Origin of the sequence: Sinomicrobium oceani, from assembly GCF_900119185.1 — a bacterium.
Classification (GTDB): domain Bacteria; phylum Bacteroidota; class Bacteroidia; order Flavobacteriales; family Flavobacteriaceae; genus Sinomicrobium; species Sinomicrobium oceani.
In genome coordinates, this window is record NZ_FPJE01000012.1 from 1 (window position 1) to 115343 (window position 115343).

Genomic DNA, 115343 nt, shown 5'->3' on the forward strand with positions numbered 1-115343 from the left:
TGCATATTCCGCTGAAAACGGACAGGTGTTCCGTTTCAAAACGGACACTTTTCTCAAAAACTTTCGGTTAAATTAATTAAATTTTTTTTACTGTTCTTTTCTAAATTTTCTCATGGATTCCCCTTGCAATTCTATTCTGTAAGAACCATTAGTTAATCTATCTAATATTGCATCGGCAATAGTGGGTTCCTTAAAGCAGTCAAACCAAGCCTTTACAGGTAGTTGTGAGGTGATTATTGTGGATGAACTTCCATGGCGCTCATCCACCAGGTCCAAAAGCATATTACATTGTTTATGATCAATTTGTTTGAGCCCAAAGTCATCGATAATTAAGAGTTTTGTCTTGGCTAATTTGTCCATAAACTCAAAATAGCTGCCATCAGCCTTGGCCAGTGTCATACGATCCAGTAGCTTATTAGCGGTATAATAGATGGTTTTGAGTTCCTGGCTACAAGCTTGGAAGCCTAAAGCACAAGCAATAAACGATTTGCCGACTCCGGTGGGTCCTGTAATGATCAGGTCTTTTGATTTTTTGATCCAGTCCCCCTGCTGCAAACGCAAAAGCATGTTTTTATCCATTCCTCTGGGTTGATGAAAATTGATTTGTTCAAAAGATGCTTGTTGTTTAAATCGGGCCTGAGTGATCAGGCGTTTTAGTTTTTTATTGTACCGATTCTCGTACTCTGCTTCGATAAGATGAGCGATAAGCTCATCTAAGGAGAAGTTCTTCTCCAAGGCATTTTCGGTAAGTTCCCGGTAGGCTTGTGCAAACCCGTTTAAGCGCATGGTATGCAGCTTTTCAAAAGTGGCATTAATATTCATATCTATTGGTTTTAATTAAAATGTTCTTTTCCTCTGATGTTGGTGTGTACTGGTAACTGGAATAAGTCTAAAGGTTCTTCTTCCAGATCAAAGGTTTTGTTGTTCAGGGTGTTTTTGATAAACTTATACTGCAAGCAGTTCAGTTCAAGTGCCTTTTTGCAGGTTTTTATATAGTTGGACTTGGGGTGTTTTTTGGCCAGATTCAACAGTCCCATACAGCTTCGGTAAGCCTGTTCGGGATGATCGCGACTGTCCAGGACCTTAGTGATGAGTTGTTCTACTTCAGGGCCAATGGATCGGCCCCAGCGGATAAAACGATCCGGGGTCCATGCGGCCTGGAAGTGATGATGGGCCGGGCGATGTTTACTCTTTGTGGTATATTTATAGGGGGTGTGGTCGCGCCGGTGCAGCGCAATCCTTTGGTGATCAAAATAAGCCTCCAGGTAACGGTCGGTATAGATGACCCTGAGCTGTTTTCCCGTATACTGAAAAGGGACACTATAATAATGTTTGTCTTCTTTTAAATAAATATGATGATTGTATTGCACCTTGAGTTTGCAAAAGTGTTTTAATTCATACCATGTAGTGGGCAGCGGCTTTAACTCTTTTTTCTCCACCTGGTCAAAGAGCATTTGCCGGCTAAAGGGTTTGTTTTGAAAAGACTTTTGATTGTGTTTATCCAACTGATCCCAAAGGGCTTCATTGAGTTCTTCTATAGAATAAAAGACCTGATTGCGCAAAGGGGCATAGATACGCTGATAGGCAATGCGCACAAAGTTCTCCGCTAAGGCCTTGTCTTTTGGGTGTAAAGCTCTGGCCGGTAAAATAACGGTTCCGTAATGCGCGGCAAAATCCTGATAGGTCTGATTGATTTCAGGTTCGTATTTATGGGATTTACTCACCGCAGCACGTAAACAATCCGGGACAATGGCTGCCGGAGCACCTTTATAAAAACGAAGGGCATTTTGATTTACGGCCACCCAATCGGCTTTCTTTTGCGAGGGGACTGCTTCAATATAACACAACTGGCTACAGCCAAGAACACTGACAAAAATTTCACAAGCTTTTCGTTTACCAGTGGTCCGATCCGTGATATAAAGTTTCTGTCCTGCAAAATCCACAAAGAGCTTATCGCCAGCCTTATGCTCCATATGCATACTGACTTTGCTCTCTTTACGCCAATGATAATAATGATGGCAAAATTGGCTGTATTCATAGCCTTCTTTATGGATCTGCCGGTATTCTTCCCAAAGCAGTTGCAGGGTTACCCCTACCTTTTTAAGCTCCTTTTCAAAATAAGGGAAAAGCTTTTCTAAAACAATGTATCGGGGATTTTGGGTTTGCTTCCTGATATTGAGTAAGTGGATGAGCTCACTGTCACTCATCCCGGAGATTCCCCTAATGGGAAGACCACTGCTTTTAAAACCCGCAATATACTGGCTGGCTGCGGTTTTACCGATGCCTACAATTTTAGCCGCCTTTCGGCCACTAAGCCCTTGCTCAAAATATAAACGTAATAGTTCGCGTACTTCTCTCATACCTATCGGAATGTTGGCCATTATCCTTCGTTTTATAAGTTAATGGCTCCAAGATGAGAAAAGTGTCCGTTTTGCTCCGGAATGGCTGTCCGCTTTAAAACGGAATCACTGTCCGTTTTGAAACGGAACGGGTGTCCGTATTAATCCGGAATGACTGTCCGCTTTCCAGCGGAATGGGTGTCCGTTTTAAGCGGAATATGCACGAATGTCCCCACGAAGTTCTGGTCAGCCGTGTGCGCGTTCCTGACTTTTTGAAATGGATGGACGGGATTATGGATTAATATCTTTAAATATTTCATTCTTCTCATTCTTAATCTCATAAAGTAAATTCTAAAATCTATCTTTTAAACCTTTTGTTATTAGCTTATTCGTCATTTTTTTGCTCTAAAATTTATAAACAAATTAATATTTAGAACAATGAAAAAAGCTTAAAAACATTTGTTTTATTAGTGGAGCATCTATTTTTTACTCTCAGTTATCAGCACAAAGCCACCCTGAAAAAAGAAAAGTAGTCTCCATTCTAGGTGATGATTATGAGATAACTTCTTCCAGAGATAAAACCTTTGTATTAGGATATAAAAGTTCTAATAATGGTATATATAAACTTGTTTTTATTGATGGGAAGCTAAAAGAATGGAACAAGGATTATATTAGAAATAGTGGAAGTTTCTATAGAACATGCAAAAAATAAAATCCATTATCCACTGTAAGTCTTTTTTAATTTATACGGATCGAAGATAATATTCTACTTGTCAAAATTAATTTGATTCTCCACATTCTAAATTTCGTAGTCTATATTCTGAACCCTATAATTTGCTGCTTTCTGTTCCAAATCATTGATTATTTTTTTTGTACAAAATATTATCAATAAAATATAAAATCACATGAAATCAATTTCATTATTTTTAGCAGTAATAGCAATATTACTAGGTCTGGAAATGAAAGCACAGGAGGTGTCGCTTAAAGCAGAATACATAGGAAACTCAGGCTATTATTATCTTCCGCCAGGCGAAAAACCAAAAGAAAAAATTGGAGATGGAAAAGGATCTGCTATGGTTTACCAAGGATCTGTTGGTATTCCATTATCGGTGAAGTTGAATGAAAACAATCGACCAACAGCGTGGGGTGTTGGCTTTGGCGGATCGTATGTATCGCTTAACAACAAAGGTTTCGAGGATAATATGGTGTCTGAAATCATGAACTTGCAAGTAGGTATTTACCACTTACGACCATTAAATGATAAATGGTCTATGAAAGCAAGTCTGGGAATGGGAGTATTTACGCCATTTACTGATTTATCCAAAATCAGCTTTAAAAATGTACTTGGAAGCGGAGGAGTAGTTTTTATTCGCCATATAAATCCTAATCTTGATATTGGCGGAGGTGTAGCCTTAAACAGTTCATTGGGTTATCCAATGGTCTTTCCTGCTGTGTATGTTAAATGGAAACTCGATGGAAAATTTGATATCAATGTTGAACTTGTTGAAGGTCTCGAAATATCAGCAGGATATGATTTCAATGATAGGTTTAAGCTTTCTTATGCATTTGAAATGAATGGGCAGGTAGCATTACTTGAAAAAGATGGAAAGGATATGATATTCTCTCATCAATATATTGTTACAGGATTCCGTCCCGAGCTAAAATTAGGAGAAAGTGGCTTATCTCTAACAGGGATGGCAGGACTGAATCTTTATAGACCTGCTTCATACAGCAACAGAACATTAAAAGGAGTATTTGCATCTGACAATGATTATTATTTTAATGTTTCACCATATGCGTCAGTCGGTTTAAAAAAGAAATTTTAATCTATGAAAATAAAGCAGGCATTCCAGTTTCTTTCATATAGGATCCTTTATGCTATTACTTATACTGCAAGCCTTCTGCCCATAAAACTTTTATACGCAATTAGTTATTTTACTTTTATTATTGCTTATTATGTTATTAGGTATAGAAAAGAAGTAGTAATTCAGAATATTGCGCGCTCCTTTCCAGATAAGCGGTATGGTGAAATTCAGGCAATTTCAAAAAAATTCTATAGTTGCTTTACAGCATATTTTGCCGAGATTATAAAAGCTGTTTCTGCTCCGGTGGAAATACTTGATAAGAAAATTACATTTGAAAACTTGGAATTAATAGACCAGTATATAAACTCCGGAAAAAACGTAATTGCCTGTATGGGGCATTGTGGAAATTGGGAGATATTAAATTTTTTGCCTTACAAAACAGAATATGAAATATATGCAATTTATAAGCCACTTCAGTCAGAAACAATTAATAGATTAATGATTCGAATACGTTCCCGTTTTGGCATGGAACTAATAAAGGACAGGTCAGTTGTACGTCATATTCTATCAAAGAAAATATCTCCCTCGGTTTATTTATTTCTAACAGATCAATGCCCTAGAATAAACGAAGAAAAATACAGATTCAATTTGTTGAATCAGGAAACTTATATTTTTTCTGGTATGGAAAAACTGGCTCGCACAAGTAGATCAGCTGTAATCTATCTTCATATTACACAAAAGTCAAAAGGTCATTATCAAATAATTTGTATGCCAATATGCTCGGATGCTGGATTTGTCGATGAAGGAGAAATAACCAAAAAATATATCGACTTGCTAACCGAAAATATCAAAGAAGAACCTTACGGTTGGTTATGGAAACATAAAAGATGGAAAAGATAAATGATGGAATATGTATTATTGATCATAACCATCATTTAGATTTAGAAAGTTGAATTCTAATCTTTAGTGTAATTTATGCATATTTGTTTTGAGTTAGCGGAAACACGTTGAAAAACAAAGCAATAAGCACCGTTGCCAAATCGTTACCTGACTTCTTTGATTATCTCTATAAAAGCGTAGTATTCAACCGATACAGCTTTTCCGTGAAAACTTTAAAATAAAAAGGTATCGGCAATGTGTTCTGTACAACACTGCCGATACCTTTTTTGGGTATGCGGAATATCCGGCTGTCAGTAATTGACGTATTCGACAATATCAAGCCCGTATCCTATAATACCCACGCGCTTGGTCTGCTCCGAGTTGGATACCAGGCGAATTCTTGAGATATCGAGATCGTGCAGTATTTGTGCACCGACGCCGAAATCTTTTTTATCAAGAACAACTTTAGGGGCTTTTACAATACCCTTTTTCTGTAATTCCTTGAGGTCACCCAGGCGCTGTAAAAGATTGAGCGACTGGTTTTGCTGATTGATGAATACGATAGCGCCCCGGCCCTCTTCATTGATCACGCGGAACATGCTGTCCAGTTTCTGATCGAGGTTATTGGTCAGTGTACCCAGAATATCATTGTTGACCAGCGTAGAGTTGATCCTGGTAAGTACGGGGTCTCCCAGTTTCCAGCTTCCTTTGGTCAGGGCAATGTGTACCTGCTTGTTTGTCGTCTGTACATAAGCCCTCAGGCGAAAAGTACCGAAACGTGTCTGTATATCGAAATCTTCTTTTTTCTCAATGAGGCTGTCGTGCTGCATCCGGTATGCGATGAGATCTTCTATGGATACGATCTTGAGATCTCTCTTTTTGGCAATATCCAGCAACTGGGGGAGACGGGCCATAGATCCGTCTTCGTTCATAACCTCCACGATGACCCCTGCGGGAGCCAGTCCGGCAAGGCGGGCCAGATCTATAGCTGCTTCCGTATGTCCCGTACGGCGGAGAACGCCGCCTTCTTTGGCAATAAGCGGAAATATATGTCCCGGGCGGGCAAGCTCAAAGGGTTTGGTCTCGGGGTCTATCAGGGCTTTTACGGTTTTGGCCCGGTCCGATGCGGATATCCCGGTGGTAACACCTTGTCCGCGAAGGTCTACGGAAACGGTAAAAGCAGTTTCCATAGGATCGGTGTTGTTGTGTACCATAGCGGTAAGCCCGAGTTCCTTGCAACGCTTTTCGGTAAGCGGGGCACAAATAAGCCCGCGGCCATGCGTGGCCATAAAGTTTATCATTTCCGGAGAAACCATTTCGGCAGCAGCGACAAAATCTCCTTCATTTTCCCGGTCCTCATCGTCCACGACAATTACGACCTTTCCGTTACGGATGTCGGCAATGGCTTCTTCGATGGTATTTAATTTTATTTCGGGGTGTTCCATTGTTGTAGTGTTCATCTTTGCATGAATTTAAAAGTACAAAGATACCCATTTTTATCGGCTTAAGACGCTGTAAAGTTTACTGCTTTTCCCCGCATCCGGAATATGAAATATTTCCAGGAGCCTACGAAGAAAGTTCGTGATAAGGATATTATTGTTCGTCTTTCTTTCTGAATCTTTGGATAAGCCTGCGGATAGGATCCATAAAACTGTCCACATTGAGCAGGCCTTTATCTGCCGTCGCCCTTCGCGTAAGGAATATGCCAAGGGGAAGCATAATAATGGTCGATAGCCATGAACCCAAAATAGGGGGAATGCTGGCGTCCTTGGCGTAGTTCCTCGCAAACATACCCAGAAAGTGATAGGTAAGGAACAGGGCTATTCCAACTACCATGGGCAATCCCAGTCCGCCCTTGCGGATAATGGCCCCTAACGGTGCTCCTACGAAAAAGAGGATAACGCAGGCAAAAGCCAGGGCATACTTGCTGTGCATGGCCATGATATAATAGTTGAGAACCATGTCTTTTCGCTGTAGTTCCGGTTTCCTGCTGTCTATGGTATTGACAATATTGGTTACATTACTGAGTGCGGTTTCCACGACCTGTTCTTTCTTCCGGCCCTCGAAAATATCGAGAATGTTATCCGGTGCCGGGGATGCGGGGGTCTTATCTTCTTCAACCTGTTGCTTCGTACTGTCTTTTACCGTGTCGTTTTCGTACGAACGGTTCATTGTGGTAATTCCGGAACGCTTGTAGATATTATCGCTGAAGTTGCGAATGGTGGTCGTATTGTTGTCTTCTATGGAGTCGATAAGATACCCGAGTTCGGTTACGTTATACATCTTATAGGTGTTATGACTCTCGTCTTCCAGATCTATTTCGTTCATTTCCGACAGGTCGACGTTAATAGTGTACACCTCGAACTTGGCTTTGGCATGCGGGTAGTTTTCCTGGTTTTTAGGATTGGAGGGCGACTGGTCCTCGTAATAGTAACCGTCGATAAGCTTCAGTTTCAGGATGTCTGACTTCTCATTACTGATCAGCTCTCCTTTTTTGGCCTTGATCACCGTTTTGTTTTCTCCTTTGGAGTTTTTCTGGTGGAGGATAACATTGTCCAGGAGCCTGTCGTCCTTTCCGTGTTTTTTCTCCACTTTGATGTTCATGTCCTGGATATCGTTGAACATACCTTCGGATATGGCCATGGCCGGTTTGACCTTGGCGATATTCCGCTTGAGGTTATAGGCTTTGAATTCTGCCCTCGGAATAATACTGTTGGCAAAATAGAAGGTAAAGGCCCCGAGAGCGATCATAAAGATGATAAGGCTTCTCATGGCACGATACAAAGAGATCCCGGAAGATTTCATCGCGGCAAACTCGTAGTTTTCGGCAAAACTACCGAAGGTCATTAACGAAGCGAGCAGTACCGTAAACGGGAGAACCGTCGGAACGAGGCTGGGGGAATAGTACAACAGGAATTTCCCGATAACCCAAAGGTCGAGACCCTTTCCTGCAAGGTCATCGATAAAGAGCCATATCGCCTGGAAAATAAAGATGATCATCAGTATGGTAAAACAACTGATGAAGTTAAACAGGAATCGGGATAAAATATATCGGTCTAAGATCTTCAATGTCGGGAAATTCCAATTCTGCTACCGGACCTCCGGAAAGGTGCGGTAAGCGTAATTATTGTTCTATAATATAATACCCTTCGTCTTCGTACTTCTTGGCGTTGAATTTAAACAGGTTGCCGGAGAGGGGCTGATCTGTTTTGAACGCGTTTACGGTAATAGTTGTCCTGGTACCGTTTTGTCCGGTCTGTATCAGGTTGTAGATATGCTTGGTCTGTGCATCTATGCCCAGCAGGATTTCCTTGGCTTCGGAATTCGTATCTATAGGCACCAGTTTTACATATTGTATTTGTCTGCCCCTGACATTTTGCAGCATATCCCAACTGTAGTTGTAACCACTACGATAGAAGGTAAGCATTTTGGAAGGGGTAATGGTGTTTTCATCTTCCGTATCCGGGCTCTCAATGACGACTTCCTCATTCTCCGGGATGATAGTGATCACTTTTTTGCCATCGAAGATCTTGGTAGCCCCGAGGTAGTTGAAAAGATACTTTTCTCCCTGTATGGTAACATCGCCACGGGTTTCCTGCTTGATATTTTCCGCTTTGTTTTCCAGGGCGTACTTAAAGTCTACATAAATATTATCATAGCTTTTCACTTTCTTGTACACTTCATCCAGCAGTGTTTTGGCTTTGTCCGAATTTTGTGCGTGTCCCAGTCCTGTGAGTAATAAAGCTACTACAACAGCTACTTGTCTTATTTGAACTATGGTTTTCATACTATTCTGTTTCATTTCTGTGTTCGACGATTTCTTTTTCAATGACCTCAGGACCTGCTGTTTTCCTGTTCGTTATTGAAAAACTGCTCAAGGGCATAGGTATCGGGAATAAGCACCTGCCGTGCTTTACTTCCCTCAAAAGGCCCGACAATGCCTGCGGCTTCCAACTGATCGATAATTCTTCCGGCCCGGTTATATCCGAGTTTGAGTTTTCGTTGCAGCAGCGATGCCGATCCCTGTTGGGCAATGACAATGACCTCTGCGGCCTCCTTGAAGAGCGCATCCCTTTCTTCGGGATTTACATCAAGACTCGTGCCAGATTCTTCTCCGACATATTCCGGGAGCAGGTGTGCATCGGGATATGCCTTTTGGGAACCTATAAAATCAGTGATCTTGCTGACCTCGGGAGTGTCGACAAAAGCACACTGTAACCGTACGAGATCGTTACCTTGGGTGTAGAGCATGTCCCCGCGCCCGATAAGCTGATCGGCTCCCTGGCTGTCCAGGATAGTCCTGGAGTCTATTTTGGAGGTTACCCGGAAAGCAATACGTGCCGGGAAGTTTGCTTTGATGATTCCTGTAATTACGTTCACGGATGGTCTTTGGGTAGCAATAATAAGGTGTATCCCTATGGCCCTTGCCAGCTGTGCCAATCTGGCAATGGGCGTTTCCACTTCTTTACCGGCTGTCATAATAAGATCTGCAAATTCATCGACAACCAGCACGATATAAGGGAGAAACTTATGCCCGTTGGCCGGGTTGAGTTTCCTGGCCCTGAACTTGGTGTTGTATTCTTTGATATTTCGTACCATGGCATCTTTGAGAAGCTCATAGCGGTTGTCCATTTCGATACACAGAGAGTTCAGGGTATTGATCACTTTGGTGTTATCGGTGATAATGGCTTCTTCGGTATCCGGAAGTTTGGCCAGGTAGTGTCGTTCTATTTTATTAAAGAGGGTCAGTTCCACCTTTTTGGGGTCAACCAGGACAAATTTCACCTCTGCCGGGTGCTTTTTATATAGCAGGGAGGTAAGAATGGCATTGAGCCCGACCGATTTACCCTGGCCGGTTGCTCCTGCCATAAGCAGGTGAGGCATCTTGGCAAGGTCGACGACAAAGGTTTCGTTACTGATGTTTTTACCCAGTGCAATCGGCAGTTCCATCTCGGCATTCTGAAAACGGGTCGATGCAATCACGGAACGCATGGAAACTGTCGTAGGGTTTTTATTAGGTACTTCGATACCGATGGTTCCTTTACCGGGAATAGGGGCTATAATACGTATGCCCAATGCGGCCAGTGACAGGGCTATATCATCTTCGAGGTTCTTGATCTTAGAAATACGGACTCCCGCCTGCGGTACGATTTCGTAAAGGGTCACCGTAGGGCCTATAGTCGCCTTGATCTGCGAAATATCGATCTTGTAGTGCTTGAGGGTCTCGACGATTCTGTTTTTATTTTCTTCCAGTTCTTCCTGGTTGATAGTAATACCGCTTTGCCCGCCGTGATCGTTGAGCAGGTCGAGGGGAGGGTACTGATATTTGCCGAGTTCGAGTTTAGGGTCGAATTCACCGAAATCTTTCACGAGCTTATCCGAAAGGATTTCCGTCGCTTCTTTTTCTTCTTCTATTTTTTCGACTTCTATACGGATGTCGTCATCAGTTTTATGTTCTGCCGGGGCGGTTTTTAGGGTAGGTTCCGGAATGTCTTCATCATCCTCACCTTCTGCAATTTTAATTTCGAACGAATTTTCAATATCCACATCGGAAGTCTTGTCGATTCGCGAAAAATCGGACGTTTTGGTTTGCTTTTCCCTGTTTTCAAGGGCAATCTCAAAAGGAGAGGGGGTGTCGCTTCCGGTAGGGTGTATCAGAGGCTCTTCTTCCTTTTCGTCTTTTTCGGTTTTGTTTGCTACGGCTTCCCGCTGTGCTTTATGAAAATCTCTTTTCATGCTTTCGCGTATCCCGGCAACCTGCGAACCTACTTTCTCGGGAGTCACCTGTAGCTTCTTAACAGCAAAGACGATAAACCCGAAGAGCAACAGCAATATAATTCCGATCTTCCCGATATAATCCTGGAGGAAGTCGTTCATTTCATAGCCTACGATACCTCCCAGTAAGGGAGCTTTTGCGGCAAAGAACCCGAAAAGGATAGAAAACCAGATAATAGCCAGAATTCCCCAGACCCAGCGATTGGCCAGCTTTTTTTTGTCCAGGCCGATAAACCAGTGCAGTCCCGTGAGAAAAAACAGGTAGATAAATATAAATGCGGCAAGGCCGAAACCTTTATAGATAAAAAAGTAGCTGACAGAAGCCCCGAATTTGTTCAGCCAGTTCTCGGCCAGGGCATTTCTGTCACTGAATTCCGATAGCAGGCTCTGGTCCTGTTGCCAGGTGAAAAAGAAAGATATAAAAGCAATGCACAAGGCAACGCTCAATAACATACCAAGGCTTCCGAGAATGATCTTGTTTTGTTTTGAAAAAGTAAATCTTGGAGTTTTGGGCTGTGTTGAGGTAGCTTTTTTCCTGTTCCTTTTTTGAGCCATTATATACGTTCAGTTTATAGTACTTGCCGGGCAAGTTTAAGAGCAAAAATACAAATTACAAACGTACAGGATTAAAATATATTTTTAAAATATTTTGGGAATGTAGATTATGCAGCCGATGATAATTGCCGCGACAGCAACGATAAATACGGCTCCGGCGGCGACATCTTTTATAATACCTATTTTATGGTGATGGTCGGGATGGATGAAGTCTGCCATTTTCTCGATGGCGGTGTTTATACCTTCGACTCCCATAATAACTGCGATGGTAAGCAGCTGTAATATCCACTCGACAGCAGAGATACGAAAGTAAAAACCTGCTGCCGTAACGAAGGCTGCAATGGTAAACTGTACCTGAAGGCTATCTTCGGTACGGATGAGAAGCCATGCGCCTTTGGCCGCATACCCGATACTTTTTAGTCTTCTTTTCAGAAAAGCGTAGATGTCCATGGAGTCGGCAAGAGTTAAAAAGCGGCAGTATAACCCCATTCATTTCAGGCTATACTGCCGTCTTTACATGCAGTATATTATTTCAGGACTTTGAGGGCAGCATCGTAATCCGGTTCGTCTACAGTTTCCGAAACCTGTTCGGTATGGATAACCTTTCCGTCGGTATCGACAACGACTACAGCTCTGGAGAGCAATCCGGTCAGCGGACCGTCTGTAAATTCCACTCCGTAATCTTTTCCGAACTTACGCTCACGGAAATCGGAGAGGGTCACCACGTTGTCCAGACCTTCTGCGCCGCAGAATCTCGCCTGGGCGAACGGGAGGTCCCGTGAAATACAGAGCACTACGGTATTGTCGAGTTTGGAAGCTTCCTGGTTGAATTTACGTACCGAAGCCGCACAGGTACCGGTATCGACACTCGGAAAAATGTTCAGGACCACTTTTTTTCCTTTGAAGTCGCCGAGCGATGCAGAAGAAAGATCGTTTTTAACCAGTGAAAATTCGGGTGCTTTAGTGTGAACTCCGGGAAGTTCACCAGCTGTTTTTATCGCATTTCCTTTTAGCGTTACAGTTGCCATTTTTTTCTTTGTTTTTATGTATTTGAATTGCTATCCGCAAACGAGTACGGTGAATGGTAAAGATAACCATCTTTGAGGAAAATCCCCGGGGTGCATCACAAAAAAATCCTCCTTCCCGTTAAAGAGAAAGAGGATCATCAGCAATTTTTTCCCAACCGGGTACGTCTTATTTGTCTATGGAGCCGAGTACCCTGCTCATAAACGTGTTCAGGGCTTCTTTTTGTGACATGCCTTCTTTAACCATTTTATCCACTTCCACGGCACCATACATGTTGGAGATCAGTTCTCCTATTACGTCCAGTTCCTCATCTTTGAGCGACGGAACTTCCGTAAGTGCTTCCAGGGTTTCTATGGTTTCTAAAACATAGTCCTGGTCGTTTTCTTCTATAAAATTAGCCAGATGTTTTATAACGGGTAACTTCATGCTTTTGTTGTATAGACAGGGGGTACCCTGTAGTGGTTGTTATTTGTTTTCTTCGATAAACGATTTTAAAACATCGGCCTTATTGGTTTGCACCTGGTTAACGAGTTCTCCGTTTCTGAAGGCGGCAAAAGTAGGCAGGTTGTCCACATTGGCCAGTTTTCTGGATTCCGGGAACTTTTCGGCATCGGCAACGACAAAGGCTGCGCCTTCTGCCTCGGAAGCAAACTTTTTGAATTTCGGCTTCATGATCCGGCAATTCCCGCACCATCCTGCGGAATACTGAACAAATACCGTGTTATTTCCTGAGACAACTTCAGAGAGGTTGTCTTTTTCTAATTCCTGTACCATAATACACTATAAATTATATTCGACTTTATTCTTTGTACCGGGACGATTGCCAAGAAGAGAAGAGGAGTTCGGAACCCCGGCAGAAGTATCCCGACTTTGTTTGTGAATACGATCGGTAAACAAAGTCGGGAACCAAACACCAAAAAAACAGAAACGCGAGTTCCTATATATTAGTTGGCACTCAGGTATTCGGCAACACCTTGTCTGTTGGCAGACATAGCTTCTTTCCCGTTTTCCCAGTTAGCAGGACAAACTTCTCCGTGTGTCTGAACGTGTGCATAAGCATCGATCAGTCTAAGGAATTCGCTGACGTTACGTCCTACAGGCATGTGGTTAACACTCTCGTGGAATACCGTACCTTCTTCGTCGATCAGGAAAGTAGCCCTGTACGTTACGTTATCGCCTTCGTAGACAATAGAATCGGTCTCTTCGTTATAGGACTCCGATTGAATGTCGAGAATACGCAGCATGTTGGCCAGGTTTCTGTTGCTGTCTGCGAGAAGCGGGTAAGTAACGCCCTCGATACCACCGTTATCTTTGGCGGTGTTCAACCAGGCAAAGTGAACTTCGGCAGTGTCACACGAAGCACCGATAACAATGGTGTTTCGCTTCTCGAACTCCGGTAAAGCGGCCTGAAAAGCATGTAATTCCGTAGGACAAACGAAAGTAAAGTCTTTCGGATACCAGAACAGGATCACTTTCTTGTTGTTTTTTGTCGCTTCTTCCAATACATTCACTTTAAATGTATCGCCCATGTCGTTCATAGCGTCTACTGCTATGTTAGGAAACTTTTTACCTACTAATGCCATAGTTGTTATTTTTATTGAATTAATAATTTTCTGATACAAAAATAGTATAGTATCCGGACCTCACACATCGAGATGGATTATAATATTTTATAGTTTAATAGAGGTTCTTAATGACTGTAATAAAGCAGTGTTTTTTTTGGGAAGTTGGTAAAAATACCATATTTAAAATGTAGGAATATCAACTTTAAGTTGATATTCATGGGATATTAATTTTAATGGTAGTTAGCTTCTGACCATACTGTTTTTTTGTATTTATCATCTATTTTTCGGCCAGTTGTTTGATCTTGATGCGGAATGCGGCAAAAAGCAGGGTCATAAACGGACTGAGATAGTTGAATACGGCATAGCCGGCATAGGCTGCGGGAGAAACCCCTAATACGCTGCTGTGATAAGCTCCGCAGGTATTCCATGGGATAAGTACGGAGGTTACCGTACCGGAATCTTCGAGGCTTCTGCTCAGATTTTCGGGGGCAAGGCCTTTGTCTCTGTAAGCTTTGGCAAACATTTTTCCCGGAACCACGATAGCGAGGTACTGATCGGAAGCTGTGGCATTAAGTGCAAGGCAACTGGCTACGGTACTGGCAAAGAGTCCGAATGTCGTGTGAAACAATCTGAGCAGGCTATCGGTGATCCGTGCCAGAGCCCCAATGGCTTCCATGACCCCGCCAAAAACCATGGCACATATAATGAGCCATATCGTACCGAGCATTCCGGACATTCCTCCGGCCGAAAACAGATCGTTCAGTGCAGGGTTGGTAGTCTCCACCATGGTGTCGATGGTTATGGCGTCCATGACGCCGCGGTATGCCGAATGGAAGGTAAGGCTGGTTTCCCCGGCGATGCCCGAAACGATATCGGGCTGAAAAATAATGGCAAAAACACCACCCAGGAGCGTTCCGGTAAGGAGTGCTATAAGTGGCTGGGTTTTTCGTACGATCATCAGGATCACCAATGCCGGTACGACAAATAACCAGGGCGATATGTAAAACGATTGGTCTATAGCGGCGAGAATTCCTTCGGTATCGGGTTTTCCTGTGGTGTCGATGGTAAAACCGAGTATGATAAATACGATCAGTGTCACGGTAATGGTCGGTACGGTAGTGAGTGACATATAACGGATATGTGTGAACAGGTCGGTCCCTGCCATAGCCGGGGCAAGATTGGTCGTATCGCTGAGGGGGGACATCTTATCGCCGAAATAGGCGCCCGAAAGTACGGCTCCTGCCGTCATACCCAGAGAGATCCCGAGGGCATCACCGATACCTATGAGAGCAATCCCGACAGTGGCAGAGGTAGTCCAGCTACTACCGGTTGCTACGGAAATGATAGCACATATAATAACACAGGCCGCGAGAAAGATCGTCGGGTTGAGAATCTGCAGGCCGTAATAGATCATAGAAGGGATAATACCACTGATGAGCCATGTTCCGGAAAGTGCTCCTACCATAAGTAATATGAGAATGGCCCCGGTAGTCGATTTTACGTTTTGTGCCACCTCTTCCATCATGGTCTCGTAAGAAACCTTATTGAAGAAACCTACGATGGCAGCTACGGCTGCCCCTATGAGAAGAATAAACTGGTTGGATCCGGACAGGGCATCATCCTTATAAACAAAGAGGACATTATAGGCCAGCATTCCTATAAGCGCAAATACGGGAATAAGTGCTTCCCAAATCGATAATTCCCTGTTTTCAATGACCCTGTTTTCTTCCATAGAATTTAAGTTGTTCCGGATATTTTTTCCTTCCGGAATACCGGTTTTTTAGACGTTGTAATAATACGATTTTGCGCAAACGTTTACAAATTTTATATGCACAGGGCACACCGGAATGCAACGAAGCGTTGTTCTGTAACAGAAGACACAAGAGTATTTATCGGGACTGGCGGGGATTCGCGATTAAATATCTGCGTTACACGCACATGCTTTCTGGCTGTGCAGCCCTAAGGTTTACATGGAGTTGGCAGTATGGCGGCATACCTCTTTTTCGGACCGGGGCAGGTTGTGTACCATCCGGCCCCGGCAGGATCATGTCTTATGGTCAAAAACTTATATCCCGAGCTTTTGCATGCAGGCTTTCATCGTATCGTATGTACGTTCGATATCATTGTCCAGGCCGATAGAAAAGCGGATGAGCCCGTCTGTCAGTCCCATTTCTTCCTGTTCTTCCCGGGAGATTTCGGAAGAAGTGGATGTGCCGGGCGCACTGAACAGTGTTTTGTAAAAGCCGAGACTTACGGCCAGGTACCCGAGATTTTCGTTTTGCATACGTTCCATGAGGGCGTTGGCCTTGTCGAGGGAGCCGACATCGAGTGTCATCATACCGCCATAACCGTATTCCGGGTTCATCTGTTTTTTCAGCGTTTGATGTCCGCGGTGCGATTCCAGTCCGGGATAGACCACTTTGCGGCCGTCTTCCCGGAATCTTTCTGCCAGAAAAAGTGCATTTTCACTGTGCTTTTTGATACGGATGTGCAGCGTACGCAGGTTTTTGAGTATGGATGCGGCCCGGAGGCTGTCCATGGTGCTTCCCAGAAGCATTCCCGCTCCATCGTTTACGTCTTTGAGTGACAGGCAGAATTCCTTACTGCCGCATACCACACCTCCGACACAGTCACTGCTACCGTTGATGAATTTGGTCAGACTGTGAATAACCACATCGGCTCCGTGCCGGGCGGGTGCAATGGTCAGCGGAGAGAAGGTATTGTCTACCACCAGCGGAATACCGTGTTTTTTGGCAATGGCGGACAGCGATTGCATATCGGCAATCTCCAGCAAAGGATTACTGACGACCTCACAATACAACATTTTTGTTTTTTCCGTGATGGCCGCTTCTACTTTTTCGGTGGCCGTCATATCTACGAAGGACGTACTGATGTCCAGTCGCGGCAGAAAATTCTTCATGAAGGCATAGGTGCCCCCGTATACGGTCCTTCCCGATACGATATGGCTTCCGGCATCGCAGTATTGCAGAATAACCGCCGTAATAGCCCCCATACCGCTCGCAGTGACATTGGCGGTCTCCGTTCCTTCCATAGCGGCGAGAGCTTCACCGAGATAGAGGTTGGAAGGAGAGGAATGCCTCGAATAGAGGTAACAACCCTCCGTATTACCTTCGAAGGTATCGAACATGGTCTTGGCCGATAAAAAAGTATAGGTGGAAGAATCGGAAACCGAAGGGTTTACCCCGCCGAACTCCCCGAAATATTGCAGGTCCTGGATGTTGTTTGCCGGATCGAATGCCATAAGAACAGATTTTATAATTGGTGCTGCAATCTAACCAAATCCTGAGATTCTTACAAGCTTATTTTTTGTGTATTGATAATTTAAAAGGTGTTTTTGATGTGTATTATGAAAATAATTCATTTAAAACAGGGTTGAAGTGTGGATATTGTAAATCATTTATGGTTTATGGGGCAGTGAAGAAAGCAAAGGCCGTTGGTTCCGGGAGGAATCAACGGCCTTTACATCGTGTGTTATTTACAGGATCAGGATACCGGTTGGTTTGCGTTTTTCCTGATCTTAGCAGCGGCTTTTACCATATTGCCGAGCGCAGCTTCTGTTTCTTCCCACTTGCGGGTCTTGAGTCCGCAATCGGGGTTTACCCAAAGGTTTCGGGCGGGGAGCAGTTTAGCTGCTTTTTCCAGTAATGCTACCATCTCTTCTACGGATGGTACCCGGGGTGAATGTATATCATAGACTCCCGGGCCTATTTCATTGGGATACTTAAAATCCGAGAAAGCTTCGAGGAGTTCCATTTGTGACCTGGAGGTTTCTATGGTGATCACATCCGCATCCATCGCCGCAATATGCGCTATGATGTCATTGAATTCGCTATAACACATGTGGGTATGTATCTGGGTTTCGTCCAGAACGCCACTTGCAGAGAGGCGGAATGCGGTGATCGCCCAGTCGAGGTAGGCCGGCCAGTCCTTTTTCCGAAGCGGTAAACCTTCCCGGATGGCCGGTTCATCGATTTGTATCATAGAAATACCTGCCTTTTCCAGGGCGACAACCTCGTCGCGTATCGCCAGGGCGATCTGGAACGTCGTGCTTTTACGCGGCTGATCGTCCCGTACAAAAGACCACTGAAGGATGGTTACCGGTCCGGTGAGCATCCCTTTTACGATCTTGTTCGTATGCTCCTGGGCAAACCTGCTCCATCGTACAGTCATATCTTCCGGTCTGCTGATGTCTCCGAAAATGATGGGAGGTTTTACACAACGGCTTCCGTAGCTCTGTACCCACCCGTTTTTGGTAAATACGAACCCGTCCAGTAATTCGCCGAAATATTCGACCATATCATTGCGTTCGAATTCGCCGTGAACCAGGACATCCAGCCCGATACGTTCCTGTATACGGATGGCTTCTATGGTAGCCGCTTCGATCTTTTGCTCGTATTCGGTTGGCGTCAGCTCTCCTTTTTTGAGTAAAGCGCGGAGTTTACGGATATCCGGGGTCTGGGGAAACGAACCGATGGTGGTCGTAGGGTAGAGGGGCAGTGCGAAACGTTCTTCCTGTAGCCTTTGCCGGATTTGGAACGGTGAATTTCTGGTAGCACCTTTCTCCGTAATCGCTGCTACACGGTCTTTAACTCCGGGTTTGTGGATACGGGTAGATGTCCGTCTGCTCTCCAGGGCCTGTTTGTTTTTGTCGAGCAGTTCGCTGTGACCGTTCAGAATGTCGTACAGATCGGAGATCTCGTTCAGTTTTTGTTTTGCAAAAGCCAGCCAGTTCCTGACTTCCGGATCGAGATCGGTTTCTGCATCCAGGTCGTAGGGGGTGTGCAACAAGGAAGACGAAGGCGCGATAAATACTCTTTCTTCACCCAATACGGCTATGGCCTTCTTTATAAGGCGAAGCGATTTTTCGTAATCGTTTTTCCAGATATTACGTCCGTCTACAACACCGAGAGACAGGGAGAGGGATTCCGGAGCGGCATGGAGTACTTCATCCAGTTGTTCCTGTGCACGTACGAGGTCTATATGCAGGGCTTGTACAGGAAGTGAGGTTGCCAGGGCGGTATTGTCTCCGAGGGCCTCGAAATATGTGGCTACCATGATGTTTACACCCTTGCAGGCCTTTGAAATCGCAGCATAGGCTTCTTTGTAGGCATTTTTTTCCTGTTCGGTAAGATCGAGCGACAAAAAGGGTTCGTCCAGCTGTATCCATTCCGCACCCTCTTCCCGGAGTTTGTTCAGAATTTCTATGTAGACCGGGAGCAGGTTTTTCAGGAGTTCTATACGGTGAAATCCGGCTTCTTTTTCTTTTCCTGACAACAGGTAGGAGACCGGACCGATAATTACTGGCTTTGGGGATTGGTTCAGTACTTTACGGGCTTCGGTGAATTCTTCGGTTATCTTGGAAGAAAACCATGTAAAGGTCTGACCGTTGTGAAACTCGGGGACGATGTAATGATAATTGGTATCGAACCACTTGGTCATTTCCATAGCCGTAATGTCCAGTCCGTCTTTCTGATACCCCCTTGCCATGGCAAAATACAGGTCGAGTTCGATATTTGCGTTGTTTTGGGTAAGGACGGGCGTATAACGTTTCGGGATTGCTCCGAGGGCCAGGGACATGTCCAGGACCTGGTCGTAAAAACTAAAATCATTGCATGGAATGAGGTCGATCCCTGCTTCCTGCTGTACTCTCAGATTTTGTTTGCGAAGTCCTTCGGCAACCGAGAGGAGTTCCTCCCTGCCGATCTTTCCAGACCAGTACTGTTCGCATGCCCTTTTCAGTTCACGCCGGGCGCCGATACGAGGGTAGCCCAAATTGTTTTTTTGCATTTTAAAATAGCATTAAGTTAAACATCAAATACATTAATGTTCCTTACCAACCATTTTTCCGTATGCCTTAGAAGAATCGTAGAAGAGCGGATATACCCATATAACGGCAGCAGATGTCACTCTGTGACTATACCCCGCTAAAATATCCCGACTACTGCTTCAAAATCGCGAAAGCATACGTCTCTACATTATAAGCAAGTCTCCTGGCTTGTAACATTACTGCCATCCTTCTCATCCTTCCGGACAATGGATTGTGATGCGGCAGCAACTTTAAGTTACTTACAGTTGCGCGTCAGCCCGTGATTTTCACACGGTTCCTTTTTAAGAAGCAGCCCCGAAGTACGGGTACAACTTCACTTATAATGGGAAATAGTATGTATGAACACCATAAAGGTAGCTAATATCCCCGTAACAATGATGTAAATGCCTGTTTTATATCCTTAAATCATAAATGGAAAACAGAAAGCTATGAGGGGAGTTTCGAGTTTGAGATTGGAGAGGGCACACAGGCGGCTGATTGTTTTGAAATAGTTGGTAGTTTTTTAGTTCGTAGTTGGTTAGGGAGGAATAAGTTATTTGGTTATTGAGTTGATGAGTACTATATAGCTTTAATCCCCGGTATCAGACAACATAGAGGCGGCTGAGTGTTCCGGCTGCGCCGGAATATACCGAAGCCCCGGACTGGTGGAGTTTGTATGTAAATAGGCTGTGTAAAGGGGAATCTTTGTATATTCGCGGCGAAATCTGGTTCGGCTTTGCCGATGAAAAGGGAACCGGGTGTAAAACCCGGGCTGTACCCGCAACTGTAAACTTAGTCCCGCTCCGTTTGAGGAGTCTGTAGGGATGCCTGTTGTAATTACTGCGTTGCCACTGTTCCGCCCCCGATAATGACGGGAGTACATGGAATGGGAAGGCCTGCAACAGGACGTAAGCCAGGAGACCTGCCAGAACGCGAATCGATGTCAAACTTTCGGGATAAAAGTTTGCGTATGCACGGCCATACTTTTTCCCATGTATTACAAAAAACAATGAACAAAAGAACACTTTCTTTTGGTGCCATGGCACTATTATGTACGCTGGGCTATGCCCAGCAGGTACAGGAACTGGACGAGGTAGTCGTTACCGATTCACGTTTTGAACTCAAACGTGAAAATTCGGGAAAAACGGTGATCAAGATCACTTCGGAAGAACTCGATAAGAACCAGGGCAAAAGCCTGGCCGAGGTTATCAATACCAAAAGCGGTATAGAAATAGGAGGAAGCCGTAGCAATGCGGGACAAAACCTGGGGTATTATATCCGGGGAGGGGCAAACCGGCAGGTCCTGGTACTGATAGATGGGGTGCAGGTTACGGACCCTTCGGCCATAAACAATGATTTTGACCTGCGACTGGTAGATCTCAGCCAGATCGAATCTATTGAGATCGTTAAAGGGGCGGCCAGTACATTATACGGAAATGCCGCCGCTACGGCAGTGATCAGTATTACCACCAAAAAAGCATCGGACAAACCCCTTGCAGCTACTTTCCGTTCGAGTATAGGAACCAACCAGTCCCGGGATGACAAGAATTATAATCCTGCCGATTTCTCGAATAGTGTGGGCGTAAGCGGAACTTCCGGGAAAGTGACTTACCGTGCAGGATTTGCACAGCAATATACGGACGGACTTTCGGCGGCGGCTTCCGGAACGGAACGCGATCCTTTTTCCAGGTTTAACACCGATGTGAAAATAGGATACCAGGCCACGGAACGGTTTTCGGTAGCTGTCTTCGGTAATTACGATAAGTACAAGGCGGATATAGACGGGTTCTCCCCGATAGATTTCAGTTTTACGGATACGGACGACCAGAGTATCAGTACGCAGTACCGGGCCGGGATTGCTCCCCGTTTCGACTACGGAAACGGAAGTGTCCGGGCCAGTGTAGCGTATAATAAGATCGAACGCGAAACCATAGCCGAATATTCATCGGAATACAACGCCAATAGCCTCGTTGTGGATGTGTATAACAAATACAACTTTAACGACAGGTTTTACACCATCGTAGGATTGAATTACATCCGTAATGAGGCCGGGTTTGACGGGGATAAAGATTTTTCCATTACCGATCCGTATGCCAATGTCGTCTGGGTTTCCGGTTTCGGACTCAACATGAATGCAGGGGCAAGACTGAATAACCACAGCGATTACGGGACGCATTTTACCTATAACCTGAACCCCTCTTTTACATTTAAACTGGAGGAAAACCGTTACCTGAAAGCACTGGGGTCTTTCAGTACTTCGTATATCGCGCCGAACCTTTCGCAACTGTACGGATTTTACGGGGCCAATCCCGACCTCGACCCGGAAGAAGACCGTACCCTGGAAGGAGGACTGGAATTCGGATCGAAGATGTTTCGGCTCAGTGCATTGTACTTTAACAGGAATGAAGAGAACCGTATCGATTACCTGCTGATCGATCCGGAGAATTACGTGTACCAGTACCGTAATGTGTCCGGCGATTTTACCGTGCATGGCGTAGAGACCGAGTTATCCCTGAAACCTGTGGACTTTATCCGTCTGGATGCCAACTACACCTTTACCGAGAAAAAAGACGAAGTGACCTTGCGAATCCCCAAACACAAAATCAATGCGACTGCAGGGTTTGACGTATGTCCAGATACTTTTGTATCGGTGAGTTACCAGTATATGGATGACAGACTGGATGCCGGTGGAATAGCGATGGACAGTTTTTCTGTTTTCGATGCTTATATCAGCCATACGATCCTGAATAACAAAATGAAGCTTTTTGCCAATGTGAGCAATATTTTTAATGAAGATTATGTAGAACTCGTGGGATATACGACCCGGGGCAGAAATGTAAGGCTCGGATTTAGCCTGATGTTTTAGTACTAAAAAATTACAGACAAAAAGGTCCCGTATTTCAGATTAGAATTCGGGACCTTTTTTTATCATGACTGTTTAGTTTATAGTCATGTGTGTTGGTAAAGGATTACGGTTGTATTTCTCCCGGTACAATATACATTTCCTTGGAAAACCTTTGTTCTTTTAATCCTTTTAGTGCTTTGATATCTGTTTCCGAAGGAGAAACCATTGATCTCGCACTGAAACCTGATATATCATTTAACGCAGCAGAAAGCAGCGATTCTTCCGTGTCCCCGAATGCCCGTATATTTTCGTAAGAATGATATTCTTCAACCAGTATGTCAGGATCGAAGCCGTGGGTATAGTCACTTTCCCCGTTCTTATTATATATTTTAAAGGTAATAGGCTGCATGGCATATTTATGGTTCGGGTTGATATTGCGTGTACCGAAATCAGAGGAATCGAAAAGAGTTTGCGAACCTACATTTTTCCCGTACGTGGTTTCCCCGATGACTATAACTTCCATAAATGGTTTTAAGCCATTGATGATCATTTCACTGGCAGAAGCGGTGTCTCCCGAAGTCAATACGTAAACCCGGGTCAGGGAATTTAAGCGGTTTATAGTTATAGTTCCATTATTCTTTCCCGTTGATTTGTCATAAGTATCTGCTTTGTCAAAGAAGGGATATGATCCGCCTTCTCTTGGGTTTTTACTGTTGTAGGCGAGGGTGGCGAATACTTCTTTCTCCGCGGCGGCATCTCCGTAAATCATGCTGGCCAGATAGGCAGAAGTCGATACGGAGCCTCCCCCGTTATACCTCAAATCCAGAACTAATTCTTCTATACCCGAATTTTTGAAATCCTCAAAAACATCATTTAATTCTTTGTTATAGGTGTTTCTGAAGGCATGATATACCAGGTAGCCTATTTTTCTTCCGCCGTAGTTTAGTACTTCCGAAAAGTGTACGGGATTTTCCTGGACGGAGCGAAGATTTAAAGTAGAAGATTTTCCCGTAGGCGTAATAATACCATTGCTGACAGTCGCAAATTCCAGCCTGATGGATTCGTTGGAATAAAAATTATTAACTACCTGATAATTGGAAGTATTCAGCGCTACGTTGTCAAATTTATAGACGATATCTCCTCTGCTCATCCCGGCGTCATCGGCTGGAGAATCCGGAACTACATAACCGACATAAAGAATAACGTCATTGGCATCATTAACCTGGACCAATCCGCCTATCTCAAATCCGAAAGAGTCACTTTCTCCACGGAACGAACTTAGCAAAACCTCATAATCGTCAACGATCCAGGAGAAGCGGTCAACAGTTCCGTCTTCATAGATCAAATGATCGAATAATCCTTCCGGGGTTGCATAATTATTCAGAAAATCTTCATATTCCTCGCTGGAAGCAAAACGGTCATCGCCGAGGTCATTAACTTCTTCCTGCCAGAAATACCAGGTGTTCATACCTTTCCACACAAAATCGTGAATCTCGAGGTCTTCGGAAGGATCAGGCACAAAAGCATCATCGTCTTTATCGGAGCAACTCCATAATAGCACACCCGATACAAAAAGGTAAAAAAGCTTTTTCATACATTTATGTTTTAGTCATAGGACAAAAGGCAAGGGGGGATTGTCTTTTGTGTTGTTAGGATTTAAATATTGCGTTTTTTGTTATTTGCAAATCAGTTTCCGTTCAGCAGTTCACTATGCGTAGGTAAGGGGTATGTGTTTATAAAACGTTAAAATTAATCGAATTATTGACTATTGAAAATTTTTTGTAACATTTTTTAAGGTGGTTCGTCTCCTTATTGAAAGACCGCTGTAAGGTACTTTAAAAAAGAAGCGGAACGTAAAACCGAAATAACCAAAAGGCATGGATCTTCCGGGAGGGGGATCAGGCTAACCGACGAAAAATGAAACAGGCAGAATTTTTACAAACCGTAATGCCTTTTAAGGACAAACTGTTCCGGCTCGCCAAACGACTCCTCGTATCGACGGAGGAAGCGGAAGATGCCACGCAGGAAGTGTTGCTGAAATTATGGACCAATAAGGGCAAGATGGAAGGGTACCGTAGTGTGGAAGCCTTTGCGGTCACGGCAACCAAAAACTATTGTCTGGACCGGTTGCGTTCCAAACAGGCAGGTAACCTGAAGCTGGTACATAGTAATTATACAGACGAAAATACCTCCCTGCAACGGGAAGTGGAAGCCAGGGACAGCGTATCCCTGATGCAGAAAATTATGGACCACCTTCCGGAACAGCAAAAGATCATATTGCAATTGCGGGATGTGGAACAGTACGAATTTGAGGAAATAAGCGAAATGCTGGATATGAACCCTACGGCTGTACGCGTGGCCCTGTCGAGAGCACGAAAAACGGTGAGGGAAGAACTGATAAAAAAACATAATTATGGAGTTGGATAGGATAGAAAAGTTGGTAGACAAGTACTTTGAGGGTACGACTACGGTCGCTGAAGAAAAAGCGTTGAGAACGTATTTTTCACAGCATGAGGTAGCGCCACACCTGGCCGCATACCAGCCGATGTTCCGGTTTTTCTCGGAAGCAAAAAAGGAAACTTCAGAAAAAGATATCCGGATACATCCGCGCAGGAAACGCAGCTATACCTGGCTCTCCGTAGCCGCTACGGTAGCCATAGCTTTGGGGCTGTGGTTTTCCAACAAGCCTTCTGCCAAAGACGAAGAGGCCCTGCTGGCCTATCACGAGACGATGCAGGCTTTGTATATGGTAGGAGAGAACCTGAACAAGGGAGCCGATAAAATGGAATACCTGAACGAGTTCGAACAAACCCGGAATAAGATTTTACCGGTGAATCAGAAATAAAAGAACCCGTTGTGTATTATAGTTTGAAAGACGTCATCCGGAGTCCTGTGGAAGGATCTTTACGGACAGCAGGAGATGTTTCGACTACGCTCAACATGACGTAAACAACGATTTTTATGCATAATGCACAACGCGTTAAAAAAGTAACAAGAAAAAAGATAACGATTTAGAACAAATAGAAAAAATGAAAAAGTGGAGAACATTCCTGGAGCTTTCCCGTTCGAAAGGCCAGGAGAAATACGGAAACAACAAACCTTTGGTTTCAATGACTGCCGGAAAATGGCTTGTCCTCGCGGTTCTCGCGATATTACCCGCACTGGGATCATCCCAGTCGGCATTCGATCGCTTTGAGGTGATGGACGATGTTTCTGCCGTCATAGTGAACCAGAATATGTTTAAACTGTTTTCGAGAATTGAAGCTGACGATCCGGAAGCGCGTGAATTTATGAGTATGGTGAAATCCCTGAAAAACCTCAAGGTATTCTCTACCGAAAACAAAGCCATAGCCAGGGAAATGCAGTCGACGATGAATGATTACGTGAAGAAATCATCACTCGAAGAATTGATGCGTGTAAAAGACAAAGGATCGAATGTACGGTTTTATATCCGTCCGGGTAAAGATGAAGATCACGTGAGCGAATTGCTCATGTTCGTCTCGGACATGCAGGGTGTGGAAGTGGGAGGCTCCAAGATAGAAACGGTGCTGTTGTCGTTGACCGGTGATATAGATCTCAACAAGATCAGTATGCTCACCAAAAAAATGAACCTGCCCTCCGAACTGGACGAGGCCGGTAATAAAAACAAATAAAACAGGCCGATGGGAAGACCGGGTTTCCGGGTCTTCCCATTCCTTATCAAGAAAAAAGGACCTAAAAACCATAGATCAATGAGAATATCAAGAAAAATATACAGGGGAGTATTGCTCGTTTTTTCCGTCGTTGTCCTGGGCGCGTGTTCCAATAAAGAATCGTTACAGCGCTATTATGTAGACAGTGCGGAAAAAGAGGGGTTTATCAATCTGGATATCCCGTCGAGTATGCTCGATATTTCGAAGGCAGACCTTACCGAAGCCCAGAGAGAAGCTTATCAATCGGTAAAAAAACTCAACGTTCTCGCTTTTCCGGTCAAAGAAGATAACAAAGAAGTTTTCGAAACGGAAAAAAACAAAATCAATACGATCCTTTCCGGTAGTGATTTTGAAGAGCTCTTCCGGATGTCCGACAAAAACAAAAGGGCCGTACTCAAATACCTGGGAAATGAAAATGCCATAGATGAAGTGGTGTTTTTCGGTACCGATCCCGATCGGGGGTTTATCCTGGTGCGGATCCTCGGTGACGGTATGAACCCGGATAAAATGATGGAATTTGTAAAACTTATCGAAAAATCGGATATCGACGATGGGAAGCTGGGCGATCTGAAGAAACTTATCGGAGCTTGAAAAGGGGAGGTATGAAAGTTTCGTTATCTTATGCTAATGAGAGAGTATAAGATAATATATAAAAGAATAATAATACGGAAAAGCCACAATTGAATCATCAGATTGTGGCTTTTCCGGTTTTCGTAAAGTTGATCGTTATGGATCCAATCCGAAATAAACCATCACAGCCTGATAGTCTTTAAGATCCAGATCGGCAGGTGTGAGCCCGCGTAGGGCTTCCGAATTTACAGCTACAATTTTTAATTGATCAAAGGATAATGTGTTTCCGAAAAACTCCCTGCTTGTGACTTTTTTTGTATAAATACTGAGATTTACGAGATTAGGATTTAAAGTGTCTTTGTGGTGCTCTCTATATATTTGGTAATCTTTGTCTGTTCTTACCCCCGGGATGGGATACCATTGGTCATCTCCTTCGGAATTGTAAAAACCGGTATATATATATAATTGTTCCTCATCTGAATCCGCATCTGTTGAAGAAGGCAGGATAATTTGCAGGGTAAGGCTGTCTTTGAAATGTAACTCCCGGTAGTTATATAAAACCGCATCGCCATTTGTACTGATAACAGGGCCGGCAGTAACGTGGTTGTCATCATTGGAACAGGCTATGAAAAAAAACATACTCAATATAAGAATTGTGGTATGTCGAATGTTTATTGTTTTCATTTTCAGTTAAGTTTAATTAATTCTGTGATATTAAAAGTTTTCTCTATATCTTATAGGTATTGCAGTTGTATTATTGTTTTCATTGCTTTCGGATATTGATTTTTCATCATCGAGAACGATGAGTAAATAATAATTGCCGAATGCCTGATTATAATCGAAATCAGCTCCTAAAATATTCGTAGAAGTATCTTTTGAATTTCCCGCTGATATGGAACTGACGGAAAGGCTTTTGAATTTGAAATCATCGCTACTTAATTCGGTGTCATCGGAAAGGTAAATTCCTGTTTTTGATGAACCTGAATTTCCATCTCCCGCATTTGTTATAACAATAAGTTGAAAATTAATACTTCCGCCGTTACGGGATAGAATATGCCTGCCTGATCCGAGATTATTTAGAAACGGAGAACATCCGGAACATTCACTTGTTATTATGGTCCCGTTTTTATCCAGCACCAGATCCGGCTCTCCTTGGTCCTCGGGACAACCGTTATTGGAAGGTGGTCCGGGTTGGTTAGGGCACTCGTCCTGATTATCGGGAACGCCGTCTCCATCAGAATCCGGACCTGGACAGGTAATGGTAAAGGATAAAGAAAAAATATTACCATTAACGGCATCTTCATCCGAATCGTTAGTGGGGAAATCAAAAGCTTTAGTAACTTTATAATATTTTAAACCTTTACCAAAGCCCAGGTCTACCTGATATATATTACCTATGGGTAAAGGAGAGTCAATATTGACATTTATTTTATAAGACTGGACTCTGATATTATCACAATAATTGTTTTTAGCTTGCTGGAAAGTACCTCCTAATTCCGCAAATTCATGGTATTTATAATTGGTTTGAGCTACCCCTTTTGAAATGAGAAAGAAAATAAAAATAAATAAGTAAACATTTTTTTTCATAATTAATGATTTGGGAATTCAACATTCTCAAATTAGGATAAAAATGAATAATGTATATTTTTGTAAGTTTACTATTATGTTATGAAAATAAAAAGAGGATACCCCGACTTTTTGGGCATCCTCTTTTTATTTGGGCAAGTACCTGGTTAGGGGTTAAGTGTTTTATTTTTAGATTTTTGTATTAATTTTCGAATACCCTCTTGAGAAATTATACCAAAATGTTAGAACTGGTAACTGTAACCTATCGAAAATTCTCTTCTCGGTGCACGAAACGAGAAGTTCTGGTTTTCGGCGCGGAAGGACTCATACTGGCTTTCTCTATCATCGTCCAGTAAGTTATCTACTTTGATACTTATTTTAGAACGTTGATCTTTGCCAAACATCTTGGAAAAATTAAAGTTTAGGCTGTTAAAGGGCATGGTATACACGTCGGGGTTTAGTCCGGCAGAACCTACTACCTCCAGGGTTTTGCCCTGAACATTATAGAATAGCCCGCTTTCCAACCCTATTTCTTCATTTTTATAATTTAATCCGGCATTGATCAAATAAGGGGATTGCCCCTGAAGTTCCCTTGTATCATCAATAGTCTCACCTTCCTTACGAAAATTATTACGGCCTTCATATTCCTGAGGGGCCATATCAATTTTAGAGTCTATCAGGGAAACATTCAGGTTTAAGGATAGCTTTTTCAAGCCCTCAGTAATAAAACCGAAATGTTTACGTGCTTCGAATTCTATACCAAAAACCTGTGCGGAAGGCGAATTTCGAGGAGTGAGATTGTTAGGAGCCGTATTGTTGTAGGCGACAATTTCTATCGGGTTTTTAAAATACTTATAAAATCCGCTAACAGCAAACATCTGAGCATCTTCCCCGAACAATTCCCAACGGAGATCGACATTGTCAATTTCGGTAGGTTCGAGATCCAGATTACCTATAAAAACCAATCCGGTGAGTAGATCGGCGATTTCCACCAGCGATTTTTCTTTAAAACTCGGGCGGGCGATCGTTCTGGAATAGGAACTACGGATATTCATATGATCATTTAGGCTGTAAATAAGGTTTGCTGAGGGAAAAAGGTCCAGGTTGTCAAGAACTTTTTCATCATCCAGTTCTCTGGTTCCATTATTATTTTGTCCTGTAAAGAAGTGTGTAAAGTACTCTCCCCGTAATCCGATAACAGCCCTGAGCTTTTCAAGAGGTTTAAATTCACCGGAAATGTACAATGCTGCCGTATTTTGACTTGCATTAAAAGTGTTTGCAGGTTGAAAATTTCCTCTTATGAATGATCCGGAGTTAGTTTGAGGAGTCCATATATGCTCCGGGGCCAGGATAGCGTTGGGATTTCCGTTGAAATCAACAGTATTAACTGCCCGAAATCCGATATCATAACTGTAAATACTATAGTCTCGTTGTTTATAGCTGTACAGGCCTCCGAATTTTAGAAGTGATTTTCTGTTGAACAGGGAAAAGTTTTTGGTAAAATCCAGTTTTCCTACAATATTATTTTCAACGAGATCTCTCCAGAGGCGTACAGGGTAACCGGCATCGGAACTTATGCTGTAAGTTCCGTCATTGTTAATAATAAAGGTAGTTAGCCTGGCGTCTTTGTCCTGAACACTGGCCCGGGTGGGGGCTACATTCCATTCGGTAGTGAATGAGGCATCTTTATTGGTGTGTTTACCGGAAAACAACAGACTGGTCACCGAGCGTTCCGTGTATTCCAGGTAATCTTTTACTACTTGTATGGAATTGGAAACTTGTGTGTCTTGATTGTAGATAGAGGCCTGGTTTTCTCCATTTTGAAGACGGAGGATATTAAAGCGATATTTAGATCTTTCTGTCTTATAAGATAATCCTGCTAATCCGGAAAGTAACACATTGTTTATGCCTAAATCACCAACTCTCCTGCGATCGTATCTCATTTCGTAATTATCAGATTCACTCCACTTTTGGTATACCCCTTGGTCAAAATTTTCATAGAAGGAAGTGGTGTTTTTGTAGTCTATAGAGGCAATAAGCCCCAGTTTGTTATCATTACCTACATCAAACTGATTTCCGTAGCTAAAACTCAGACCGAAGTTGGGCATGGAGTTTTTCCGTTGTGCCGCCATTTGCGGATCAAAAGAGCGTGTAATCCCTTCCAGAGTACCGTTGTCGGATGGAGGAAGAGGAATGTTGGCAGTAGATGAAACGGGCAGTTTCCTGGTACCGTCATCAAACCCCAGAAAGTCGGTGCCTCCGCCGTCATAGGTCAGGAAATTATCTTTAAAGTGCATGTCCGGGTTAAAACCTCCCGATACAGAAAGAGACATCTGCTTCGAAGTTGGGAAATCCTTGGTTACGATATTGACCATTCCCCCCGTAAAATCGGCCGGAAGTTCGGCGGCAGCTGATTTTTGTACGATCAGATTTTCCAGGATATTGGTGGGGAAAATATCCATTTGTACTGTGTTTTTGTCCGGATCCAGACCCGGGATATCCATACCGTTCAAGGTAGATTTGGTATAACGATCTCCCAAGCCACGTACGTATACGTATTTCCCTTCTTGTACGGATACTCCCGGAACCCGTTTTACTGCCGAGGCAATGTCACCGGCCCCGGTTTTTTTGATCCCTTCGGAAGATAGTCCGTCCAGCAAAGTGACGGAATTCTTTTGGATACTGAGTACCGAAGCCTCGGTGTTTTTCCGGGTAGTGGTGGTGACTACTACTTCTTCTAAAGCCGTGGAAGACTGGTTGAGGGTAACGTTTAGTTCCACGGTTTCGCCGGAGGTTACCTTTACTCCTGTGATTGCTTTGGTTTCATAACCTATAAACGAAAAGATAACCGTATGAGTACCGGCTTCGACATCCAGGGAGTAAAGCCCGTCAAAATCGGAAGTGGTCCCGTTAGTGGTGCCCTTTATCACTACATTGGCAAAGGGCAGTACGTCATTAAACTCACCGTCCATTATTTTTCCGGTAACCGTACCCGATTGGGCAGATAAAAACTGGGTTATGGCGGAGATAACAACAACTGAAAAAAGTTTCTTTAACATCAGTCAAATGGTAATTTTAGTTTTTTTTAAATTAAGCAAAATGCCCAAGGGAAGAATACCCTTGGACATTTTGTACTGAAATATAGGATTTTGTATTCTGTGATTAGAACTCAACTCCCATTGAAGCGGCATAGGTCCAGTCGAATACAGAAGCATTTGCTCCACTTGTTGCGTCAGCTGCGTCAATAGCTTCAGCGTTGTTGTAAAATTTGGTGTCATCACCTGGCTCGAAATCACCTGCAAAAATATTTTCCCAGTTGACATTTTCCGGTAATACGATTTGCCAGTCCAGGAATGTGATATTGTCATTGGCAAGTTCGGTAGCGGAGTCTGCTCCATTGATCTTCACGGTAGCTTCTGCTCCGAAACCATAGGCCAATACGTTTTCCAGGTTAACCAGAAGACCGTCCCTCAGGTCCGCATAGCCACTGGTGGTCCCCGCGCCGATCAGGGTGATGTTTTTTAAGGTATGCGTCATGTCAGCACCTGTAGTTCCTTCAGGTCCGTCCATTTCGAGAGCGGTTCCGGATATGCTACTCATGATAACAATGCCGTTATCCATAGTTCCGGACCATCCCTGATCGGTATCAAAACCGTCATCGCCCTGAGCCCAAACCAAAGCATTGGTTACATTTACAGTACCACCGAACCATTCGATACCATCGTCCTGGTTGGCTACTATTTCTACGTTTTCAATGGTAGTTCCACGTCCGACTCCTCCGAGAGTAAGTCCGTTAATTTCATTATCCTGACCAATAGTGATTCCCCCGTGACGAATAGAAATGTATTTGATCACTCCAGAATTATCTTCGGGATCGGTACCTCCGTACTGACCAAAAGATTCAGATGCAGGAATACCCTCTATCTGAGCTGTTTCATTATCACCGGGAGCTGAGATCGGAGCTTTTCCCAGTACGATAACCCCTCCCCAAAGACCTACGTCATTCTGGTCGAGATTAGTACCATATAATTCACCGGGTTGAATATTGTCTGATTCGGCAGTAAAGATAATGGGGTTATCTGCTGTACCTTCAGCCATCAATTTTCCTCCCTGATCCACAACCAATGCAGAAGCAAGAGATTCCTGGCCGGGCTTACCCTTTATAATGGTTCCAGGCTCAATAGTTAGTGTTACATCTTCACCAACAACTACTTTTCCTTCAAGAAAGTAAATTTTGTCGGCAGTCCATGTTTCGTCTTCTTCCAGAATACCACTTTTTGTTACTTCACTTCCTGCTTCACAAGGCTCACAAGATCCTCCGCAGTCAACTCCTGTCTCGTCTCCATTTTGAATACCGTCGGAACACGTTGCAGGTTGTGATGAAGAGTCATCGTCACCCGAACAGGCAACAGCAAACATGGCTGCAAGTACAATAATTGGTAAAAAATTGATTTTCTTCATTTTAATCAGGTTTAATTAATTTCTTTGCGTTTACTGAAATTATTTTACAGAACACTATCTGTTTTCATGTTCCGGGGCAAAGAAAGGAGGGCTTTGTAAAGATGATGTTACTTGGAAATTAAAAATATGTAAGCTCTATGTTACATTTATGTTATGAGATTAAAAGAATGTTAACCGCTTTGCTTTTTTAATATTATCTTTACTTTTGGCATGAAATAACACCACGAAAATTAACACGCAGATGAAAAAAAGAGACATCCGGATTTTATTGGTAGACGATGAACCGGATATACTGGAGATAGTCGGTTATAATCTTTCTTCGGAGGGGTATAACGTGTCTACGGCAGGGAATGGTATAGAAGCTATAGCCAAGGCCAAAAAAGAACGCCCTCACCTGGTAATCCTGGATGTGATGATGCCCGAAATGGATGGTATTGAGGCTTGTGAACAACTCCGTAAGATCCCGGAATTGTCCAGCACGATCATTACTTTTCTCACGGCCAGGGGAGAGGATTATTCGCAGGTAGCCGGTTTTGATGCCGGAGCGGACGATTATATCACCAAGCCAGTTAAACCCAAAGTTCTTGTCAGCAAGGTAAAGGCGTTGTTACGGCGTTTAAAAGATCAGCAGGAGCCCGAGGAAACCGTAGTTAAGGTAGGGGATATCACCATCAACAGGGATGAATACAAGATCGTACAGAAAGGAAATGAGATCATACTGCCCCGTAAAGAATTCGAACTGTTATCGCTGCTGGCTTCCAGGCCCGGAAAAGTCTTTAAACGGGAAGAGATTCTGGATAAAGTGTGGGGTAACGAAGTTATCGTAGGCGGGCGGACCATAGACGTTCATATCCGTAAGCTCCGTGAAAAAATAGGAGATGATCACTTCAATACCGTGAAAGGCGTCGGATATAAATTTGTATTATAAACTGCCGCTGAGAGCCTGTTCGACCACAGCATCATCCGGTCATTTCATTAGGAAACGGAACGATCGTGTACCCTGTACCAGGGTAAAAATAAAATAGATATAACAATGAGCGCTCCCCTTCAGGGGAGATGCCGGAGACAGCGGAGGATCCTTTCTTTGTCCCGTATCTGCCACCTGTCTGCACGGATATGCTCATTTTCAAAACTTTCCGTTTCTTTGTACGGAAGAAACGATCAACCCTGACAAATGCCGACCAAGTTAAAGAAATCTTATAAGTTTGCCCTGCGTTCTTCGCTGTATATTACCTTGGTTTCTACTGCGTTTATTGCACTTCTGCTCTATATCCCGGCGCTTTCCGGGGCGAGGGGAGGGAGTTACGGGCGGTTGTTGCTCATTTTTGCAGTGACCAATTTTTTCTTTTGTTTTTTTATCATTCAGTTCCGTGTAGAACGGTTTATTTACCGAAGGGTGAAAAAAATCTATGACGATGTGTCTTTGCTCGAATCTACTTCTTTTCATCAGCAACCCATAACCACAGACATGGCTACCCTGACCCGGGAAATTGAAAAGTTTGCACAGGGCAAAAAACTGGAAATAGAAACCTTAAAGGTCCGGGAGACCTATCGTAAAGAATTTATCGGGAATGTTTCACACGAGCTGAAAACGCCTTTGTTTACGGTACAGGGGTATATTCTCACCCTGCTCGACGGAGGGATCAAGGACAAGGCAATCCGGAAAAAGTACCTGCAAAGAGCGGCCAAAGGCGTGGAGCGGCTTATTTATATTGTTCGCGACCTGGATATGATTACCAAACTGGAAGTGGGCGATCTGCATCTCGATTACAGTACATTCAACATCGTTGAAGTCGTCGAAAATTCTTTTGATCTCCTGGAGATGAAAGCGGCGAAAAAGAACATTACCCTCACTTTCGATATGAACTATGAAGAACCCGTTATGGTCTATGCCGATAAGGAGCGGATCCAGCAGGTGGTGACCAACCTCGTGGTCAACTCTATCAAATATGGCAAACCGGACGGAACTACCGAAATAAGTATTGAGAACCTGATAAAAAATAAAGTTATTGTCAGGGTTACGGATAATGGTGAGGGGATCGAAAAACAATACATCCCGAGGTTGTTCGAACGCTTCTTCCGAGTAGATAAAAGCGGAAGCCGTAAGGAAGGTGGTTCGGGCCTTGGCCTCTCTATCGTTAAGCACATTATGGAGGCGCATAACGAAAAGATCTATGTGGAAAGTGTCTACGGTATAGGTTCTGAATTTTCCTTTACCCTGGAAAAGGAGGTTGAGCCTCCCCGGGCAGTAAAATAGTATCTCCGGTAGTTAGTCTCTTAAAGTACCTTGTTTTCCGTAGGCGAGAGAAAAATATCGAAAAGGTTGGTGAAATCTGTTTCATGAGGAGACCAATACGGAAGTCCTTTGTATTTTTCGATATCCGTCAGCATGTGAATGCCGAATTTTTTTTGTGTGGCATGCGGCACCATTCCTTTTTTGTCCAGGCGTCTGGCCAGGTATTCCTGTTCGTACTGCCCGGGTGTAGGGATAAAAAAAGCTTTTTTTCCCAGTTTGGCCAGGTCCATAATAGTGGTGTAACCCGAACGGGACAGCACCATGGCACTTTGGTTGAGAGCATGCCCGAGTTCGTCCGATCTCATAAAATTATAAACCGTGAGATTATCTTTCTTTTCGACATGCTGTGTAGCTTCGATCTCTCCCCTTACAAAGAGAATGCTTCCCCGGAACCCTGTGATTTCCCGGATCAGTTTGTTTTCGAGCAGGGTACGTTGTGGTTCCGGACCGGATAGAATGATGGCCAGGTCATAACGCAATTCCGTTTCTTTTTTTTCGAGCCGGCTCAGCGGACCGATATACCGTACGGGAAGGCTGTTGTTTTTCAGGTGCCCGAGCTTTCCGCTGAGGTTGGGTTTGCCTTCCGCATCGGGTACCCAGCACTGGTCGAATTTGCGTATAAATTTCCGGTGAACGGAAGAACTGAGCCATGATGTACTCCCGGTCAGGACGTTGAGTTGATGTGTGATAAAGACCGATGGGACGTGTTTGTGGTACACGCCCAGACGATTGTCGGAAATAATCCCCGAGATATTCCGCTCCCTGATAATTTTTTTGACCAGTTTCTTCTCTTTTGCAATCGCTTTGACCATTTTCGGCGAGTCCCGGATCATTTTCAGTTTAAAAAATTTGCCTTCTTTGGCATATTCTATCTGGTAGGAAGGGAGGTAAAGGTTTTCCAGCTCCGGGAATTCTTTTCTGAGCAATTCCAGGGCAATGCCGTCCGATGCGATGACAGGGCAAAAACCGTTTTTTAGCAGTGCCCGTATAATGGGAATACACCTGGTGGCATGTCCCAAACCCCAGTTGAGAGGAGCAACAAGTATCCGGTTGTTCATGATTACAAAATAAGGATTTCCCAAACAGATAAATATTTCCTTAATTTTGCCAAAAAATTAAATTATTGTTGTGGGCAGCAAAAACAAGCTAAAGCGATTCAGGGAGAACGAAACATTTTCCAATGTTATACAACCGGAGCGCAATGATGTGATCTCCGGGGGATTTCCGTTAAAAGGAACATGGCGATCCGGATTTTTTAAGAATGAAAACCCGATCGTCCTGGAACTCGGATGTGGTAAAGGAGAATATTCGGTAAATCTCGCACGCAGGTATCCCGGTAAAAATTTTATCGGGGTCGATATCAAAGGAGCCCGGTTCTGGAGAGGTGCCAAGACAGCGCTCGAAGAAGGTCTGGACAATGTAGCTTTTCTGCGCACACAGATAGAACTTATCGACCTGTTTTTTGACCGGGGAGAAGTGGACGAAATATGGATTACCTTCCCCGATCCGCAGATCAAGTACAAGAGGACAAAGCACCGGCTTACCAATGCGGAATTCCTGGGGAAGTATAAAACCGTACTCCGGGAAGGAGGTTTTGTACACCTGAAGACGGACAGTGAGTTTATGCACGGGTATACTCTGGGACTTCTGCACGGGGCGGGATGTGAAGTGGTCTATGCGCATCACGACGTATATGGCAACGATTATACACCGGAGGAAGTTACCGCTATTCAGACTTTCTACGAAAAGCAGTATCTTGAGCAACAGAAACCGATAACGTATATTAAATTCCGCATCAATAACCTGCCGGAATAAATTTGTACGGGAGATATCCCGAAAAAACCGACCGATCTGAGATGACACATTCAGTGATTCTATTTTTCGCCACATTTTCTGCAGCAGCCCTCGGGGTGATGTTACCCGGACTGGTCAATATGACAGCGGCAAAGACCAGTGCTCAGAAAGGCAAAACAAATGGTATGCTGTTTTCTCTGGGCGCTTCCCTTATTGTTATCGGACAGGCTTATATAGGGGTGCTTGCGTCCAAATACCTGTACCGTAACCCGCATATTATAGACCTCTTACTGAAGGTGGCGGTGGCCGTGTTTGCTTTTTTTGCTATCTACTTTTTTGTTACCGGTAAGCGGCGCAAAGAAAAAAAGATGCGTACCGTGTATGTGGTCAGCAAAAGAAAGAGTTTTTTCAAAGGCGTGCTGCTCTCCTCGGTTAATCTTTTGCCCATACCGTATTTTTGCGGACTCAATGCGGCATGGAATGTTTCCGGCTGGATTAAGTTTCAGCTTGCAGATATCCTTATTTTTATCATGGCCGCAGGGATGGGGACATTTGCTACCCTGTACATGTACGTTGCGTATTTCAATAAACTCGAGAACAAAACCGGAAGGTTTACCAAGTATTCCGATTATATATTGAGCGGATTGATGCTCGTTCTGGTCATTATCACCCTGATCCGTATCTTTTACGGCAGGGCCGTTGCCTGATATATCCGCCTGAAAAAGCAGTGATGGAAGAAGAGAACTTTTTTGAAAAAGTATATGCCGTAGCCCGGAAAATTCCTTCGGGCAGGGTAACGTCCTACGGAGCCATTGCCCGTTATCTCGGAGCCGCACGCTCTGCACGGATGGTCGGCTGGGCTATGAATGCCTGTAACGGAAGAGAGGACGTACCGGCACACCGGGTGGTCAACCGCAAAGGGGTGCTTACCGGCAAGCATCACTTCGAAGGGACTAACCTGATGCAGCAACTCCTGGAAAACGAAGGCGTGGAGGTAGAAGATAACCAGATCATAGATTTTGACATCCTGTTCTGGGACCCGTCGGACGAGTTGGATACGACGGAATAGCGGAGAAAAAAGGGAATACCGTATGATAGGAGATCCCTATCCGCAGATTGAGTATTTCTATATAAAGGTTTTAAAATATGAAAGTGAAACCTTATCTTTGTAATTTAGAATGAATTTAATTTAGAATGAGTCTTTACTAATGAAGTTAGATAAAAAAGAAATAGTAAAAGCATTGGAAAAGATCACGGTGCCCGGAGAAGGTAAAAACATGGTGGAAAGCGGAGCTGTGACCAATGTAATGACTTTCGGAGATGAGGTCGTTGTCGATGTAACTATAAACAATCCGAGTTTGCAGGCCCGGAAGAAGACCGAGGTTGAAATCCTGAAGGCCATTCATAAAGAAGTTTATGAAAAAGCAAAAATAAAGGTCAACCTCAAGGTAGATACCCCGGAAAAGAAACCCCAGATCAAGGGAAAATCGATTCCAGGGATCAAGAACGTCATCGCGGTAGCTTCCGGAAAAGGTGGCGTCGGGAAATCTACGGTTACGGTAAACCTCGCGGTTACCCTGGCCAGAATGGGGTTTCATGTCGGGTTGCTCGATGCGGATATTTATGGCCCCTCGGCCCCTATTATGCTCGATGTGGAGCGGGAAAGGCCATTGGCCATACAGGTAGACGGAAAATCCAAAATGAAGCCTGTGGAAAACTATGGGGTTAAGGTATTGTCTATCGGCTTTTTTACCCAGCCCGATCAGGCGGTAATATGGCGTGGGCCGATGGCTTCGAAAGCCCTTAACCAGATGATATTCGATGCCGCCTGGGGCGAACTCGATTTCCTTCTGGTAGACCTGCCTCCGGGAACAGGCGATATTCACCTGAGTATTATGCAGTCCCTTCCCGTTACCGGAGCCGTTGTGGTAAGTACGCCGCAAAATGTGGCTCTTGCCGATGCCAGGAAAGGTGTGGCGATGTTCCAGCAGGAAAGTATCAGTGTTCCCGTACTGGGGATCGTAGAAAATATGGCCTATTTTACCCCGGAAGAACTTCCGGAGCATAAATATTATATCTTCGGGAAAGAAGGAGCACGAAACCTGGCGGAAGACCTGGGAGTTCCTTTCCTCGGAGAGATCCCGCTGGTACAGAGTATCAGGGAAGCCGGAGACGTAGGGCGGCCTGCGGCATTGCAGACGGCTACTCCGCTGGAAGAAGCCTTTGAAGAACTCACGAAGAGTGTGGTGCAGGAGGTTGTGGATCGTAATGAAAATCTACCCCCGACCGAAGCGATCAAAATAACAACAATGGCCGGGTGCTCGGCGGCGAAAAAAAGATAATACGTGGAGAGAAACCACTGAAGGCCGTTCCGCAGTACCATAAACTCAAAAAGATGACAAAAGAAGAATTAAAACTGAACGTAGAGAAAGCCCTGGACGAGATCCGTCCCTTTCTGAAAAGTGATGGCGGTGATATATCCCTGGTTTCCATTGATGACGGAAAACTTGTAAAAGTCCGTCTCGAAGGAGCCTGTACCGATTGTCACGTCAATCACATGACATTGAAAGCCGGGGTAGAAACTACGATAAAAAAGTACGCTCCCCAGATCGAAAGGGTAATAGGCGTCAGTTAGGGCACTACGAGGTAATATACCGTTCTCTTTATGCTTGGGGTAAAGGGAAAACGCCGGTTATTACCCCTGTTTTCCCGGAAACCGGGAAAGAGTCTGGAAATCCTAATTTACTATACAATGATTAAAACAGATATACTGATTATCGGTGCCGGTCCTACGGGATTGTTTGCAGTTTTTGAAGCCGGATTATTAAAGCTGAAATGCCATATTATCGATGCGCTTCCGCAACCCGGCGGACAATTATCCGAAATTTACCCTAAGAAACCCATTTACGATATTCCCGGTTTTCCGGATGTTCTGGCAGGAGATCTTGTCGATAATCTGATGAACCAGATCAAATCGTTCGAACCCGGATTTACCCTGGGCGAACGGGCGGAAACCATTGAAACGCTCGACGATGGCAGCTTTATCGTAACAACCAATAAAGGTACCCGCCATCACGCACCCGTTATCGCCATTGCAGGTGGCCTGGGAAGCTTTGAACCTCGTAAACCCCCGTTGGAGAATATCGATTTCTATGAAGATCGCGGGGTGGCCTACTTTATAAAAAACCCGGAAGTGTACCGCGATCAACGTGTGGTCATTGCCGGAGGAGGAGATTCGGCACTGGACTGGAGTATTTTTCTGGCCGATGTTGCTTCGGAAGTAACGCTGGTGCACCGCAGAAATGAATTCCGCGGAGCGCTCGATTCTGTCGAAAAGGTTCAGGAACTTAAAAAACTGGGGAAAATAAACCTGGTGACCCCTGCAGAAATAACCGCCCTGCACGGGACAGATAAACTCGAGGCCCTTTCTATTAACCGTAACGGAGAGACAGCATTTCTCGAAGCGGACCACTTTATTCCGCTGTTTGGTCTGGCTCCGAAACTCGGTCCTATCGCCGATTGGGGACTGGAAATTGAAAAGAATGCCATCAAGGTAAACAACGCACTGGATTACCAGACCAATATACCGGGTATATTTGCTATTGGGGATGTAAATACCTATCCCGGGAAGCTGAAACTTATTTTGTGCGGTTTCCACGAGGCCACACTGATGTGCCAAAGTGCCTACCAGATTGTTAATCCGGGGAAAAAATACGTAATGAAATATACCACGGTAAGTGGTGTGGACGGTTTTGACGGCAGTCGTAAAGAAGCTCCGAAAGCTGTTATAAAGGCTATTGAATAATAATCACAACTCATAACGAATACTACAACAAAGGAGGGGTATTTCCCCTCCTTTGTTGTTCAGGCATTTAGGCGCAAGGCAATATCATTAAAGGACCTTTTGAGCTTATACCGATCGGAAATTCCGGTTTTATATACTATAGGTAGAAGGCGAGCCGGGGCAACGGCCAAAGTTTTTACGCCCCCGGCATGTGCGAATAATGCCATTTAAGGGATTGTGTTGACGACCAACCCAGTCCTGTTCGCGGTCAACCTAATCCTGTTCGCGGTCAACCCAATCCTGTTCACAGTCAACCTAACCCTGTTTGCTGTTAATACAACCCTGTTCGCAGTCAACCCAATCCTGTTTGCTGTTAATACAACCCTGTTCGCAGTCAACCCAACCCTGTTCGCTGTTAACACAACCCTGTTCGCGGTCAACACAACCCTGTTCGCGGTCAACACAACCCTGTTTGCGGTCAACACAACCCTGTTTGCGGTCAACACAATCCTGTTCGCAGTTAACCCAACCCTTTTAGCGGTCGGCATAACCCTGTTCGCAGGCAGCATAGCCCTGTTCGCTGTTAATACAACCCTGTTCGCGGTCAACCCAATCCTGTTCGCGGTCAACCCAACCCTTTTAGCAGTCAACACAACCCTGTTGGCGGTTGACATAACCCTTTTAGCAGTCAACCCAGTCCTGTTAGCGGTTAACATAAGCCTGTCAGCAGTCAACATAACCCTGTCAGCAGTCAACATAACCCTATTCGGTGTTAACAGGGTTATGTTTATGCACAGTTTTTGGGGTTTTTAATCGGGATATCCCTATAGGCTTTCTTTTATGGACTTCTGTTGCCGGGAGGGGTGTAAAAAGGGTCATTATTTTATTGGAGCGATTACCATCCTTTTATTATACCCGGGAAAACCTTGTTTATACCTGCCCTTACTTTTTGGCCGTAAGTATGACAGATTTCGGACAGTAGCACCATGGGGTTGATGAAACATCGTCCTGTAGCATCGTTTACTCTGATATCCTCAGTTTTTGGGACCGGTATTTTTTTATACGATTTAAACTCTGTTTGATATTACCGGAGGTTCATTGTCGTTCCGGAAATTACTTCCGGGATTTGTGAAAAACGCTGCATCTTATATTTTGGAGTTAGAGTCCTTAATGAGCTATAAGTAAAAACTTTCACGTATTGAACGTGTTTGTCCTGTCCATGAAATTAACCGGAAATAAACATGTTTTTTATTTTTATCAAATCTAAATAAATTTAAATTTGTACCGCAATATTCACCTGTACGAAAGATCCATGCGGTTTATAGTATTACTTTTATTGGGTACCTGCCTGCCATTGTCGGCACAACAATACATCTCGGGAACGGTTTCCGATGCCGATACCGGGAATCTCATGGCGGGGGTAAACATTATAGACCTTGTTTCGGGGCAATGGACTATTTCCGGAGATGACGGTGCTTTTACCATAGAAACTTCAGCCCGACAATTTGAGCTCCATTTTCAGATCCTTGGAAAAGAGACTTATGTACTGGACAATGAGGGGGCGGATGGTCTTGATCTCATGAAGCTTTCCATTGTACTGAAAGACAAAAATCTGAGACTCGATGAAGTGGAGGTAACAGGAGTACGGAAAAGGGACCGGGCAGGCTCTTCCATCCTTTTCGACAAATATGCCATCAGCCAGGTACAGGCCTTCAGTCTTGCAGAAATATTACAACAATTACCGGGCAGTGAAATAAGACCTTCCGTACTGAACGAGCCCCAGACCATTTCTCTTCGAACGGCCATGGCAAAGAAAAACAATGCCTTTGGTGTTTCTTACGTCCTGGACGGTATGCAGCTTTCCAACGATGAGAATATGCAGCTATATAATACAAAGGCATCCGGGGTAACAACTTATGATAATGTGAATACGGGTTATGATCTCCGGAGTATCCCGGCTTCCAACATCGAAAGTGTGGAAGTCATTGCCGGGATCCCTGATGCAAAGTACGGTAATCTTACCAGTGGGATCATTAAAATAGACCGTAGAGCAGGGGTTTCTCCTTATAGGGTTTCGGCAAACATACGACAGGGGAAAACTTCCGTAAGTATAGATAAGGGGCTGCGGCTGGACGACCGTAACACGCTAAGCCTTTCTGCCGATTACCTGAACTCCAATGCCGATCCGCGGAATAGCCTGGAGCAATTTGATCGCATTACAACCGGCCTGATCTGGAGTACTGTCAACCAGAATCAGGTTTTTAAGAATACACTATCCGTAACCCTTCGCAAGAACCTGGACGACATGAATTATGATAAGGATAATAACGATGGCGGCCAGGTGGCCAAATACAAAAAGGAAACGGGTATCTTACTGAGTAACCGTGCCAAATGGGCTTTACAGTCCCGATGGATGGATAATCTGGGGTTTCAGGCGGGAATTTCCTATGCTTCACAGGAATCCTATGATCAGCAGTTTGTGAATAACGGGGGTAAGGTAGTTCCCCTGGCTATGGAAACCGCATTACAACCCGGGGCCTACACTCCGGTGGCCTATCTCATGAAAAAGCAGGTTTTCGGTAAACCTCTCAATGTATCAGCGCGGCTGGACATTGACAAATATATCAATACCGGCGGCTGGGGACACAGCATAAGTTACGGTGCCGATTTCAGCCTAAGCGATAATCTCGGCCGGGGAAGGATATACGATCCTTCTTCAGCTAATGCCCAGGTAGTGCTCAGCGGACAATCAACCGGTGATGAAGGGGTCCGCCCGCTTGATTTTAACAAATACGTACAGTCTCAGAAGAGGTACGGCGTCTATTTTCAGGATAATATACGATATACGTTTGCCAATGACAGAAAGCTATACGCCAATATCGGGATGCGTTATGACAACCAGAGCGGATATTCCGGTTTCAGTCCGCGTGTCAACCTGGGCTATGAGCTCTCCGATAAGGTGAAAGTGCGTTTCGGTACCGGTTTTGCCTCCAAAGCGCCATCGCTCTCCAACCTCTTTCCGGGGGATAAGTATTTTGATTACGTCATGGCCGATTTCCGAACCAATTACTATTCCTATAACCTGGTACAGACCTTTGTAAAGAAAATAGATAAACAAGAACTGAAACCTTCCAAATCCTGGAAATTCGAAGTCGGAGCAGACATTAATACGGCAATAGGAAATATCAGTCTTACCTCTTATTATAACAGGAGCTACGACGGTTTTATGGCAGTAGATGTCCGTGAACTCCGTCAACTTCCCCGGCTCGAATTTGATTTTCCCGAAGAGCATGGTGCCCCCACATATACGATTAGCGGTTATGATCCTACTATTATCAAGCACAGTCTGTCCGTGAATTCCAGTGTTGCACGGGATTTCGGACTGGAATTTATGATGCATCTCAAAAAGATCAGGGCGATTAATACGTCATTCGCATTTTCCGGGGCCTATACCTTCAGTGATTCGTCTAACGGGGTTGATCTCGTGGAAAAGACTGATGATCCCCTCGAAAAAGAATACCTCTACGGATATTACCATAAGGCTAATGACAAGTTTGATGCCCTGAGGTTACGCCTGACCGCGACCCATCATATTCCGGATATAGGGCTATTGATTTCCCTGACTGCCGAACAGTTTACCCGGACCACCAGTTATGCTGTGCTCAGGGATAATCGTCCTTTTGCTTACGCCAATGCCAATCTCGAATATTTCGAGATCCCCGAGGCAGAGCGGGATAACCAGAAGTACAGTCCGTTGTGGAAGGATATGTCGGTCACACAAGACCGGACCTACCCGGCATATCACAATTTTCACCTGAGAGTTACCAAGGAAATGCTCAACGGGCTCAGCCTGTCCTTTTACGCATATAATTTTCTGAATTACAGGCCTTATGTTAAAATACTTGATGCATATAGTATAAGGAATCAGAAAGTGTCATTCGGCGGTAACGTAAAATTTGTTTTTTAACCTGATTAATAACCAATGAAATAAATATCAATATGAGAAAAACCATTATGTACACGCTGTTTTTCAGCCTCTTGCTGAGTTGTAGCAATGACGATGATAATTTTGTCAGCGTCATGTCATATGAGATCCGGGTAAACTATGATGAAACTTACGGAGGCGAAGGTGCTGCCGGCGCAAAGGTTACCTTTCTTAACCTTGAGGACGGCAGGAGTTATGCGAGTACTACCGGAGATTCCGGTCTGGCTACCGTGGATATTGTGCCCGGAAATTATAACCTGACGGCGTCGCTTACGATGAGCAAGGAAGATTTCGAGACCTTTACGGGACAGGGGGTAGAAGGGGATGTACAATTTAATGCTTCCCTGCAAAATATAGCTATTACTGCAGAGCAGAACGAAAGTGCCGTACTTCGTTTGGTGACGGGGACTATCGGTAACCTGTTGCTGAAACAGATTTATTACGCCGGCTCGGATACCAAGCTGGGGGCCATATACAGGGACCAGTTTTTTGAGATCCACAATAATTCCAACGATACCCTCTACCTGGACGGCCTGTGCTTTGCGCAGCTTTTCGGTTCGGCCAGTACGCCCTCCTCACTTCAATCATATCACCTGCCGAACGGACAATTGGACTGGAGCAAATCAGTAGGGCAGTCCAAAGGAGATAAATCCAATACCGACTATGTGTATGCCGATGAAGTGATACGCATTCCCGGTACCGGGAACGAGTACCCACTGGCTCCCGGTAAAAGTGCTATAGTAGCAGGCACTGCCGTGAATCATAAAGCACCCTTAACTATTGTAGATGATGAGGGAGAGGAAAAAGTCTACCAGGTGGAAAATCCTGATCTGACTGTTGATCTGAGCGGGGCGCCTTTTGAGGTATATTTCCGTGATTACCTGGTCGAGAACGGAGGAAGTTTCCTGGATTCGGATATCGATAACCCAAATTCGGTCAATGTGGAAGTGGCCTTTAAGTCCTATTCCGGCAAAGATCTGATACTCGATGCCAATGGCCGGGATGCTTTTGCCCTGTTTTATGGGGATGACGAGATCATTTCTTCCTGGGACCGCCTGACCGGCCCGGATAAACCCATAGATGATATAGAAGATAAGACTACCAGGTACCTGCAGGTTCCCGTATCGGTACTGATCGATGCCGTGGAGGTGCAGCAGTCAGATCCCGCACGACAAAAGCCCAAGCGCTTGCCCGATGTTGCCGATGCCGGGGAGATCTCGGTGCCGAAGGGCCGTTACTCTTCACAATCCGTAATACGCAAACAGGCCAGGATCATCGGTGATCGGGTGATCTATCAGGATACCAACAATTCCTCCGAGGACTTCGAGGTGCTCGACCATCCCCTTGTAGAGATCGATTAAATAAAACAGGAATGATGAAGAAGCAGTATATTCTCCTGGCCATAATCTTGGCGCTGACGCTGTCCGGGCTTTATGCCCAGGACAGAAAAACACCCGGTACGGCCCATGACAATGTGTTTTATCCGGAAGTATACGAAGTTTATAAAAATATAGGGGTACAAATGAAATACGTACCGGTGGGGGATTATACGGCTTCTTCATTGTATTACCGGAATACAGCGGGAGATCTGCGGCAGGGACAGGAGGCGGAAAGCGTGCAGCATGTAGGTATCAGTACCCGGGGATTGTACCGGGGGAAAAAAATTATGTTTTTCGGAGGGATAGATATCCGCAAGGAGTATATGGACGACCAGGGATGGGGATTGTCGTACGGTGGGCTCAGGGACGGGGTTATGGAAGACCCGCATTATCTTGCGGTGGCCAGGCCGGCCAACTGGAGCAACCAGTATTACGAACTGGGGGGAGGATTTACACTGCCTGTTATTGCCGACAGGCTGGACGTTTCCCTCGAAGCAGAATACGATGCCTTTAACAAATACCGTACGGATCTCGACCCACGAACGGAAGTGACGTATAATCGCCTGCACTTCAAAACCACCGTCGGATATACTTTTCTGGAAAAACATCAGCTGAGCGCCGGGGGAGCCCTGGGGTATTTTCATGTGAGCAACAGCGCCAAATTCAATAATAACGGGGCTAATATCCCCTATAATTACGACCGTTATATCCGTTGGGTCACCGGCTATGGAACTATGGCTAACAGTGCATCCCATGCAATCAAACGGCGCAACACGCACTGGTCGGTAGTTGCAGGGTATAGTTATCAGGATACGGGATGGCGCCTGCTCTGTCAGTTTCGCTATTCCGGGTCCCGTACCGATACATTCAAGGATAATAGTGACGATCGTTACGCAAGCGAGAACATTTATGGGATATATCATACCGATGAGATGGAAAATAACCTGATGCTGCTCCGTTTTCCGGACCAGGACAGAGCTTTTAAGGTACATCTTTCCGGTATACGGCGACAAGGAGATAATTTTCTGACGGCAAAGGACGGAAAGAATTATACTATGGAACAGACAAAGCTGGGCCTCGGAGCTTCCCTGATACGATACCGGGATACACGCATCCGCTACGATACGGGGATGACATTGACGTATCTCGGGGTTCAACAGCAGGATCGATTATCGCAGACTGCTACCGATAATTCCTTGCTGCATGCACAACTTTATTTTTTAAAGGACTATATATTGAATAACAGTATGATACTGACGCCCGGAATAAAAGGAGGTTATCGTCATACGCTGGACAATATGCTGGCCAACGGCTCCGCATCCTACCTCGGGCACATAACGGAAAGTGATTATGCCGGGCTCGCATTAAAGCGGTTTTATGAAGATGTGGTGTATCACGATCATGAAATTTGGTCTCAAAATGTATGGCTGGCCGGGGCAGGTGTTGACCTTCGGTTTAGGGAGATCAGGAATTTCGATCTCACGCTCAGGATCAGGACCGAAGTACAGCAGGCTGTACAAACCGGTATGCAACGCTGGACTACAGGGATAGCTGTAGTGTTGGATTATTAGTAGATACGTCGGGGAATTCCGAATATAAATCCTCCCCGGAACAAACGGTATCATCGAAAAACCGGAGGGCTTTGATGTTTCTCCGGGGATAAACGGTAAATAATAAAAACAATACTATTGAAAAAGCTGCTTACCACCATCATTTTGTGTATGGTCATTATTGTAATTGTATCGTTCCGGTCTACGGCGGTTCAGAGTTCGTATTACACCCTTCCGGAGCTCAGGGAGCGTTACGGAAGCGGCGATACTTCGCGTTGGCCGGAGGCTTTTCTCGATAGTAGTGTGGCAGCCGGTTTTAAAGAAATAGGAGTGCTTCCGGAAATGAAGTTCCCGGAAGATAATCCGTATTCCGATGCCAAAAAAGAACTCGGAAAAATGCTCTTTTTCGACCCCCGTCTTTCCGGTTCCGGTCAGATCGCCTGTGCTTCCTGTCACGATTCCGAACTGGGATGGGGAGACGGACGCAGGCTTTCTTACGGGCATGACCGGCAGTTAGGCAAGAGAAATTCCATGACCTTGCTGAATGTAGGGTATGCCGACAGCCTGTTCTGGGATGGAAGAGCGGCATCACTGGAAGAACAGGTTGATTTTCCGTTGACAGACACACTCGAAATGCATTCCGATCATAAGATCGCCGTTGGAAATATCCGAAGGATAGCCGGATACCGAATAGAATTTTTTAAAGCTTTCGGTGACACGATGGTATCTTTTGACAGGATAAGGAAGGCCCTGGCTACCTTTGAGAGGACCATAGTGAGCGGAACAAGCCGTTTCGACCTGTTTGTCCAGGGCGATACCTCCCGGCTTTCGGACCGCGAAGTACTGGGGCTGCACTTATTCCGTACCAAGGCGAGATGTATCAATTGTCATAATACTCCGCTGTTTTCCGATAACAAATTTCACAATACCGGACTTACGTATTACGGTCGTAAATATGAAGATCTGGGCCGGTATGAACATACGGGCAAAAAGGAAGATGTAGGAAGGTTCCGTACGGTAACTTTAAGGGAAATCGCCCGCACCGCTCCCTATATGCACAACGGGATCTTCCCGAATCTGAGGGGGATAATCAACCTGTATAATGCCGGAATGCCGCGTCCCGCACGGAAACCCCATCAACAAAACGACTCCCTTTTTCCTGAGACCTCACCACTGTTAAAAAAACTGGATCTGACCGATAAGGAAAAAATAGCATTACAGGCGTTTTTGCTTACGCTTACCTCACGGAGCAGGAGGGAAGATCCTCCGCTGTTGCCGCAATAGGATTTCTATGATGTCCATAAGCAACAACATACTTCTTTGGCCGTTGCAAGGCCACACGTAAAACCGGTAAAAGGGCCCGGACATACGGGGGGCAATCGCCGTTTTATATGGTAGTAATGAGATATGGGGCCTATCTGAGTACTACAAAAGCTGCATTTGACATGTGAATACCGAAATATAAAAAAGAGAAAGAATAATACGATTCTTTCTCTTTTTGTCTTGTAATCGATTGAAATATTGTTTCCTGATCTCCTTTATTTTCTTGTAAAACTGTATATTTTTTGCTACAATTCTATGTTTTTAATATTTTAACGTGTTAAAATTGTTATAATTGATAAAATATATATATTTTAGTGCAATCGATTACAAGATTTTAATCATTTACCAACTAATTTCTTTATTATAATGGACTTTAAACTACTTTTCATGATTCCCGTAAAAATGCTGTGGGCTTTTTTCGTGTTCGGACTCTTCTTGATGTCGCCGGCACTTTATGCCCAGGAAAAGCAGATTACAGGTACGATCACCGATCAGCAAGGCGTGCCATTACCAGGAGTAAATATCCTGGTGAAAGGTACGGCCAACGGAACCCAGACCGATTTTGACGGTAATTATGCGATTAATGCGGCCCCCGGACAGGTATTGGTATTTACCTATATCGGTTTGAAGAAAGAAGAGCGGACCGTAGGGAATGCCAATACTTTAGACCTTAAAATGAGTGAGGATGCCGAAGCCCTGGACGAGGTAGTGGTCATCGGTTACGGAGCTGTAAAGAAATCCGATCTTACCGGGGCCGTAGCCTCTGTGAAAGAACGTGACCTGACGTCTATACCGGTTACCAATGCCCTCGAAACCATGCAGGGAAAGGTCCCCGGGGTAGATCTGACCAAATCGAGCGGACAGGCCGGAGCAGGACTTAATTTCTCCATTCGGGGAAACCGCTCCCTGAATGCCGATAATGGTCCTCTTGTCGTGGTAGACGGCATGATTTACGGGTCTACACTCGATGTTAACCCCAACGATATCGCATCGGTAGAAATTCTCAAAGATGCTTCGGCAACGGCTATTTATGGTACATTGGGGGCAAACGGGGTAGTGCTTATTACGACCAAAAGAGGACGCTCCGGCAAAAGTAAAGTCTCTTTCAACAGTTATTACAGTGTACAGAGCCTCGGGGGATATGCCGATATTATGAACGGACCCGAATGGGTGCAACTGCGAAGAGAATCGAGGAGGACCGTGGGCGAGTGGAGCAGTCCGGCAGACGATGCCAATATCTTTAACCCGACCCAACTGGAGAATTTTCAGCAAGGTATCTGGACCGACTGGGCAGACCAGTTGCTCGGTACCGGGAGCCAGCAAAACCACCAGGTGAGTGTTTCCGGAGGCTCCGAAAAGACTACATATTATTTTTCCATGGAATATTTTCGGGAGGAAGGACTGCTGGAGAACGACAACCTGGACCGTTATAGCGGACGTCTTACGGTAGACCATAAAGTACTCGATAACCTGAAGCTTTCTACCAATATCATGTATACCATGAAAGACCACGACCGCAGAAGGGACCCGCTTAACCAGGCTAACAAGATGAGCCCGCTCGGCAGGCCCTATGACGACCAGGGAGACCTTATTACTTTTCCTGTCGGGGACAGTTCTACACTCAACCCGCTGGTCGACCAGTTACCCGGCAACTACAAGGATAACGAAGACAACAAGCGATTCTTCGGAAATATCAGTCTGGACTGGACACCTTTGGAAAATCTTACGTTTACGTCCCGTCTCGGTGTGGATCACATGAATTTTCGCAGAGGGGTATTTTCCGCGACCAATACGCTCGAAGTAGGTGCGGATGGTCTGTCACTGGCCAGTGCCGAGAACGGAACTTTCAACCGCACCACCTGGGAAAACTTTGCCAATTATACCTATACCACAGGAAAACACGAGATTTCCGGATTGCTGGGGACCAGTATCTGGAAAACCACGGAAGAAAATTACAGGGCCGAAGGAAGAGACCTGGCCTCGGCGACCATGTTGTTTCATAACCTGGGCGGATTACAGACCCAGATCCGTGTAAACAGCAGCCTGGAAGAAAAGCAACTGGCTTCTTTTTTCGGTAGGGTCAATTATAAATATGCAGATAAATACCTCGTTACCCTGTTAATGCGGGCAGACGGTTCTTCCGTACTGGCCCCGGGCAACAAGTGGGGATATTTTCCTTCTGCCGCCTTATCGTGGGTACTTAAAGAGGAGAATTTCCTGAAAGACAGCCAGACCGTATCACAGCTAAAGGCACGGGTAAGTTACGGGATATCCGGGAACAGTGCGGTATCACCTTACCAGACCCTGGGAAGTCTCTCCAAAAGTACGTATGCGTATGATCGCGGAACAGATGAAACCCCGGCATTCGGATATTACCCGTCACTCATAGCTTCCAATAACCTGAGCTGGGAAACCACGGCAACGACCAACCTCGGACTCGATTTCGGATTTTTTAACAACCGCATATCCGGGTCACTCGATCTGTACCAGCAAAACACGAGCGACCTCTTGATGCAAAGGGCATTACCTACATCTTCCGGGTTTAGCACAGCATGGGATAATATAGGTAAAACACGCAACAGGGGACTCGAACTGTATGTCAATACCCGGAATATTGTTTCACAGGACAATGGTTTCGGCTGGAGTTCGGATATTACCTTTACGACAAACAAGGAAGAAATACGGGAACTTCCCGAGGGCGACCGTGACCTGGCCAATGGCTGGTTTGTCGGACAACCGATATCCTCTTTTTACGATTATGAGAAATTGGGGATCTGGCAACTCGACGAAGCCGACCAGGCTGCGTCATACGGACAGGAACCCGGAGATATCAAAGTCAGGGACCAGGACGGCGACGGGGTGATCACTCCCGAAGACAGGGTTATCATAGGAAGTACCGTGCCCGATTTTACCCTTGGGTTTAACAACAGGTTCAGTTACCGAGGTCTGGAACTAAATGTATTCGTATATGCAAGGCAGGGGCAGACCATTATCAGTGAGGCGGCAGGCTCTTATAAAGTAGATGCTCTCGAAAACGGTCCCAAAGTAGATTACTGGACCCCGGAAAACCCCACCAATGCCTATCCGAGACCGGATGCAGGCACCAGCCGTGCAAGTACACAGTATTATTCTACCTTGCAATATGTAGACGGTTCTTTTGTGAAGATCAGGGATATTACCCTGGCTTACAACTTTCCGCAATCCGTGACAGACTATCTGAAAATAGCAAAACTTCGTTGTTATGCTACCGCCAAGAATTATTTTGTATTTAGTGATATAGACCCTTATGATCCCGAGAGAGGCGGAAATCTCAGTTTCCCGATGACAAGACAATTGGTATTCGGGATCAATCTGGAATTATAACAAACCACCAAAAGCCGAAAAAAATGAAGATCAAAATAAAAATTATAGTATGCTCGCTCCTTGCCGGGGTATTCGCTTCCTGCGAAAGCTTCCTGGAAGAAGATAATAAGTCGGGCCTTACGGCAGATGCCTATTATGCTACCCTGGAAGGTATAGAAGCGCTGGTAAATTCCTGTTATACCCCGATGAGATTCTGGTACGGTAAGGAAAACGGAATAGCCCTGACCGAAACCGGAACCGACATTTTTACCCGGGGGAACGGTATGGAAAACCCGCCGGTAGCCTTGTATAATTCCGATTTGTCGGGTGCCAATGATCCCATAGAGTTTTACTGGACCCGTTTCTACTCGGCATTGAATACCTGCAATGCGGCAGTAGAACGTATACCGGATTCCCCGCTTGCGGAAAATCTGAAACCTGTGAGAGAAGGAGAAGCCCGGTTTCTTCGTGCATTTTACCTGTGGCATATCGTAGAGACCTGGGGCGATGTACATCTTTTTACCGAAGAAGTAAAGAGTATACAGGAAACCGCGACCCGTACGCCGATAGCACAGTTTTATGACCAGATATTCGAGGATCTCGAATTTGCCGTAAACAACCTGCCGCCTTCCTCGGAAGATTACGGAAGGGCAAACAAGGCTGCGGCAGAAGCCTTCCTGGCCAGGATGTACCTGACCCGGGGAGAAGATGCCCTTGCCTCCCGGCATGCCAGGAACGTGATCAGTGATTATGGCTTTTCCCTGGTGGACAATTATGCGGATCTTTGGGATATCGACAATGTCAGAAATCCGGAGATCGTGTGGCTGGTAAACTTTACGGCCGACCTGGTGCTGAACCTGGAACTGGAGACTCCCGATGATGGTGATGATGATGATGATGATGATGAAATCTTGCTCCGGGACGGGGGCAATAACTCCCACTTGTTCTTCCTGATGACCTATGACCAGTTGCCCGGAATGAAGCGCGATATACAGAACGGGCGTCCTTTTGCCAGGTTTATGCCTACGGCACACCTGCTCGACCTGTTTGACGAAAATATGGACTCGCGTTTCGATGCGACCTTTCAGCGGGTATGGTACTGTAATAATGCAGACAATGCCCCGGAAGGGATGCAAGTGGGAGATACGGCGATATACGCTACCAAATACACGATCCCGCAGGCGGAAAAGGACAGTAAGACCTATACGGTTATCGACAGGAGCCGGACCTATGACGACAATGATGCCCCCCGGGTGAGGGACCGGTATGTCTCACTGAAAAAGTTTCTCGATCCTTCGAGGCAAACCATATCCCAGCAGCAGGGAAAGAGAGATGCCTTTGTTATCCGTCTTGCCGAAATGTACCTGATTGTGGCCGAGGCCGAATTAAACCTGGGCAATATGGGCGATGCTACGGAATATTTTAATGAAGTCCGGAGAAGGGCCGCATTACCGGGACACGAAGACGATATGGAGATTGCAGAAGGCGCGCTCGATATCGATATGATACTCGATGAAAGGGCGAGAGAATTTGCCGGGGAGCAACTCCGCTGGTTCGATCTGAAGCGCACAGATAAACTCGTGGAGCGTGTAAGGGCCTGGAACCCCGATGCATCCCCAAATATTCAGTCTTACCACCGGTTAAGACCTATACCGCAGGCACAACTGGATGCGGTAACCAATAAAAGTGAATTTCAGCAAAATGACGGTTACACGAGATAAGGTGTTTCCATAAAAATAGAGTTTAGTGTTGAATCGGAGCCCGGTTAGTGTGTGATGTAACGGGCTCCTTTTTCCGGAAAAAAATATTGACTATGAAAAAAAAGAGCATATATATGGCTTTGTCTTTTCTGGCACTTGTTGCCTGCAAAGACAGTGAAAAAAAAGAAAAGGCCGTAATAACCACGCCTGCCGGGGAGGTATCGGCACCTTCCGGAAAGGTGTATGCCGAGATATCCGTAAAAGAAGGCGGGACCTGGCAGGACGGTCCGCGTGACCACAAGGAATATACGGGAGGAACCTTCCGGAATGTAGACAGGCTGGATGTCCCCGCCGAGCATACCGATCATACCTGGTATATCCGTTATGAAGGCCCGGGCTGGGAAAACAGCAATGTGGGATACCGTTTGTATCTCGATTGGCGTAATGCTATTGATGTGTGGGGAAAAAAAGTGGACACGCTCGTACTGCCTTATGTGGGACAGGACGGATTTGACTCTTACCACAAACCTGCCGACTGGGGGATGGATGTCCTTAAGGTGGCCAAAGGCCTTGGGGTAGGGAGCTACGGAAGACAGGTAGATGGGAAGACCCACCATTTTAACGTAGTCGCCAATACCGCTGCCGAAGTTAAAAATACGGATAAGGAAGCCCGGGTAATTATTGACTACAAGGGTTGGGAAACTCCCGGCGCCACTATCGATCTGCAGAGTGCGCTGAGCATGTATCCCGAAGGGCGGTATATGAAAGTTGTGCTGAAGCCTTCCGAAATGACGGAAGGGTTGTGTACCGGTATCGTAAAGTTCGATGATATAGATTTTCTCCGAAAGAAGGGAAAACAATGGGGGTATATAGCTACGTATGGAAAACAATCGTTATCGGGTGCTGATGATCAACTCGGTATGGCCATTTTCTATAAACTTTCGGAAGCCGCAGAACTCACTACGGGAACAGATGACCACCTGGTAATTTTTAAACCGGCAGCCAAGATTACATATTACCTGCTTGCTGCATGGGACCAGGAAAAAGAAGGAATCACCGATGAAGAAGAATTTACCGGGCATCTGGACGAATTGTTGTCCCGCCTGGATACCGCCGGCAGACTTGAGTAGGAGGAGCCGTTTTATTGTACTACAACCATATTAACCATTTTTTAGCATAACCATGATAAAACCTTTAAAAATAACTTTTCTGTCGCTACTTTCTATAACTGTTTTTTCCTGTAAATCCGGGGAAGAGAAAAAAGAAGCACAGGAAAAATCAAAACAAGAATCAAAACAAGAGGCCTATACCATACCGAAAAACCTGAAATGGTCGGAAAGGATGGCACTTTCCGAAATGGAGCGTTTCCCCGAAGCCTGGCAACTCGATTTTCATACCAAACCCAAATGGAGCTATACCCAGGGATTGGTTTTGAAGGGATTTGAAGAACTGTATAAGAAAACCGGTAAGGAAACCTATTATGATTATATAAAGGCTTTCGGAGACACTATGGTCAACGCCCGGGGGGAGATACTGACGTATGATATGCAGAAATATAATATCGATATGATCAATCCCGGCAGGGTATTGCTTTATCTCTATGAGAAAACCGGAGAGGAAAGATATCGCACGGCTATCGAAACGCTGAGGCAACAACTCGACAAGCACCCGAGAACATCCGGTGGAGGCTTCTGGCATAAGAAAATATACCCGTCGCAAATGTGGCTGGACGGTCTCTATATGGGACAACCGTTCTATGCCGAATACACCAGGACTTTTGACAAAGGAGAAGCCGCAAAAAAAGCTTTTGACGATATTGCCCTGCAATTTCAGCAGATACAGCAACATTCCCGGGATGAAAAAACGGGGCTTTTATACCACGGATGGGACGAAAGCCGCAAACAGCAATGGGCAGATAAGAAAACGGGGACATCACCGCATTTCTGGTCGAGAGCTCTCGGCTGGTATGCTATGGCCCTGGTGGACGTACTGGATGATTTCCCGGAAGATCACCCTGCAAGTAAAGACCTTATCCGTTACCTGAACCAGCTTGCCGTGGCATTGGCAGATTTCCAGGATAAAGATTCAGGACTCTGGTACCAGGTTACAGATCAAGGGGACAGGGAAGGGAATTACCTGGAAGCTTCGGGCTCCTGTATGTTCATTTATTCCCTGGCCAAGGGTGTGCGAAAAGGTTATCTGCCACAATCTTACATGGATGTAGCAAAAAAAGGATATCAGGGAGTGTTGGACCACCTTATAGAAGTGGAAGACAATGGTGTGGTAAACCTTACACAGGTATGTGCCGTAGCCGGTCTTGGCGGAAATCCCTATCGCGATGGTACCTATGAATATTACGTGAACGAAAAAATAAGGTCCAATGATCCGAAAGGGACAGGCCCGTTCATCCTGGCCAGCCTGGAACTGGACCAATAGTTCCGGAATTGTGAGGTACCAAGGTCTTTCTGCAGGACGGATGACACTTTTAGACCAGATATAAAAAATAAAATATTACCGATGCATAAAATAAGTACAGCTATAGCGTTATTGAGCATTTTCCTTTCACAGCAGCCTGTTCTGTTCGCCCAGGAATTCGTATCCGAAGTCTGGGTATCCGACCAGGGAGATGGCACCTACATCAATCCTGTTTTACATGCCGATTATTCCGATCCGGATATATGTAAGGTAGGGGATGATTTTTATATGACGGCATCCAGTTTTAATGCCATTCCCGGGTTGCCCATATTGCATTCGAAGGACCTGGTCAATTGGAAGCTGATAGGTCATGCGCTGGACCGCCAGCCACCTTTCGAGCACTTCAGCAAACCGCAGCACGGTAACGGGGTATGGGCGCCGGCCATCAGACATCATAATGGAGAATTTTACATCTACTATGGCGACCCGGATTTTGGCATTTACATGATAAAATCAGAAGATCCGGCCGGACCGTGGGAAGAGCCCGTACTGGTCGAAGAGGGGAAAGGTCTCATCGATGCCTGCCCGCTTTGGGATGACGACGGAAAAGCCTACCTGGTGCATGCTTACGCAGGAAGCCGAGCCGGGATAAAAAGTGTTGTTGTCGTAAAACCCATGAACCCCGAAGGAACAAAAGTTACCGGGGCGGGTAAACTGGTTTTTGACGGTCACGATGCCCATCCCACCGTAGAAGGAACCAAATTTTACAAGAGGAACGGCTATTACTACATATTTGCCCCGGCCGGGGGCGTTTCTACCGGGTGGCAACTGGCCATGAGGGCAAAGCATCCGTATGGGCCTTATGAAGAAAGAATAGTCATGGACCAGGGAAAAACCGCTATTAACGGTCCGCACCAGGGCGGATGGATAGCACTGGATAACGGCGAAAACTGGTTTGTACATTTTCAGGATAAAGAGGCTTACGGACGTATTGTACACCTCCAGCCCATGACATGGAAAAATGACTGGCCGGTTATCGGGGAAGATCGCGACGGGGACGGAAAAGGACAACCCGTTCTAAGCTATAAGAAGCCCGATGTAGGCAAGACTTATCCTGTGGAAACCCCTGCGGATTCCGATGAGTTCGAGGGCAGTGATATCGGGCTGCAATGGCAATGGCATGCCAATCCCAACGCTACATGGGCTTTTGCCAATCCGGCCAAAGGCCAACTGCGATTGTTTACGGCTCCATGGCCAGAGGATGCCCGAAATCTTTGGGATGCTCCGAACTTACTGTTGCAAAAGTTTCCGGCAGAAGTGTTTAGCGCTACGACCGCACTGGAATTTCATCCGAATCCCAAACTGGAACAGGAGAAAGCAGGACTTATTGTTATGGGGATGAGCTATGCTTATATCGCCCTGGAACACCATGACGGAGAAATACGCATCAGCCAGGTCGTCTGTGAAGATGCGGAACACGGTAAACCGGAAAAGGTCGCCGGAACCGCAAGATTGAAAGGCGCCAAAGTACAATTTCGTGTTGAAGTATCGGCAGGCGGTAAATGTACGTTCAGCTATAGTACCGATGGCAGGAAATTCGAGGTTCTGGGCGCATCCTTTACGGCGGTTCCCGGAAAATGGATCGGAGCTAAAGTCGGTGTTTTTGCCCTGCGGAACGCACAGATCAATGATTCCGGTTTTGCCGATATCGATTGGTTCCGTATAACCCGTTAGCTACTTGTTATTAAGGATTAAAAACAGTGACAGATGAAAAAAAATAGCAGAACGGGCAGGAAAATCTGCTTCGGTATCTGTGTTGTACTCTTTGTAAGTATTTGCCGGGGGCAGGTGTCGGATACGTTACGGCATCCACCGGTTACTGTCTTTACGATAGGAGATTCGACCATGGCAGATAAACCGCTGGAAAACGATAACCCCGAACGGGGATGGTGCCAGCTTCTTCCGGAATTCCTGACGGGGAGTATCATCGTTGAGAACCATGCGGTCAACGGCAGGAGCTCCAAAAGTTTTATATCAGAAGGGCGCTGGGCAAAAGTACGTTCACTGCTCAAACCAGGGGACTATGTATTTATACAGTTCGGGCACAATGACCAAAAATCCGAAGACCCTGCAAGATTTACCAATCCGTATACCGGGTACCGGCAAAACCTGGAGAAATTTGTAAGAGAAACGCGGGAAAAAGGAGCTGTTCCGATACTTTTCACGTCTATTGTGCGCAGAAATTTCAATGCGCACGGCACCCTGATAGCTACCCATGGCAATTATCCTTTGGTGGTCCGGTTGGTAGCAGATGCGATGGATGTCCCTTTGGTAGACTTACAGCGGCTCACCGAAAACCTGGAGATCTCGTATGGCCCTGAAAAATCCAAAGTACTTCACTTGTGGTACGCAGCAGGCGAGCTGGATATCTACCCGGAAGGTAAGCAGGATGATACGCACTTATCTGTAAAAGGTGCTACGGAGGTCGCTCGTCTTGCTGTTGATGCCATGAAAGAAGTACAGCCGGAATGGGAAGTATTTATACGGTAAAAGCCTTAGTGTCGGGGTGGTGACAGGGCGGGCATACAGCGATTTTATTTAAAAAATAACTGGAACTCCCCAATAAAGGAAAAATGTTTTCTTTTTTGGCTTATCTGTCATCGAAAATTAATTTTTATCTGTTAAAATTTGTTTTTGTGAAAATTATGTTAACTTTACTCTTGGCTATGTGTTCGATAACATAAAAGTAATAACGCTTTTGTAAGAAATTGCAAACAGCACTTTTCAAAAACAATTGATCATAAACTTACCGGGATACGGATCGGGTTTTGTAAAAGTGTACCACAGCAGAACAGATTTCGGATATTTTGAAAGCAGGTAAAGACATAGAAGTTGTATGGGAAGAGCTCCGGAAAGGGAGTACTGCCGCTTTGGGAGCTGTTTATGACGGCTATGCCGATATTCTTTTTTCGTACGGGATGCGGATGTCCGGCAACAGGGAGAAGGTCCTCGATGCTATTCACGATCTTTTTCTGGACTTGTACAAATACCGCAAGACACTCACATCATGCACTAACATCCAGTCTTACCTGGTCCGGTCGCTACAGCGGAAGATCCATCAACAATACAAGGTGGCAGATAAAACTGTTTTTGTAGCACATAGTGAAGCGCATCCTTCCATGGCTGCAGAAGTCATACATTCCGCAGAAGAAGAGCAGATTGTCAGGGAAATGCATTCGGAAAAGATCATACGTATGGAGTCGTCTTTTGAACGGCTGACCGAGAGGCAACGACAAGCCTTATTTCTGAAATTCAGGGAAGAAAAGCCCTATGAGGAAATTGCGGAGATCATGAATATTTCTATTGAGACATCCCGGACGCTCATTTACCGTGCGGTTAAGGTGCTTAGAGGACATTTACTTCCTTGCCTCTTTATTCTTGCAAACCTTTTTTTCAGAAGATAACCGGGAACAACCATAAGTGAAGAGGGACACTTTTCTGAAAAAGTACCCCTCTTTACGGTGCTGTGCATACCGGGCTACAGGTTATTTATCCAGTCGATATCCTGTGGTGTGGCCTGTTGTGGAGTCAGGGTATAAAGGGCATTCGCCGTGATGGTCAGGTTTTCCTGTTTATCAAAATACAGGTCGCCCTGGGCATTTTTGGCGATAATCACTACTGCAATCTGTTCTCCTATCGGAAGGTTCGGGTTTACGGAAAAGTTTTCTGTTCCGAACCATTCCTGGACAGGATCGTAATTGAGCCCGATAACGGCATTGAGGTTTTCAAAGACCATGAGTACGGCCACGTCCTGTAATCCGCCGGCCGACCCTGCCGTGAGGTTGACGTGTACGAAAGTGAGTTCATCCTGAGGAAAATTCAGAAACTTGTCTACGTTGATCCAGCCAAAATTCGGAATGGTAAAGTCGTAGGAATAGGGTTGTACCATAGCATCAGGCGATTCGTTGAACACCAGCCAGGTGAACGAATCATCCTCCAGCCCGTCATCCCACCTTGCTCCCTGGTTGAAGAGGATCATATCCGTAGGGTCTATATCGGTATCCCTCGGGAGTTTTACGGTCACCGGATTACTGCCGAAATGATGGTTGGCGGGGTTCAGGTACAGTGTTTCTCCGTTTTGAAGCGCTTCGATATACAATTCTCCGCCCGATTCCAGTAACTGACCGTTGGATTCCGTAGCTACCCCGGAGAGTAACAGGTCTTTTTTGGTCAGGATCTCTATAATACCGATCTCAACAGCTCCGGAGATGATATTTCCGTCTTCATCCACAAAAGCATCCGCAGGAAAACTGATTTCCGTTCCGCCTGCTCCTGTAACCGTAAAACCGGAAGAAGCATCCCCGGTAAAAGCTTGCAGGGACTGACCGTGCTCTTCGAAGAAAGCATCCGCTTCTATCGGGGTCGGTGTATCATCAATACCTTCCGTATCCAGATGATCATCTGAACAGGAGATAAACAATCCGGAAAAGATCCCGGCGATCGCGAGGTTTACAATACATTTTTTCATGGTATTTTCTTTTGATTAAACAGTTATTCTTTTAGTCATATATCCGTAACAGGTGAGGAATGTTACCCCGTTGCGATCGAAAAAGTGAAAAAAAGCAGCGTATAGCCCCGGATAAAACATAAGGTAATAGTGATTTTTCTACATATTTATTTTTCTTAATCGTCTTGTTTTTAGTGTTTTGTGATTCAGGTGTTAAGTTTTGTTAAAAAAAATGTAAAAATAATGTCTATACACTACCCGGATCTTTCTCTTATATAATAAAGGGCATACATTTTATTTTGTGCTCGAGGACAATTTGAAATTTATGTCATTAGGACTAAAAAAGTACGATAAGCAGTGGATATCCTGAACGAAGAAAAAAAGGCATTGAAAAATCGGATCATGCGATCTGTACAGCATTACCGAAGGCGGAAGAAAAGACAGCGGATAGGCATGATTAGCGCTTGCGTAATCCTGGTATTAGCCGTTTCGGGATGGTGGTATGGTGACCGTTTCGGTTCGTCTCCTGTTTATAAATACGCTTTAACGCTTCCGGAAAATCATCCGCAGGGTAGTGGAGAAATAGAGCTTTTTCTCGGTAAAGGAGACCGTATTGCGCTCGGAGCAGCAGATTCGACTATTGCCTATTCGAGAAACGGACAACAGGTAACGATAGGAAATTCGAAAACTGTTGAGCAAGGAGAAGAGGAGGAAGGAGCAATAGCTTATAATACGCTAACAGTACCTTACGGAAAACGGTCGAGGGTTGTACTGTCCGACAGTACTGTTGTCTGGCTCAATTCCGGTTCCAGGCTGGTCTACCCGGTGGCTTTTTCCGGAAATACCAGGGAAGTCTACCTGGAGGGAGAAGGTATTTTTGAAGTGGCCCACAATAAGGAGAAACCTTTTATGGTCCTTGCGGACAATCACCGTATACGCGTTCTGGGAACTGTTTTTAATGTGAGTAATTATGCGGAAGACAAGACATTGAAAACAGTATTGAAGAGCGGTAGTGTAGCGGTGGAGTATAAAGGAACGGGAATTTTAAAACAGAAACAAACCATAAGGATCGAACCCGGGACCATGACGGTATATGAAAAGAGTACCGGAAGGATGATCTCCGAAAAGGTCAATATAGAGGACTATTTTTCCTGGAAAGAGGGAGTGCTTATACTGCGCAACTGCAAATTGGGGGATATCGTGAAGAAGCTCTCCAGGTATTATAATATCGCTATAGAAATAGGAGATGAAGATCTTGCAAAGGAGACGTTTTCCGGGTATCTCGACCTTAAGGAAAGTGTAGAAAGTGTCATCAGCACTATCGGTAAAACCACGGATATCCGCTACTTTGCTACCGAAGAGAACAATAAATGGATTATTAACCAAAAATAGGATTATGAAACTGTAATTGTATACAAAGAAACCGGAAGATGCGCCAACACCTCCCGGTAGAAAGAAATTAACCTTACTGTGCTTAACCAGTAAAAATTAATCAACAAACACAACAAAAGTATGAATAAAAATGCTAACCTCGGCTTCACGGGGGAGTTTCCCTTATGGAGATACTTGTGGACTGCAATGAAAACTTTTCTTCTCTTTATCTCGATCGGACTGTCATCGGTCTATGCCAGTCATTCTTCCGCCCAGACCCGGTTGGATATGAATGTCAAAGAGCTTACCATCAGGGAAGTGTTCGAGGAAATACAGCAAAACAGCGAATACATCTTCTTTTATAAAGACGGAACGCTCAACGATGATAAAAAAGTGTCTCTCACCGCTAAAGAAGCAACAGTAGAAGAGATATTGACCATACTTTTCGGGAATACTGATCTTACTTATGAACTGGACGGAAGACAGGTGATCGTACGCAAGAAGCCGGCAAAAATACCGGAATCCGAGCGTGAATTTCAGGGGATAGAGGTTTCCGGTAGTATAAAAGATCCGGAAGGTGTGCCGTTGGCCGGAGCCAATGTTCTGGAAAAGGGAACAACCCACGGGGTACAAACCGATTTTGACGGAAATTATACCCTAACGGTCTCCGGGGAAGACGCCGTATTGCTCGTTTCTTATATGGGGTTCATCAGCAGGGAGGTTCCCGTAGCCGGGCAGACCGAAATAGATATTACATTACAGGAGGATGTTTCCGATCTTGAGGAGGTTGTTGTCGTGGGTTATGGTACCCAGAAAAAAGTAAACCTTACCGGTGCGGTAAGCCAGGTTACGGCAGAAGCTATTGAGAACCGTCCTGTGGCCAATATGGGGCAGGCTTTGCAAGGTGTACTTCCCAACCTGAACATCAATATTCCTAACGGAAATCCCAATGCTACACCCTCTTTTAATGTGAGGGGAGGTACTTCATTATCCGGTAGTGAATTTGTCAACGGGTCACCTTTTGTCCTGGTAGACGGTGTACAGATGGATATCAATATGCTGAACCCGGAAGATATAGAGAGCATTACCGTGCTTAAAGATGCCGCTTCCGCAGCAATCTACGGTGCCCGTGCAGCCAACGGAGTTGTTCTGGTAACCACAAAAAAAGGAAAAAAATCGCAAAAATCGCAGATCACCTATAGTAATTCCTTCCAGTTCAACCGCCCTTCGGCCCGTCCGGATCTGTTGGATGCCTACACCATACAGGAGGCCGCTATAAAAGCAGTAGAATATGAAAACCGGACCCCTTCCGGTGATATGTATGACAAGCTTGACGCCATTCGGGCGTATATGGACAATCCGCAGGAAACACCACCTTACATTATGAGCCCGGGAGGAAGCATTATATGGGTCGCCAATACAAGACCCTATGATGAGGCGGTGCGCAGTGCTTCGCCCATGATGAAGCACAACCTGAGCCTGCGCGGAGGATCGGAGAAAAACACGTATATGATATCGCTCGGATACCAGGATCAGGAAGGGATATACAAAATAAATACGGACAAGTTCAAAAGATATAATGTGCTGGTCAATGTAGGATCTGAAGTCAATGACTGGCTCGGTATGGACTACCAGGTATCCTGGAACAACACCGTGTATAAAGAGCCGATCAGTCCCGGCGGAAAGGGAAGCTGGTGGTATGCCATGGCCCAGGAGCCCTTCCGCAATATCAATATGCCGGTTAAAACCTCTGCGGATTCTCCCGTAGGCGAGATGTACACGGATAATATTCTTTCTTTTATGAGTTATGGTTCCAACAGAAAAACCGTGAATGAGCGCTTGCTGATGAAGATAGCCCCTACGGTAAAACTCCTGGATGGCTGGAACCTGAAAGCTGATTTCTCATATATGTCCAGGAACTACAGAACAAAAGAAGTATTACCCGAATTGTGGCGGGTGGATACCGACTGGAACAACCTGACCAATGCACATACCAATCCTTCCTACATCGACAAGACGAGCGACCGTACCGATCAGTACACGCTCAATGTGTATTCCAATTACGACGTATCGCTCGGAAAACACGATATCTCCCTGCTGGCCGGATTTAACCAGGAGTGGTTGAAGTATGAACACCTCAGGGGCAGGGGAGAAGGAATCCTGTCGCCCAATATTCCCGTGATCAATCAGACAACCGGAAATGAATATGCTTATGACGGAGAAAGTCATTGGGCCGTTAGGGGGGCGTTTTACCGGATAACTTACAATTATGATAATCGTTATTTACTGGAATCCAACGGAAGGTACGACGGAACGTCGAGGTTTCCGGCCGATCGGAGATTCAAGTTCTTCCCGTCCATTTCCGGGGCGTGGAGATTTTCGGAAGAGGCGTTTAGCGGATTCCTGAAACCCGTATTTGACGAACTGAAATTCAGGGCAAGTTACGGTAGTCTCGGTAACCAGAACGTAACCAATTATATCTATATTCCTTCGTATGGGACGGTATCCCAGGTACAACATTTGTTTGGTGGCATACGCCCCATAGGGATCACTCCCCCGGGACTGGTAGATCCTAACCTGACCTGGGAAACATCGACAACCCTCGATTTCGGGATGGATATGGCGCTTTTTAATAACAGGCTGGGCCTTTCATTCGACTGGTACAGGAGAAAGACAACGGATATACTCATCGCCGGAGATAAATTCCCTGCTGTACTGGGAGCTTCCTCACCCACCAAAAACTCGGGAGCCATGCAAACCGAAGGCTGGGAGCTGGAAGTGAAGTGGCGCGACCAGTTTCGGTCCGGTTTCCGGTATGATGTAGCACTTAACCTCTGGGACTATCAAAGTAAAGTAGTGGCTTTTAACGGAAACCCGAATAAACTGCTGAGCACGTTATACGAAGGTCAGAAAATGGGAGAGATCTGGGGGTACGAAACTTCCGGGATTTTCCAGACCGAAGCAGAAATAGAAGCTGCTCCGAGCCAGCACCTGCTGAATTCTCAATGGTTCCCCGGAGATATCCGTTATACCGATCGGAACGGGGACGGTGAGATCAGCCCGGGTGAAAATACGGTGGATAATCCGGGAGACCGTAAAATCATCGGTAACAACACACCCCGCTATCAATTCGGATTTACGATGAACGCTTTCTGGAAAAATTTTGACCTGAATATCTTTTTCCAGGGCGTAGGGAAAAGAGATTACTGGATTGATGGCAATCAGAGTCTGTACTGGGGAGGATTGTCCAACGGGGCAGGGACCTGGGAGGTTTACAACAACACCTGGACTCCCGAGCGAAGAGATGCCCATTTTCCGGTATACAAGAACAAATCGGCAAACAGGCTGACACAGACGAGGTTTATCCAGAACGCAGCTTATATACGACTGAAAAACCTTGCTATAGGATATACGCTACCCCGGGAGATCAGTGAGAAAATCCGGGTAGAACGATTACGGTTGTCCGCTTCTGCCTATAACATCTGGGAATATACCAAAGTCCCTGACGTATTCGACCCCGAACTGATGAGTGCGGATTACCCCATGATGCGCTCTTTTGCACTTGGCTTACAGGTAACCTTTTAACAACGTCTAAAACATTTTTCAATGAAGAAACTATATATTATCCTGACACTGTGTACCGGGTTTTTTGTAGGGAGTTGCAACGATGATTTTATGGAGAGATATCCTCTCGATCAGATCACCGATGAAAACTTCTGGCAGACAGGAGAAGATCTCGAATTGTATTGTAACGATCTCTATGCCCAGTATATCCGAGGGTTCAGCTACGGATGGGGGCAGAATAACGTCAGCCCTTATGGGTATAACGAAGCCACTATTCCCTATGGAGATGTCATTACCGACAATGCAGCTCCGGATTCGTATTCGCGGGTAACGAACAATGAATACAACGGCCATATTACCGGAGGGAGCGGAAGCGGTGGCTGGAGCTGGGGAAATATGAGAAAACTCAATTATTTTCTCGACAATTATCAGCGGGGAGACGTCGATCCGGAAGTGAGAAATGTATATCTGGGTGAAGTGCTTTTCTTTAAGGCATGGGATTATTTCGAAAAAGTAAAGCTTTTTGGTAATGTACCCTGGTACAACCATGTTCTGGAGACCGATTCGGAAGAATTATATGCACCGCGTACCCCGAGAGCGGAAGTGATGGATTCCGTAATGAAAATACTCGATGATGCCATTGCCTACCTGCCGGAAAAAGGAGCACAAAAGCAAGGAAGGATCAATAAAGATGTCGCTTTGCATCTCAAATCACGTATAGGACTTTTCGAAGGGACGTACCGGAAATATCACAATGAGCTCGGTCTTGATGGCAGCGCATTTCTGGAAGCCAGTGTAAAAGCTTCGGAAACGTTGATGGCCTCCGGATATTCTATATATACTACGGGAAATACCGATGCGGATTACAATGCGCTTTTCGCACAGTATTCTTATGCCGATAACCCGGAAATTATTCTGTGGAAAGAATATAGTGCCAATGAAAACCTGGGGGTAGCTTTCAGCAGGTATTACGCCCAAAACCTTCGTCATCGTCACGGAGCTACCCGGGATCTCGTGGATTCTTATTTGTGTATTGACGGGCAACCGATTGCGAACAGTCCCCTTTTCGAGGGAAAGGATTCCATACAACAGGAAATGCTCCATCGCGACCCGAGATTGCGGCAAACGATATGTAATTTCGGAGAATATGCCCTGGCCGAAGGAGCAATGGGAGCCGATAATGCTCCCTTGCCCAATATTCCCGGCCTTAGCGGGAACAAATGCCCCACGGGATACCGGGTCGGTAAATGGTTCTTTAATGAACCGGATGACTGGGGGCGACTTACGAATGGTATGCAGGCCGCTCCCGTATTCCGCTATGCTGAAATTCTGCTCAATTATGCCGAAGCCAGGTATGAACTGGGGCAACTATCACAGGGTGTTATAGACCAGACCATAAACGTGATAAGATCAAGGGTAAATATGCCTGCGCTGCAGTTGGGAAATATACCATCCGATCCGGTTTTGGACCAGGATTATGCGACCTATTGCGATTATATCCCCGAACCCGTACTTCGTGAGATACGCAGGGAAAGACGTATAGAACTGGCTTTTGAAAATTTCAGATGGGATGACCTGATGCGCTGGAAGGCAGGAAAATTTCTTGAAAAACCGGTAGAAGGTATCAAGTTTGTACAGGAACAATTCCCTTCCGTAGTCGTCGGGACCGATGTGTTTCTGAGCTCCGAAGGCTATATTTTACCGTATTTCCAGGTGCTGCCCGACGGACGTACCTGGGATGACCGGCAATACCTGTTCCCGATTCCCATAGAAGACCTGGTGCTCAATCCCGAACTGAAACAAAACCCGGACTGGGAATCGAACTAATACGAGGCAAACAGCAGATTTTCCTGTAAAAGCATTTTTTAAAACCCTGTGTAAAACGGGCAGGTCTGCTATGGTCCGAATTATGATTTTTAATCCCACATTACCACGGCTTTACTCGGTAAAAGTCCTTTTAACCAACTATTGTACAACCTTTTAAAACTTTAAAGATGAAAAAAACAGTTTTTATTTTACTCGTTTCTTTTTTATGTCTGTCCTTCGGAAGCAAGGAAGATAGTGGAACAACAGAAAATTTACCACAGGAAGAATTTACCGTTGTAGTGGAAGGATCAACCCAATATCCGTATAATAATCGTTTCAGATTACTTCACAACGGGGCTTATATAGACATATGTGACCCCGGCAGCCAGTTTTATATTCCTATTTCGGATGTGGAATGGGTTGTAGACATGGGAGCTGCAAGTGTTCGTCCGGGACAAGAAGATACCTGTACACCCAGTATAGGAGTACAATGGGATAATACCACTCCACGCCCGTTTGTAGTAGGTGTCTATGTACAATTTACCTATGGGGGGCAATCTTATACGGCAGGGACAACATATACTGTAAATCCTTAGAGTATGATGTCATCCGGCTTCGGTAAACAAATCAAAGGAGATCTTAACCTTAATCAATAACCAAAACCTTTAAATTATGAAGACTATGTATAAATGGACATTGTCCGTAGTGCTATGGAGCGCCTTGTTCCTCACCTTTTCCTGCGATTTTCCGGAGGAAGGAGAAGAAGTTTTTCCAGAAGAACCGACCCCCGGGTTTGTAACGCATCCGGAAAACCTGAATATCGTATATTTTGTTCCCACCGATAACCCCGCAGTAGCGGATTACGAAGAACGATTGAGTGAACTTCTCATTTATTTTCAGGACTATGTAAAATCGGAAATGGACCGTAACGGTTTCGGTCAGAAAACCTTCGGTCTCCCGGTAGATACGATCTATAACCGGGTAAAACTGGTAACTGTCCAGGGACAGCAGGACCAGGCTACTTACGACTACGGGAGCGGAAGTACGATTATCAGTGAGATCAATGCTTACAGACAAAATCACCCGGAAGACTTCAGCAGCGAACACACCCTGATCATTCTTCCGCAACGTACCGACGGCGGAAGCCAGCCCTTTTACGGTTCCGGACGAAACTGTTTTGCGGTGGATAATCCCAATATCAAAGTAGAAGAAATACCGGTAACTTCCTCCAACCTTATCGGGGGAATGCTCCACGAACTCGGACACGGGCTCGGACTTTCACATAACAAAGCTACGGTAACCGAACAGCAGACCCTGGGAACTTCGCTTATGGGGTCGGGCAATACGACTTTTGGCAGGCAACCTACCTTTATCACCGAAGTAGATTGTGCAATTCTCAACAGGAACCAGATATTTCAGGCAGCTGCGGTAGCCGGTATTTACGAAGGAGCTACAACTGCGGTAAATCCGCAACTGAGTTTTGATGATACGACACAGAACCTTCATGTACAAGGAAGCTTTACCAGTGATAAGGCGGTGAGTGATATCCTGTTCTGGCTGGACCCTAATGTGAACAACGAGGGAACAGGGGTAAACAGGGATTACAATTCCGTGGGATGGCGAGGAACAATCCTGAGCGGCAATACCTATAGTATAAACCTGCCTGTACAGCAAATCCAGGATCACGGAGACTGGCCGTATGAACTCAAGGTGAAACTGCTTATGCAGAACGGAACCATAAAGACCCATACCTATTCTTTTGCCTTCGTAGATGGCGAATACACTGTAAACACCAAAGTAGGGGTCTACCAGCATTCCAGCTACAACGGCTGGGGCGTAGAGCTGGAAGCGGGTTCGTACACCACAGCCCAGTTAACGGCTCTTGGTGGCGTAGATAATGATATCAGCTCCGTTAAAGTTCCCCTTGGCCTCAAAGTCACCCTCTTTTCCGAAGATAACTTTGCAGGAGATTCCTATGAGATCACTACCGGGAATGTTTCCTTCCTGTCGGCTTTTAACGACAAGACTTCTTCCATCATTGTAGAAACCCATTGAGAAACAGGAACAACCCGTATTGAGATATAACCCATTCTTAACCCATTAAAATAGGATAAACTATGAAAACTTATGTGAGAAAAATGAAAGCCCTGATGTACTGCGGTATATGGTCTGTAGTTGCAGTATCCTGTGATTTTCCAACCGGGGGCAGCGACGATCTTCCGCAACCCGGAGACAGTATTCCCATAGAGGAAACACTCGGGGCCGATCGCCTGCAAACTTTCTATGAAGGCCCCACCCAGGGGCAGGTAAAAGAACGCCTGGCACAACGTGGAAATCACAATGATATGCTGCCCACCGGGTTTCATGTGGACCCTTTTGATACGCTGAAAGTGACAGTAAACCGGCTCTCAGGTACCAGCATGCCGCAAGTGGTGGTAGGAACGCCTTTTCGGGACAATATAAGGCCGATAAGGACCTATTACGATGTCGTTCAGGGAGAAAATATGTTTATTGCTGACGAATATGGAGGGACGGTGTATGTGCGCTACGTTACCACCGATACGCCCGATAGTTCCGCTGAGATCGAATTCGGTGAGGGGTTTAAAAAAGTCCCTTATTATATAAAAGGACAAACAACGAAGAGCGAGTGGCTGCAGATGCTGGATATTTTTGACGATGTCAGGGATGTTATGTTTGTAACGGATCACACCATGCTCACCGTGGGCCTCGAAGATGCCGTAACCTACCAGGAAGAAGACCAGGACCTTATGTGCGAGTACCTGGACGATATTATGGAGGCTGAAGCTGCGATAAGCGGACTCGACGGATCGGCTCCGGTACATGAAAACAGGGAATATAAATTCCTGCTCACCGTACGCGATCCGGATGCGGGCGGATATATGGCAGCGAGTATTGCTCTTTATTTTACACAAGGTATTATAGACAGGTTGCTTATGCCGGAAAAACTCGGAGGAAGCAACGGCTGGGGGCCCTGGCATGAAGCCGGACACGTGCATCAGCAGGCGGCCTGGACCTGGTCTGCCGTGGTAGAGTCTACGGTTAACATCTATGCACTGGCGGCCGAAAGAGCGTTCGGATTGTCGCCATCGAGAGTAAGTGTCAATGGGGAGTGGCCCGCTGTGGAGACATTTCTCTCGCTTCCGGATACGGACCGGAACTTTAACGCATCGGTAGCCTCCAATGGTGTACGTATGGCCCTGTTCCACCAGTTATGGCTGGCATACGGAGATACTTTTTACAAGCAGTTACATAAAGAAACCCGCGAAGAAAACCCGGATGCGGGTGACGATAATGACAGGATGCGGTATTTTATGCTGAAATCCTGTACGATATCCGGCAACGATCTGAGCGATTTTTTCCGGAAGTGGGGATTGCCGGTAGCGAACAGCGTTTATAACGAAATAGAAGCTCTGAACCTGCCAGCCCCAGGAGAAGACCTGACCTTATTGCGGGACGAATAACAGCTGTCCCGATGATACTGCTTTCCGTCGTATGTGCCGAAAAGAAAAGCAGGAAGATAAACTCGGATCCTATAAGATTTTGAGTTAGTTAGTTTATTTCCATGGCTCTCCTCCTTTTGATCCGGGAGGGGAGCCTTATGTAAACATAAATACTTTTGTGTTCGAACCCATTTTGAAAATTACTTTATATATTGCAGAAATAACCTGACTAAATTTAACCGTTAACATGAAAATAAAACAGTATTGGACAGCAGAGAAGTTGACAGAAAGCGTTTTTCGGTCCGTTGCCGTATGTCAAAAAAAAATCCTTTCGAAGCGTATGATCTTTATGGGGCTTTGGCTCATGTGCATATCCTGCGGATTCGCACAGCAGCGGGAGGTTATCAATATCAATAAGGCATGGGAGTTCAAGAAGGGCGAGAAAGATTATGATCAAAGTATCAGCTTTATAGACCGTGAATGGGAAGATGTGGATATTCCCCATTCCTACAATAAAGAAGATATGCAACTCGGAAAGAACTTTTACACCGGGGATGGTTTTTACCGCAAAAAACTACACGTTAAAGAAACCTGGAGAGGGAAGCGGCTTTTTCTCCGCTTCGAAGGTGTAGGGTCGGTAGCTTCGCTCTATGTCAACGGGAGATATATGGGCAGTCATGAGGGAAGCTATTCGGCATTCGCTTTCGAGATTACGCATAGTGTCGATTATGGCATAGACAATAGTATCGAAGTTAAGGTAAATAATGAAGCAAGGCCGGATGTTCTCCCTATAAATCATTTTCTTTTCCCTATCTATGGCGGAATTTATCGTCCTGTAAGCCTGATTATTACCGATAATATCAATATTGCGGTCACCGATCATGCCGCTTCCGGTATCTATATCACACAACAGGATGTATCCCGTAAAAAGGCGGACATTACCGTAAAGGTTAAGCTGGAAAACAACCGGGAAGCAGCAGAGAAAGTTGTGCTGCAAACTGTTATCCGCGATGCCGATGGCAAACAGGTAGCGAAGGAAGAGAACGAAGTTACCGTAGCCCCTCAGGGCATGACCATGGCCGGGCAGCATCTTACGGTACGTACCCCGCATCTGTGGCAGGGTGTTTACGATCCTTATCTGTATTCACTAACCACTTCCGTAAAAAGGGGAGGTAAAGAAACTGATGCCGTAACCCAGTCCCTTGGAATCCGGAAGTTCGAGCTTAAGGGCGGTGAAGGGATGTTCCTCAATGGCAAAAAATATCCGATGCACGGGGTAACCCGCCACCAGGACCGCTGGCAATACGGCAATGCGCTTTCCCCCGAACAGGAAAAGGAAGATATGGAACTCATCCGTGACATGGGGGCTACCACGATCCGCCTGGCTCATTACCAGCAATCCGATAACATATATGCACTGGCTGATCAAATGGGCTTCCTGATCTGGGCCGAAATTCCCTTTGTCAATAATTACAGCGGGGAAGAAGCCGCCAATGCCAAACAGCAGTTTACCGAACTGATCCGGCAAAATTTCAATCATCCTTCCATATATATATGGGGGATGCACAATGAGGTGTATGCCAAAAACCCGGACGATTATGTTGCAGTACTAACCCGTGAACTCAATGATATTGCCAAAACCAATGATCCGGACAGGCTTACGGGAGCGGTAAGCGGATACGGGGATATGGACAAACCGGCAAACCTGGCGGGTGACGTACAGGGAATGAATCGCTATTACGGCTGGTACGAAGGAAAAATAGGAGACCTGGAAGATTGGGTAAGCAGGCTCGAAGAAGAATATCCGGCCTATAAAGTCGTACTGGCCGAATACGGTGCCGATGGCAATATGGACCAGGGGGCCGAAAAATTACCGGAAAACCGGAACCCGGTAAGCGGCACGTTCTTCCCGGAGAATTACCAGACAGAAACGCACATACAACAATGGGCCATTATCGAAAAGCATCCGTACATCACGGCATCTTACCTGTGGAATATGTTCGAATTTGCCGTTCCTATGTGGAACAGGGGAGGAGTAAATGCCCGGAACCTCAAAGGACTCATAACGTTTGACAGAAAAAGGAAAAAGGACGCTTTTTACTGGTATAAGGCCAACTGGAATCCGGAACCCATGATCTATCTGGCGAACAGGAGAGATGATAAACGTACCGAAGCCCATACCCGTGTTCAGGTATTCTCCAATCTCGGCGATATTGTACTGACTGTGAACGGCAAAAAAGTACATGGCAGGGAAGGCGTTAATACAAAGCACCATGTATTTGACATAGAATTGCAAAAAGGTAACAATAGCATAGAAGCATACGGCAATGCAGGGGGGAAACGCCTCGGGGACCGTATGGAGTGGAATTTGGAATAGTAAAAGACGTATCACATGAAGCATGCCGCACTATTTATGATCCTCAACCTTTGGTGCCTTTCAGGTTTACCCGCGCAGACCTCCTGTCCGGTGATACCACTTCCTCTTGAGGCCGAACCGGGAACCGGAACTTTTGTTCTGGGCAGAAAGACACCGGTTAGATTCAATTCCGGACTCATCCGGGAAACAGTCGCTTATTTTAAGGCAGCACTCCTGGAGAAAACCGGAATTCCGCTGGCTGTGGAGAAAATAACCGGGAAAACCCCGGTTATAACATTCGAACTGGAGGAGGGTGATCCTTTGGCGCCTGATGAATCCTATACATTGCAGGTAACTACGGAAGGTATATCGGTAAGGGCAAAGACCCTTGCAGGTATGTTTAACGGTACCGTAAGTTTATTGCACCTGGCTTTAAATTCGCAGACCGACGGAGAGCGTATAGCTGTTGAAGCCTGGAATATCAGCGACAGCCCTGCATATTCGTGGAGAGGACTTATGCTCGATGTTTCCCGTTACTTTATCCCGAAGCCAAAGCTTCTGTCGCTTATCGACTGGATGGCATTTTATAAGCTCAATCATCTGCACCTTCACCTTACGGACGAACCGGCCTGGCGCCTCGAAATCAAAAAGTACCCGAGGCTGGCTGAGATCGGCGGACAGGGCGATTATAACGACCCGGACAAACCCGCACGGTATTATTCACAGCGGGATATCCTGCAGATCGTAAACTATGCTGCTTCCAGGAATATTACCGTGATCCCCGAAATAGATATGCCGGGACATGCCACGGCAGCGAACAGGGCCTACCCCGAATACAGCGGTGGAGGCAGTGAGAAACATCCCGAATTTACCTTTAACCCCGGAAAAGAAGAAACCTATACATACCTGGGGGACATATTACGGGAGACCCGGGCACTTTTCCCTTCCGGAATATTGCACCTCGGTGGCGATGAGGTAAGCTTCGGTAACGATAAGTGGTTGAATGATAAGGGAGTTTTAAAGAAGATGCAGGAAAATGGCTGGAAAGATGTAAAACAGGTAGAGCTCGGTTTTATGCGCCGCATGGCCGATACTGTTCTGGCCATGGGAGCCCGCATAGCGGCCTGGGACGAACTCGCCGAAACAGAACTTTCTGTGGATAAAACCATTATTTTCTGGTGGCGGCACGATAAGCCGGAGCAGTTATACAAAGCCCTGGAAAAAGGTTACCGGACCGTGATCTGTCCGCGATTACCCTATTATTTCGATTTTGTCCAGGACAGTACACACCGGTCCGGAAGAACATGGAACGGAAAGTACAATGCACTGTACGATGTCTATTCGTTTTCGGTACGGGACCTGGCAAAGGGCGCCGATGCCAGTAAGGTACTCGGGGTACAGGCCAATCTCTGGACAGAAACCGTGACCGCAACGGAACGGGTGGATTATCTGTTGTTTCCGAGAATGGCAGCCCTCTCCGAATCGGCCTGGACGCGTGACCGCAAAAATTTTAAAGACTTCACGAACCGATTGAATAGCCACTTCAGATGGTACCAACAAGCAGGATTATATTATTACAACCCGGAAAATCCCGGGGAAACCCCGGAACCGGTTTATCCTAAAAAGAAAAACTAAAACATGAAAAGAACAACATTAATAGCATTGTTGACTGCGTTCCTGACGCATTCGACATTTACGACGGCACAGACATCACCCGAAAAAAGAAATTCCGTAGCCCTGGAACACGGGGCACATCGACTCGGTAAACGTTCGGATACGTTTATGGAAACCTGGAGAAATTACGGATTGGGGCAGTTTATCCACTGGGGGGTGTATGCCATCCCGGGTGGCCATTGGGACGGAAAATACTATCCCGGTGCTGCCGAGTGGATACGCTCCTGGAAGGAAATGCCCAAGGATGCCTACGACAACCTTTACAAGCAGTTCGATCCCAAGGCATTTGATGCCGGGAAATGGGCGGATCAGGCAAAGGATATGGGGGCAAAGTACGTGATCATCACCACAAAACACCATGACGGCTTTTGTCTGTGGCCCAGTAAATATACCGATTATACCATCGCCAAAAGTCCTTATGGGAAAGACATTATAGGACAGCTCGTAGAGGCCTATGATGCCAGGGGGATCGATGTATATCTCTATTTCTCCATCATAGACTGGAACCATCCCGGATACCGTAGCAGTCTTAAAGATGATGCCGATCGCAAGGAGTACGAAACGTTCAAAACGTTTACCCGCAATCAGCTCGTGGAATTGCTTGAGCGCTACCCTTCTACCAAAGGGTTGTGGTTTGACGGAAGCTGGGATAAGGCCTGGATAGAACAGGCCGCTTTTGCAGACGAATTGGGAAGAGAATTACGGGATATGGTCCCCGGACTGATTATCGGAAGCCGCTTCCGGGCCGATGAAAACGGCAATCGTCATTTCGATACGAATGGTGATATGATGGGCGATTACGAACAGGGATGGGAACGGAAAATGCCGGAAACCATAGCAGATACTCATGGTAATGACTGGGACTGTGTGATGACGATTCCCGAAAACCAGTGGGGATATCATTCCGATTGGAAAGGCCATGTAAAAACCGGAAACGAATTGATAGAAATGCTGGTGAAGGCCGTTGCCCTCGACGGTAATTTCGTGCTCAACTTCGGACCGGATGGCCAAGGAAACATCCGGCCGGAAGAAACACGCCTTGCTGCAGAAATGGGCGCATGGATGGATAAAAACCACGAGGTTATTTACGGTTGCGGATACCTGGACTGGAAAAAGCAGGATTGGGGGTATTATACCGTAAACCGGAAAACAGGTAAAAAGTATATGGTCGTTTTTAATACCCCTGTTTCCGGGGCCCTCCGTGTAAAAACACCGTCCAAAACCAAATTGGAGACCGTGTATTTACTGGAAAACCCCGATGCGGATATCGCTATCGAAGAAATACACCGGAATGAGTATTTTATACATTACCAACCGGATACCCCATCAGATAAGCCCTTTGTCATTGTTATGGAAACTACAGGTTCCGCTTCGGATGAAGGACATTATCAGAAGGCAAAGACCTGATTCGTATAATCCGGTCGACGAACCTGACAGGTGGCAAAACCCGTTTTTTTCCTTAAAAAAAGGAATTAAACGGGTTTTTGATTTTATATAATTTTATGGGAAATAAGGAGATAGAAATGGAAAAATATTTTCTATATACGAAAAAAATCATATATTAGCCATGCTTTTTAAGAATTATTTAAGATTATTTACATAGAATTCTGCAACAGAAAGCCCTTTTTATCCATCGGTATGATTAAAAATGTGTTCGTACCCGTTTTTGATTTATAGAATTTTCCTTTAGGGATGAGTTGTAAATATAAGGGATAGCAACATGATCACAGTAATCGGAAGAATGTAAGACTCATGCATGCAAAAGAAAATAACCGGGAAGTAGCATTAGTGAAAGAGCTCACAAAACACAGTGAAGCAGCTTTTCGCCGTCTTTTCGAAATGTATAGCCATGAGGTGTTTGCATACGGTAAAAGCATTCTCAGATATGATGTGTATGCCGAAGAAATGGTACAGGATGTCTTTCTTAAAATCTGGCTCAACAGAGCAACGCTCAATCCGGAACTTTCTTTCCGATCCTATATCTTTACGATAACCAGGAATCTGGCCATTAATTTTCTGCACCGGGCCGCTAACGACCACAAATTGCGAAGGGAGATATTCTATGGCAGACAGGAAGTTTACAATCAGGGAGAAAATCGTATGGATGATGCATATTATAAAAAGATCGAACTTCTGGCGATAGCCAAGCTTCCGCCGAAAAGAAGACGAATTTTCGAATTATCCCGCAAAGAAGGTAAGAGCTATGAGGAAATAAGCAACGAGCTGGGAATCTCTGTCAGTACGGTGAAAAACCAGATGAGCAGCGCCCTGGAAACCATCCGGAATTTTCTCTTTTCTCATGGCGATGTCACTTTTATCATTGTTTTCCTACTTTTCGGGCTATCGTAAAAAGTCTTTCCGATATCTTTATATGGTGTTGATTATCAGTTTTAAACACCTTGAGGAAAGATTGCTCTCCGAAAAAAATCAAAAAATATTCCCCAAAGAATAGTACTAAAGGAGTTTACAACTGTATTATATATAAATGTGTTCGAAAACATTTTTAATGGAAGATTCTGATAACATACGTTTACTTCTGGAAAAATACGTAGAGGGAAAGTGTTCTGCCGAAGAGATAGCAGAGGTGATTGCGTATTTTAAAAGGGAAGGAAATCATGATGAATTTCCGGATGTATCTTTTGTAACAAGTACGTCCGGAGCTGTTCCGCGTCTGGATGCCGGGAAGAACGAATTGATATTCCGGCAGGTATTGGCAGAAGCAGGAACGATAGAAAGGCGGCGGGCAAAAAGGAGGTCGCATAGAAAATATATGGTTATAGCTGCAACTTTACTTGTCGTGATTTCCTGTGGCAGTGTTTTTCTGAAGAATTATCTTTTACCTGTCGGTACGATACCTGAAGCTGCGAATGAAATTACGCTGGAGCTCGGCGACGGAAAAGTCCGGGTTATAGAAACAGCAAGTTCCGGGCAAGTTCGTAATGCATCGGGAAAAGTGGTGGGGCAACAGGAGAATAACAGGATATCATATTCCGAAAAAAAGAGTAATACCGGTGAAATGGTATACAATACGATCAGGGTCCCCTACGGAAAGCGCTTTGATGTAAAACTCTCGGATGGTACGGTGGTTTATCTGAATTCCGGAACCTCTCTGAAATATCCCGAGTACTTTCCGGAAAGGGGAAAACGAAAGGTAGAACTTACCGGAGAAGCATTTTTTGAAGTCGCGGAAGATAAGGAGCGCCCCTTTATAGTACATACCGAGGGAGTGAATGTAAAGGTTTTCGGTACGCGCTTTAATGTTATGGCATATCCCGAAGACAACCTGGCTGATGTGGTGCTTGTAGAAGGTTCGGTAGGAATGTATGAAGGCAGATATGTTGAGGAGCAGGCTACCATACTCACGCCGGGGCATAAAGGAAGTTTCAGCAAGAGCGATAAGGAGACGGATGTGAGTCTTGTGGAAACTTCGGTGTACACATCCTGGATAGCGGGAGGACTCGTTTTTCGTCATATGACCTTTGAAAATATGATGAAGAAACTTGAAAGGCAGTATGGCGTTCAGATCACCATAAAAAATAAAACCCTGGCCGGGGAAGAATTCAGTGCCAGTTTTGAACGGGAACCTATAGAAGAAGTTCTCGAATACTTCAGGATCACATACGGGGTGCGTTATGAAACGGAAGGTCAGCACATCATTATAAACTAACATTTAAAACTCAAAAATTATGAAACAAGTATCAGGAGGTTAGTCTTTGTCCGCAAGCAGAGAAGCCATTTCACAATACATAAAAATCGGAAAATGTTGGGCCATTTCCCGATTTGCAGAAAGGTGATTCAATCAAAATTTAACCACACTTAAACACGATTAAAGGTATGAAAAAAAATCTTTCCGAAAGGAAGGGCAGGATGCTGTATGTCAAATTCAAAGCAAAGATCAGGATCAGCACGATACTGTTGAGCATCGTACTTGCAACAGCACAGGCCAATACTTCCTATTCTCAGAAAAGCAGGGTTACCCTGGACATGAACGATATTACCATAGCACACTTCATAGATGCTGTAGAAGGCCGGAGCGACTATCATTTTGTATACAAAACAAAGGAAGTAGATCTCGAACGTAAAGTATCCGTTAAAGCGATTGATGAAGACATCACTTCGATACTCGACCGGGTGTTCGTAAATACGGGAACGGTGTATCGTATTGTGAAGAAACAAATATTTCTTACGGCCGGTAAAACGGAAAAAAAGCAGGAAGACCGTTCGATAACAAACCAGGAGCTCCGGGTGAGCGGGATGGTAAAAGATGAAAACGGGACGGCCCTTCCCGGGGTTTCTGTCATAGAGAAGGGCACACAGAACGGTACGTCAACCGATTTTGACGGAAATTACGAGCTGTCGGTTTCCGGATCCGGAACGGTATTATCATTCAGTTACATCGGGTTCGTGACCCAGAATGTTACTGTCGGGCAGGAGACAGTCATGGATGTGGTACTTAAGGAAGATATATCCGAATTGGATGAGGTTATTGTTGTGGCCTACGGTACACAGAAAAAGGAGAATCTTACCGGTGCAGTTGTGTCGGTAAGCAGCGAGAAACTTGCTAACAGGCCAGTGGCTTCTACGCAGAATGCACTTCAGGGAATTGCACCGGGTGTTACTGTATTGCAACGTCCCGGAGACGTGGGGAGAAATTCGGACGGAACCAGCGGTAATACCGGAGGGATAACTATCAGGGGTCGAAGCAATCTGGGGTCTCCGGGTCCTATGTATATCATAGACGGTATTCCCGCTACGTCCCAGGAATTTGCTTCTTTGAATGCCAATGATATTGCCAATATGTCCGTGCTGAAAGACGCTTCTTCGGCGGCGCTTTACGGCTCCCGTGCTGCAAATGGCGTTATCGTAGTTACCACCAATAGAGGTGGGGGAGAGAAAGCGACCATACAGTTCAATACCAGTTACGGATGGCAGTCTGCGACAAAATTACCTCAATACACCAACGCAGCCGATTATGCTGCTTTATATAATGAGGCGCTTGGAAATGCAGGTAGAGATCCGTTCTATACCCCCGATCAGATCCGGAAGTTTGCCGATGGTTCCGAGCCCGATCTTTACCCGGATACGAACTGGTACAAAACCGTTCTTCACGCTGCCGCACCGCAAAAAGAAGCCAGTTTGAGCATTAGTGCTCCGGGAAAAGTCACCAATTACTATCTCGGACTCACCTACTTTGACCAGGAATCTCTCATTCCGGGAAAAAAGCAGGATCGTATTGTCGCCAAATTGAATACCGAAAGTAATATTGTTGAGGATATATTGAAGGTTGGTACAAACTTTTCATTTATAAAACAGGATTTCGACCGCGATGGTGGAAATATGAGTTGGATAGAACTCAACAGATCGCTGCCTACGTCAGTAGTACGTCAGTCCAACGGGGAATGGGGATCGGTAGACGGAGGGGTGGTCAATGCCCAGACGGCACAACGCAATCAGCTCCGTATTCTGGAAGAAGGAGGAAGTGGCTGGGACAGGGATAATTATCTCCAGCTCGCAGCCAATGCCTCGCTGACACCCCTTGAGGGATTGTCTGTTAACGGATTAACATCCCTCAAATATACCCATTCCAATTCCTGGTCTTTTACAAGCACTATAGATCCTATAAATAACTTTCTCACCGGGGCCCCTATAAATTCTACAAGGGTAACACCTAACGAAATGACAGAATACTGGCGTAAACGGCAGGAGTTCCTTATTCAGGGAACCGTAGATTACGAGCGTCGTTTCGCAGAAGACCATTATGCGAAGATCACATTGGGAGCAAGCCAGGAAAGCAATATTTATCGAACGGCATTTATAGGAAGGAAGAATTTTCCGAATAACGATATGGAGACTGTTGGCAGTGGTTCCGGAAATGCGGAAGACATCAGTTCGGACAGTGATGGGCAAGCTAACAGGAGCAACCAGGAGGAATGGGCCATGCGTTCCTTTTTCGGGAGGCTGAATTACACGTTTGCAGACAGGTATCTTCTCGAGGCTAATACGCGTATAGATTATTCTTCCCGTTTTCACCCCGATCAAAGACGGGCGGTCTTCCCTTCTTTTTCTGCAGGCTGGATCGTTTCCCGGGAGTCTTTCATGAATAATATTTCCTGGCTGGATTACCTGAAGGTCCGTGGTTCATGGGGATCACTGGGAAACCAGAATGTCGTACGAATAGGTAATTACTTTGATGTACTCAATGTGGATTATGCCTATAATTTCGAAGATACCGCTCAGGGCGGGGCCTGGCAGAGTAGCGGATCTAACATTTCCGCAACCTGGGAAAAGGTAAAGATGCTGGATATCGGTCTTGATATTAATCTGTTTGGGAACAGGGTAAGTATAGTCACCGATTATTATGTAAAGAAAACAGAAGGTATACTCACACAGTTACCCGTACTTCGTACATACGGATTTCCGGATAGCGGAATTCCTTATGTCAATGCTGCCGAAACCCGTAACCGGGGATTTGAATTTGCCGTTAATTATTCCGACCGGATCGGGGAACATTTTAGATTTACCGTAGGCGGTAACCTCTCTACCATAGATAATGAGATTCTGAGCCTGGGACAGGGAGTACAAGAGCGGATAAGCAGTTACTGGATAGAACGGGTCGGCGGATCAGTCGGGGATTTTTACGGTTATAAAGCCGATGGGTTGTTCCGTGATGCTGCCGATGTGGAAAACCATGCCTACCAGTCCGCAGCAACGGCCCCGGGAGATATCAAATACAGAGATATCAACGGGGATGGGGTTATCAACGAAGAGGATCGTACAGTCATAGGTAATGATGTTCCCTGGTTTAATTATGGCTTTAACCTGAGTGCGGAGTACAAAGGCATTAGCCTGGAAGTGCTTACTTACGGTGTGGGAAATGTCAAAACGTACCTGGCCAACGAAGCCTCTTTTCCCTTCTTTAACGGAGCAGGGGTAAAAGAAGAATTGAAAAATCGCTGGACTACTGAAAACCCCGATCCGGACGCAGATTTCCCCAGACTTCTGTTATCCCAGGACGGAACACAGAACTACAATAACATTTCTTCGTTCTGGCTCTTTAACGGGGCATACTTCCGGGTGCGTTCCATTACCCTGGGGTATACGTTTCCGGAAGAAATCAGCAAAAAACTGGGAATGAAGATGCTTCGTGTTTACGGTACGTCAAATAATCCGCTCACTTTTATGGCCGATAAACGCCTGGCAGATTACGATCCGGAACTATCCTCCGGAAGAGGTGGATATCCCGGGATCAAAACCTTTTCCCTCGGATTCAATTTCAGATTTTAACCTCTTATTAATGGTATAAAGCGTAAAAAAATGAAAAAGACAATACTATATATGGGAACAGTGCTGCTGATGCTTACCGTATCCTGTTCCGATGATTTTCTGGAGAGACCACCCCTTGATGATGTTTCGGAAGAAACCTTCTGGAAAACAGAAGAAGACCTGTACAAAGCGGTAAACGGTGTTTACAGCCAGTTACCGGCAGAAGGTTTTATCTACGATGACGGAGCCTCCGATAACGCCCATGCCCAGTATCCATGGGAAAGTACAGCAACTGTGGTTTCTGCCGGAAGTATTATTACGGCGGATGATGCCGGATGGAATTATGAAGATAAACGTCGTTGTAATTACTTCCTGGAAAATGCGGACGCCGTGGAAAACGCCGATCCGGATTTGCTGAACAGGTATAAAGCCGAAGTCCGTTTTATCCGGGCGTACTCTTATTTCAGGATGATGTGTAAGTTCGGTGATATTCCTTTAGTAACCAGTACGCTGGATATAGAAGATGTAAATATTCCCCGGACACCGAGGGCCGAAGTCCTGGATTTTATCATAACCGAACTGGAAGATATCTCCGAAATGCTGCCGGTTACTTATGCCGGAGGAAAACCTGACGAAAAGGGGAGAATTACCAGGGGGGCTGCCCTGGCCCTTAAAGCGAGGGTACACCTTTACGAGGGACAATGGGAGGCTGCTGTCGGTGCCGCAGAGAAGGTAATGAATCTGGGAATTTACGAGTTGTTCAAAATCGATTCGGAAAGTGAAAGCGATTTGAAGGACAATTACGACGAATGGGTAGATTTTGACGGTGAAGAAGACAGGAACAACTTCAGGCTGGGATTACGTAGTTACGAAGCACTTTTTCACGAAGAATATGAGGGAAACAGTGAAGTGATCCTGGACAGGCAGCGTATAGCACAGATCGATGATAATTTTCTAAACACTTATCTGCCGCCAGGTTCTATCGGCGGATGGAGTTCCGTGACCCCGACACAGGAACTGGTAAACAGCTATGAAAGTTATAAGACCGGCGAACCGGCGGAGCTCCCTTCTGCAGAACAAAGAGCAACCTGGTATGATAATGATAATCCGGAGTTCAGAGAAGAATTCCGAAACCGTGATCCGCGGTTATATGCTACCATTATGTTTCCGGGATCACCTTGGAATGCGATAGAAGACGATTTTACTTTCGAGTGGATACAGGGAGCCTCCAATATGTCCCAGACCGGGTATAATTTCAGAAAGCTGGTAGACCCTAAGATATACCGCGAAAATATCGGAAACTATACGAATGTGATCCTCCTCCGTTATGCCGAAGTCTTACTGACCTATGCCGAGGCCAGAAACGAATGGAGTGGGCCGGACGCTACAATATATGATGCTTTGGATGATATCAGGCAGAGATCCGGAATGCCCCCGGTGGATCGTAATTTATACAATACCCGTGAGAAATTGCGCGAATTTATCCGTAATGAACGCAGGGTAGAGCTTGCCCTGGAAGGACATCGCTATATGGATATCAGAAGATGGCAGATTGCCCCACAGGTCATGAAGGATATCAAAAACCTGAGGAATACTGTTGCACAGGACCGTGTGTGGGATGACAAATTATATCTTATGCCCGTACCACAATCGCAACGCGATTTGTCTGATAACCTGCTGGAACAGAATCCGGGATATTGATAAAAAACGTAAAAACAGATTAGAATGGGCCGGATTGCCGGTTCAGAGTTAGTTCGTTGAGAAACCACCTCCTGCCAGTTGACGGGAGGTGGTTTTTAACCCCGAATGGAATTTCCCTTATCATACTACCTGTGAAAAATTTAACCACTAAACATTATAATTATGAAAACAAACACCATTTTCAGTGTAATAGCTTGCTTGGCTATGGTTTTATTTTATTCCTGCGTACCGGACGATGCTGTTCCGGAACACTCGGGAAATCCTGAAGAACCTGTTTTTTCTTCGGAACATCCTTATAATCTCAATGTCATATACTTTGTTTCGAATGATCGGGAAGTGAATGCGGACTATGAGCAACGGATCAGTAAAATTATGCTCGAAGGGCAGCGTTTTTTTGCGGACTGGATGGAACACTGGGGCTATGGTTCCAAAACGTTCGGGTTGCTCAGGGATGAAAATATGCAGCGTGTAAAAATACATCTTATCCATGGAACAAAGAGTTCTGACAGTTACCCTTACGAGGGTGGAGCTTCTGCTGTAAAAGAAGAAGTAGAGGCCTATTTTTCGGAACATCCGGAAGAAAAAACCAGTGATCATAACCTCATTATCTGTGCTGTAAACGAGAAGCTTGATGAAGGAGAAGACATGGAAGTTGGCGTTCCTTTTTACGGGATAGGCAGAGATGCTTATGCCCTCGATTATCCTGGAATGAGTTATGACAATCTCGGTGTGGGGGGAGATGTGGGCTGGAAAGCAACAGTATGGATAGGAGGGTTGTATCATGAAATGGGACATGGACTGAACCTTCCGCATTGCGGTTCGAAGGTAAGCGAATCCGAAAGTGATGATTACGGTACGTCGCTTATGGGGGCAGGTAATTCCACATTTGGTATCAGTCCTACTTTCCTGGCACAATCCAGTGCAGCCATAGTGAATAACTGTCAGGTTTTCTCTGAAGAGAACGGAATGTTTTATACGGATACAAATGCATATATAGACAGATTGAGTGCCGGTTATGAAAATGGTGATATTATCGTTACCGGATCTTATGTGAGTGATGTTCCGGTGACTGATATTACGTATTATCATAAAGTCGGCACAGACTCCGGGGGATACCGGGCCATAACATGGGTAGGAGAACCTACCGGAGAACAAAGCTTTCAAATGAGAATGCCCATATCCGAATTTCAGGAAAGGGGAAATGAGGAATATACGTTTAGCATTATTCTCCATCACGAAAACGGAAACAATACCTGGACTGATTTTAGCTATGCTTTTCAATCGGATATTCCGGATATCCATATAAGTATCGGACAGCAAAATGTATATGACAAAACAAATTGGCAGATAATTGATGTTAGTTCCGAGGAAACCGTAAATGAAAACGGAGCGGTTGCCCATGTACTGGACGGAAACCCCCAGACCTACTGGCATTCCCGCTGGAATACGGATACGCCCGGATATCCTCATTATTTCGTAGTAGATATGAAAGAAGAACTTCAGTCAAAGGGATTTGTTATATACCAGAGAGTAGGAAGGCGTGCCATCAATGCATATGAAATAGAAGTAAGCAGCGATAGTATGGCCTGGGAAACCCTGGCAGAAGGTTCATTGGAGGATACTTATGAACAGGTGATAACACTTGCCGGGGAAACGAAATTCCGTTATTTCCGTTTTACCGCAAAATCCTCTCATGACGGGGAACCGTTTGCTGCGTTGGCAGAGATCGGCGTATATCACTGATAATAATGCTGTTTTACAGCCCGGATCCTATTATTAACCCTTAATCCAAATACTTATGAAATGTTCTTATGAAAAACTAAAGTGGTTTGTATTGTTCCTGGTCATTGCCGGGAGCATATTTTCCTGTGACGTACCCTCCGCAAACGAACCGGAAGAACCCTCGGTTCCCGGTGAAGAAGAGATTACTGCCGAAGGGGTCCTGGAGTTTGAAGAAACACCTTCCGGAACGGCAGAGGCCGCAAGATTGGGACAATCGAACCCGGCCTCTGATTTTTTGCCTACAGGTTTTTATCTTCCGCCGGATACCGAACTGGTGGTAAAGGTCGATCCCGTAGCGTCCGGGAGCGGAACACCGGTATTGCTCATCGGGTCGTATTCCCGGTATGAAGCCAAGTGGAATCCGACACAAGTTTCATTGACAGCAGGTATCAATACGATAACCGGAGACGAATACGGTGGTATAATATACGTGAGATATCATGCCGGCGAAGGTAGTGCGGCCTCCGGAAAAGTCCGTATCGAATTTATGAACGGGCATCAGCCCATGCCGTATTTCGTTTACGGAGAAACGACCAACGGGCAGTGGCAGACCATGCTCGATACCTGGACGGAAGCTCCGGATGTACTTCTGGTAAGCAATAAGGCTATGATCGTAGCATCAAGGGATAAGGCCTTGGAATACCGCGATGAAGATCAGAACAGCTTGCTTGCCATTGCAGAACAGATACTGGATGCGGAAGCAGCAATAAGCGGTCTCGACGGTTCTGCTCCGGAACATCAAAGAAATGTACATCGTCTGTTGATGACCGAAACCGATATGGAAGACACATTCATGGCTGCTACATGGTACCGGACCTGGTATCACAGGGATGTTGTCAATAACATCCTTACGGTAGAAGGACTCGGACAGGATGGATGGGGTCCCTGGCATGAACTGGGACACATGCACCAACAGGGATCCTGGACCTGGGACGGACTGGGAGAAGTTACGGTTAACATCTATTCCCTCGCTGCGGAAAGAGCCATGGGGGTAACTCCTTCCCGGCTGGTGAGGGATGGAGTCTGGTATGCGGTGACAGATTATCTTGCGCTTCCCGATGAAGAACGGGACTTTAACAGTAGTGCTGCCGGACTGTTTGTAAGGCTCGGAATGTTTCAGCAATTGTGGTTGGCCTACGGAGACAGTTTTTTTCAGCAGTTGCATAAGGAGACACGGGAAGAACAGGCGGATCCGGGGAGCACGGAAGCAAAAATGCGCTATTTTATGCTGAAAACATGTGAGATCACCGGAAACGATCTTGGAGAATTTTTCCGGAAATGGGGATTGAAGGTCAGTTCGTCCGTTTATGATGAGATATCGGCATTGAACCTTCCTGCTCCTGAAGAAGATCTTACAAAACTCACCGATGATCCGGACTGGGAAAGCAGATGGCTCATTGCCGGTTACAGCTCGCAGGAAACGGGAGGCGAAAATGGTAGAGCTTCTAATGCCATAGACGGAGATCCGGCTACATACTGGCATTCGCAATGGTCGGGAGATAACCCTGCAGTGTACCCGCATTATATAGCAGTGGACATGAAAGAAGTAACCACCCTAAACGGTTTTACACTGACACAGCGTGACGGACAGCGCAAAGTGAAGGATATAGAATTGCAGGTAAGCAATGACAACAATAATTGGGAAAGTATCGGTGATTATGTGCTGGATGACACCGAAATGGCCCAAAACATAGATTTGCCGGAAAGCAGATCGTTCCGGTATTTTAAAGTAATTATGAAATCTGCCTACGACGGACTTCAATTTGCTGCATTGGCAGAAGTTACGGTATATTGATATGCTTAACCTATAATGTTTGTAAAGGCCCGGAGATGATCCCGGGCCTTTTTTACTTACTGAAAACCAGGAACTCCGGTTGCAGTATCGCAATTTTATCCCGGGTATTAGCCATAAGATTTTTTGCGATTATGGTCAGGGATCCGGAACGGCGGTGTTCCCGGTACCCGGCGTCACAACAGGTACATGATGCAGATGAGGACATAGTTATTTGTTTTTTGAGGTTAGCATATTCCGGTGCCGGCCCGAAGGCGTTTACCGGTTAACATATTTTTCGACCGATCCGGGAATTTCGATGCCCGGCGGAAGTAAAGGGTCACTGACGGGAGTTTCCATAACTTCGGTTACCGGGATGACCCCGGCCCATAGCGGAAGTAGATGGTCTTCTTTATCGTCGACAACGCCTTCTGCACGTATTTTGGCAGAGGCCGTGTCTATGCTTATCTCCAGAACGCGTGTGGCACGGAGTTCTTTGTCGTTGGGCTGCCTGACGTGATCCCAGTGATCCGGAACCATATGATTGATAATATACCGGAGTGCATGCATTTTTTCCGTGTCATCTTCTACGGCCCGGACACTCCCGAATATATTGACCGACCTGTAATTGGCCGAATGATGAAATGCCGAACGGGCCAGTACCAGTCCGTCGAGGCGGGTGACCGATACACAGGCTTTTTCCGCTTCGAGCAAACAGGCCATCATCCGGTTTTTCAGCGAACCGTGTATGTAAAGTTTGTCTCCGTCGCGTCCGTAAGCCGTAGGGATCACAAGAGCCTGACCCTGCCAGATATAGGCGATATGGCACAAAAAAGTATCGTCGAGAATACGGTATATTTGTTCCTGGTCGTAGGTAGCTCTTTTCGGGCCACGGGTGACTTTGTTCAGAGCGGAGATGTTGTAATCGGACATAACATGTCTGTTTTAAGATTGTGGTTTTACTTTACCGGCTACGGTTCCGTTTTTCTGCCCGTATTTATCCGGTGTGGTTTTCTGGGTATCCCCGGAAAACTATTAGGTATAGGGATGTTCTTCGATGAGTGTTATGGCTTCGTGGCGTACGGGAAAATTACACGAGTTGGCAATAAAACACAGTTTACCTGCCTGGTGGTGCAGGTCGTTCACCTTGGCTTCCATAGACTTTTCACGTATAGTAACCCTGGGACGTAGGGTAACACAGGTAAAGTGCCCGCCACCGTCTGCCGTTTCCTTCATAAAGCCTGTCGCCCCGTCCTCATAAGCCGTAACGACCACTCCGGCCTGCGAACACAGATGTAAAAACCAGAGCATGTGGCAGGAGGCTATGGAGGCTACGAGAAGTTCTTCCGGGTTATGACGCGATGCATCTCCGCGGAATGCAGGATCGGAAGAACCGCTAATAGCTGCTTTGCCCTCGCATATAATCCTGTGATTACGGTTATAGGAACGATAATCGGTGGTACCGGACCCCTCATTTCCTGTCCATTCTACAAGGGTTTGATATTCATGTGTTTTACTCATCTTTTTATATTGTCGATAGATGTTTAACCCGAAAATTTTGATTTGTTTATTCAAAAGTAGTAGTTTTATGGGGTGTTTTAGTGGTCCGGTTTTGATATATAAAGTAGTCCGGTTATGATTCCTTACAAAACGATTATCCGATTAGATAAAAAATCCTGTACTCCCTTGTACATCCAGTTGTGTAACCAGTTGATACAACTGATCAAATGTGGAGTTCTACCGCCTTCTTCCAGACTTCCCGGAACACGGTGGATGTCGGACACGCTTGGTATTCACCGAAAAACGGTGATTGCGGCTTATGACGAACTGGTCACCCAGGGATGGACGGAAGCCTCACCGGCCAGGGGAACATTCGTAAACAGCTTACTTCCCATTGTGGAAAAACGTCCTATACCCGGGGAAAAATGGGGGGAGGATACGCTCAAAATACAGCAGACTTCCGGCTTCTCCTTCGTACATCGAAAACACCTGGACAGCACCGATGCCAGGTTTCCGGAGGAAGGGCTCATCGTATTTGACGATGGTGTCCCGGACAACCGGATTGCCCCTATTGAGGAGATTGCCAGAGCATACCGGAATGTTGCGCGAAAATCCTATAACCGGAAACATTTGTCTTATGGTTCGGTTTACGGCAACAGGGAACTCCGGGAAGCTTTGGCCGCTTACCTCAATGATACAAGAGGGTTGCATACCACTCCGGAGAATATACTGATAACCAGGGGAAGCCAGATGGGGATCTACCTGTCGGCGAGGTTGCTTCTTGGAGAAGGCGGTATCATGGTGGTTGGGGAGACCAATTACAGGTCGGCCAATAAGGTGTTTACAGAAGCGGGAGGGAAACTGGAGCGTATCCGCGTAGACGAGTGTGGTATCGTTACGGACGATGTAGAGAAAATATGCAGGAGCAGAAAGATCAGTGGTGTATATGTCACTTCTCATCACCACCATCCTACCACGGTTACACTTTCTGCAAACCGGAGAATGCACCTGCTGGAACTGTCAAAGAAATACGGTTTTGCTATTGTAGAAGACGATTACGATTATGATTTTCACTACAGCAATGCTCCTATTTTGCCCCTGGCCAGCAGTGATACGGGGGGAAATGTTATTTATATAGGAGCTTTGTGCAAGATCGTGGCCCCGGCCATACGTGTGGGATATATGGTGGCGCCGCAGGATTTTACAGACGAAGCTTCACGGTTACGAAGGGTGATCGACAGACAGGGCGATCCGTTACTGGAACTCACACTTGCCCATATGTTCCGTGACGGAGAGATACAGCGGCATAGTAAGAAAGCCCTGAAAATGTACCACGAACGCCGGAACCTCTTTTGTTCCCTGCTCCGGAAAAAACTGCACTGTTATTTCGATTTTCAGACTCCGGAAGGGGGGATGGCCGTATGGGTACGGTTGCGCGGTAATTATTCATGGGATGAAATAAAAGAAGAAGCCCTGAAGAACGGCTTGCGGATCGGGGGCTCCTGCGGAGATGAAAACGATCCTGTCGAACCTCCTTACCCCGGCACACGTATGGGATTCGCTTCCCTGAATACGGATGAGATCCGGGAAGCCATCGGGCGCCTTGAGAAAACCATGAAGAGTATAGGCGAAAAGGCGCTCTGATTCCTGGGATATGGACCTCAGATTTTTTAATTCTTTCTTGCTTTTTTATCCTCAAAAAGTAAATATGGAAAACGGTTTCCATAAAAAAACCGCCTGAATAATATCAGACGGTTTTTTTTATATATCATTTTTTCCGGTTGGAATGAAGGGAACTTTAACCTTCGAATCCTCCCATGTCATCATCGCCGTTACCGCCTCGCTGGCCTCTTTCGCGTTCCTTTTTGTTGGGCTGATTGAAGCGATAGGTGAAAGACAGCGTAAACTGTCGCTCTCTCCATTGGTTTTCACTTTCCCTGAGGAAGGTCTCGGTGGTGGTATCCGTGCGCATTTTTCGCGAGTTGAAAAGATCACTTACGTTAAGTGAAACCGTTCCTTTATCCTTGAGAATATCCTTGCTGAATGCCAGGTTGGTAGAAAACATTCCCTGGTTTTCGTTCTGTGAGTTCCGGGAAGGGCCACGGTAAAACAATACTGTCTGAAAATCGACTTTCCACGGGAGATTTACCTTGGAGTTGAGCCGTGTAAACCAGCTGGTATTGTCCGCATCAAAGCTCTGATCATTATAACTACCTCTGAGTTCGGAACGGAAGATATTGAGGTCGGTATTCAGTCTCCACCAACGGAAAGGCGAATACATGACGGCAAATTCCAAGCCGTAGCGGCTGTCAGTCGCCAGGTTGATGGGCGTACGTCGCAGTATAGGGTCGCCTTCATTGGTCAGCTCACCGGTGGCTTCACTGATAAACTGGAATACATCGGTAGCATGCTGATAATACACGGAAGTGTTGAAAGTAACATGCTGCCATTGCTTGAGATAACCTATGTCGAAAACATCGGAATAGCTGGGATCGAGATCGGGATTCCCCTCAAAAAAGTTGGTCTTGCTCTCCCTGGAAGGGAAAGGGTTGAGAAAACGCGACCACGGACGTCTGATACGGCGGTTATAGCCGAGTGTTACGGTTTCGTTCTCGCCGACTTCATATCCTAAATTGACGGTAGGGAACAGTTTGCTATAGTTCTTTTTGGCATCGAGGTCGTAGCCTTCCACGGCCACGGAAATATCGGTGATCTCCGTACGAAGCCCGAGTAAGACATTCATTTTGCCGAAGAACTTGGTGCCGTATTGTACGTAAAAGGCATGGACATCCTGGGTGTAGTCAAACAGGTTGGTCAGATCCTGGTTGAGAAAAAAGTCGCCGTTGGCATCCTGGTTTTCAACCCGGTAATCGTTGGACATGTCCATAAGTTCACCACGGTACCCGGCTTCGAACTGGGTATTTTCTCCTATGGGATAAACATAATCGGCCTGCAACAGTATATTCCGCTGGTCTTCGAGAGTGCTCAGTCTTTCGAAAACCGTGGAGTCGACGGGCATCGTGGTATGTTCCCTGATCAGGGAACGCTCGTCTTCCTTGTTGTCACTGTGCTGTAACATTACCGAGAGTTCATGCCCGTCCTCGTTGAATTTATGGATGTAGTTGAGGTTGAATTCTATGGTCTTGTCCAGTTCGTCCTCCGAAGTGTTACGGAAAACGTGGCTGGTGAGTTCGCGGTCTGCATTGAACTTGTCCGTATAGTTCCGGGTAGTATTATCACCGTCGTTATTGCGGAAAAATACCGAACCTACGATAGAGTTTTTATCATCGATATCATATTCGATACCGAAGTTGGAGTTGAAGGAATTCCGTTTCCTGTTGCGTTCCCGGGTTTCGTTGAGAAACCTGTTCGGAATAGTATCCGAAAGATATTGTGTCCTGTCGAAGGAATTCCCCGGAGAATCCCTGTAGTTATATCCTGTTGTCGTAAAGAAATTGAACTTCCCGGTACGATAGTTCAGGTTGGCAGAGATCCCGTGATTATCCGGGGTACCGGTATTGGCCACAAAAGATCCGTTAAAACCGCTCAGCTTTCCTTTTTTAAGGATAATATTCAGAATTCCACCTGTTCCCTGGGCATCATATCTGGCGGAAGGGCTGGTAATGACTTCTACTTTTTCAATGGCATCCGAGGGTAATTGCTGTAATACCTGGGTAGCACTTTGCCCTACCATACTGGAAGGCCTCCCGTTGATAAGAATACGAACGTCATCGTTTCCGCGCAGGCTGACGTTCCCTTCTGCATCGACAGAGACCGAGGGCACATTATCGAGAACATCCGATACGGTACCACCGCGTGTGGTGAGGTCCTGTCCGACATTGTATATTTTTTTATCCAGTCGTAATTCTACCGTGGTTCGCTGGCCTACGACTTCTACTTCATCGAGTTGCGCGATATCGAGAGAAAGCGGGATAACACCGAAATCCCTGGATTTGGTGATGGATTGATTTTTTAGTGTGAAGGGGCGGTAAGAAATGAATTCTACACTGATGTCATAGTTTCCGGGGCTTACTGTTACATTGAATTTTCCATCCAAATCGGTCATCCCTCCGGTAACAATATCAGGATCGTCAAGGCTTTTGAGAACCAGAGTGGCAAATTCCAGGGGTTCCTGTGTTTCTTCATCGACGACCGTCCCCGTGAGTGTGACCGAATTTTGGGCAAAAGAGTATTGCAAAAGGAAAATACTCAGTAATAATAAGAATTTTTTCATTACTTGGGTGAGTTACTTTTTTAAGGTTTTTTTAGTTAGATCGTAAAAGTAGGTCAAGGTTTAAGGGCATTTGGTTAAATGTTTGTTAAATGTAAAATTTAACACTTAAGGCTGTAAACCCTTTGTTTTATTGGAGATAACGCAAAAAATAACCGCCGCGTTTAAACGCGGCGGCGGTCCTTTATATTTCGTATAACCTGAACCGGGAATTATCCCAGGAAAGGGTAACGATAGTCTTCCGGAGAGACAAAAGTTTCCTTGATAAGTCTCGGGGATGCCCATCGCAGCAGGTTGAGCATGGAACCGGCCTTATCATTGGTTCCGGAAGCCCGTGCACCCCCGAAGGGTTGTTGTCCTACGACAGCACCGGTAGGTTTGTCGTTGATATAGAAGTTACCTGCACTGTTCTGCAATGCTTTGGTAGCCTCGTCTATGGCATAACGGTCTCGGGAGAATACCGCACCTGTTAGTCCGTATTCCGAAGTGTTGTCTACCAGTTGCAGGGTTTCCTTCCAGTCCTCGTCTTTATAGACATAAACGGTAACCACGGGGCCAAAGAGCTCTGTAGTCATGGTTTTGTATTTCGGATTGGTGGTGAGGATAACGGTGGGTTTTATAAAATACCCCTTGGATTTGTCGTAATCTCCACCGATGATCACTTCTGCATCACTGTCGGCTTTAGCCTGATCGATATAGCTGGCCAGTTTATCAAACGAACCTTCGTGGATCACTGCGTTGATGAAGTTATTCATGTCTTCCGGTGAACCCATTTTAAAGGATTCTACATCTGCTTTTACAAAATCGAGTACTTCCTGCGCAATAGATTCGGGCAGATATACTCTCGAGGCCGCACTACATTTTTGTCCCTGGAACTCAAAAGCACCCCGGGAGATCGCCGTAGCCACCTGTTTGGGCCTGGAATCGGGATGAGCGATGATAAAATCTTTTCCGCCTGTTTCCCCGACGATCCTCGGATAGGTTTTATACGTGTGAATATTAGCTCCTATCTTGGCCCAGATATTCTTAAATACATTGGTCGACCCGGTGAAGTGTATCCCTGTAAAATCGGGGCTTGCCAGTACCGTATCCGTAATCATGGCCGGATCACCGTACACGACATTGATAACGCCGTCAGGTACGCCGGCTTCCCTGAAAACATCGACGATAACCTTGGCAGAGAATATCTGACTGTCACTGGGTTTCCAAACCACAACATTACCCATCATGGCAGCACTTGCAGGAAGGTTACCGGCAATGGCGGTAAAGTTGAACGGCGTTATGGCATAGACGAATCCTTCGAGCGGACGATATTCCACACGGTTCCATACCCCTTCGGAAGATTCGGGCTGATCGTTGTATATCTGGGTCATGTATTCGACATTAAACCTCAGGAAGTCTACGATCTCACAAGCGGAGTCTATTTCGGCCTGGTGTATGTTTTTGGATTGTGCTATCATCGTAGCAGCGTTCATCTTTGCCCTGTACGGTCCCGCGATAAGGTCTGCGGCACGAAGGAAAACGGCAGCGCGTTGTTCCCAGGTAAGTGCGGCCCATTGCGTACGGGCTTCCAATGCTGTAGCTATAGCTTTTTCTATATGTGACTTTTCGGCAAGGTGGTATTTCCCGACCACATGCTGATGATCATGCGGTGGTGTAATAGACTTCGTATTTCCGGTACGGATCTCCTCGTTACCTATATACAGCGGGATATCTTCCGATCCGTTGAAATACGTCTTATACTGATTTAACACCTCTTCTCTTTCCGGGCTCCCGGGGGCGTATGACTTTACGGGTTCATTGACCGCCACAGGAACGTGAAAAAAACCTTTTCCCATTTCTCAGATTAATTTTAAGCGTTTAGTGTATCTTTTTTGCGCCCCGACAGGGCAGGAAATATTGTGTAAATGGACAATATGCAGCCAAAGGTAATAAATAGCAAAGGGTTAGAAGAGCATTTAACAAAGAAATTTCACAAGGGGTGTGAAGGCTTTCGTAAACCGTAAAATACAAACGTTCCCCCCATTTCGGGAAGGGTTTGAAAGATGACGAATGCCGGCAGGTCCTGTAAAGTTTATTCGAAATCGAGGCTGGCCGAATTCACGCAGTACCGTGTTCCGGTCTCTGTAGGACCATCGTCAAAGACATGTCCCAGATGCCCGCCGCAATTTGCACAGCGTATCTCGGTGCGGATCATACCGTGTGAGGTATCTTTCAGGTACTCGATAGTACCGTCGATAGCTTTGTCAAAACTGGGCCATCCGCAACCACTCCGGAATTTATGTGTGCTTTCGAACAAAGGTGTTTTACAGGCAGCACAACAATAGGTGCCATTTTCGAAATGCAGGTTGTAGGCTCCGGAATGTGGAAATTCGGTACCTCCCCGGCGGAGTACCCGGTAGGCTTCCGGGGAAAGCTCGGCTTTCCATTCGTCTTCGGATTTATGTATGGGGTACTCTGTGTTGGACATGATCAGTACATAAAAGAGTTTATAATTTAAAGATATAAAAAATAAAGCCGACTAAAAAAAATTGATTGGTCGGCCTTAAATTTTGATTTGAACTTTTTTATCTTCAGATAAAGGTCAAAATTAATTTTTAATTTCGATTTGTTTGATTTGCTCTGGGTTCAAAGCTTTTAAAACTTCATCGAAATTGGAAACATTCAGACCTTGGGCATCCGGATTGGGGATGATTACAATTCTGAAAATCTGATCTTGGGTATATTCTGATGCTAAACCGGATAAATCAAAATTCCCATCTATAAAAATTTCCGTATCTATGTAATTATGCTCAAAGGTGTAGTAAAAAGTGCCCTCATCCGGAGTGTAAGTGAGAGGAAGAAGAGCCCACGAATCGGCTGTAGTACCATCATTAAACTCTACACTGCCCTGGAGCCTATAGACAAGAACAGCATCAGTATCGAGTATTTCAAAATCTGTCTCATCTGCGAAATTTATTATTGCAGAGTATAAATTTGTAGCCGGATCATAGGAAAGATCAACAGGGCCTGCTTCAAATATATGACCGTTCAGGCCATCCAACCCGTCCTGTCCGGGAGGTCCCTGATCTCCTTCACAGGAAACAAAAACCAGTGCGCTTACCAATACTAATGCAAGAATTTTTTTCATCGCTTTTTCGTTTTAAATTTCGTTAAAGTTAATAATTTTCTCTATTACCCTGGTGTCGCCGAGAATTTTTCTATGTCCCAGCCCTTCCGTAATCATCAATTCTCCTTTGTTCAGATGCTGTACGATGTGTTTTGCGGCACTCAGGGGTACATCTTTGTCTTCTTTGTCATGGATAACAAGAACGGGGATATGAACATCACGGGCTGCGATGCTGGCAGAGAGCTGGTTTATGTCAAATCCTACACGCTGGTCAAAAGAGGTTTTGAGATTGTGCCCGATTTCCGGTTTGAGCCCGAGGGTTTTTACAAAATCGACAGCGATATCCGATACCATATCTCCGGCACCGATGATTACGGCCTTCCTGGCCTGTAATCCTCTTTTTAAGGCATTGAGTACCGTCATTCCCCCGAGAGAGTGCCCGATAGCGATATCGAACGGTCCGTATTTTTCTTCGAGAAACAGGACCGCATCTATAAATTCGGACATATTGGATGTTTTTCCGGCTGCTTTTCCATGTGCCGGTGCATCAAAACTTATGGTGGTATAACCTTGCCGGACCAGGGTATCGGCAATTTTGACGAGTTGTGTACCCCGGCCGCTCCAGCCGTGGACGAGCAATGCTTTTTTAGCTCCCTTACCGTATGTGTATACCACGATTTCCTTTTGGAGACCGGGGACGGTTTCCCTGGTTTGCGTACTTTCCTCATCCATGTGTTGTTCCCGTTTCGGGAGTTTGTACTTTAATGGCGTGGTAAAGAGCCTGGTCGCAAATTTTGTAGCCAGGGCAGGAGACATCGATTGCAGAAATTTACCGGTGTATTTAATCGAACTCGGTATTTCTACAGACTGCCGGTATTGCTCTTTGTTGGCCTTATCTTCCATAATCAAAGGATTAAAAGGTGCAAGTTAAGCCATTGTTTTCAGGATTCCATACACCGGAAGAGGTTTAACAATACGTCGTTTATCCGGGTTTTTCGGTTTTTCGGTTTTTTTTCTGATGCTTTTTGTCGATTTCGGTAAGGGTTTTGCCCCGGTCCCTGCCGTAAAAAAGGTGTTTGGGACTTCCGATGATCTGTGCCGAATAAATACCGGAATGCCCGGAAAACAAATAGGCGGTTACACAGGCCAGGGCTATAAAGACCCCGCTTTCGATACCGAAGAGTTCAATGCCCATAATGGTACAGGCGATAGGGGTATTGGTAGCACCGGAAAATACGGCTACGAATCCCATTCCGGCCAGAAGGGCTGCCGGAAGCGGAATAAACAGGGCCAGTGCATTTCCGAGGGTAGCCCCGATAAAGAACAAGGGGGTTACTTCCCCTCCTTTGAAGCCTGCTCCCAGCGTAAATGCCGTAAAGAGTATTTTAAGCAGAAAATCGTAAGGAGGAAGCTGGTTTTCGAAAGCCTCCACAATAGTGGGGATACCCAGCCCTATGTATTTTGTAGTCCCTATAAAATAAACAACAACAGCGAGAACCGCTCCTCCGACGACAGGTCGTAATGGCGGATATTTTATTCCCGAACCAAAAAGGGCACTGAAAAAATGGGTAGACCGGGAAAACAGTAAAGCAGCCAGGCCGAAAATAATGCCTGCACATACGGCCCAGAGCAGAAAAGGCAATTGCATGTCGGGGACGAGGTCCACGTGATAATGGGTGTGTTCCACCTGCCACCAACGGCAGGCATAATCGGCAATTACAGCCGTGATAAAACTGGGAAGCAGGGCTTCGTAGCGCATTCTCCCGATAACCAGGACCTCAAGTGCAAAAATAGCCCCGGCGAGAGGTGTGCCGAAAACGGAGGCAAATCCGGCACTGATCCCGATGACCAAAAGGATTTTCCGGTCCCTGGGCCGCAGCCGGAATATCCGGGTAAACTGGTCGGCAATGGCTCCGCCCATCTGTACTGCCGTACCTTCCCGTCCGGCAGAACCACCGAAAAAGTGTGTGGCTACCGTACCAAAAAGTACAAGAGGGGCCATTTTGAGCGGAATAATCTGTTTCGGACTGTGAAACTCCTCCAGGAGCTGGTTGTTGCCTTTTACTACGTCCTGCCCCCAGTAATGATAGCTAAACCCGATGAGTAGTCCGCCAAAAGGTAATAACCATATAATCCAGGTATGGGTTTCGCGGAAATCGGTAGCCCATTGCAATGAAAATAAGAGAAGGGCAGAAGCCGATCCGGCCAGAATACCTACCAGGGCAGATAATATGATCCACTTACCGATAAAAAATAAGGAAGGGAGTTGTTCTACGGAACGCAGCTTTCGGGAAACTTCTTGTCTGGTCATGAATAGTACCTGTTATAAATTACACATGAAATGCCATGCACCACTGTGGTGATGGTCACGATAACAGGCGCCATTATCCCTTGTAAAAGGGCGGTTCAGGGCAGACACCATTGCCACTGATTTTACAGTGTTCAAAATTAGTTAAAATTTCGGAATCTACGGATAAAATTTAATACAAACCGGGGTGTTCACTGCTGTTTCGGAAGCGTATTCCAGTTTTCCGGTGTTTTCATCGATAGTAAACCGGGCAATATTCCCGGAATTCTGATTGGCTGCATACAGTGTTTTTCCGGAAGGATGGATGGCGAAATTCCGAGGGAATTTTCCGTGAACAGGTTGAAACTGCACGACAGATAATTTCCCGTTTTCCGGGTGTATGGCATAGACCACAATACTGTCGTCACCGCGGTTGGAGCCATAGAGGAATCTCCCGTTGGGATGTATATGGATGTCCGCACCACTGCTGGTTCCTTTAAAATCTTCCGGTAATGTGGATAGGGTTTGTATTTCGGAGAGAATTCCTGTTTCACTGTCAAACGCATAAGCGTTAACGGTATTGTCGAGCTCATTGATAAGATATGCGTATTTACCGTTTGGATGAAATGCGATATGACGAGGTCCGGCCCCGGGTCTGGTGGCTACGAACCCATCGGAAAGCGGAAGGAGTTTATGTTGTTCACGGTCTATCCGGAACGTCCATATTTTATCACTGCCCAGGTCGGGGACATAGGCAAAGCGATTATCGGGGGAAAGAAAAAGAGAATGCGGGTGCGATTCGGCTTGTCTGCCTTTATCCGGTCCGGAACCGTGTAACTGCACGGCATCTACAGGTGTGAGCATTCCTTTTTTGTCTCGTTTATACATTTTTACCACACCGCCGGCATAATTCACGGCAAAGACATAATCGCCCTTCCTGTCAAGTCCCACATAGCAGGGAGCCTTGGCATCCGTGGATATTTCCTGTAGATGTACCGGGTTCCGGAAATCGCTGAGGTCATAGACATGTACAGCACCGATTTCCCCTTCCCTGCCAACTTCGCTCACCACATACAGGTTGTTGCGGTCTGGCGAAACGGCGAGGTATGACGGATTGGTGACTTCTGCGGCTACTTTTTGTTTTAGCAGGGAGGCGTCATCTTCGTTGCGTTTCAGTAAATAAACCCCTTCGGCCTGCCCGTTGACAAAACCTTCGTCGCGGGTGTACGTACCTACAAAAGCATAGGAAGCTTCTCGGGGCATAACTGCTGTGAGGCCTTTTTCGGGATCCGAAGACTTCTCAGTTTTATTTTTTTTTTCCTTACATGCCATTAGTACCAGGGAACACGTAACGAGAAAGACTACTTTTTTTATCATGAGGAAGATCGATTTAATATCTGTGTTTCTTTATATCCTGCCCGAATGTCAACAGATTGTTATCAGGATCGAGTATAGAAAATTCCCGTTGTCCCCATAACTTGTTTTCCAGCGCCCCATTCGGATGGATACTTATATTTCTTTCCAGCAATTGCTGGTACAAGGCATCAATAGTATCGGTTCTGATATAAACCTGTCCGTAATTTTCTTTCGGATCAAGATCGACGAATTCAAAAAAATGAAGCTGAACGCTGTCTTTCTCTATCATGAGATAACCTTCGAAATCGGCCTGTCCGAATTCTTTAAAACCGAGTTTACGCAGATAAAAATCTCTGGTTTGATTTTTGTTTCGCATGGGTAATTTCGGGTGAATAGCTTTGAGCATATCATAGTTGTTCTGCATGTGACCGAAAGGTGTAAAACCCGGATTTTACATCGGTAACTCGTATTGATATGTTCAAAAATAGGTAATTTTTGTATAAGATCTTTACGACGGATGTGTTTCATAGTTTTCCGGAAGGTTAATTCCTGCGCGATGAGGGAAAATACGGCGTTTAAAATTGCAGAATGTCTTAATTTTTAATATATTGCAAAAGTAAATAATTCAATATTTGATTTGGTATACCTTTTTTTTAACCTTAATTTTTAAATTTTAGTTAGTTATGTCATTTAAAGCAACTTTAGAAGTAGGCGGTAAAAAAGTAAACATTTTACACGCAAACTACGATCTGGCACAAGAAGTAGATGCCACAGGACGACCATCTTCCGTAACGCGCGGAGGAAGAATATATTTAACTGTTGAATCTTCCGGAGACTCTTTCTTTTTTGAGTGGATGACCAACAATTTCGAACGTAAAAACGGTGTTATCACCTATATTAAGCGGGATACCGATGCCAAACTCAGGGAAGTACACTTTACCGAAGGGTATCTCGTAAAATACAAAGAAAATTTCGAGGCTGCAGGGAGAAATCCCCTGACGGAAACGTTTACCATTTCGTGTCGTATGATCTCCAGCGGAGGCGGAGAACATGTCAACGAATGGGTGTAAGCACACTTTCCCCGATCTGATATTATTTATATAGAAGATCAAATCAAATGTTGCACAGGGGAGGTGCCGAAACTTCCCCTGTATTTTTTAAGATTCTTTCCCGGACAATACTAATCGATCAGGATACGAAAAGATCCCTTTCTTACTCCTGAAGCTTTTGAACAAGGTATGTGTTGTATGCAGAAGTCCAATCCGTGTGGATATTACAGTCTTCTCCAACAGTACCTCTGAATGTGATGCATATTTATGTAACGATCGGTATATTGTAAGAAACGATTAAAATCAGCTTCAAATCATGAGTTTTTTATCAAAATTTGCTTTGGACGGACAGGAGATGAACGTACTTGACTACGAAATCATGTTCGACCAGGATTCGGATATCAGCGATAAACCGTCTTCCGATCCCCGTGGCGGAAAAATACGTCTTGTCGTAGAACTGACCAGGAGTACGATGCTTTACGAATGGATGATCAGCAGTTCGCAAACCAAGAACGGCAGGATTATCTTTTACAAACGGGATGCCCTGAGCAAGCTGCGCGAAGTGGAGTTCAGACACGGTTATTGTCTGAATTATCGCGAGCGGTTTTCTGCCGACAGCGATAAACCCTTGCGGGTGCAGATCCTTATTTCTGCCAGAGAAATAGTAATTAACAGTATTCCTTTTACTAAAAACTGGGCTTTACGAACATAACACTACTTTAATTTACAGCATTATGAATGATGCCCTGACACAAAGATTACTTCGGATAACAGCAGATCATCATCAGCGACCGATGCTGATGACCGGGCATCGTCATGTCTGTCGGGATCCACTCGCAGAAGAAGTTTATGACGATGCATTGTATAGTATGGAAAATAATATGCCGGATATTATGAACGATCCCTACGACCGGAGCGAGGAAAAATTCGGAGTTACGACACGGGAAGAGGTTATTGTGGTTGTACCCGGAAGGTTGAACAGGGAGCAGGTTATTAAACTACATATCTGCACGGATAGCAGTGATATGCTAAACCATATAGAAAATAATACCAGGCGGCTGAGGTCATGGTTAAAAGGTTGCTTTTCAGGTTCCGAAATCCCCTGGCAGATCAGTAGAATGCAAAAGCAGTATATGTCCGGGTTGGGAAAATCTCCGGAGACGGTTATGACCTTGACAGCTACAGGTATTGAGGGTCGTAATACGGATACCGGCAGGAATACCCGTTTATCTTTTTACCGTGGAAATGTGGCAAAAGATGCTCGAAGTATAAACCTGCGTTACGCTGGAAGAAATTAAAGCTTTATACAACCGAAACCGGTAGTAGAGCGACATTAAACAGATTGGAGTAAAACCAGCATGAAGCATAACCCTTACACCGTTGGCGAGATATACGCATTACTCACAATGTGGATAAGTGTTATGGGGTCTTGTGTCGGGAAAATTGTCTTATAATATGATCTCAAGGCCGGGTACGACCGGTTTTTCCGATATAGATAAAAGATATGTCTTTCTTCATGTAGGGATTGATGTGAAAGATACTGCAAACTAAATTGTTATAAATAATGAAAGCGAGAAACAGCCTTTTATGATTGTTTTGATAAAAAACTAAAGAAACGCCCCGAATTATATAGAAAACATGAACCAAAAATAACAGCTATGGCTACTCAAACCAGTGTAAAGATCCGTATAGACGGTGAAGATGTCATCGAGTTTGATAACCTCGAAATAACCCAGCAGATTCACGGACATCATACGTTCTCCTTTGTCGAAATATTTAACAAGGGGTTCTCTCAGAATGCGCTCGACAGGATGCAGCGCTATATCGGTTGCATGGCCTATATCGAAATTGTTCCCAAAAATTTTGCTGCCGGAGAAGCACATGTCTTTCACGGGGTCGTGACGGATGCCAGTCTTGCACGTGCCGGAGGTGATGCGGGGGGAATTGTGATCTCCGGTCACAGTCCCACCGTGTATATGGACGGGATACCCCGCACCCGGAACTTTGTAGGCGATAGCTTTTCCAAGATCATTCATGAAGTGACCCGTTCGCATACGGGAAAGGTGAAATTCAGCCAGAATGCGGAAGACGAACAACCGGATTATATCGTGCAGTACAAAGAAAGTGATTTCGATTTTCTGCGAAGACTGGCACAGAAAAAAGGGCATTGGTTTTATTTTAACGGGGAAGAGCTCATTTTCGGAAAACCCCGTGGAAAACAGGTGTCACTGGAATACGGGCATACGCTGGAGGAGTTCGACATCCGGGTTAGTGCGCGTCCCCTGGGATTCCGGTATTCGGGTTATGAAGCTACCGCAGCGGAGGTACAACAGGCCCGTTCTTCGGAACTACAAAAGAATTTTCAGGGCGTATTACAACATATGGTAGAAATGTCCGAAAAAATGTATCCCGAAGGAGAAACAGGATTGTACTATCACCATCCCATCTCGGAAGGAAACGCGCGTAATCATTTGCTGGACAGGGTGAAGATCCAGCGAAGGGGTAAAGAGGCACGCCTCGTTATGGCTACCGGTATATCCGAGGATACCCGGTTCCGTATCGGGGACATTATCGGTATCAAGGAACCTAAATTCGGACTTACACAAAACCCGAGTGATCTGGTCCAGGAAAAGTATTACGGGAATTATTATGTCATAACGTTACATCATCACTGTGACGGAAAGGGGAATTACAGTAATGATTTCACTGCGGTCCCCGATTCGGTAGACGTACCTCCCTATACCGACATTTTTGCTCCGCCTGTAGCAGAGACCCAATCTGCCGTAGTGACGGATAATAACGACCCGAAAGGTTTGGGAAGGGTTAAAGTGAAATTTCACTGGGATTATGAGAGCCCGTGGATACGCATGGTACAACCGCACGGCGGGGGGAATAAAGGATTTTATTTTATTCCGGAAGTGGGAGAAGAAGTACAGGTGGCTTTCGAAGGAGGTAATGCCGAGAAACCTTATATCACAGGGACACTCTATAATGGCGGACAATCGAGCGGATATGCCACTGCCGAAAACGATTTTAAGGTCATCCATACCCGCAGCGGCCACATTATTAAACTCAGTGATGCCCAGGGAGCGGAAAGCATTACGATTACGGATAAGAACAAGAACACTATTTTTATCGATACCGTAGGAAATAATATCGATATTACCGCTAATGAAACCATGACCCTGAATGCTAAAAATATGCAGATCAATGTCGAAGAAGACATGGATATACAGGTGGGAAATAACAAGTCGGAAATAGTGACCAACGATTGCATGTTCAGAGCCAACAATCAGGATATAAAAGTTAACGAAGAGATCAAAATACTCAGTACTACCTACAGGCAACAGGCACAGGAAATAGCTACCGATACCAGTGGAGAGATCAAGACCAATGCAGGTGGACTCATCACTATTGCCAGTGCGGAGGGTGTGGATTACGGAGAATAAAAAATAACAGAACGTTATGGAAACCTCAAATTCTATCGTATTAATAGCAGAAAGAGCAGATACTCCGCAGGAAGAACCGGTAAATGTGTTCAGTGGTGTGCAGGTGCAGTCTTCCCGGGTTTATGTCGGAGATTCCAGTTATGAAGAACATCTTTCGGAAGATGCTGTCAATGTAACGGTCGGTGTGTTTTTTGACGGAACCTGGAATAACAGGAATAATACCGATACCAGGCTGGAACATGAAAAAAGACAGCAAAACCAACCTTTCGATGCCAGTCTTGCCGATAAATACATAGCAGGAGAAAACAGTTTTGAGAACTATCATTCCAACGTAGCGCGGCTGGAACCTTTTTATGAGATTATCAATGAAGAAAAACAGAAGCAACTGGCCATTTATATCGAAGGTATAGGTACGGAAGACTATGAAAAAGACACTACTTTCGGAGGGGGATTCGGAACGGGAAGCGCAGGAATTCGTCCTAAGGTCCATAAAGCCTGTGAAAAGATCGTAGAGAACATAGGCCAGAGAAATCTTTTTGAAATTGATTTACTGGTTCTGGATACCTACGGATTCAGCCGGGGAGCGGCTGCTGCACGAAACTTTGTGCACGAAGTCACCCGGAAAGAAGGTGACATCAAACAGGTTATACAGGGGAATCCCCGTACACCCCCGCAAATTATCAGGTATGCGGCAGACAGTGGCGCTTTGGGAGAAGCGTTGCTCGAAGAAGGGATTGAGGTAAAGATGATCGTCGTACGTTTTGTCGGACTCTATGATACCGTGGCCTCTTATGGGCTGATTCACAGTAATGATACGCAGGAACTGAGTCTGGATGCGATAAAAAAAGCCAGGAATACTTTTCAACTGGCTGCTGCAGACGAACACCGTGTGAATTTCAGCCTCACCAATATCGCAAGCACCGGGGGGAAGGGAACGGAAAAGTCACTTCCGGGAATGCATTCCGATATCGGAGGAGGGTATCCGGATACGACCGATGAGGAATGTTTCCTAAACCGGAATGCTTCCATAGCTAATCTCGAAGCCGATCGCGATTTTCTCATCGCACAAGGTTGGTACCGGCCGGAAGAGATTGCTATAAATACGTTTTGGGGAAACCTTCATGGAAATCGGGTTGGCGTCAGTGGAAAGTACGGAGATATCCCTTTACATATTATGGCCGAATTCAGTATAGATAAAAAAGTGGTTATAGATCTGTCCAAACTCAGCAGAAAACATACGGTTACGGGGGAGCTAAGGAATATAAAATCCCGTTTGGATGCCTATGTGAAAGGAGAACAGGGACCGATGATTTTCGAAAATGCCGAAGACAGGGAATTATTGAGATGGTTGAGAAACAGGTACCTGCATTTTTCGGCACATTACAGTAACTGGCTTCCCGGCCCGGCATCGGTTATGCGCCCCAACTGGGAAAACGGCCAGAGAAAGCGTGTCATACATAACGGATAGGTATAAGGATGCAAGCAGACAGATTAAAACAACGGATAGTTATAATACTCACTACAGGAATATTTTCCTGTACAAGCCAGATTCCAATGGAAAAATATGAATGGATACCTTCGGTAAATGCACCCAAAAATTATCCTGCAGAAGTGTACAGGGGAAGATTTATTGCAAGGGACGGGGAAGTACGTATTCCTGCCGGACATACGCTGGGTGCCAAAAACGGACAGGACTGGGGAATGCCCGGCCCTGCCCATTATGCCGGCAATGACTTTCATGAAGTCCCGGAAGCTTTGGAAATTACGTGGTTGTCTTACCGGGAAAACAAGTTTTATACTGGTCGTTTTCCACTTCCGGAAGATACGATAAACAGACTGTTTAAGAAGGGCTTCGAAGATCGAAAGGGGAGGCAGAAAAGCTATACGGTGATCAATGTAGGAATGGCCCCGGGAGGAAAGGTTGCCGTGTGGCTGGCCGGAAGTGGTAAAAAGGTGGAAATAGGATGGTTCCAGGCTAAGGATACCTTACTGACGGCGGAAGAATTTATGCCCGGTTCTGCGGTGTCCCTGGAAGAACACATTCGCAGTACTATAGCCGAAGATGTGGAGGCCTCGGAAGTAGAGCAACGTATTCCCTACGAACAATGGGAAACGTACAGGAAGCGATATCTGTGGTATCCGGAATTGGATTTTGAAGATAAAAAAAATACCGTAGAGGAAGTACTCATTACTTTTTATAACGGTGAAGATCTCTTTACAACGGGTAATAATCCGGAACTTTCTGTATATGAGGAAAGAGCAGTACCCAAACATATCCTGGTTACCTGGAAAGATGAGCAGGAGAACCGGTACAGGTTAAAAACAGATTTTGATGAACAGGAAATATTCGGGGTTTTCAGGAAGGCTTTCGGGGATTCTGAAGAGGATCGGCTTCCGTTATTGATCCGCGTAGCTAAAGGAAGCAGGGATGCCCGGATCTTTTTTCGAGGAAAAGAGGAAGAAATACCGGTAAACAAAGCAGATCTGAAACTCTATCCTGTTTCTAAATAGATAAGTATATGAACGTTACGGAATCCGGAACAACCACATATAAACTTCAGCATTGTACGGAACCCGGAGAGTATCATTATGAGGTTCGTATAGCGTCTGAGGTCCGCAAAGGGAAACGTTCCTTTTTTTCCGGGATGAAAATGCGATATGTCCTGCAGTGCCAGGGATATTTCAATACCGGAACATTGCGGTACCGATTGTTTTGTAAAGAGAAGGTTCCTGTAGATCCGAAAGGGTTTCCTCTGAAAAAGCTATCGAAAGCCATGCAGCTGGCACTCCGGATCACAGCGATAAACGACGATCTTGTCTTTCATGTGAGCCCGGCTATGAAAATACTGCAGTTGGAAAATCCGGAAGAAGTACGGGAGAAATGGAAAGGGCTGAGACCCGGTCTGGAAAGCCGCTATCCCGATCTGGGAAAAAGTATTACCGATTTCGAATGGCAGCTGAAAGACGAGAACATACAGCGGTGTTATACGGAAGATACCTTATTCCGGTTCCTTTTCCCTGCCATATTCGGAACGTCCTATTCCGAACGTTTCCGGGAAGGAGAAACTTTTATGTACCACAACGCGATCGAAGAGGTATCCCTTCCTGTGGCTCACAAGGCCAGGCTGCAGGATTTTTATCGTATTCTCGACTCCGGTAAATTGGAGTTCGAAGGTGTATTGCAAGCCGACCATAAAGATTTTCCGCGAAAGCGACTGAATATGCTGTTAGGAGAGCTTGCAGACGAAGGCAGTCAGCACAGCCTGATATTTGAAAACAAAGGATATTACGACCTGAAACCCAGGTCGGGAATAATTAAAGGCGGAGCGATGCAAACCCGGATTGCTATCGGCCGGATTTATAAGAAAGAAACGGAAATCGACTTAAAACTTTTGGAAGATGAGTAACAAGATCTACGTATGCGACGGAGCTGTCCTGCAGTGTGACCAGGGATTCAATCCGGCGAAACTCAAAGTAACGGAAAACAGCAAAATAAGGGTACAGGGTAAGCTGAAAGCCACGGATATGGACAGGCAGGTACCCCAGACTTTTGGTAAATGTAAACTCAAGCCTAAAAGTAGCGATTATTTACCGTGTTCGCCTGCCCTTCAAAAATGGACGAAGACAAGTAGCAAAACCACTTTGGGAAAACACAAAAAGTTTTTGTTCAACGATTCCGAATGTATGTGCAGTACCGGAGGAAAAATAACAATTATCGATACGTTGCAGATAGATAGTGCCGGTAGTGTCGTGGAAGAATTTACCCAAATAGCCCGGATGCTTCCGGGAGCTATGTTGGGAGTCAGTCAGTCACCTGAAGTTTCGGATCGTTAATGCAGCTATTTACGGGATAGCTACCTGAAATAAAAATTTATCAGCTGACGGAAAGTTTTTAAAATTAATGGGCATTGTGTAAAAGTTGTGATTCAGGTAGTAATCTTTATAAACTGTATGCTCCCAAAGAAAACTGTAAAAGACAGGGAACAACCTACATCGTAAAACCGTAATTGATGTTATCTGCTTCCCGAATGTTTAGGTTAACTGGTAATTCTCCATGATAAACTGCGTGGCAAATCCCATTTTTACATACAATCCTTTTCCCATGGAGGAGGCCTGTAAAGTAGCAGTTTTGGCTCCCTTGCTCCGGGCGATGTTGAGCACGCTATTCATGATTTCCCCGGCAAACCCGTTTCTCCGCATTTCCGGAATAATACCTACACCGTGTATCCCTGCAATGCTACCCGTATAATGTAGTATGGCCGTGCCAACAGGCTTGTGCTGATAATAGGCTATATAGAAGTCTGTGTGTTCCGGTGCTGCCCGGAGTATATGGTCTGCGATGCGATATCCGAATGCTTTGGGATACAGGCTGGCCCAGCTTCTCGCTTCATAGGCATCGGATACCGGTCGTATATCAAGGCGATGAAGTTGGGGAAGTTCCTGCTCCAGGGGCATGGACATCCCGACTTGTTCGAAAGTCCTGATGAAACCGTGTTGCGCCAACAATGCTTTCGGAATCCCGCCGTAAATATCCCAACACGGAAAGGTCAGCTTTTGCGGTACGGAGCGGATGATCCTTGAGATATTTTCTACATCCCCGGGTGTATGTATTCCTTTGTGCCATATCCGGTTGGGCCAGTCCGAGTCCGGTATCAGGGCATAATCAAATGCGCTTCCCGGATGATACGATCCGGCATTAGAACTTACGGTGGCCCACAGGGAGGTCAGGTTTTGGATGTTGGCTTCTGCAATACGTATGTTTTGTGGTGTGGTCATGTCTATTTCAGATTAATTAATAAAATTCCTGTGAGCATAGCTAATATTCCGAAGACCCTTTTTGTGGTAAGCGGTTCGGAAGGAAGATGCAACCATCCGAAATGCCCTGCGATAACCGCAAAGATCAGTTGGCCGCACAACCCGAGGGATATCATGGTGGAAACTCCCAGTTTTGGGATCGTATAATAATACAGGCTGATTCCGAATACCGAAAATAATCCGCCGGTGAACCAGAGGTAAAAAGGAATTTGGCGAAGCGTTTCGCTGTCGGGAAACTTCTTTATACTTATGGCAGCCAGTACGACGGCAAACAGCATACTGAAGAAAAAAGCCATAACCGAGGCGAGTAAGGGATTTTTGAGCAATACGCCCAGACGGGCATTATATCCTCCCTGTATAGCGAGGAATATACCGCCTAAAAAAGCCAGTGCGGATAATGAGAACTGATTCATATTTTACCAGGTTATGAATAATTCATCCAAAGGCTTTCGCACTTTAGGGAGGTGTTGTGTAAGGTCTCCGGCAGCACGATACCCGATGGGGATGACCAGTGAAGCCCGCAGCCCCATAGCGGATAGTCCGAGCATACGGTCGTAGGCTTCGGAGTCAAACCCCTCCATAGGACAGGTATCTATCCGGAGTTCCGCACAGGCAGCAAGCAGGTTTCCCAGCACGATATAGGTTTGCCGTACATTCCATTCTTTACGTTCCCTATCTGGCTTTTCAAGCAATTTCCCGGTTACGAAATCACCGTAGTCTTTTAAATCTTCGGAGGTGATTTTCTGAACGGAAGCACGGAGTTTTATATAATCATCCACATGTTTCCGGTTTGCTTCCAGGTAATGGCATAGAATCAGCAGATGAGAAGCTTCCGTAACCTGTCTTTGATTCCAGGACGCGGGGAGTAATTTCCTGCGTAGTACCGGATCGGAAACGATACACACTTTGTAAAGCTGTAATCCGTAAGAAGTTGCAGACAGGCTGATGGCTTCTTTGATCCGTTCGATATTTTCCGGGGAAACTTTCTTTGACGGATCGAATTTTTTGGTGGCATAACGCCACTTCAGATTTTCTGTGAGTAACATACCTTGGTTTTATTTGTTTAGCTTTAGGATTACCGGTAAACAAGTATCAATGCATCGGGACAAAATTAATCCCGGGTGATGAGGTATGCCTTTACATAGGTTGATTCTGCCGTTTTATTTTAATTTTTTTCGTATCCGGCTGAGCTGGGTAGGGGTAATCCCGAGATGGGAAGCGATATGCAGTTTGGGAATACGCTGATCTATATCGGGATGTTTTTCGAGCAGTTTGAGGTATCGTTCGGTCGCGTTTTCCATGACCAGGGATATTTCCTGCTGTTCTTTTTCTATAATCCAGTTTTTCTCAATATAGGCAATATAGAAGTTCCGGATATCTGGATTTTCATGGATAAGCTTCCGGTAACTGCTATACGCTATATTTATAAGTACGGTGTCTTCGAGGGCTTCTATGGCAAAATAGGAAGGGGAGTGTTGTAGTAAAGAAACTTTGGAAGCTGCAAAACGGCCTTCCATAAACAGATTTTTATTATAGACATTCCCATCTTTATCCGTAAAGTACGTGCGTAGTGCTCCTTTACAGATAAAGTGCAGGTATTTTGCGATCTGTCCTTCCCTGAGCAGTGTTTCTCCTTTTTTCAGTTCCCGAAACCGGGTAATAGATTGTAAGGCATTCCAGGCAGGGTCGGAAAGCGGGACATAGCTTTCTATAGCTGCTCGCAGGGTGATCATATAGTGTTCATAAGCTGTTGTCATACGTCAGGGATATAACGGTAAAAATACGACAGCCGCACGGTTCGGTAAAATGCAGATCTTTTTAAAGTAGCGAGAGACATACTATGGCGGAGAGAATGGCTGTTCCGAAACTGAGTAGCGTGCCGATAAGAATATACTCCGTAAGTTTCCGGTCTTTTGCCTGGGTAAGATCGCTGAACCGGAATATCGACTTGGCGGCGATGAGGAAGCCGACACCTTCCCAGTGACCACTTACGATAAATACAAATACCAGCAGGCGTTCCAGTATGCCTATATATTTCCCGGCATTTTCGAGGGAATCGTCCTTCTCCATTTCCGTTTTCGGAGTGTAGACGGAGATTATGACTTTGATGATGATGGAAGTAGGAAAGGTAAGGAACAACGCTCCCGTGAGGAGAAGCAGTTGTTTTGCGGACCATGAAAATGCAGGAGGTGCTCCGAGCATAAGGCACCACATGATAAAAATAACAAGGAGGTGTAATAGCTGATCGGCAAAAAAAAGGAACCTTTTGTTACCCGGGCGCTGCAATAAAAGTTTGGCGGCATCGATAAAAAAATGGGTAATACCGATGATTACGGGAATATACCAGAATGTAATGTCCCATAAAAAGAGAAATGTCAGCAGGGCATGCAGCAGCGCATGAATGTAAAGCTTGCCCGAAGCGAGTTTCTTCTCTTCTTTCTCTTTGACCCAGCGATCGGATTGGAGTATGAAATCGCCGATAAGATGGGCCAGTAACAGTTTTAGTAATAGAACCATAAGGTAAAGTTTTCAGGATTTGTCGGGGGCGGGCAGGATAGAGATCAGGTAATTCCGTCCGCCTTTTTTCTATACATACGGTCGAGGGCCATAATTTCATCGAGGTATGCTCTTTTTTGTCGTTCGCTTACGGTGTTTTGCCGGATACCGATCAGATCTCCGAGTTCCTGCTGTGAGAGATCCGGATGATCCATACTCAGTTTCACGATTTCCGCAGAGTTGGGTGTCCAGTTGTCCATAGCGATAAGTCCGAGACGAAAAAATAGATTGAGGTCATCATCCGTTTCCTGTACCCCCGTTTTTATAGCGAGGTTTCTTTTCTCTTTCTTCAGGGTTTCAAACAATTCTCCCGAAAACACAAAGGCTTGTCCGTTCGATTCGGAAATAGTTGCTCCTTCGTGTGTTTTGTCTCCTATACCTATGGCCATACGCACGTCGAGATCTTTGATTTCCTTGAGACATGCCTTGAGGTAAACGGTGGTCCGGAAGGCTTTGCGATAATCCTGTACCTCTACCTGGAAACTGTCGCCCCGGAATATTTCCCAGTATTTGGGACCCGAAGCAATATGGGCTAAGGCCTCTTTAAGCACCGTAAGCCATGTCGCCGGAGATGAAACACCCCGGGAATTGATAATATCTCCTGTTATAACACTGGTCATATCACAAATATCAATTAAAAAAGCGATAAAAGCAAATATCGTTTTAAAGAACGATATTTTTGATTATCGTGTAATAAGGCGATATTTGCCTTTATCGTTAAATAAAACGATATGGAGTGATTAATCGGTGAGATTTATTTTTACTTTATATTTTTTCGAAATATCATCCGGGCCGGTAGTCAGGTGAACCGTAGAGGCATGTGCTTTTCTTTCCTTGCGGAGTTCTATGCGTTTGATACTTTTGTGAAAACGTTGCAATTCTTTATCAGAGCGGATGATGACTCCCGGTACATCTACATTATTACCCTTATCGTCTTTGGCTACCATGGTAAAATAGGAAGAATTACAGTGTTTTACATTTCCGGTCTGTATATTTTCGGCTTCTACACGGATGCCTACGATCATAGAAGAGTTTCCTGTAAAGTTAATGGAGGCCTTCAGGGTAACAAGTTCGCCGACTTCGATTGGTTTCAGAAAGTCGACGGTATCTACCGAAGCGGTTACACAATAGGCTCCGGAATGTTTGGAAGCACATGCAAAGGCAATCTGATCCAGAAGGGATAAGACATAGCCTCCGTGAATTTTTCCACTGAAATTGGTATGCGAAGGGAGCATCAGTACCGAAAGCGTTACTTCCGATTCTGCTACGGTCTTGAACATAGTCGTCATATTTAGAATTTTCTTTGGTGCGGAGAGGGTTCTTCGACAACACTGGTCACAAAATATTTGGTATCACCAAGCCAGAAAAAAGTTGTCATACGTTCTACATAATCTACTTTGACATAGCGTCCCTGTAGTTCTTTCAGATCTTCTATAACTTCCTTGTCTCCGGGCAATACCGAAAAGCTGAAGATCTGGGCACCTGAAATGCCCTGACTGATTTCGCCTTCCCATGTTTTTACCATGACCCCTTTATGACTTATTTTGATGAGTTCCCCCGAACGTACCCCGGTACTGTAGGGAACGAAATAGATAAAAGCATAATAGATGAGGAAGAGTGCTACGACAGATAGCAGGACGATAATAGCGGCTTTTTTCATATATGCACAGGTAAAGTTTTACAGGTGTTATTCTTCTTCTTCGATTTCTCCGGCCCGTTTGACAATGGCTTCGGGCAGGGACTTTTTGGCTTTGGCCCCCATTTTTTTCAGTTTCTCTATGCTGGTGATAATATTGCCACGGCCTTCGAAGAGTTTGTTCATGGCTCCTTTATACTCGATTTTGGCTTCGTCCATCTTTTTACCCACTTTGGTCAGGTCGGTGATCAATCCTTCGAATTTATCGTACAGGGCTCCTGCCTGCCGGGCTATTTCGATGGCATTACGCTGCTGTTTTTCGTTGTTCCACATGGTGTCTATGGTACGTAATGTAGCCAGCAGGGTAGAGGGTGTGACGATAACAATATTTTTGTCAAAAGCTTTGTTGTATAGCGAATTGTCCTGGTTTACCGCTATGGCAAATGCAGGTTCTATGGGAATAAACATCAGTACAAAATCCGGACTTTCCATTTCATACAGATCCTCGTATTTTTTATCGGACAGCTGCTCTATATGGCGTTTTATAGAGTTGACATGTTCTTTCATAAACAACTCTTTCTGGTCGTCATCCGCATTGACAAAGCGTTCGTAAGCCGTTAGCGATACTTTGGAGTCTATGATCATTTTTTTACCGTCCGGAAGATGGATGATCACGTCGGGCAGTACCCGCGACCCGTCTTCTTTGGTAAAACTTTGCTGGATTTCGTATTCGCGCCCTTTTTCGAGACCGCTTTTCTCCAGTACGCGTTCCAGAACAAGTTCTCCCCAGTTCCCCTGCATTTTGCTGTCTCCTTTCAGGGCCCTTGTCAGATTTTCCGCTTCCTGGGTTATTTTAAGGTTCTGATTTTGCAGATGTATAAGCTGTTCGCGTAATGCGGAATGGATACTGATGCTTTCTTTCTGGCTCTCTTCTACCTTTTTCTCGAAAAGCAGTATTTTTTCCTGCAGGGGAGTGAGTATGTTTTTGATGTTTTCCCGGTTCTGCAGCGTGAATTTATTACTTTTTTCATCCAGGATTTTATTGGCCAGGTTTTCGAATTCCCGGGTGAATTTTTCCTGGAGTTTTTCTACTTCTTCTTTTTGTTCTTCATTCTTTTGCCGAAGGTTGTCGAGCTCGGCTTCCCTTCGGGCGAGTTGCAATCCGGTAGCTTCCTTCTCGCGGGCGATATCCGCTTTTTCACTATGCAGTTTTTCCAGGTCCTGACGAAGTCCGCTGAGTGCAGCCTGTAACTGCTGTTCTCTTTCGGTCCAGGTGCTCATACGGGTTTTGGACTTCAGCCCCTGTATGTATATACCGATGAATACACCTGCAACGGCAGCGACAATGGCGATGATAAAAAGAAGTAAGCTTTCAGGCATTGGGATTGCTGTTTTGTAATAGGATAATGATGTTCCAAAGATAGAATTTTTCCCGGTATGTACGGAGGTGTTCTAAAAAGAAAGACGTGTTTACCGGATACGGAAAGTTCCGGTATTCGGGTCGAATTCGATGAGGTCAGGTGGAAAGAGTTCCCGGAAAGTTCCACGTTCGATCAGTTCGCAGGGCGTTCCGAAATCGGCTCTTTGCCCGAGCATAACCAGCATTTTATCACAAAGCTGGATAGA

93 protein-coding genes and 3 riboswitches (1 of these 96 running past the window's edge) are annotated in these 115343 nt (G+C 45.5%); of the genes, 51 read left to right on the top strand and 42 right to left on the bottom strand.

From position 1 onward, the window contains the following. Positions 1 to 87: 87 nt before the first annotated feature. On the bottom strand, positions 88 to 822 hold the full coding sequence (istB, locus tag BT112_RS11605) for an IS21-like element helper ATPase IstB (protein WP_072317555.1): 735 nt from the start codon (positions 820 to 822) through the stop codon (positions 88 to 90). An 11-nt stretch (positions 823 to 833) separates the two neighbouring features. Further along, positions 834 to 2381 (bottom strand): IS21 family transposase, encoded by a 1548-nt coding sequence (gene istA, locus BT112_RS11610; RefSeq protein ID WP_083564896.1) that lies wholly within the window; start codon positions 2379 to 2381, stop codon positions 834 to 836. Between the two features lie 863 nt (positions 2382 to 3244). On the opposite strand from istA, the gene BT112_RS11620 reads away from it, so the two are divergent. Both BT112_RS11620 and BT112_RS11625 read left to right on the top strand, forming a co-directional pair. Then, entirely contained in the window at positions 3245 to 4165 is a 921-nt protein-coding gene (locus BT112_RS11620; protein WP_072317556.1) for a DUF6268 family outer membrane beta-barrel protein, read from the top strand. Positions 4166 to 4168: 3 nt separating this feature from the next. Then, positions 4169 to 5044 (top strand): lysophospholipid acyltransferase family protein, encoded by an 876-nt coding sequence (locus BT112_RS11625; RefSeq protein ID WP_072317557.1) that lies wholly within the window; start codon positions 4169 to 4171, stop codon positions 5042 to 5044. Between the two features lie 290 nt (positions 5045 to 5334). Here BT112_RS11625 and ribB read toward each other — a convergent pair whose 3' ends face one another. The 12 genes from ribB to metE all read right to left on the bottom strand — a co-directional run bounded on the left by ribB (position 5335) and on the right by metE (position 19752). After that, positions 5335 to 6483, bottom strand: a complete 1149-nt coding sequence (ribB, locus tag BT112_RS11630; RefSeq protein WP_072317558.1) for a 3,4-dihydroxy-2-butanone-4-phosphate synthase — start codon at positions 6481 to 6483, stop codon at positions 5335 to 5337. Positions 6484 to 6616: 133 nt separating this feature from the next. Next, the gene (locus BT112_RS11635; RefSeq protein ID WP_072317559.1) at positions 6617 to 8092 is read right to left on the bottom strand and encodes an LptF/LptG family permease; all 1476 of its coding nucleotides are present in this window, start codon (positions 8090 to 8092) and stop codon (positions 6617 to 6619) included. Positions 8093 to 8147: 55 nt separating this feature from the next. Continuing rightward, positions 8148 to 8810: an outer membrane lipoprotein periplasmic chaperone LolA1 gene (locus BT112_RS11640; RefSeq protein ID WP_139276150.1), complete on the bottom strand. Its 663-nt coding sequence runs from the start codon at positions 8808 to 8810 to the stop codon at positions 8148 to 8150. A gap of 47 nt (positions 8811 to 8857) precedes the next feature. Next, positions 8858 to 11353 carry a DNA translocase FtsK gene (locus tag BT112_RS11645; protein ID WP_072317560.1) on the bottom strand — a complete coding sequence of 832 codons (2496 nt, stop codon included), beginning with the start codon at positions 11351 to 11353 and terminating at the stop codon, positions 8858 to 8860. An 84-nt stretch (positions 11354 to 11437) separates the two neighbouring features. Continuing rightward, positions 11438 to 11842: a diacylglycerol kinase gene (locus BT112_RS11650; RefSeq protein WP_245777032.1), complete on the bottom strand. Its 405-nt coding sequence runs from the start codon at positions 11840 to 11842 to the stop codon at positions 11438 to 11440. Between the two features lie 38 nt (positions 11843 to 11880). Then, a complete protein-coding gene (tpx, locus tag BT112_RS11655; RefSeq protein ID WP_072317562.1) occupies positions 11881 to 12381 on the bottom strand; it encodes a thiol peroxidase in 501 nt (166 codons plus the stop codon). 166 nt (positions 12382 to 12547) lie between these two features. Continuing rightward, positions 12548 to 12805 (bottom strand): DUF6952 family protein, encoded by a 258-nt coding sequence (locus tag BT112_RS11660; RefSeq protein ID WP_072317563.1) that lies wholly within the window; start codon positions 12803 to 12805, stop codon positions 12548 to 12550. A gap of 39 nt (positions 12806 to 12844) precedes the next feature. Further along, positions 12845 to 13153 carry a thioredoxin family protein gene (locus BT112_RS11665; RefSeq protein WP_072317564.1) on the bottom strand — a complete coding sequence of 103 codons (309 nt, stop codon included), beginning with the start codon at positions 13151 to 13153 and terminating at the stop codon, positions 12845 to 12847. 170 nt (positions 13154 to 13323) lie between these two features. Continuing rightward, complete coding sequence (locus tag BT112_RS11670) at positions 13324 to 13962, bottom strand: peroxiredoxin (RefSeq protein WP_072317565.1); 639 nt, start codon at positions 13960 to 13962, stop codon at positions 13324 to 13326. Positions 13963 to 14221: 259 nt separating this feature from the next. After that, on the bottom strand, positions 14222 to 15676 hold the full coding sequence (gene nhaC, locus BT112_RS11675; protein ID WP_072317566.1) for a Na+/H+ antiporter NhaC: 1455 nt from the start codon (positions 15674 to 15676) through the stop codon (positions 14222 to 14224). Positions 15677 to 16009: 333 nt separating this feature from the next. Then, positions 16010 to 17206, bottom strand: a complete 1197-nt coding sequence (locus BT112_RS11680) for an aminotransferase class I/II-fold pyridoxal phosphate-dependent enzyme (protein ID WP_072317567.1) — start codon at positions 17204 to 17206, stop codon at positions 16010 to 16012. A gap of 242 nt (positions 17207 to 17448) precedes the next feature. After that, positions 17449 to 19752 (bottom strand): 5-methyltetrahydropteroyltriglutamate--homocysteine S-methyltransferase, encoded by a 2304-nt coding sequence (metE, locus tag BT112_RS11685; RefSeq protein ID WP_072317568.1) that lies wholly within the window; start codon positions 19750 to 19752, stop codon positions 17449 to 17451. A gap of 176 nt (positions 19753 to 19928) precedes the next feature. Next, a riboswitch (cobalamin riboswitch) is annotated at positions 19929 to 20128 on the bottom strand. A 352-nt stretch (positions 20129 to 20480) separates the two neighbouring features. Then, positions 20481 to 20715: riboswitch (cobalamin riboswitch) on the top strand. Positions 20716 to 20780: 65 nt separating this feature from the next. On the opposite strand from metE, the gene BT112_RS11690 reads away from it, so the two are divergent. Continuing rightward, complete coding sequence (locus tag BT112_RS11690; protein WP_072317569.1) at positions 20781 to 22637, top strand: TonB-dependent receptor plug domain-containing protein; 1857 nt, start codon at positions 20781 to 20783, stop codon at positions 22635 to 22637. Between the two features lie 103 nt (positions 22638 to 22740). Here BT112_RS11690 and BT112_RS11695 read toward each other — a convergent pair whose 3' ends face one another. Next, positions 22741 to 24210 (bottom strand): S41 family peptidase, encoded by a 1470-nt coding sequence (locus tag BT112_RS11695; protein ID WP_072317570.1) that lies wholly within the window; start codon positions 24208 to 24210, stop codon positions 22741 to 22743. A gap of 323 nt (positions 24211 to 24533) precedes the next feature. Between BT112_RS11695 and BT112_RS11700 the strand changes: the two genes are divergently transcribed. The 4 genes from BT112_RS11700 to BT112_RS11715 all read left to right on the top strand — a co-directional run bounded on the left by BT112_RS11700 (position 24534) and on the right by BT112_RS11715 (position 26899). Continuing rightward, complete coding sequence (locus tag BT112_RS11700) at positions 24534 to 25043, top strand: RNA polymerase sigma factor (protein ID WP_072317571.1); 510 nt, start codon at positions 24534 to 24536, stop codon at positions 25041 to 25043. Beyond that, positions 25030 to 25461, top strand: coding sequence for a hypothetical protein (locus tag BT112_RS11705; RefSeq protein ID WP_072317572.1), 432 nt, complete (start codon positions 25030 to 25032; stop codon positions 25459 to 25461). Before BT112_RS11700 ends, BT112_RS11705 begins: the two co-directional genes overlap by 14 nt. A 184-nt stretch (positions 25462 to 25645) precedes the next feature. Next, positions 25646 to 26269 (top strand): DUF4252 domain-containing protein, encoded by a 624-nt coding sequence (locus tag BT112_RS11710; RefSeq protein ID WP_394333356.1) that lies wholly within the window; start codon positions 25646 to 25648, stop codon positions 26267 to 26269. A gap of 78 nt (positions 26270 to 26347) precedes the next feature. Further along, a complete protein-coding gene (locus BT112_RS11715; RefSeq protein ID WP_072317573.1) occupies positions 26348 to 26899 on the top strand; it encodes a DUF4252 domain-containing protein in 552 nt (183 codons plus the stop codon). Between the two features lie 135 nt (positions 26900 to 27034). Here BT112_RS11715 and BT112_RS11720 read toward each other — a convergent pair whose 3' ends face one another. The 4 genes from BT112_RS11720 to BT112_RS11735 all read right to left on the bottom strand — a co-directional run bounded on the left by BT112_RS11720 (position 27035) and on the right by BT112_RS11735 (position 32905). After that, complete coding sequence (locus BT112_RS11720) at positions 27035 to 27562, bottom strand: hypothetical protein (RefSeq protein WP_139276152.1); 528 nt, start codon at positions 27560 to 27562, stop codon at positions 27035 to 27037. A gap of 30 nt (positions 27563 to 27592) precedes the next feature. Continuing rightward, a complete protein-coding gene (locus tag BT112_RS11725) occupies positions 27593 to 28465 on the bottom strand; it encodes a CARDB domain-containing protein (protein ID WP_072317575.1) in 873 nt (290 codons plus the stop codon). A gap of 221 nt (positions 28466 to 28686) precedes the next feature. After that, entirely contained in the window at positions 28687 to 31503 is a 2817-nt protein-coding gene (locus BT112_RS11730) for a TonB-dependent receptor (protein ID WP_072317576.1), read from the bottom strand. A 103-nt stretch (positions 31504 to 31606) separates the two neighbouring features. After that, positions 31607 to 32905 (bottom strand): hypothetical protein, encoded by a 1299-nt coding sequence (locus BT112_RS11735; RefSeq protein ID WP_072317577.1) that lies wholly within the window; start codon positions 32903 to 32905, stop codon positions 31607 to 31609. Between the two features lie 241 nt (positions 32906 to 33146). Here BT112_RS11735 and BT112_RS11740 point away from each other — a divergent pair, with 241 nt between their 5' ends. Together BT112_RS11740 and BT112_RS11745 are read left to right on the top strand one after the other, a co-directional pair. Further along, positions 33147 to 33833: a response regulator transcription factor gene (locus BT112_RS11740; RefSeq protein WP_072317578.1), complete on the top strand. Its 687-nt coding sequence runs from the start codon at positions 33147 to 33149 to the stop codon at positions 33831 to 33833. A 246-nt stretch (positions 33834 to 34079) separates the two neighbouring features. Then, on the top strand, positions 34080 to 35162 hold the full coding sequence (locus BT112_RS11745) for a sensor histidine kinase (protein ID WP_072317579.1): 1083 nt from the start codon (positions 34080 to 34082) through the stop codon (positions 35160 to 35162). 20 nt (positions 35163 to 35182) lie between these two features. Here the strand turns inward: BT112_RS11745 and BT112_RS11750 are convergent, their stop codons facing one another. After that, on the bottom strand, positions 35183 to 36259 hold the full coding sequence (locus tag BT112_RS11750; protein ID WP_072317701.1) for a glycosyltransferase: 1077 nt from the start codon (positions 36257 to 36259) through the stop codon (positions 35183 to 35185). Between the two features lie 70 nt (positions 36260 to 36329). On the opposite strand from BT112_RS11750, the gene trmB reads away from it, so the two are divergent. From trmB to BT112_RS11840, 18 genes are all read left to right on the top strand, one after another. Then, positions 36330 to 37016 (top strand): tRNA (guanosine(46)-N7)-methyltransferase TrmB, encoded by a 687-nt coding sequence (trmB, locus tag BT112_RS11755; protein WP_072317580.1) that lies wholly within the window; start codon positions 36330 to 36332, stop codon positions 37014 to 37016. Between the two features lie 41 nt (positions 37017 to 37057). Further along, positions 37058 to 37702: a LysE family transporter gene (locus tag BT112_RS11760; protein WP_072317581.1), complete on the top strand. Its 645-nt coding sequence runs from the start codon at positions 37058 to 37060 to the stop codon at positions 37700 to 37702. Positions 37703 to 37725: 23 nt separating this feature from the next. Further along, positions 37726 to 38064, top strand: a complete 339-nt coding sequence (locus BT112_RS11765; protein WP_072317582.1) for an MGMT family protein — start codon at positions 37726 to 37728, stop codon at positions 38062 to 38064. Positions 38065 to 38203: 139 nt separating this feature from the next. After that, on the top strand, positions 38204 to 39337 hold the full coding sequence (locus tag BT112_RS11770; protein ID WP_072317583.1) for an Mrp/NBP35 family ATP-binding protein: 1134 nt from the start codon (positions 38204 to 38206) through the stop codon (positions 39335 to 39337). A gap of 53 nt (positions 39338 to 39390) precedes the next feature. After that, entirely contained in the window at positions 39391 to 39630 is a 240-nt protein-coding gene (locus BT112_RS11775; protein ID WP_072317702.1) for a NifU family protein, read from the top strand. Between the two features lie 117 nt (positions 39631 to 39747). After that, the gene (locus BT112_RS11780) at positions 39748 to 40800 is read left to right on the top strand and encodes an NAD(P)/FAD-dependent oxidoreductase (protein ID WP_072317703.1); all 1053 of its coding nucleotides are present in this window, start codon (positions 39748 to 39750) and stop codon (positions 40798 to 40800) included. Positions 40801 to 41019: 219 nt separating this feature from the next. Beyond that, positions 41020 to 41592 carry a hypothetical protein gene (locus BT112_RS11785; protein WP_139276154.1) on the top strand — a complete coding sequence of 191 codons (573 nt, stop codon included), beginning with the start codon at positions 41020 to 41022 and terminating at the stop codon, positions 41590 to 41592. A gap of 466 nt (positions 41593 to 42058) precedes the next feature. Beyond that, positions 42059 to 44746 carry a TonB-dependent receptor gene (locus tag BT112_RS11790; protein WP_083564898.1) on the top strand — a complete coding sequence of 896 codons (2688 nt, stop codon included), beginning with the start codon at positions 42059 to 42061 and terminating at the stop codon, positions 44744 to 44746. A gap of 32 nt (positions 44747 to 44778) precedes the next feature. After that, the gene (locus BT112_RS11795; RefSeq protein WP_083564899.1) at positions 44779 to 46125 is read left to right on the top strand and encodes a DUF4876 domain-containing protein; all 1347 of its coding nucleotides are present in this window, start codon (positions 44779 to 44781) and stop codon (positions 46123 to 46125) included. Between the two features lie 11 nt (positions 46126 to 46136). Then, the gene (locus BT112_RS11800; RefSeq protein ID WP_139276156.1) at positions 46137 to 47714 is read left to right on the top strand and encodes a DUF6850 family outer membrane beta-barrel protein; all 1578 of its coding nucleotides are present in this window, start codon (positions 46137 to 46139) and stop codon (positions 47712 to 47714) included. A gap of 117 nt (positions 47715 to 47831) precedes the next feature. Further along, positions 47832 to 48977, top strand: a complete 1146-nt coding sequence (locus BT112_RS11805; RefSeq protein ID WP_072317587.1) for a cytochrome-c peroxidase — start codon at positions 47832 to 47834, stop codon at positions 48975 to 48977. A gap of 426 nt (positions 48978 to 49403) precedes the next feature. After that, positions 49404 to 52379 (top strand): SusC/RagA family TonB-linked outer membrane protein, encoded by a 2976-nt coding sequence (locus BT112_RS11810; RefSeq protein WP_072317588.1) that lies wholly within the window; start codon positions 49404 to 49406, stop codon positions 52377 to 52379. A gap of 23 nt (positions 52380 to 52402) precedes the next feature. Continuing rightward, the gene (locus tag BT112_RS11815) at positions 52403 to 54079 is read left to right on the top strand and encodes a RagB/SusD family nutrient uptake outer membrane protein (protein WP_072317589.1); all 1677 of its coding nucleotides are present in this window, start codon (positions 52403 to 52405) and stop codon (positions 54077 to 54079) included. A gap of 92 nt (positions 54080 to 54171) precedes the next feature. Beyond that, positions 54172 to 55188 (top strand): DUF4861 family protein, encoded by a 1017-nt coding sequence (locus BT112_RS11820; RefSeq protein WP_072317590.1) that lies wholly within the window; start codon positions 54172 to 54174, stop codon positions 55186 to 55188. 52 nt (positions 55189 to 55240) lie between these two features. Further along, entirely contained in the window at positions 55241 to 56494 is a 1254-nt protein-coding gene (locus BT112_RS11825) for a glycoside hydrolase family 88/105 protein (protein ID WP_072317591.1), read from the top strand. 81 nt (positions 56495 to 56575) lie between these two features. Then, entirely contained in the window at positions 56576 to 58207 is a 1632-nt protein-coding gene (locus tag BT112_RS11830; protein WP_072317592.1) for a glycoside hydrolase family 43 protein, read from the top strand. A 33-nt stretch (positions 58208 to 58240) separates the two neighbouring features. Beyond that, positions 58241 to 59023, top strand: coding sequence for a rhamnogalacturonan acetylesterase (locus BT112_RS11835; RefSeq protein ID WP_072317593.1), 783 nt, complete (start codon positions 58241 to 58243; stop codon positions 59021 to 59023). Between the two features lie 317 nt (positions 59024 to 59340). Further along, the gene (locus BT112_RS11840; protein ID WP_072317594.1) at positions 59341 to 59937 is read left to right on the top strand and encodes an RNA polymerase sigma factor; all 597 of its coding nucleotides are present in this window, start codon (positions 59341 to 59343) and stop codon (positions 59935 to 59937) included. 74 nt (positions 59938 to 60011) lie between these two features. Here the strand turns inward: BT112_RS11840 and BT112_RS11845 are convergent, their stop codons facing one another. Beyond that, positions 60012 to 61001 (bottom strand): hypothetical protein, encoded by a 990-nt coding sequence (locus tag BT112_RS11845; RefSeq protein ID WP_072317595.1) that lies wholly within the window; start codon positions 60999 to 61001, stop codon positions 60012 to 60014. A gap of 381 nt (positions 61002 to 61382) precedes the next feature. Here BT112_RS11845 and BT112_RS11850 point away from each other — a divergent pair, with 381 nt between their 5' ends. The 15 genes from BT112_RS11850 to BT112_RS11920 all read left to right on the top strand — a co-directional run bounded on the left by BT112_RS11850 (position 61383) and on the right by BT112_RS11920 (position 87753). Further along, positions 61383 to 62372: a FecR family protein gene (locus tag BT112_RS11850; protein ID WP_139276158.1), complete on the top strand. Its 990-nt coding sequence runs from the start codon at positions 61383 to 61385 to the stop codon at positions 62370 to 62372. 120 nt (positions 62373 to 62492) lie between these two features. After that, positions 62493 to 65936 carry a TonB-dependent receptor gene (locus tag BT112_RS11855; protein ID WP_083564901.1) on the top strand — a complete coding sequence of 1148 codons (3444 nt, stop codon included), beginning with the start codon at positions 62493 to 62495 and terminating at the stop codon, positions 65934 to 65936. A 21-nt stretch (positions 65937 to 65957) separates the two neighbouring features. After that, positions 65958 to 67742 carry a RagB/SusD family nutrient uptake outer membrane protein gene (locus BT112_RS11860; RefSeq protein ID WP_072317597.1) on the top strand — a complete coding sequence of 595 codons (1785 nt, stop codon included), beginning with the start codon at positions 65958 to 65960 and terminating at the stop codon, positions 67740 to 67742. Positions 67743 to 67909: 167 nt separating this feature from the next. Then, on the top strand, positions 67910 to 68317 hold the full coding sequence (locus BT112_RS11865) for a hypothetical protein (RefSeq protein ID WP_072317598.1): 408 nt from the start codon (positions 67910 to 67912) through the stop codon (positions 68315 to 68317). 76 nt (positions 68318 to 68393) lie between these two features. Next, on the top strand, positions 68394 to 69776 hold the full coding sequence (locus BT112_RS11870; RefSeq protein ID WP_072317599.1) for a hypothetical protein: 1383 nt from the start codon (positions 68394 to 68396) through the stop codon (positions 69774 to 69776). 62 nt (positions 69777 to 69838) lie between these two features. Beyond that, entirely contained in the window at positions 69839 to 71203 is a 1365-nt protein-coding gene (locus BT112_RS11875; RefSeq protein WP_072317600.1) for a M60 family metallopeptidase, read from the top strand. A gap of 226 nt (positions 71204 to 71429) precedes the next feature. Next, entirely contained in the window at positions 71430 to 73559 is a 2130-nt protein-coding gene (locus BT112_RS11880; protein WP_217652383.1) for a glycoside hydrolase family 2 protein, read from the top strand. A 15-nt stretch (positions 73560 to 73574) separates the two neighbouring features. Beyond that, positions 73575 to 75173 (top strand): beta-N-acetylhexosaminidase, encoded by a 1599-nt coding sequence (locus BT112_RS11885; RefSeq protein WP_072317601.1) that lies wholly within the window; start codon positions 73575 to 73577, stop codon positions 75171 to 75173. 3 nt (positions 75174 to 75176) lie between these two features. Then, the gene (locus tag BT112_RS11890; protein ID WP_072317602.1) at positions 75177 to 76619 is read left to right on the top strand and encodes an alpha-L-fucosidase; all 1443 of its coding nucleotides are present in this window, start codon (positions 75177 to 75179) and stop codon (positions 76617 to 76619) included. Positions 76620 to 76964: 345 nt separating this feature from the next. After that, entirely contained in the window at positions 76965 to 77561 is a 597-nt protein-coding gene (locus BT112_RS11895; RefSeq protein ID WP_072317603.1) for an RNA polymerase sigma-70 factor, read from the top strand. 157 nt (positions 77562 to 77718) lie between these two features. Continuing rightward, positions 77719 to 78879, top strand: a complete 1161-nt coding sequence (locus BT112_RS11900) for a FecR family protein (protein WP_072317604.1) — start codon at positions 77719 to 77721, stop codon at positions 78877 to 78879. A 167-nt stretch (positions 78880 to 79046) separates the two neighbouring features. Further along, the gene (locus BT112_RS11905) at positions 79047 to 82496 is read left to right on the top strand and encodes a TonB-dependent receptor (protein WP_083564903.1); all 3450 of its coding nucleotides are present in this window, start codon (positions 79047 to 79049) and stop codon (positions 82494 to 82496) included. Positions 82497 to 82526: 30 nt separating this feature from the next. Then, the gene (locus tag BT112_RS11910; protein WP_072317605.1) at positions 82527 to 84176 is read left to right on the top strand and encodes a RagB/SusD family nutrient uptake outer membrane protein; all 1650 of its coding nucleotides are present in this window, start codon (positions 82527 to 82529) and stop codon (positions 84174 to 84176) included. Positions 84177 to 84338: 162 nt separating this feature from the next. Beyond that, a complete protein-coding gene (locus BT112_RS11915) occupies positions 84339 to 85919 on the top strand; it encodes a discoidin domain-containing protein (RefSeq protein WP_072317606.1) in 1581 nt (526 codons plus the stop codon). A 55-nt stretch (positions 85920 to 85974) separates the two neighbouring features. Continuing rightward, entirely contained in the window at positions 85975 to 87753 is a 1779-nt protein-coding gene (locus BT112_RS11920) for a M60 family metallopeptidase (protein WP_083564904.1), read from the top strand. Positions 87754 to 87805: 52 nt separating this feature from the next. Here the strand turns inward: BT112_RS11920 and BT112_RS21865 are convergent, their stop codons facing one another. The 3 genes from BT112_RS21865 to BT112_RS11935 all read right to left on the bottom strand — a co-directional run bounded on the left by BT112_RS21865 (position 87806) and on the right by BT112_RS11935 (position 89250). After that, positions 87806 to 87958, bottom strand: a complete 153-nt coding sequence (locus BT112_RS21865) for a hypothetical protein (RefSeq protein ID WP_175545789.1) — start codon at positions 87956 to 87958, stop codon at positions 87806 to 87808. A 50-nt stretch (positions 87959 to 88008) separates the two neighbouring features. Then, on the bottom strand, positions 88009 to 88662 hold the full coding sequence (locus BT112_RS11930) for a pyridoxamine 5'-phosphate oxidase family protein (RefSeq protein WP_072317609.1): 654 nt from the start codon (positions 88660 to 88662) through the stop codon (positions 88009 to 88011). A gap of 102 nt (positions 88663 to 88764) precedes the next feature. Beyond that, entirely contained in the window at positions 88765 to 89250 is a 486-nt protein-coding gene (locus tag BT112_RS11935; RefSeq protein ID WP_072317610.1) for an OsmC family protein, read from the bottom strand. 114 nt (positions 89251 to 89364) lie between these two features. Here BT112_RS11935 and pdxR point away from each other — a divergent pair, with 114 nt between their 5' ends. Continuing rightward, on the top strand, positions 89365 to 90873 hold the full coding sequence (gene pdxR / locus BT112_RS11940) for a MocR-like pyridoxine biosynthesis transcription factor PdxR (RefSeq protein ID WP_072317611.1): 1509 nt from the start codon (positions 89365 to 89367) through the stop codon (positions 90871 to 90873). Positions 90874 to 91027: 154 nt separating this feature from the next. On the opposite strand, the gene BT112_RS11945 is transcribed toward pdxR, so the two are convergent. The 8 genes from BT112_RS11945 to BT112_RS11980 form a co-directional block, all read right to left on the bottom strand. After that, positions 91028 to 93463: a TonB-dependent receptor gene (locus BT112_RS11945; protein ID WP_072317612.1), complete on the bottom strand. Its 2436-nt coding sequence runs from the start codon at positions 93461 to 93463 to the stop codon at positions 91028 to 91030. A gap of 209 nt (positions 93464 to 93672) precedes the next feature. Beyond that, the gene (gene pruA / locus BT112_RS11950) at positions 93673 to 95298 is read right to left on the bottom strand and encodes an L-glutamate gamma-semialdehyde dehydrogenase (protein WP_072317613.1); all 1626 of its coding nucleotides are present in this window, start codon (positions 95296 to 95298) and stop codon (positions 93673 to 93675) included. Positions 95299 to 95534: 236 nt separating this feature from the next. Beyond that, positions 95535 to 95930: a peptide-methionine (R)-S-oxide reductase MsrB gene (gene msrB, locus BT112_RS11955; RefSeq protein WP_072317614.1), complete on the bottom strand. Its 396-nt coding sequence runs from the start codon at positions 95928 to 95930 to the stop codon at positions 95535 to 95537. Between the two features lie 120 nt (positions 95931 to 96050). After that, positions 96051 to 96590 (bottom strand): hypothetical protein, encoded by a 540-nt coding sequence (locus BT112_RS11960; protein ID WP_072317615.1) that lies wholly within the window; start codon positions 96588 to 96590, stop codon positions 96051 to 96053. Positions 96591 to 96602: 12 nt separating this feature from the next. Continuing rightward, complete coding sequence (locus BT112_RS11965) at positions 96603 to 97472, bottom strand: alpha/beta hydrolase (protein ID WP_072317616.1); 870 nt, start codon at positions 97470 to 97472, stop codon at positions 96603 to 96605. A gap of 79 nt (positions 97473 to 97551) precedes the next feature. After that, positions 97552 to 98880 carry a voltage-gated chloride channel family protein gene (locus tag BT112_RS11970; RefSeq protein ID WP_072317617.1) on the bottom strand — a complete coding sequence of 443 codons (1329 nt, stop codon included), beginning with the start codon at positions 98878 to 98880 and terminating at the stop codon, positions 97552 to 97554. A 57-nt stretch (positions 98881 to 98937) separates the two neighbouring features. Further along, positions 98938 to 99004: riboswitch (Fluoride riboswitch) on the bottom strand. A gap of 32 nt (positions 99005 to 99036) precedes the next feature. After that, positions 99037 to 100119 (bottom strand): lactonase family protein, encoded by a 1083-nt coding sequence (locus tag BT112_RS11975; RefSeq protein WP_175545790.1) that lies wholly within the window; start codon positions 100117 to 100119, stop codon positions 99037 to 99039. A gap of 127 nt (positions 100120 to 100246) precedes the next feature. After that, positions 100247 to 100618, bottom strand: a complete 372-nt coding sequence (locus tag BT112_RS11980) for a bleomycin resistance protein (RefSeq protein WP_072317708.1) — start codon at positions 100616 to 100618, stop codon at positions 100247 to 100249. Between the two features lie 277 nt (positions 100619 to 100895). Here BT112_RS11980 and tssD (BT112_RS11985) point away from each other — a divergent pair, with 277 nt between their 5' ends. The 8 genes from tssD (BT112_RS11985) (at position 100896) to BT112_RS12020 (ending at position 108544) form a co-directional block, all read left to right on the top strand. Continuing rightward, entirely contained in the window at positions 100896 to 101282 is a 387-nt protein-coding gene (gene tssD, locus BT112_RS11985; protein WP_072317618.1) for a type VI secretion system tube protein TssD, read from the top strand. 295 nt (positions 101283 to 101577) lie between these two features. Then, positions 101578 to 101973 (top strand): type VI secretion system tube protein TssD, encoded by a 396-nt coding sequence (tssD, locus tag BT112_RS11990; protein WP_072317619.1) that lies wholly within the window; start codon positions 101578 to 101580, stop codon positions 101971 to 101973. Between the two features lie 22 nt (positions 101974 to 101995). Beyond that, positions 101996 to 102559 carry a hypothetical protein gene (locus BT112_RS11995; protein ID WP_139276160.1) on the top strand — a complete coding sequence of 188 codons (564 nt, stop codon included), beginning with the start codon at positions 101996 to 101998 and terminating at the stop codon, positions 102557 to 102559. A 360-nt stretch (positions 102560 to 102919) separates the two neighbouring features. Further along, positions 102920 to 104710, top strand: coding sequence for a type VI secretion system Vgr family protein (locus BT112_RS12000; RefSeq protein WP_072317621.1), 1791 nt, complete (start codon positions 102920 to 102922; stop codon positions 104708 to 104710). 16 nt (positions 104711 to 104726) lie between these two features. After that, positions 104727 to 106178 carry a T6SS phospholipase effector Tle1-like catalytic domain-containing protein gene (locus BT112_RS12005; RefSeq protein WP_072317622.1) on the top strand — a complete coding sequence of 484 codons (1452 nt, stop codon included), beginning with the start codon at positions 104727 to 104729 and terminating at the stop codon, positions 106176 to 106178. Positions 106179 to 106264: 86 nt separating this feature from the next. Continuing rightward, a complete protein-coding gene (locus BT112_RS12010) occupies positions 106265 to 107221 on the top strand; it encodes a DUF2931 family protein (RefSeq protein WP_245777033.1) in 957 nt (318 codons plus the stop codon). Positions 107222 to 107229: 8 nt separating this feature from the next. Then, positions 107230 to 108117, top strand: coding sequence for a hypothetical protein (locus BT112_RS12015; RefSeq protein WP_072317624.1), 888 nt, complete (start codon positions 107230 to 107232; stop codon positions 108115 to 108117). Then, on the top strand, positions 108110 to 108544 hold the full coding sequence (locus tag BT112_RS12020; protein WP_072317625.1) for a DUF4280 domain-containing protein: 435 nt from the start codon (positions 108110 to 108112) through the stop codon (positions 108542 to 108544). The genes BT112_RS12015 and BT112_RS12020 overlap by 8 nt, the downstream gene beginning before the upstream one ends. Positions 108545 to 108742: 198 nt before the next feature. Here the strand turns inward: BT112_RS12020 and BT112_RS12025 are convergent, their stop codons facing one another. The 10 genes from BT112_RS12025 to BT112_RS12070 all read right to left on the bottom strand — a co-directional run. Next, positions 108743 to 109486, bottom strand: coding sequence for a GNAT family N-acetyltransferase (locus tag BT112_RS12025; RefSeq protein ID WP_072317626.1), 744 nt, complete (start codon positions 109484 to 109486; stop codon positions 108743 to 108745). Between the two features lie 2 nt (positions 109487 to 109488). Then, positions 109489 to 109938 carry a DMT family transporter gene (locus BT112_RS12030; RefSeq protein WP_072317627.1) on the bottom strand — a complete coding sequence of 150 codons (450 nt, stop codon included), beginning with the start codon at positions 109936 to 109938 and terminating at the stop codon, positions 109489 to 109491. A 3-nt stretch (positions 109939 to 109941) separates the two neighbouring features. Beyond that, entirely contained in the window at positions 109942 to 110571 is a 630-nt protein-coding gene (locus BT112_RS12035; protein WP_072317628.1) for an NAD(P)H-dependent oxidoreductase, read from the bottom strand. A gap of 114 nt (positions 110572 to 110685) precedes the next feature. Continuing rightward, entirely contained in the window at positions 110686 to 111282 is a 597-nt protein-coding gene (locus BT112_RS12040; RefSeq protein WP_072317629.1) for a Crp/Fnr family transcriptional regulator, read from the bottom strand. Positions 111283 to 111343: 61 nt separating this feature from the next. Then, positions 111344 to 112042, bottom strand: a complete 699-nt coding sequence (locus BT112_RS12045) for a DUF3307 domain-containing protein (RefSeq protein ID WP_072317630.1) — start codon at positions 112040 to 112042, stop codon at positions 111344 to 111346. A gap of 44 nt (positions 112043 to 112086) precedes the next feature. After that, entirely contained in the window at positions 112087 to 112701 is a 615-nt protein-coding gene (locus BT112_RS12050) for an RNA polymerase sigma factor sigma-70 region 4 domain-containing protein (RefSeq protein WP_072317631.1), read from the bottom strand. Positions 112702 to 112821: 120 nt separating this feature from the next. Then, positions 112822 to 113370, bottom strand: coding sequence for an acyl-CoA thioesterase (locus tag BT112_RS12055; RefSeq protein ID WP_072317632.1), 549 nt, complete (start codon positions 113368 to 113370; stop codon positions 112822 to 112824). Between the two features lie 2 nt (positions 113371 to 113372). Further along, positions 113373 to 113741, bottom strand: a complete 369-nt coding sequence (locus BT112_RS12060) for a 6-phosphogluconate dehydrogenase (protein ID WP_072317633.1) — start codon at positions 113739 to 113741, stop codon at positions 113373 to 113375. A gap of 27 nt (positions 113742 to 113768) precedes the next feature. Beyond that, positions 113769 to 115097 (bottom strand): DNA recombination protein RmuC, encoded by a 1329-nt coding sequence (rmuC, locus tag BT112_RS12065; RefSeq protein ID WP_072317634.1) that lies wholly within the window; start codon positions 115095 to 115097, stop codon positions 113769 to 113771. A 90-nt stretch (positions 115098 to 115187) separates the two neighbouring features. After that, positions 115188 to 115343, bottom strand: the final stretch of a protein-coding gene (locus BT112_RS12070; RefSeq protein WP_245777034.1) for an ABC transporter ATP-binding protein. The gene runs 648 nt beyond the window's last position; only the last 156 of its 804 coding nucleotides appear in the window; its start codon lies beyond the right edge, outside the window — the gene reads right to left on this strand; it ends in the stop codon at positions 115188 to 115190.

What these genes read in the sequence shown, in the direction of transcription:
- istB (WP_072317555.1), bottom strand. Translation starts at nt 822, where the DNA reads ATGAATATTAATGCCACTTTTGAAAAGCTGCATACCATGCGCTTAAAC.
- istA (WP_083564896.1), bottom strand. Translation starts at nt 2,381, where the DNA reads ATGGCCAACATTCCGATAGGTATGAGAGAAGTACGCGAACTATTACGT.
- BT112_RS11620 (WP_072317556.1), top strand. Translation starts at nt 3,245, where the DNA reads ATGAAATCAATTTCATTATTTTTAGCAGTAATAGCAATATTACTAGGT.
- BT112_RS11625 (WP_072317557.1), top strand. Translation starts at nt 4,169, where the DNA reads ATGAAAATAAAGCAGGCATTCCAGTTTCTTTCATATAGGATCCTTTAT.
- ribB (WP_072317558.1), bottom strand. Translation starts at nt 6,483, where the DNA reads ATGAACACTACAACAATGGAACACCCCGAAATAAAATTAAATACCATC.
- BT112_RS11640 (WP_139276150.1), bottom strand. Translation starts at nt 8,810, where the DNA reads ATGAAAACCATAGTTCAAATAAGACAAGTAGCTGTTGTAGTAGCTTTA.
- BT112_RS11645 (WP_072317560.1), bottom strand. Translation starts at nt 11,353, where the DNA reads ATGGCTCAAAAAAGGAACAGGAAAAAAGCTACCTCAACACAGCCCAAA.
- BT112_RS11650 (WP_245777032.1), bottom strand. Translation starts at nt 11,842, where the DNA reads ATGGGGTTATACTGCCGCTTTTTAACTCTTGCCGACTCCATGGACATC.
- tpx (WP_072317562.1), bottom strand. Translation starts at nt 12,381, where the DNA reads ATGGCAACTGTAACGCTAAAAGGAAATGCGATAAAAACAGCTGGTGAA.
- BT112_RS11660 (WP_072317563.1), bottom strand. Translation starts at nt 12,805, where the DNA reads ATGAAGTTACCCGTTATAAAACATCTGGCTAATTTTATAGAAGAAAAC.
- BT112_RS11665 (WP_072317564.1), bottom strand. Translation starts at nt 13,153, where the DNA reads ATGGTACAGGAATTAGAAAAAGACAACCTCTCTGAAGTTGTCTCAGGA.
- BT112_RS11670 (WP_072317565.1), bottom strand. Translation starts at nt 13,962, where the DNA reads ATGGCATTAGTAGGTAAAAAGTTTCCTAACATAGCAGTAGACGCTATG.
- nhaC (WP_072317566.1), bottom strand. Translation starts at nt 15,676, where the DNA reads ATGGAAGAAAACAGGGTCATTGAAAACAGGGAATTATCGATTTGGGAA.
- BT112_RS11680 (WP_072317567.1), bottom strand. Translation starts at nt 17,206, where the DNA reads ATGGCATTCGATCCGGCAAACAACATCCAGGACCTGCAATATTTCGGG.
- metE (WP_072317568.1), bottom strand. Translation starts at nt 19,752, where the DNA reads ATGCAAAAAAACAATTTGGGCTACCCTCGTATCGGCGCCCGGCGTGAA.
- BT112_RS11690 (WP_072317569.1), top strand. Translation starts at nt 20,781, where the DNA reads ATGAACAAAAGAACACTTTCTTTTGGTGCCATGGCACTATTATGTACG.
- BT112_RS11695 (WP_072317570.1), bottom strand. Translation starts at nt 24,210, where the DNA reads ATGAAAAAGCTTTTTTACCTTTTTGTATCGGGTGTGCTATTATGGAGT.
- BT112_RS11700 (WP_072317571.1), top strand. Translation starts at nt 24,534, where the DNA reads ATGAAACAGGCAGAATTTTTACAAACCGTAATGCCTTTTAAGGACAAA.
- BT112_RS11705 (WP_072317572.1), top strand. Translation starts at nt 25,030, where the DNA reads ATGGAGTTGGATAGGATAGAAAAGTTGGTAGACAAGTACTTTGAGGGT.
- BT112_RS11710 (WP_394333356.1), top strand. Translation starts at nt 25,646, where the DNA reads ATGAAAAAGTGGAGAACATTCCTGGAGCTTTCCCGTTCGAAAGGCCAG.
- BT112_RS11715 (WP_072317573.1), top strand. Translation starts at nt 26,348, where the DNA reads ATGAGAATATCAAGAAAAATATACAGGGGAGTATTGCTCGTTTTTTCC.
- BT112_RS11720 (WP_139276152.1), bottom strand. Translation starts at nt 27,562, where the DNA reads ATGAAAACAATAAACATTCGACATACCACAATTCTTATATTGAGTATG.
- BT112_RS11725 (WP_072317575.1), bottom strand. Translation starts at nt 28,465, where the DNA reads ATGAAAAAAAATGTTTACTTATTTATTTTTATTTTCTTTCTCATTTCA.
- BT112_RS11730 (WP_072317576.1), bottom strand. Translation starts at nt 31,503, where the DNA reads ATGTTAAAGAAACTTTTTTCAGTTGTTGTTATCTCCGCCATAACCCAG.
- BT112_RS11735 (WP_072317577.1), bottom strand. Translation starts at nt 32,905, where the DNA reads ATGAAGAAAATCAATTTTTTACCAATTATTGTACTTGCAGCCATGTTT.
- BT112_RS11740 (WP_072317578.1), top strand. Translation starts at nt 33,147, where the DNA reads ATGAAAAAAAGAGACATCCGGATTTTATTGGTAGACGATGAACCGGAT.
- BT112_RS11745 (WP_072317579.1), top strand. Translation starts at nt 34,080, where the DNA reads ATGCCGACCAAGTTAAAGAAATCTTATAAGTTTGCCCTGCGTTCTTCG.
- BT112_RS11750 (WP_072317701.1), bottom strand. Translation starts at nt 36,259, where the DNA reads ATGAACAACCGGATACTTGTTGCTCCTCTCAACTGGGGTTTGGGACAT.
- BT112_RS11760 (WP_072317581.1), top strand. Translation starts at nt 37,058, where the DNA reads ATGACACATTCAGTGATTCTATTTTTCGCCACATTTTCTGCAGCAGCC.
- BT112_RS11765 (WP_072317582.1), top strand. Translation starts at nt 37,726, where the DNA reads ATGGAAGAAGAGAACTTTTTTGAAAAAGTATATGCCGTAGCCCGGAAA.
- BT112_RS11770 (WP_072317583.1), top strand. Translation starts at nt 38,204, where the DNA reads ATGAAGTTAGATAAAAAAGAAATAGTAAAAGCATTGGAAAAGATCACG.
- BT112_RS11775 (WP_072317702.1), top strand. Translation starts at nt 39,391, where the DNA reads ATGACAAAAGAAGAATTAAAACTGAACGTAGAGAAAGCCCTGGACGAG.
- BT112_RS11780 (WP_072317703.1), top strand. Translation starts at nt 39,748, where the DNA reads ATGATTAAAACAGATATACTGATTATCGGTGCCGGTCCTACGGGATTG.
- BT112_RS11795 (WP_083564899.1), top strand. Translation starts at nt 44,779, where the DNA reads ATGAGAAAAACCATTATGTACACGCTGTTTTTCAGCCTCTTGCTGAGT.
- BT112_RS11800 (WP_139276156.1), top strand. Translation starts at nt 46,137, where the DNA reads ATGATGAAGAAGCAGTATATTCTCCTGGCCATAATCTTGGCGCTGACG.
- BT112_RS11810 (WP_072317588.1), top strand. Translation starts at nt 49,404, where the DNA reads ATGATTCCCGTAAAAATGCTGTGGGCTTTTTTCGTGTTCGGACTCTTC.
- BT112_RS11815 (WP_072317589.1), top strand. Translation starts at nt 52,403, where the DNA reads ATGAAGATCAAAATAAAAATTATAGTATGCTCGCTCCTTGCCGGGGTA.
- BT112_RS11820 (WP_072317590.1), top strand. Translation starts at nt 54,172, where the DNA reads ATGAAAAAAAAGAGCATATATATGGCTTTGTCTTTTCTGGCACTTGTT.
- BT112_RS11825 (WP_072317591.1), top strand. Translation starts at nt 55,241, where the DNA reads ATGATAAAACCTTTAAAAATAACTTTTCTGTCGCTACTTTCTATAACT.
- BT112_RS11830 (WP_072317592.1), top strand. Translation starts at nt 56,576, where the DNA reads ATGCATAAAATAAGTACAGCTATAGCGTTATTGAGCATTTTCCTTTCA.
- BT112_RS11835 (WP_072317593.1), top strand. Translation starts at nt 58,241, where the DNA reads ATGAAAAAAAATAGCAGAACGGGCAGGAAAATCTGCTTCGGTATCTGT.
- BT112_RS11845 (WP_072317595.1), bottom strand. Translation starts at nt 61,001, where the DNA reads ATGAAAAAATGTATTGTAAACCTCGCGATCGCCGGGATCTTTTCCGGA.
- BT112_RS11850 (WP_139276158.1), top strand. Translation starts at nt 61,383, where the DNA reads ATGCGATCTGTACAGCATTACCGAAGGCGGAAGAAAAGACAGCGGATA.
- BT112_RS11855 (WP_083564901.1), top strand. Translation starts at nt 62,493, where the DNA reads ATGAATAAAAATGCTAACCTCGGCTTCACGGGGGAGTTTCCCTTATGG.
- BT112_RS11860 (WP_072317597.1), top strand. Translation starts at nt 65,958, where the DNA reads ATGAAGAAACTATATATTATCCTGACACTGTGTACCGGGTTTTTTGTA.
- BT112_RS11865 (WP_072317598.1), top strand. Translation starts at nt 67,910, where the DNA reads ATGAAAAAAACAGTTTTTATTTTACTCGTTTCTTTTTTATGTCTGTCC.
- BT112_RS11870 (WP_072317599.1), top strand. Translation starts at nt 68,394, where the DNA reads ATGAAGACTATGTATAAATGGACATTGTCCGTAGTGCTATGGAGCGCC.
- BT112_RS11875 (WP_072317600.1), top strand. Translation starts at nt 69,839, where the DNA reads ATGAAAACTTATGTGAGAAAAATGAAAGCCCTGATGTACTGCGGTATA.
- BT112_RS11880 (WP_217652383.1), top strand. Translation starts at nt 71,430, where the DNA reads ATGAAAATAAAACAGTATTGGACAGCAGAGAAGTTGACAGAAAGCGTT.
- BT112_RS11885 (WP_072317601.1), top strand. Translation starts at nt 73,575, where the DNA reads ATGAAGCATGCCGCACTATTTATGATCCTCAACCTTTGGTGCCTTTCA.
- BT112_RS11890 (WP_072317602.1), top strand. Translation starts at nt 75,177, where the DNA reads ATGAAAAGAACAACATTAATAGCATTGTTGACTGCGTTCCTGACGCAT.
- BT112_RS11895 (WP_072317603.1), top strand. Translation starts at nt 76,965, where the DNA reads ATGCATGCAAAAGAAAATAACCGGGAAGTAGCATTAGTGAAAGAGCTC.
- BT112_RS11900 (WP_072317604.1), top strand. Translation starts at nt 77,719, where the DNA reads ATGGAAGATTCTGATAACATACGTTTACTTCTGGAAAAATACGTAGAG.
- BT112_RS11905 (WP_083564903.1), top strand. Translation starts at nt 79,047, where the DNA reads ATGAAAAAAAATCTTTCCGAAAGGAAGGGCAGGATGCTGTATGTCAAA.
- BT112_RS11910 (WP_072317605.1), top strand. Translation starts at nt 82,527, where the DNA reads ATGAAAAAGACAATACTATATATGGGAACAGTGCTGCTGATGCTTACC.
- BT112_RS11915 (WP_072317606.1), top strand. Translation starts at nt 84,339, where the DNA reads ATGAAAACAAACACCATTTTCAGTGTAATAGCTTGCTTGGCTATGGTT.
- BT112_RS11920 (WP_083564904.1), top strand. Translation starts at nt 85,975, where the DNA reads ATGAAATGTTCTTATGAAAAACTAAAGTGGTTTGTATTGTTCCTGGTC.
- BT112_RS21865 (WP_175545789.1), bottom strand. Translation starts at nt 87,958, where the DNA reads ATGTCCTCATCTGCATCATGTACCTGTTGTGACGCCGGGTACCGGGAA.
- BT112_RS11930 (WP_072317609.1), bottom strand. Translation starts at nt 88,662, where the DNA reads ATGTCCGATTACAACATCTCCGCTCTGAACAAAGTCACCCGTGGCCCG.
- BT112_RS11935 (WP_072317610.1), bottom strand. Translation starts at nt 89,250, where the DNA reads ATGAGTAAAACACATGAATATCAAACCCTTGTAGAATGGACAGGAAAT.
- pdxR (WP_072317611.1), top strand. Translation starts at nt 89,365, where the DNA reads ATGATTCCTTACAAAACGATTATCCGATTAGATAAAAAATCCTGTACT.
- BT112_RS11945 (WP_072317612.1), bottom strand. Translation starts at nt 93,463, where the DNA reads ATGAAAAAATTCTTATTATTACTGAGTATTTTCCTTTTGCAATACTCT.
- pruA (WP_072317613.1), bottom strand. Translation starts at nt 95,298, where the DNA reads ATGGGAAAAGGTTTTTTTCACGTTCCTGTGGCGGTCAATGAACCCGTA.
- msrB (WP_072317614.1), bottom strand. Translation starts at nt 95,930, where the DNA reads ATGTCCAACACAGAGTACCCCATACATAAATCCGAAGACGAATGGAAA.
- BT112_RS11960 (WP_072317615.1), bottom strand. Translation starts at nt 96,590, where the DNA reads ATGAAAAAAATTCTTGCATTAGTATTGGTAAGCGCACTGGTTTTTGTT.
- BT112_RS11965 (WP_072317616.1), bottom strand. Translation starts at nt 97,472, where the DNA reads ATGGAAGATAAGGCCAACAAAGAGCAATACCGGCAGTCTGTAGAAATA.
- BT112_RS11970 (WP_072317617.1), bottom strand. Translation starts at nt 98,880, where the DNA reads ATGACCAGACAAGAAGTTTCCCGAAAGCTGCGTTCCGTAGAACAACTC.
- BT112_RS11975 (WP_175545790.1), bottom strand. Translation starts at nt 100,119, where the DNA reads ATGCCCCGAGAAGCTTCCTATGCTTTTGTAGGTACGTACACCCGCGAC.
- BT112_RS11980 (WP_072317708.1), bottom strand. Translation starts at nt 100,618, where the DNA reads ATGCTCAAAGCTATTCACCCGAAATTACCCATGCGAAACAAAAATCAA.
- tssD (WP_072317618.1), top strand. Translation starts at nt 100,896, where the DNA reads ATGTCATTTAAAGCAACTTTAGAAGTAGGCGGTAAAAAAGTAAACATT.
- tssD (WP_072317619.1), top strand. Translation starts at nt 101,578, where the DNA reads ATGAGTTTTTTATCAAAATTTGCTTTGGACGGACAGGAGATGAACGTA.
- BT112_RS11995 (WP_139276160.1), top strand. Translation starts at nt 101,996, where the DNA reads ATGAATGATGCCCTGACACAAAGATTACTTCGGATAACAGCAGATCAT.
- BT112_RS12000 (WP_072317621.1), top strand. Translation starts at nt 102,920, where the DNA reads ATGGCTACTCAAACCAGTGTAAAGATCCGTATAGACGGTGAAGATGTC.
- BT112_RS12005 (WP_072317622.1), top strand. Translation starts at nt 104,727, where the DNA reads ATGGAAACCTCAAATTCTATCGTATTAATAGCAGAAAGAGCAGATACT.
- BT112_RS12010 (WP_245777033.1), top strand. Translation starts at nt 106,265, where the DNA reads ATGGAAAAATATGAATGGATACCTTCGGTAAATGCACCCAAAAATTAT.
- BT112_RS12015 (WP_072317624.1), top strand. Translation starts at nt 107,230, where the DNA reads ATGAACGTTACGGAATCCGGAACAACCACATATAAACTTCAGCATTGT.
- BT112_RS12020 (WP_072317625.1), top strand. Translation starts at nt 108,110, where the DNA reads ATGAGTAACAAGATCTACGTATGCGACGGAGCTGTCCTGCAGTGTGAC.
- BT112_RS12025 (WP_072317626.1), bottom strand. Translation starts at nt 109,486, where the DNA reads ATGACCACACCACAAAACATACGTATTGCAGAAGCCAACATCCAAAAC.
- BT112_RS12030 (WP_072317627.1), bottom strand. Translation starts at nt 109,938, where the DNA reads ATGAATCAGTTCTCATTATCCGCACTGGCTTTTTTAGGCGGTATATTC.
- BT112_RS12035 (WP_072317628.1), bottom strand. Translation starts at nt 110,571, where the DNA reads ATGTTACTCACAGAAAATCTGAAGTGGCGTTATGCCACCAAAAAATTC.
- BT112_RS12040 (WP_072317629.1), bottom strand. Translation starts at nt 111,282, where the DNA reads ATGACAACAGCTTATGAACACTATATGATCACCCTGCGAGCAGCTATA.
- BT112_RS12045 (WP_072317630.1), bottom strand. Translation starts at nt 112,042, where the DNA reads ATGGTTCTATTACTAAAACTGTTACTGGCCCATCTTATCGGCGATTTC.
- BT112_RS12050 (WP_072317631.1), bottom strand. Translation starts at nt 112,701, where the DNA reads ATGACCAGTGTTATAACAGGAGATATTATCAATTCCCGGGGTGTTTCA.
- BT112_RS12055 (WP_072317632.1), bottom strand. Translation starts at nt 113,370, where the DNA reads ATGACGACTATGTTCAAGACCGTAGCAGAATCGGAAGTAACGCTTTCG.
- BT112_RS12060 (WP_072317633.1), bottom strand. Translation starts at nt 113,741, where the DNA reads ATGAAAAAAGCCGCTATTATCGTCCTGCTATCTGTCGTAGCACTCTTC.
- rmuC (WP_072317634.1), bottom strand. Translation starts at nt 115,097, where the DNA reads ATGCCTGAAAGCTTACTTCTTTTTATCATCGCCATTGTCGCTGCCGTT.